This is a genomic window from Paenibacillus flagellatus (assembly GCF_003217775.1).
Classification (GTDB): Bacteria; Bacillota; Bacilli; order Paenibacillales; family NBRC-103111; genus Paenibacillus_AB; species Paenibacillus_AB flagellatus.
This window is the reverse complement of the sequence record NZ_QJVJ01000008.1, coordinates 173,015-285,696: the sequence shown is the minus strand read 5'-3', so window position 1 is coordinate 285,696 and position 112,682 is coordinate 173,015. Positions and strand designations below refer to the sequence as shown.

The following is a 112,682-nucleotide window of genomic DNA, read 5'->3' as shown; positions in this document are numbered from 1 at the left end:
TCGGCAGGGAGATAACGTTGCGCGGGTTGATCGATGTCCAGCCATTTCTTGTCATGGAGAAGCATAATCGCAAAGGCGGTAAATTGCTTCGATACGGAAGCGATGGAAAAGCGGGAATGGAGATCGTTTTTTATTCCAAACGCAATATTGGCATAGCCGTAGGCGTCTTCAAAAAGCACTTCCCCTTTTCGGACGACTCGAATAACGCCGTAAAAGTCCCACAAGTCCAAATAGTTACGGATGTACTCCTCCAGCTTCAAGCGAATGGCTTGCATCGGATTCACTCCCGCCTACCGGTTTTTCGTCTTTAGCGAAACGTCCACACGTTCAACACATTTCCGTCAAGGTCAAAAAAATGAAACGCCGCCCAGCCGTCCGGATGCCCGGCCATTGGCGAAATGTTCACCCCTTGCTCGGACAACCCGCGATACGCTTCCAAAAAAGCGTCTTTGCCCCGAATCACATAATACGGCCTCGCCGCCGGGAGATGGTAAGCACGGCGCTCGTCATAATCGCCCTCTATCAAGAGAATCGGGCAGCCGTCTTCCTTGCCGGGTTGAAGGACGGCGTGATCGTTCCGCACGGCCATCGTCTTCACGCCTAGAAACCGTTCGTACCAATCCAGTGCATGCGACAACTTTCTCACGCTGATCCGGGGCGGGCTGAACCCCAATAGCCGGGAGGCCGGGGCCATATCCAACAAGGGCTTCGCATTCGGATGAGGCTCCGTCAAAGTAAGGCGAGTAGCGTAAGGATCGTAAAAATCGAAGACGTATAGTCCGGAAACTCCCTTCACCAAGTCTTCCGTTCGGATGCCCTTCTCCTGGAACTCCCGATAAACGGCATGAATGTCGGGTGCATCGAAACAGAACCGGACATTGCTCGCTTGACCCCACGCCGTATTGAAATGCTCGTGCCCGTCGTTCACCGATTTGATGTGGACCAAACCGATGGACGGGAATTGAAGTGACGTCATTTTTTCTTTGAGATACTCTTCCTGCGATTCCACCTCGAGATCAAACGTCTCGATGTACCAGCCGACCGCTTCCTCATATCGCTCCCAAGGAACCATAATAAACCCGCCATCAAATGAGTCTAACCATGTTTTCGGCAAAACGGCACCTCCTCCAAATCTCTCTTACGTGTCCAATCTTAAACGTTCAAGCCGCTTGAAGGTCAACACGTTTTTAAGACTGGATGACGGGGATCATCATCGTAAACGTATCTTCACCCGGGGTGTACCGCTCCAACCGCTGTCCGATTCGCCTAAAGCCGTGTTCGTTCAGAAATCGGTTAAGCTTCATGCAAAAAAACAACTCCCCCACTCGGCATTCCATCGTCAAGAACAGCGTCCGCGGAAACGTTTGAACGACGGCCTGCGGGATATCGGCTCCCGAAACGAGCCGGAAACCGACGTCAAGCTCCGCGTACTCCTTGTCCGTGCGAATAAGCCGAACATACGCGCCGTCTTGAGCCTTCGCCCCTCGAGCGGCCAGTATCGCTTGATGCCGTTTGATCGATTGGTCATACGCTTCGGGATATTGCCGCACCGGTATCGTTTCCTTGAACCAAATGAGCCGGGTCTCCTCCTCCCAGCGGATCAAGTGCACTTTGTTTCCTGCGGTTGGAACGCTGCCGAGGTACTGTCTGGCGATGGCGAGGCCCAGCATCTGGGATTCCAGCTCGCCCCTCCATCTCGAGACGGCGCTCTCCCTTTGTCCCTCGTCGGCTTGAAGGAATCGCGCTATTTCCTCCATCGATATATGAGCTTGCCTCAAGCTATGAATCAATTTGGCCGTATCCACCTGTTCGTTCGCGTACATCCGATAGCCGTTTTCCTTGCGGAGCGACGGCACAAGCAGCCCTTTGCTTTCGTAATAACGCAGAGCGCTTGGAGAAAGGCCGGTTTTTAGGGAAAACTGCGAAATGGAAAGCACGGTATCCTCCTCCTCACGCAACGCTTTTCGAATTTACGGCTCCTTAAAGGTCATCGTGATATCTTGGACCCCTCATGGAACAACGATCGAACACTCCTCTTCTTGTATGCGTTTAATCGATCATACAATATTCCTTCTTCCTTGGAAATACTCGCCATTGCGGGCGACCGCTTGGCGGGATGGCGTGTTACAGGAATATCGGGGCAAGCAGGACGGCCGCAATGAGCAAATCCAGAACCGCACAAAACTCCGCATACCCCCGCCGAACGATCTTCCCGGTCCGGAAGTGGGCAATGTCCCAGATCGTATGGCCGATGTAGCCGGCCGCAAGCAGCATCAGTCCCGCGTCTCGATCGACATACACCGACACCAACGCGATAACGCCGAACAAGGCCAATGCGATCGCCTGTACCACGAGCGTGCGTACCCCGCGAAGATGTCCGCGAATCGCGCCCGAAATCGGATAGACCAATGCCGCGAGAAACAGGATCAGCGACATGGGATCCGTTGAAGCGGGAAGCCCTGTTGCAGCGACGGCCAACGCCACGAAAGAGGGCCACCGCTTCTTCATCCATTCCAGCACGGAAAGCTTCGGATTCCCTTTGATTTGTTCTTTTTCGATCATGTTCATTGTTTTCGCTCCTCCTTTTTCTTCGTAACCCCACCCTAACACGGGGCGAACCCCGTTTACGTCCATCTGCGGTTGATTTTTATTCGGCGCCTCTATCGATCGATTGATGAGCGCGACGATTTCTTCTGCTATGATGAAGGAAACGAACCGAATGAAGGAAAGTGCCCATGTACAAAAACCTATACCGGCATGTGGACGCGCGCGTCGCCCATATCGCCTTTATCGTCGCTTTTTTCCTCTTGATCGTACCCGAGGATCCGTTTCCGCCTATCTACGTATATATCGTTTACGCCTCCTTCGCGGCTTGCTGCGTATGGATGGCCGCTGCGCCCAAAGGATGGTGGACCGCCAAAAGGTACGTCGTTGCGGTTTGTGCGCTTGCGGGATTGGCCGTCGTCGTTCGCGTCGTTTATACCGCTTCCCCCGATCACCGCATCTTCTGGCCGCTGCTGTATATGTTGGCCGTAGCGGATCCGAAATGGAACCGTTCGACCGTCGCTCTCGCTGTCGTCACGATTTCCCTCATTATGGGCATGATGCTGCCCGACGGTTTTTCCTATGGCGCTCTTCTTGCGGCTGTCCTCATGTATGTGGCGGTCCGAAGCCAATCGCTGCTCCGCGCGGCGCACCAAACGAACCGAAAGCAGCTTGAACGATTGAAAGCGGCCTATTCCGAATTGCAGCAAACGTCCGTTCAGGCGATGGGCTACGCCGCGCTATCGGAGCGTGCGAGGTTGGCCCGCGACATTCATGACGGGCTCGGTCATCAGATGACCTCGCTTATCGTTCAACTTCAAGCGCTGAAGTGGATGATTCCCAAGGATCCGGTCGAGGCGGTGAACAGCGTAGACGAGATGCTGAAGGTCGCCAGGAAAGGGATGGATGAGGTAAGGTACGCAGTGAAGGAATGGTCGGACGATGAGAAGGGCTTGGGACCGGTCGCGCTGAAAGGCCTCATTTCTCAAACCGAAGCCCATTCCCGGTTGCGGATCCGCTACAACGAAATCGGGCCGATCGGCGATTGGCCGGTTGCATGCAGTACGATTCTGTACAGAATTTTGCAAGAAGCGTTAACGAACATCCTCAAGCACGCCGATGCGAACCGGGTCGACATCGTGGTGGAAGAAGCAAAGGAAAAGGTCAAGCTCCTCATTATGGACGACGGGCGCTTCAGCGGCGAAAAGCCTTTGGATGCCGGATTTGGCCTGAACGGCATGATCGACAGATGCCAATCGGCCGGGGGCAGCATCGCTTTCTCCCCGAATTCGCCAAGCGGGTTAAGGATCGAAGCGGTCATTCCGCTGGATGCATCGGTCGCGTCTTATAAAGAAACGCTCGTATAAGGAGACTGTTCATGCCGAACGAAAAAAAGATTCGAATCGTGCTTGCGGACGACCAGCCATTCATCCGAAAAGGGCTGCGTTACGTATTGGACATTCAACCGGATATGCAGGTCGTCGGCGAGGCTTCAACCGGCGAAGAAGCGATTGACGTTGCGTTACGAAACGTTCCGGATCTCGTCTTGATGGATATTCGCATGCCGGGCGGAACGGGCATTATGGCGACCAGATCCATCGTGGAAGCTTTGCCCGATACGAAAGTGGTCCTTTTAACGACATTCGATGTGGAACAGTACGTATTCGACGGGATTCGATCCGGAGCTTCCGGCTATTTGCTGAAGGATACGGATACCGAAGAGCTGCTGAGCGGCATCCGCGCCATGCACCGGGGGGCTACGCTGTTCAACAGCAGCACGGCCAAACGCGCTTTGGACCAAATATTGACATCGGGCATGGAGGTGCCCGATTCGACCGAGAAAGGTCGGCTGCTCGGCGCCTTGACGGAACGCGAAACGGAAGTGCTGCAGCTGCTTGCTTACGGTAAAAGAAATCATGAAATAAGCGCGATTCTATGCATTTCCGAAGGCACCACCAAAACGCACATCCACCATATCATGCAGAAGCTGGGGGCGCAGGACCGCACGCAGGCCGTAGTCACGGCCATTCGCATGAAGCTGGTAAAATAAGAATGAGATAAAACGCCGGGCCCGACGGATCGAGGGCTTGGCGTTTTTTTTGCGATTCCAGACAACCATGCGAAAAAATAACGAATCGTTTTTTGTGTTGACCATATACTGTTTATGTAATATACTGTGTTTACAAATTACAGTTTATATAATAAACAGTTAGGAGAGGGTTTCAATGACCGCTGCACCCCCTGCGTCGGCCAAACCGGCCGGCCGCAAAGAATGGATCGCCCTTTGCATCTTATGTTTGCCGCTGATGGTCGTATCGATGGACGTCTCCGTCCTGTTCTTCGCCGCTCCCGCCATCGCCGCGGATTTGCAGCCGACCGCCACCCAACAATTGTGGATATTCGACGTTTACGGATTCATCCTCGCCGGTCTGCTGCTGACGATGGGCGCCGTCGGCGATCGAATCGGACGCCGGCGCCTGTTGATGATCGGCTCGGTCGGCTTCGCTCTAAGCTCGTTGTTCGCGGCGTACGCCCACACGGCCGAAACCCTGATTGTAGCCCGCGGGATTTTGGGGATTGCGGGCTCGACCCTCATGCCGTCGACATTGGCTCTCGTACGTACGATGTTCCAAGACCCGGCGCAGCGGACCAAAGCGATGTCGGTCTGGAGCGCGGTCATGGCTAGCGGCGTCACCGTCGGTCCGATTATCGGCGGCCTGCTTCTGGACTCGTTCTCCTGGGGAGCCGTGTTCCTCATCAATATCCCGGCGATGGCGCTGCTGCTTCTCGTCGCACCGTTCCTGCTGCCGGAGTCCCGCAGCAGCGACGTACGGAGCCGGATCGACGTCATCGGCTCGATTCTCGTGCTTGCCGCCGTCCTTCCGGTTACTTACGGTGTCAAGACGCTCGCCGAGGACGGCTGGGCGACCGTTCCCGCCGTTCTGCTCGCAGCCGGGCTGCTGGCCGGAATCGTGTTCGTCAGACGCCAGCTGACCGTCCCCAATCCGTTGATTGACATCCGTGCGTTGATGGAGCGGCGGACCGGCGGTTCGATCCTCGTGAACCTGATCGCTACGTTCACGCTCATGGCGAGCGCATTGGTCAACACCCAGTTCCTTCAGTCGGTTCTAGGGTACTCCCCCTTCGTCGCGTCCCTTTGGAGCGTAGCGCCTTCGATCGTCGTCGGGGCGGCGGTGCCGCTCGCCGCCAAGCTGTCGCTCGCGCACGGGAGGCCGCGCGTCATGGCCGGCGGCTTCGCGTTGTCGGCGATCGGCTTCCTCGTACTGACCCAGGTTCGGCTGGAAAGCTTCTCGCCGCTTGTCGTCATGCTCGTCGGAGCCGGACTCGTCGCGGCGGGAATCGTCTCCGTCATGACTCTCGTCACCGATTACGTCGTGGGCGTCGCACCGGCCGATCGCGCAGGAGCCGTCGGAGGGCTCATCGAAACGTCCAGCGAGCTCGGAGGCGCCTTCGGCATCGCGCTTCTCGGCTGCGTCCTTGCGGCCGTCTACCGCCATGTCGTCTCTCCCCTTCTGCCTTCGGACCTCGCACCGGATGCGGCCCGCGCGGCCGGGGAAACCATTGCCGGGGCTTCGGCCGCCGCACGGCAGCTGCCCGCGGAAGCGGCCTCCCGGGTGATGGACGCGTCGCGGGAAGCCTTCATGACCGCCATGCACGTCACCTGCCTCGTCTCCGGCGTCATCCTGCTGCTGGCCGCCGCCGTCACGGTCGTTCTGCTGCGCGACAAGAAGACGGCCGTTAATGCCGCCGCATAAGAGCGGGACGGAACCAAAAAAGCTACTTCAAGGAAATCCGCCTTGATAGTAGCTTTTTTGGTTCGCGATGAACGCTTTACTTGTCCGTCCTGCCGGTTCTGCTCCGATTCAAATAATGCTCGATTCCGTCCAAAATCCGCTCCAATCCGAATTCCACATCGCTGCCGACCGTGTTCTCGCCGTCGTTCTCGCCGGTATAGGCGCCGGACATGACGATCGGATACAGGTCCGGATACTGCTCCGCCTTGATCAGAAACCGAAGCGCCGCGGAATAATTGAGCCCGCTGAACGCTTCCTCGCTGCTGCCGGCCTGGATGGCGCGGTCGATGTCTCTCTGGAGCATCCCGCAGGATCGGGCGTAGCTGCTGAGCAGAAGCACGACGGACATTTTCTCGTAATCGTTCAAAGGCATGTCCCGCAAAGGCCGAAGCGCCCAATCCACGATGCGCAGATTGTTGGGCGCGACCGGAATGCCGAAAATCGGGATGTCCGCATACCAAGGATGTTTGCGAAAAATATCGATCGTGCCCATCACATACTCGCGCATGCTCGCCCGCCATTCGTGCGGAGGCCGTTCCGGCGGCAATGGAATATCGCACGCCGCATCCTGCATGAGGATCAACAAGTCGTCCTTGCTCGGAATATAGCGGTAGAGCGACATCGCCGTAAAGCCGAGCTCCGACGCAATCCGGTTCATCGAGACGGCGGCGAGACCGTCTTTGTCCGCGATTTCGACCGCCTTCTTCACGATTTGATCGATGCTCATCTCCCGCTTGGGTCCGCGCTGCGGCGGCTTCACCAATCCCCAGCCGAGCGCCGCGCCGGCCGGAAGCATCTTCGCCGCTTCTTCCGGCGTTATATCGTGGTTACTCATCGAATCTCCCCCCCGGTTGTCCGAAAACGCCTCGCACTAAAGTGTTTATCACATAAACAGTATATCACAGTCGTGCGCCGTTCGGAAGGAAAACGGACGCGAAGCCTTCCTTTCCGGCCACCGTTTTTGGAAATGACAGAGCAGGGGGTTCTCCGCCTCTCGGCGAAGCATGCAAAAGGAGCGGGCCGAGGCCGCTCCTTCGTTCGTTTCCTTGCACTCGCCAGCTTGACTAAGCAAGGTTCGCCACATATTGTTCGAGCTGATCGAACGTTCCTCCGAAGCCCTCCCGCATCGATTCGAACATCCCTTCGAAGAAGCGTCTCTCTTCCTCCGTAGCGTTGATCGGTCCGCTGCATAAGGTCATAGTGGTAACCCCGTTATGCTCGCTAAAGGTTACCGCATTGCGTATTTGCAGCGGGATCAAGTCGCTGAACGGAGCCCGGACGATGTTGCCCGCCTCGTCCGAAAAGCTGTTGATCCAGACGATCTTTTCGAAAGCTTCGATTTCCTGATACACAAATTTACCCCACATTTGTTGGCCGTCGGGAGCTTTCATGTTGTAGTGGAAAAAACCGCCCGGACGGAAATCCAATTGTGCGACGCTAATTTCCATTCCTTTCGGCCCCCACCACCGCTTCAGATGCTCGACCTCGGACCATGCTTGGAACACAAGCTCGCGCGGCGCATGGAGTACGCGTGTTAGGATTAACTCCTTGCCTTCCGATTTCACCGTCATTTCCATCCCTCCATTGTCACCATGTAAAATCTGATTAAAATATACCCCATTCGGAATATTCCCGTCAAGGTATATTGTAGGCGCAATAAAGGGGTACCATTCCGTACCCCTTCGTCTCAACAAGAGAAGCTGCTCTTTATTGGCCTTTCAAATGATAAATCAGCTGCACGACGCCGGAGGAGAACGTTTTTGTACGAACCAATTTCAGATTCGTCCTTTGCCTGATATCTGTAAACAACGGTTTTCCCTCCCCCAATATAACGGGGTGAACCGATAACCTGAATTCGTCCACAAGCCCTAAATGGACAAACGTCGTAATCAGATTCGCTCCGCCGTACAGCCAGATGTCTTTACCCGGCTTCCTCTTTAATCGATCGACCTCTTCGCGAATGTTGTCATTGATGAAAACGGCTTTGCCGCCCGTCCCTTTCTGAGTTCTGGAAAACACATACTTTTCTTTGCTGTGCACCGACTCCCATATTTCTTTTTCGGTATCATCCTGTCCGACTTCCGGAGTAAATTGTCCCCATAAATCATAGCTTTTTCTTCCATATAAAATCGTATCGATTTGATTCAGGAAATCCGTAAACCCCATCTCGGCATCCATCACGCACCAATCCACTTCCCCGTTTTTCCCTTCGATAAAACCGTCCAAGGAAACGGCCAAATCCAAAATGATTTTTCGATTCATGCGTTGTTCCTCCTTTTATGGATCTGCCATTCATTATAGACTTTCAATATGCCACCTTATGTCATATTAAGAGAAGCGGCCCAAATAAACAAAAAGATCGCCCAACCCCAACAAAAATCGGGGACTGACGATCTTCTTTACCGAACAATCGATTTTCCGAAAATGGCGGTCGCTACTTGCCGAGCTCGTCGGCGGTCGGGCCGTACACGCCCGGGACCGGCTGGTCGAGCAGACGCAAGTACATGCCGAGCTGCGCGCGGTGATGAACCATGTGGCTCATGCCGATCGTTCGGAACGCAATCGCCTTCGGCTGAACGGACATGATCGTATCGCCCCGACGAAGCGTCCATTCCGAGGCCAACGCCGCTTCATCGATGGCGTCCAGCGTCCGCTCGAGCTCCCGGATGTTCGCGTCGAACTCATCCAGCAGCGCCTGTCGGCTCGTTAACGCCGTCCTTCGAGAAGGCGTGGTCGCCAGGTCGATACCCGGATCACGAAGAATGGCCAGCTGCCAATTCAATAGGTTGACGAGATGCGTCGCCAGTTCTCCGAGCGCGAACGACTTCGCGTGCGGCCTCCACCCGAGATGCTCGTCCGGCAAGCTTGCGAGCAGCCGGCGCGTCCCCGCCCACTCGTGCAGGACGTCCCCGATCAGCAAGGCTTTGTTCAACATGGGCTCGCGCCTCCTTTTAATATTCTCCTTTAATGACAAAAAACGAGCCGCGAATCGTCCCAGCCAATTTGGACTTCTGTCTGGCGAACTTAAACTTCTTCTCCTCCAGCTCCTTCGGTACCTCCATCCCCTCGGAAAGCTTAAAACCGACGGCCCGCTTCTTCGGATCATCCAAGGTATACAGGACGTTGACCGCAAGACCGTCTTCGTAAAAGACGAAGGCCCAATTAATATTTTCGACTTGGAAGCGCGACGTTTCCAAAGGCTTGCTCGAAAACTCGATATTCCGTTCTTCTTTCAAAATGCGGTTCACGTAATCGAGAGTCTCCTGGCTTTCGCTTGCCGGTACAACCGTAAATTCATGCTTGTATTTGGTCATGAAGTAGCGGGCTTCGTTGGCACGCAAGCCGGCAAGCGCCTCCGCGACGGGGGAAGACTCCAAGCCAGTCGTGGACACGTTTTTGAAATCGACTACATGGGCCATTTCCATCTCTCCTCTTGTTTGTTTATTTCCGAAACGACAGGAATTCCAGCTTTTAGCCACCGAATGCGGTTACGGTGCCGACACCTTCCCGAAACCCCTGCGCCATTTCCTGAAGGGAATATTGTTTAATCAGACACCATTTAGTGTCGTTTTGATTGTATGCCACCATTCGGTGTCGTGTCAACAACGTTTTCAACCGAATTGGATGAAGTCCCGGATTGGACCGGCTTCAGCAATCGAAGCGCCTCCGAAAACTTGCCGTTACAGGTGCGCGCCAACCTCGTACCGGTCAATGGCGACCTTCCGAAAGACGCACACTTGCTTCTTAAAAAAGGCAACGGCCGATATGATTGTCTATTCAGCCGAAACCCTATGAGGTGGCTTGTCGGCAGATGCCGCCGGAGAACCGGAACTATCCATCCATAGACGCTGTCGAAATCGTCTCGCATCCGTTGAATATGGCGAATTTTTGAAAACAGTTATTCAAGGCTGTCCGCAACTGCTTTGTTAGCCGTATGCCGTTCTCGTACCAGATGTTTTTCACGACGAGCGTCCCGGCTTTTCGTTCCGCGATGACCTCGGCTCGTCCGATGAGGCTTTCTCCGTATAATAGAGGCAGCACATAATAGCCGAATTTCCGTTTGATGGCGGGCGTGTAAATCTCCCAGGTGTAATCGAAGCCGAACAATTCGTTGATCAGCCTTCTGTCCCATATCAAATTGTCCAGCGGGGCAATCAGCTCGCAGCGATATTTCGGCTCCGGATTGTGCAGGACGGCTTCGATAAGCGGCAAGTCCTCCGTGCGGCAGTACAGCGTATCCTTCAATTGCTCTACGGCAATGGCAACAATACGAGCTTCGTCCAACAGCCGGCGGAAAACCTCGTTGCGCTGCTCCGCTTTCAATCCCCATATGTTCAGCCAGGCGTCGGATGCGCGATTCCATAAAAGACCGACGGCGCCGATCCGGCGCAGTACCCGCCACTTGTGATGCTCAAGCTCGCCCTTCAGCGGCTCCGACGCATTCAGCAGATTTGGCTGTATGTACTTCTCGGCGATATCGTAATATTTACGCGTTCCTTTTTTGTGATGGATAATCAATTCGCCTGTCGAGTACATCTGTTCCAGCACCGACCGGGACGTATTGTTTCCGCCGCTCCAGTGGATGGCCGATCGCCACGAGAAATGTCCATCCAATTTGAGATCATCCGAACATAGCGCACCGTGATTTTGGATGTGGACCCGTACTTGCTCTGCCAACACTTCCATTTCGGGATAACGCTTCGCATGTTGCCGGGCAGCCTGCCTGTACCGTTCAAAATACGGCCAGTCCTCGACAGGCATAATAGCCAAATTCTTGTCGGGATAATCGATCAGGAATCGATCTTTATACAGCAACTCGTCGAGCATGTTCTTGGTGAATCCTTTGATTCGCGACTGTAGTACCAATTCGGCGTTTTTTCCGCAAACATCGATGGGATCGAATTGAATACAGCCGACCTGCCGCACAAAATCCAACACTCCCTGCTTTCCGGTAAATTGGTATTCACCTAACAGCCCGTGCTTCAATAACAGAAATTGCCGTGCCTGGCGATTGGTCAATTCGATCATGTACGCATCGACTCCTTAACGAAACAAACGGGAGCCGCTTGCTCTTTTTCAACGGTTTCAACCACGCCTACTCCCCCTGTCCGTGGAAAACGCAAAAAACAAACACATGTTCCCACAAATTTTACCATTGTCTAGGGAATAAAAACAAGAGGTACTCTAATAGAGTTCTCCTCGCTCTACCGTGCTTGGATCAGCCAAGCCATTGATTCAGTCACCGTTCATCCTGCAAAAAACTTAAACCAGAGTAGAACCGCCATCTACGACAACGATCTGACCGGTGGAATATTTCTCGCGCATTAAGTAGAGAAACGCCTCCGCACCGTCCTCCGGATCGCCGACTCGCCCAACCGGCAATGATTTCCCGGTATTTTCATACATGGCGTTCCGGTGCTCCTCAGGCATACCGTCCCACATCTCGGTACGCATAAGGCCGAAGCAAACGGCGTTGACGCGAAGCGGGCTCAGCTCGACGGCCAACGCCCTGGTGAGCGACTCGACAGCGCCGCATATGCTGGCTGAGACAGTAAACCCCTTCTGCGGACGAACGCCGGCAACGCCGGATGTCAACGTGATCGACCCGCCCCGTCTGATGTTTCGGCTGCCGTATTTGGCGGCCATAAACGCTCCCCAGTATCGCACGTTAAACAATCGGCGCGCCGTATCGACGTCGGTGGCGTCCAGACTTTCAACCCTCAAGGGGTCGCCGGCCGTAAAGACCAAGTGATCGAATTCCCCGATTTCGCTGAAAAATTGACGAACTTGTTCCTCCTTTGTCAGATCAACCGCATACCCCTGAGTACCTTCGGGCAAACGCGAGGCGGCACGGTCGGCTCTTTCTTGTTGACTGGACACGACGACCAAGGACGCCCCTTCCCCTGCAGCGGCTTCGGCTGCCGCAAACCCGATTCCGGACGTTCCTCCGAGAACAACAACGCGTTTGCCCTTGAAACTATACCCACGCTCGATCCGTTCCGATTTCACCATAAATTCTCCTTCTTATTCGATAATTGGACTGACCTTGCAATATGCTTCTCTTCAGCCGCGAACAGCTGATCAAGGCGAATTTCGGTACAGCTTGTCTTATCCCCGCCTCTCCTTCACGACGGAAGATAAGTCGATTATAATGAGTCATACCACCGACAAACAGGTCTGAATTTATAGTATTGCCGCCAATACGGCTATAAATTGTATCACCATATGGAGAGGGAAATTCGTGATGAACGATGAAAGAAGACGTAAACAATTGGCTGACTTTCTCCGGTCACGCCGCTTGCGTTTATCTCCGAGAGAGGCGGGTTTGCAGGTTGAAACATCGCGCCGTCGCCTAACGGGCTTAAGACGGGAGGAAGTGGCAAGCTTATCGGGCATTTCCTTGCCGTGGTATACCGCGCTGGAGCAAGGCCGGGACATTCATGTGTCTGAGCAAGTCTTGGAAAGCTTGGTACGAACATTGCGGCTTAGCAGCGACGAACGCAACCATCTTCTCGTATTGGCCAATCCTTCCTCGCTTCCTCAGCCGAAAGCGGATGATTCCGTCCCCGCCTCCCTGCTGCGGATTCTGGACAGAATGGGAACCTACCCGGCGTACATGATCGACAGGCACTGGAACGTTCTCGCATGGAACCGAATATCGGGTACGTTGTGCGGAGACGTAAGCCGGGCCCCGGGGCTCGAAAGAAATATGCTTTGGCGCCTCTTCGAGGTAGAGGCCAACAAGTCTCGCATCGTGAACTGGGACAATGTCGCCTCTACGATGGTGGCTCATTTCAGAAATCGGTTTGCCTTGAACATGAACGATTCGCGGTACCAAGAGCTATTCGACAAGTTATATGACAGAAGCGAGGAGTTCAGGACGTTATGGGATCGACAAGAGGTTTCCGGTGTTTTGGAAGGCGAACAAATCATCCGTCTTCCCGAAGCCGGTCTGCTGACATTCCGTTACCATACGTTTACAATCTCTGAAAGCAGCGCTTTTGCCATGAGGGTGTTCACTCCACTTGAAAACTCGGGGACCGAGGAGCAGTTGGAAGCGTTGCTAAGGTAAGTTCATGATTTCCAAACAACATTTCTGACGCTCAAGCGCAGCAAGAAGTTTTTGAGTACATGGCGTTCTTTTACAATCGCAAAAAAATTCATGGTTCATTGGGGTACGTTTCGCCGGATCGATTTGAAGCGGTGTCTTACAAAAATTTCGGTTAAACTCCGTTATCCTGCGTCCACTTTCTTGACGGAGGCTCACAAAAGGAGACTTTGCCGGTATTCAGATGAAAAATGGAGCCACAGCCCGGAATCGCGGCAGTGGCTCGTGTTTAGGGGAAATAAAAATTTCAAAATTCTAGACTGCCGCCATCGGCCTGCATCCCGCTGCAGGCGGTAGACATGGAAGCTCGGGTAGCGCGGCGTCTCCCTTTCGGCGAATCGCTAGGCTTTGCGGACGTTCAGCAGCCGGTAAGCGGCCGCCGCCAGCAGCGCCCCGAGGAATGGAGCCGTGACGAAAACCCATAATTCGGACCATGCTTCTCCCCCGAGCAGGAACGCCGGCCCGAAGCTTCTCGCCGGATTGACCGAAGTCCCCGTCAAGCCGATGCCGAGAATATGTACAAACGCGAGCGTCAGGCCGATAACCAGCCCGGCAACTCTGCCGTTGCCGGACTCCGAGGTCACGCCGAGAATGGTGTAGACGAAAACGAACGTCAAAACAATCTCCACCACAACGGCCATCGGAGCCGTAATGCCGATGCCGTAGCCTTCGCCGAAGCCGTTCTGCCCGAGGCTTGTAATCGCCTTGCCCGTCGAGTCGATGATCGCGTACAGCAGCGCCGAGCCGGCGACGGCGCCGGCGACCTGAGCGACGACGTAGGCGATGAAATCTTTTACGGAAAGCTTCCGACTGACAAGCATGGCGAGCGATACGGCAGGATTGACGTGACAGCCGGAAATCGGGCCGATCGCGTAGGCGAGCGCCACGATCGACAGGCCGAAAGCCATGGCGATGCCCAAATACCCTAGCTCGCCCCCCGCCGTGGCTGCGCTTCCGCAGCCGAACAGAACGAGTACGAACGTGCCGATGAATTCGGCCACATACTTCTTAAATTGCAATACCATCCCTCCCAAGATCGGTTTGCTATCATTATATGCGGGAAATCTAGACCAAATCTGAACTTGAGTGCGAAAACGGCTGCAGGCTCTGTTGTGAGCCTACAGCCGTACTCCATGAATCTGGATTTATCCCGTAGGAAACTAATCGATCAGCTTCGTATCTTCGGGCAATCCTCTCATTCCGGCAAGCTCATTCGCCCATCAAGGAGCATTCGCCTGCGGCTGGTGCTGCGATGCGTTCTTCGTAGACGACCCGGACGCGAGACGTTGGCCGCGCCTGCGGTCGGAGATCAACGCGAAGGGAATCCCCGGCAGCAGGAGCCAGCCGGCTACATGGAACGTATGGCGGAAGGAGGCGACGAACGCATCCTGCTCCTCCGCATTCTTCGCATCCGTCGCATCGACGGGGGATGGCCGCTGCTCCAATCGTCCCGCCCGCTCCAACAGAACTTGCTTCGCTTCGTCCGACAGCACGGCGTTGCTCGCACTCCGCTGATTCTCCTTTCCTGCAATATCCGCACCGTAATGATTCAGCGCTCCATTCAACACGGACACCAGAATCGCCACCCCCAGAACGGAATCGATCGCTCTAGACATATTCGTGATGCCCGAAGCGATGCCGACTTTCTCCTCCGGAACGTTGCGGATGGAAGCACCCATCACGGGGGCTATGGAGAGGCCGATGCCGACGCCGGACAAGGCCAACCGCCAGATGACGCTCCACTCCGTGGAATTCACGGTGAGTGACCCGTCCAGATAGACCGAGAGGGCGAGGACCGCTACCCCCGCCGCGACGAACCAGCGGCTGCCGTACTTGTTGGACAATCCTCCGGCTATTGCGGAGATCACCATGGATGTAAGGGACATGGCGGAGATGGTGACACCCGCGTGCAGGACGCTATGGCCCAAAATTCCGGTCAGAAAGTACGACATCAGGTAGGAAGTCGCCGTCATGCCGGCGCCTAATACCATTAGGGCGAGAACGGCCCCGTTGAAGGGAACGATGCGCAACAGCCACAAAGGAAGCATAGGCTCCGCCGTCCGCCGCTCCACCGCTAAAAACAGGATGAGGCACACGAGGAATGCGGCAAAAGAGCCGATGAGCTTAACCGAATTCCAGCCCCAGTCGCTTACGTTAATCAGCCCAAAAGTCAGAAAGAACAACGAAGCGGATAAAGTCAGCATGCCGAGCCAATCGAGCCTCCGTCCCGCGGAAGCGTCCATGGATTCCCGAACGAGCGGGATGGTGAGGCCAATCGCCGCGATGCCGATGGGCACGTTCACGAAGAAGATGGCTTCCCAGCCGATGGAATCGGTCAATATGCCGCCCAAGGTCGGACCGCTTGCAGCCGCCAGGCTGGAGATGGCGCCCCAGATGCCGAGAACCATGCCGTGTTTTTCCTTAGGGAACAGGTTAGCCGCCAAGGGAATGGTTACCGGAACGACAATGGCGGCCGATAAGCCCTGCAAAACTCGGAAGAACACCATGGCTTCCACGGAGGAAGAAAGTCCGCACAAAATGGAAGTGGCGATGAACAGCGCGGTACCGATGAGGAACAGGCGCTTGCGTCCGAACTGATCCGCGATCCGGGAAGCGGTGACCAAGAAAACGGCGAAGACCAGATTATAGCCATTAACGATCCAGGACATATTGTCCATGGTCGTGTGGAAGTGCCGGGTCATCTCCGGAAGGGTAACATGAACGATGGTAGTATCCAAGAGTGCCATGAAGTAACCCAAGATGACGGCGACGAAGGCGATCCAGCGGCGAAAGCCGGTAAGCTGCGACATCGATTATCCTCTCCTTTTACAATGTGAACTAAAGTTCACCTTTTGAATGCATTATATGAACCAAAGTTCACTTTTGTCAACGCTAAATATGAACTCTGTTTCACCTTGTTCGTTGACTTGGATGAGGGGGAAGCATACAATGAGGCGTAGGTGATGAATATGGCAGAGCGGGATCAGGACAAGACCCGTGTCCCCCGGCAACGGCGAAGCGTGGAGACCAAGCAAAAAATCGTGGCAGCGGCCTTGAAGCTGTTCTCGGAGAAAGGCTTCCACGCCACGAATACGAAGGCGATTGCGAAGGAAGCGCAGGTGGCCGTCGGCAGCGTCTATTCTTACTACACGGATAAAATGGAGATTTTCAAGGACGCGCTGGCTCTCTTCCATGAACATTTCTCCGAGATTCTTCGAAGTCACGGCGCTCTTCGGTTGAACGCCAGCCAGAACAAGCGGGAGCTTATCCGAGACGTGATCGAGACCGTGATCAAAGCCCACGAGGTGGATCCCGGGTTTCATCGGGAAATGAACATCATGGCATTGTCCTATCCCGAGGTGAAGGACATGGCTGAGAAGGAACTGCGGTTCTTCTTCAAAATGACGGCACGACTGCTTCGCTCCTGGCAGCCCGAGATCCGGATCCGGGACCCGGAAGCGGCGGCAACGGTCATTATCCTGGCGGCGAATAGCATTGTCGAAGCCGTCGCCTTCGGCGGCACCGGCATCGGCCGCGAGCGCTTGGTGGAAGCAACGGTCGATATGCTGCACCATTATTTGTGGCCGCAGGAAGCTTCGCAAGCTATCGATGTCTCACCCGAGACGGAATAATGCACCCTCAACTCCACTCCCATTCCTCCAACAAAAATCAGCCCCGCACGGCACGGCAAAAAGCCGGGCCCTTCCCCTAAGGAAAGAGCCCGGCCCGGAAATCGACGCCGCTATACGATACGTTTGCGCAGCGCGCCGGATATATAGTCGATGATCGAAACGGTCACGATAATGCCGATCAGGATGATGCCGACCCGCGGCCAGCTGAAGCCGTTGATCGCGAAAATGAGCGGCGTCCCGATGCCGCCCGCGCCGATAATGCCGAGCAGCGTCGCGGAGCGGACGTTGATCTCGAACCGGAACAAGGCGTAGGACAGAAAGTCCGGCAGCACCTGCGGGATGACCGCGAACGAGAGCGTCTGCCACCGGTTGGCGCCGCAGGCCGTCAGCGCCTCGGTCGGCCCCATGTCCATATTCTCGATCGCCTCGGCGTACAGCTTGCCGAGCATGCCGACGGAGTGGACGCCGAGCGCCAGCACCCCGGCGTAGGCGCCGGGTCCGACCGCCTTGATGAAGATGATCGCCATGATCACCTCCGGGACGGTCCGGATGATGCTGAGCACGATTTTGCCGCTGCCGGACACCCAGCGCGACCGGCTCATGTTGGCCGCCGCCCAGAACGCGATCGGGATGCAGATGATCATCGAGACGATGTTGCCCAAGTAGGAGATGGACAGCGTCAGCAGCAGGTTGCGGATCAGGTCCTCGCCTTCCGGCAGCCAGACGTAGTTCCAGTCGGGATGAAGAATCCCGTTCAGCATCGCCTTGGACATCACCTTCGCCGTCTCCTGAATGCCGGTAAATTCGAGCCCGACGAGCGACCAGGCGATGAGAATGACGCCTGCCGCCACGCCCACGATCCAGCCCCAACGGCCGGCCGCCGGCGACATCGGCTTCATCGTCCCTTTCAGGAGCAGCGTCCGCAGCCGGGTGCTGACCGTATCGATGACGATGACGACGACAAGCGTCATCAGGATGAGGACGAACGCCTGGTCGTAGCGGAACAGGTCGAGCACGTTTTTGAGCAGCAGCCCGATGCCACCCGCTCCGACGAGACCGAGAATGGCGGAAGCGCGGATGCTCACCTCGAACGTATAGAGCAGATGCGCGAGAAACGTCGGCCCGACCTGGGGAAGAACCCCGAAGCGGATCCACTGCAGCTTGTTGGCGCCGGCCGCCGTCATCGCCTCCAACGGCCCGGGATCGATCGCCTCGACCGACTCATAGGCAAGCTTCGAGATGATGCCGTAGGTGAAGAAAAACAACGCGAGCGTTCCCGACGTCGGACCGAAGCCGACGATGACCGCGAACAGCGCCGCGTACAGCAGGTCGGGAATCGTCCGCAGCAAGTTCATGATCAGCCGCGCCGGATAGTACAGCCACGGCGACCGCGTCACGTTGCGGGCGGCGAACAGGGCGGTCGGGAAGGCGAGCAGGGCGCCCAGCGACGTGCCGAGAATGGCCATCTGGAGCGTCTCCCGCATCGGCTTCCACACCTTCGGCGTGAACGACCAGTCGGGCGGAAACATTTCCTTGATGAACGCCCAAATTTGCGGCGTTCCGGTAACCAGCTTCGTCAGCGTCGCTTCCGTCTGGTACACGCTGCCGATGAACAGCGCGATCAGGATGACGATCCAGCTGTACAGCTTCATGCGCGAAGGACGCGCAACCGTAGTAGCGGGCGATTTCAATGGCCTCCGCCTCCCAACAGCTCGTCCCTCTTGATCGCGCGGCCGTAAATTTCGGAAAACTTCTCGTCCGTCGCTTCCGCTACCGGTCCGTCGAACACGACTTGCCCGGCCCGCAGACCGATGATGCGCGTGGCGTATTCCCGGGCCAGATCGATAAAGTGCAGGTTGACGATCGTCGTAATGCCGAGCTCCTGGTTGATCCGCTTCAGGTCGTCCATCACTTGCCGCGTCGTGAGCGGGTCAAGCGAGGCGACCGGCTCGTCCGCCAATATGATCTTCGCTTCCTGGGCGAGCGCCCGCGCGATCGAGACGCGCTGCTGCTGTCCGCCGGACAGCTGGTCGGCGCGGACGTACGCTTTCTCCGCGATATTCACCCGCTCGAGCGCCTTCATCGCGAGCTCGACGTCACGTTTCGGGAACAGAGCGAACATCGTCCGCAGCGTCCCGTGGTAGCCGACCCGGCCCGACAGCACGTTGCGCAGGACGGTCGACCGCTTGACGAGATTGAAGCTTTGGAAAATCATGCCGATGCCGCGGCGCATTTTCCGCAGGCTCTCGCCCTTCGCCGACGTGATCGACTGGCCGTCGATGACGATTTCGCCGCTTGTAATGTCGTGCAGCCGGTTGATCGAGCGAAGCATCGTCGATTTGCCGGCGCCGGACAAGCCGACGATGACGACGAACTCTCCCTTGCCGATCGTCAAGTTGATATCGTTTAACCCGATCGTTCCGTTGGGGTATACCTTTTTTACGTGCCTGAATTCGATCATATCGTTCAATCCCTTTATCGGTAATTTGGCGAGCGATAGACATCATTCGACATTACGCGAACAAATCCTTTTTCCCGAAACAAATTTACAATTTCTACACCGTCCTTATAGTATTGTTTGGAAACTTGCCGTTCATTCCCCCTGCCCGATCCGTTCCGTTTATGATACGATGAAGGTTGACCGAAGGCGCCATACCACGTACGGGGGAACTGCATTGAAAACATTGATTATCGCCGAAAAGCCGGACATGGGCCGCAACATCGCCGCCGCCATCGAACCGAAGGCCGTCAACAAGCGGACGCACCTCGAAGGGGAGCGCTACGTCATCACGTGGGCGATCGGCCATTTGATCGGACTCGCGGAGCCCGACCTTTACGACGACAAATACAAAAAGTGGAACTTCAACGATTTGCCGATCATCCCCGATTCGTTCAAGCTGCTGCCGAATCCGCGGACGAAGGACCAGCTGAAGGTGATCCAGACGCTCGCCAAGCAATGCGGCGACATCGTCAACGCCTGCGACGCCGGGCGCGAGGGCCAGCTCATCTTCGCGTACATCCAGCAGCATTTGCGGTTGACCCACCCGGTGAAGCGGCTGTGGATCTCCGACTTGACGCCGGAGACGATCCGCCGCGGCTTCGCCGAGCTGAAGGACGCGAGCGAGTACGAGCCGCTGACGCGGGCCGCCCGCGCCCGGAGCGAAGCCGACTGGCTGATCGGGATGAACGGATCGCGCGCGTTCACGACGAAGCATAACGAGCTGTTGTCCGTCGGGCGCGTGCAGACACCCGTGCTGGCGCTGCTGTACGACCGGCAAAAGCAGATCGAGGCGTTCACGTCCGCGAAGTTTTACGAGGTCGAAGCTTATTTCGACCAGCGGGAGACGTCTTACCGCGGCTTATGGCAAGGCGAGCGGCTGACGGATGCCGCCAAGGCCGAGGCGCTCGCGGCGAAGGTGAAGGACAAGCCGGGGACGATCGCCAGCTACGAGGCGAAGGATACGAAGGAGTATCCGTTCCGGCTGTACGACTTGACGCTGCTCCAGCGGGAGGCCAACGCCAAATTCGGCTTCTCCGCGAAGAAAACGCTCGACATCGCGCAAGCGCTGTACGAGAAGCATAAAGTGATCTCGTATCCGCGGACGAACTCGAACTACGTCAACGAACAGAACATCCCGGAAATGTACCGGGCGCTCGATTCGCTTCGCGGCACGCCTTACGAGGCGCTGGCCGGCGGCGCCGACAAGCGGCTCGTGCACAAAAACAACAAAGCCGTCTGCAAACCGGCCAAGGTCGAAGACCACCACGCGATTTTGCCGACGGGCAAGCGCGCGAATGGCCTGTCGCCCGAGGAGCAGAAGCTGTACGACCTGGTCATCCGGCGCTTCCTGTCGCATTTCTACCCGCCCGCCGAGTACAAGGTGCATACGATTTTGACCGAGGTGGAGAAGGAGACGTTCAAGACGACCGTCAAGCAGCTGCTGAGCCTGGGTTGGAAAGTCATTTACGAGGACGACAAGTCCGTGAAGGACGGAGGCGGCAAAAAGTCCGGCAAATCCGGTGGCAAGCCGGAAGGCAAGGACGGGAAGGACGGCGACGGCGAGGGGACGGAGCCCGAGGAGGAGCTGATCGATACGCCGTTCGCGCTGCGGCCGGACGAGCCGGTGCACTGCCGCGACTCGGCGGCGAAGGAGAAGGAGACGCAGCCGCCGAAGCCGTATACCGAGGGCACGCTGCTGAAGGCGATGGAGAGCGCGGGCAAGCAGCTCGAGGACGAGGAGCTGCGCGACGCGATGAAGGATTCCGGCCTTGGCACGCCGGCGACTCGCGCTTCCGTCATCGAGCGGCTGAAAAACGTCGGCTACGTCACGATGCAGGGCAAGCGGATCGCCATCACGCAAAAAGGCCGCGCCGCGGTCGAGCTGATCCGCAGCGCGGGCGTCGAGCTGCTGACGTCGCCGGAAATGACCGGCCATTGGGAGCGCCGGCTGAACGAAATATCGCGCGGGCAGGCGTCCGACGCCGTCTTCATCGAGAACGTCAAGAAGTTCACCCGCACGATCATCGATAAAGTACGCGTTCAGCCGCGCGCGGCGAAGAACGCCTTCGAGGGCGCCGCCGAAGCGGCGGGAGCGGGCAAAGCCCGTGGCGGCGGCGGCGGCAAGGGCAAGGCCGCTCGGAGCGCCCCGCGCGACGCGGCGGAGAAGCCCGCGCGCGCAACCCGCTCCGCGGGCGGTGCGGCCGCGTCCGCGACCGCTACGGCGTCCGCCGCCGCGAAAGCCGGCGGCGAGCGCGAATATATCGCGGCTTGCCCGCGCGAAGGGTGCGGCGGCCATATTTTCATGGGCAATAAAGGCTATGGCTGCAGCAATTACAAAACCGGCTGCAAATTCGTCATCTGGAAGCAAAGCCTCGGCAAGACGCTCACCCCGGCCATGATCCGCAGCCTCGTCGAGAAAGGGCGCACCGGCAAGCTGAAGCTGATCGACCGGTCGGGCGCGCCGATCGAAGGCCGGATCGTGCTGAAGGACCCGAACGTCGGCCAAGTGGAGCTGGAGCCGGCGACATGACGGGACGGGCGGACGGCGGGATGCGGCATGCGAATCGTTGGCGTCCGGCTTGACGGCCGAAGACGTCCTTCGCAACGGACAAAGGTCGGCAGCGTCCGCATCCGAGCGCTTCCTTGTCGAATCTCATACCCTTGCACGTCAAAAAGCGGAACCCGTGAAGGTTCCGCTTTTTGACGTGCAGGTGCCGGAGCGGCCGCACCCGATACGGGCGCGGCCGACCGGTCGCCGTTACACGCGGAAGCGAGAGACGGCGCCGTTCAGCTCCTCCGCCAGCCGGGACAGAGACTGCGACGTGGCCGCCGTTTCTTGTGCCGCCGCCGCCGCTTCCTCGCTGGCCGCCGAGATCGACTCCACCGAGCGCATGACGTCCGACGACTGCGCGGCCTGCTGCTCGCTCGCCGCGGCGATTTCGGACGCCTTCTGCGCCGTTTCGTCGACCATGCCGACGATGCTTTCGAACGCGTCTCCCGTCCGCTTCGACTTTTGGACGCCTTCCTGGACGGCGCCGACGCATTCCTTCGTATTGTGCTGCATGCCTTTGATAATGTCGGAAATTTGCTTCGTCGCTTCCCCGCTTCGCTCCGCCAGCTTCCGTACCTCGTCGGCGACGACGGCGAAGCCCCGGCCTTGGTCGCCGGCTCGGGCCGCCTCGATGGCGGCATTCAGCGCGAGCAAGTTCGTCTGCTCGGCGATTTCGTCGATCACTTCGATAATGTCCCCGATTTTCGCCGAATCCTGCTCCAGCAGACTGACCTTCTCCTGCACTTCGTTCATTCCCTGAATCGCGTCCGTTACCGCGTGACCGCCGTTTTTGGCCGTGGCGACGGTGCGCAGCGCGAGCTCCGACGCTTGCTCGGAGCTTTTGGCCACGGAGTCGATGGCCGAGGACAGCTCCTTGAACAGCTCGGTAATCATTTGCGACGACTCGGCTTGGTTCGTGCTGCTCCCCGCGATTTCCTCGGTGCTCGCCGATATTTGTTCGGAGGCCGAGGACACGCTCTGCGCCGACGCGACGATGCCCCCGACCAGCGTCCGCAGGCGGACGATCATATCGTTGATCGAGCGTGCCAGCACGCCGATCTCGTCCTTCCGGTCGATGTCGACCGTCTCGCGCAAATCGCCGTCCGCCACCTTCGCGACAAGCTCCGTCACTTGACCGAGCGGTCTTGCGATCGCCCGCGAGATGAACAGCCCCAATACGACGCTCACCACGACCGCCACGACGACGATCGCGGTCGTAATCGCGAACGAACGATCGTACAAGCTCCCTCCGTCTTTCCAAGCCTGCTCCGCCAGCTTGACGTTCAGCGCTACGATTTCTTGTATCGTCGCTTTCAGATTGTCCCCAGCGCCTGCAAGCTGCTCCTGCAAATAAACGACGTACTTGTCCCGACCGTCGGCTTGCGCGATCTCGAGACCTTGTTCGGTCAGCTTGTCGTAAATGTCCCATTCCTTGTCGAAATCGTTCAACAACCGAAGGTCTTCGCTCGTCAAGGGCGTGCTTCGGTATTCGGCTATCGTCGCCTTAATGTTCCCTTTTAATTTTCGGATGCCGTCGATTTCCTTCCGAACCGAACGTCTTCCGTTCGTTCGGTCAAGGCGATTTTCCGAAGACTGACGCGAATTTCGGTGTAATCGATTTGCGTTTGGGAAAGCAGACGGACCGAGGTCAAGTTGTTGCCGTACAGCTGGTCCATGCTCGAATCGAGCCTACTCATGTTGGCGATGCCGAAAACGCCGACGACCGCAAGCAAAACCGCCAGCGATACGAATGCGGCCAGCAGCTTGACCGACGTTTTCCAGTCGTGAAACCATTTCATCTCTTGTGCCTCCCGATCCGTGTATGTATCCGCCATATCATGCCATTAACCGATTGGACAAATCGGCATTTGGAACTACTTTCAGTCTAAACGGAACGGGAGAATTGTGTCAATAAAAATAGAATTATGTCGAACGAGATATGAAATCGCGATTTGTCTCACGCCCGGCCCTCCCTCCTTTTCTCGGCATATGTTGGGAGAGAAAGGACTCACAGAAGGAGGAAAGGCGAGCATGGGCAAAAACGTATCAACCAAACGTCAGCCCGTCTATCCCGGTCCGGAGGCGCTGCGCCGGACGGCCGGGGCGGTCATCCCGCTATACCGCAAAATCGCAAGCGACGGCGCTTACGCCCGCCGATGGACGCGTGCGGTCCGCACGCTCGATCTGGGACGCATGATCCGGCTGTTCGAGGAGACGAGGCCGATCGGCAGGCTCGGCCTCGCCACGAACGGCATCGGCTTCTTCGTCACCGTACCGTTCCCGGCCCCGCTTCAGGAATATACGAACGGGACGTCCATCCCCCCGGGTACGACGCAATTCCGGTTCGGCACGAAGGCGAACCGGACGATCGCGGCGGCAGTGCTGCCCCTGTACCGGACGATCCGCGACTGCCCGCCGTTCGCCTCCGCCTTGTCGGCGGCGATCCGGCGGCGGAACCTGCGCCGCGTTCGGGAGCTCGTGCACAGCCGCGTGCGGTCGCGCTTCCTGCGCGACGTCACGCTGATCGAATCGGGGTTCGCGATGGAGTTCCGTATTCCGGGCGACAAGTTCCCCTATCTCAACGAATTTTTCCGGGAGTTCAACGGATAGCCGCGAAGCTTCCGTTTTGCTTCCGGTTCGCTTCCGGTTCGCTTCCGGACGCTCCGATGCGCAGTCATGCGCTCCGGTCGGTCAATACGAAAACCTTCACGTTTTTTTTGACCCCGAATTCGACCGCCTCTTCCAAATCGTTCATGTACACGTCGATGCGCGAGCCTTTGATGGCGGAGCCGGTATCTTCGGCTTTGCGGACGCCGATCCCTTCGATCAGCACGGTCGAACCGAGCGGGATAATCGAAGGGTCGACGGCGACCGTCCGGCCCTCCTCCGCCTTGCTGCCGCTCCGCGTTATGCCGTAGGCGGGATGAGAGGGCGTCTTGCCCGTCGATTCGGCTCCCGCCGTATACGCCGTGAGCGTCGAGTTCAGCACGCGCTTCACGACGGGCCTTTCGCCTCCGGCGTTCCAGCCTTCGCCGCCTTGGGGGATGTCGAGCGTTTGCCCGATTTGGAGCCGGTTCGGATTGTCCAGCGCATTGGCGGCCAACAGCTCGTCCATCGTGATGCCGAACGCCTTCGATATTTTATAGAGCGTATCGCCCGGATTGACTTGGTATTGCAGCATGCTCAGGGCGGGCGCCGCGGGAGCGGTTGAAGCGGCCGAAGCGATTTCCACCGGTCCGTCGCCCGAATCGTTCGCGGAATCTAGCGCCGGCTCTATCACCAGCTCGGAGCCGGTCCGGTACGCCCACGCTTCCGCCGCATAAACATAGTCCGATAAATAAAGTGCGTCCTCCTCGCTCAAATCCGCGAGCGCCTTCGGGGCCGAGCTTGCCGCAACGGTCAAGCCGATCGCGACCGTCATCGCCGTTCTCATCCATTTCCGTCTCATAGCAACATCCTCCTCGATTTGGGAAATTGATAGAATAGGATATTACTAGAGTTGCCCGGACGACGGATTTCTAAACGCGGCCCTCCCGAAACGACAGCAAGCGGCGCCGCCGAAAGGCGAACGCCGCTTGCCCCTTTACAGCTTATACTTCGACCGGCTCGGGACGCTTGACCTGCAGCGGAGGCGGGACGAGCCATCCCTTATCCTTGTTCAACCGCAGCAGCTTGAGCGCCATCGCCGTTTTCGTCGCGTGATACTTCGCGAACAGCGCCCCGACGTCTTCGCGGATCGATTGGGCCATCGCTTGGCTGAACATCGTCAGCCCTCCGGCGAAATCGATACCGAGCGAAGCGGCGATTTCAGGGTCGGTGAGACGGGCGCCCGGAGGAATGTCCTCGAGCTTCGCCTCCGGCTTCTCCGGCATCGCCGGGGCGGGTGCGATCCCGTTCGCCTTCAAGAGCGCATCGCATTCCTCGATTTCTTTGCCGCACTGGTCGATCGCTTCGTTCAACATTTTTTTCAGGTCGTCGTCTCCGGCGTGCACCAGATGCGTCCGGTAGCACGACGTCGCTAGCTTGGCCCCGGAGGAGCATTGCCACAACGCGTATATTTCGCCGTAATGCAACGGCTCGTCTTTCGGATTGCCGCTAAGAATGCCCACGTTTTCGTTCTCCCTTCGATATATTGGTGCGATTCGTCCGAACTTTCGTATTGTCTTCCAATCGTCCGCTTCGTATTCCATGAAGCGGAGAAGAAAAAAAGCGGCTCCGCCCGCAAGGCGAAAGCCGCTTGAATGGTTGCTGCATAACGGTCCTACAAGTTGTCCTCGATCGTCTCCTTCAGGAAGGCGATCAAGCCGTCCATGTTCTCGGTATCGTCATACGTGAGCGTAAACCGGACGAACCGTTCGTCCAAGTCGAACTGCTCCTCGAGCAGCCCCAGCAGCCCTCTGGCCCGACGATCGATCTCCATGAAAAACTCGACCTCGTCCTCGCCGACGACGTAAAACAGCTCGAGCTCCTCCAAATTGGAGCGATATTGCGGCTTCAGCTCGAACTCCTGCACGAACGGAAATTCGAGGCCGAGGCGCGGAACGTGCATCAGCGATACCTCGTGGGCGCGGAGACCGAGCTGGGCCAGCGCTTCGAACACCGCCCCGACGATCGGATGCGGCTGAATATGAATGTAGTCCTTGTCCCTTTGGTCGATCGCCTTCTCCACGTCCAGCTCCGTTACGAGCCATACCTTCGAGGAGCCGATCGTAATCGGCGTCGAGAGCGGAATCGGAAACGCGAACGAAAACTCGCGCTCTTCGCCGGGCTCGATCGTGAAATGCTCGTCCAGGTGGTAATGGGCGATCCGGTCGCTCTCCTCGACGATTTGACCGTCTCGTTCCCGGAAATAGTTGGAGTACAAGTATAAATGAATGCGGGTGATTTCCTGCGGGAGATTGCCTCCCTTGACGTAAATCGTGCCGTGAAGCTCGTCGCCGACCCGCACGCCGTCGGCGTTGTCCGGCACCGCGTTCACCTTGACGCCGCCGATGCCGACGCTGGCCATCATTTTTTTGAAAAAGGACATGGACGATGCGCTCCTTCGCGAATGAAATGGGCTTTTGGTCCCACTACCATGGTACGGTTTCCGGAAATATTTGACAACCCCAAATTTTAAGGGTGAGAGGTGGAAGCGTCCGACTCACTCGGCAGGTCCGACCGTCTCCGAGCGGAAGGCGATACGGATGTCGAGCAGCTCCGAGCGGCTCCCGATCCGGACCGGGGGCCCCCAGGTGCCGAAGCCGGACGAGACGATCGCGTGCATCGCTCCTTTGCGGAGATACCCCCAATCGAGCTCGAACAGCCGTCCGGTAATCCAATGATTCGGCGCCATTTGCCCGCGGTGCGTATGGCCCGACAGCATCAGGTCGACGCCGGACTCCGCCGCCGCTCCGAGCTTGTACGGCTGGTGGTCGAGCAGCACGATCGGCAGCGACCGGTCGGCGTCCGCCAGCAGCTCGTCGACGGACAGCCTGCCGCCGCCGGCAAACCGCTCGACGGACGCGTCTTTTCGGCCCGCGACATAGAAGCTGTCGGCCACCCGAACGACCCGATCGATCAGCACCTCGATTCCGATTTCGCGCATCCGCTCCGTGTATTCGGCGATATGGCCGCCGATATATTCGTGGTTGCCGAGCGAAGCGTATACGCCAAGCGGCGCCTTCAGCCTGCGCATGACGTCGGCCATCCGCTCGCGCACGAACGGCTCGATGCTGTCGTCCAGCACGTCGCCGGGCAGCAAAACGATGTCCGGCTTCAGCGCCTCTACCCGCTCGACGAGCCGGGTCAAATGCCGTCTCCCGACGGTCGTGCCGAGGTGCAAATCCGATGCGACCGCCAAACGAAGCTCGCGCCTCGTCCCCGCCGGCTTGGCGATCTCGATGTCGTACCGGCGCACGACCGGACTTCGAGCGTTCCAGGAGCCGCGAAGCAGGATGAGCAGCAGAACGAGCAGCTCGACCCAGCCGGTGCGCGCGATCGCGTAGTCCCGCTCCACCCCCGCCCAGCGCAGCAGGGCGACGAGCACATCCGCGGCGGGCAGCGTGAGCAGCGCGTAGAACAGCACCGCCATGCCGTACGAGCCGATCGTCTTCAGGGCGGCGTACAGCCGGTACGGAATCAAGCGGCGAAGCAGCATCGCGGCCAAGTAGCCGTATGCGATCAAGGCGAAGAAAACCCAGTAGACGGCATCCAGCTGCGGCGATATCGCCGCGTTCCAGAAGACGTATCCGTTCCAGCCGATATAGGCGGACAGCGCGATGAATACAAACAAAAAACAGACGATGACAAGCAGCGTTCGCATCTTCAAGTCGTTCCGTCTCCTTGCTGTCGTTTCCATAGAGTAGCTTGCTGCCGAGGCGGGTGCTATCGCAACCGTTCGTCCTTCGTAAACCAAAGCGGGGAGCTGAGCCGTCCGAGCAGCATCGCCGTCGTCGCGGCGGCCGACGCCAGCACGAACATGATCAGAATTTGGTAGCGGACCGCTTCGATCGGGTCGGCGCCGGCGACGATCATCCCGGTCATCATACCCGGCAGCTGGACGAGGCCGATCGTCTTCATCCCGTCGATCGTCGGGATCATGCTGGCGCGGACCGACCGCTTCGCCGCGGCCCGGATCGCCTGCCCGACGGTCGCCCCCAACGCGAGCAGCGCCTCGATTTCGCCGCGGGACGACTCGACCTCACGGTTCATTTGGTTCAGGAACAGGCCGCATACGATCATCGAGCTGCCGACGGTGATGCCGCTGATCGGGATGACGTATTGCGGCGTCGGCTCGATGATGCGAAGCCCGAGCAGCAGTCCGACCGTCAACGCTTCCGTGCAGCACAGCGCGGCCGCGATTCGCAGCCGGATGCCCGGAATATGCTTGGCGCGCGCGCCGGCGTTCCAGGAGGCGACCGTTATCATCGTCGCGACGATGATAACGACGAACAGCGGGTGGTCCGTCTCGAAGACGAAATGCAGGACGTAGCCGACGAACAGCAGCTGGATGGCGGATCGCACCGTCCCGATCGCGATATCTTTCTCGAGGCCGAGCTTCTGGCGCATCGACAGCAGCACCGTCACGGCGACGAAGACGAGCGTGCACGCCAGTGCGAAGTTGGACATCAGCCTGCTCCTCCTTCGCCGTGCGCCGACCGGATGAAGCTCCTGGCCCTTTCGTTCGGCGGCTCGCGAAAAAACGTGTCCGTCTCCGCCGCTCCGCAAAGCGTCCCCTCGTCCATGAACCAGACGGAATCGCTGACGTTCCGCGCCTGCTCCCAGTCGTGCGTAACCCATAAATAAGCCGTCCCGCGCTCCCTCGTCCACTCGAGAAGCAGCTCCTCCACCGCACGCTTGCTCGCCGGATCGAGCGACGCCGTCGTCTCGTCGAGCAGCAGCGCGTCGGGGAGCGCCAGCAAGCAGCGGACGAGCGCCGTCCGCTGCTTCTCGCCCCCGGATAGCTCCGACGCCGCCTTGCGCCAATCGATCGCCTCCAGACCGACCGCGGTCATGCATCGCTCCGCCAGCGTCCGGTCGAACGGCGTGCCGTGCAGCTCGCTCGCCGTCCGCAAATTCGCCTCGACCGTCCCGGGCAGCATGACCGGCTGCTGCGCGACATAGACGACGCGCCTCCGCCATTCCGGCGGCTTCCAATCGCCGACGGGCTTTCCCCGAAGCTTGATCGCGCCTTCGTCGGGGACGTCGAGGCGGGCCAGCAGCCGCAGCAGCGTGCTTTTCCCTTGCCCCGACGCGCCTACGACCGCGATACGTTCTCCCGAATTAACGGTCGCCGTCACGTGGCGGAACAAATAATCGGACGTATGGTCCGGCCGGCGCTTCGACACGCCCTCGAGCGTCAGCAGCTCGTTCAATGAAGCCCTTCTCCCTTCTTATGCAAACACGCGCTCGAGCGGGATCGAAAGCCCATCCAGCACGCGCACCGCGATCGTATCTTCCTTGCCGTACGATTCGCCTTCGTCGAATCGTCCGCTTTCTTCGAGAAAGTAGGTCAATACCGCTTTCTCGTTCGGATAGACGACCCAATATTCCCGGACGCCGGCCTGCTCGTACCGTTTTCGTTTGACGGTCGTATCGAGCTTGAGCGACCCGGGCGACACGACCTCCACGATCAAGTCGGGCGCCCCCTTGCAGCCCCGGTCGTCCAGCTTGCCGGGATCGCACACGACGGACAAGTCGGGCTGAACGACCGTCAAGGTCTCCTCGTCCGTTTCGGTTCCCCGCGGAAGCCGGACGTCGAACGGCGCGATGTAGGCGCGGCAGCGTTTGCCGCGAAGAAAATTGGAAAATTCCGATGCGAGTGCCAGCAGCACTTCCTGATGGGCTCTGGACGGAGCGGGCGTCATCGCGTAGGCGTACCCTTCGATCAGCTCGACGCGCTCGCCCTCCCCCCACTTCAAATAGTCCGCATACGTATAGCGGCTCCGATCCGAAGGCATGCTCATGGCCTTCCCCTCCCGATCGCTTGATGGCATATAGATTTATCATAACATAAGTGGGGATGACGGACGAATTTGCGAGCTTCTATGGCGCGGAGCAGCCGGGCGCCCGCCCGCCCGTATATGGTACAATTAGGGGGCTCGTATACTTCAAGCAAAAGGAACGATCGCCATGATCCCTATACATCGGACACGGACGGAAGCGGAGCTGCGGAAGTTTGTCGGGAAGGAAGCTTACGTTCACAGCGAAGCGACCTTGTTCGTATTCGTCCGCAACTTCAAGGTTCGGGTTACGGAAGCATTTGTTGCGGGGGAAGGCCCGTATCGCGTCGCCCTACGCTTTGACGGTCGCGGCTGGCTGCGGATGGAAGCACTCACGCATTACGAGATCGATGAGACCGGGCGGCTCCTGCTGGCCGGCTTTGACGACCGAGGGCGGATGAACGTCGCCCTTCACTTGGGAAAGGAGCCGTTTCCGGAATGAACGCAACCGAGACAACGAAGACGCGCAACCTGCTGGCCGTATTCGCTCATCCGGACGACGAAACGTTCATTTGCGGCGGAACGCTGGCAAAATACGCCTCCGAAGGCGTCGATATCACGCTGGTCAGCGCTACGCGGGGAGAAATGGGAAGACGCATGGGCAACCCTCCCTATCTCAACCGCGAAACGATAGCGGCCGCCCGCGAGCAGGAGCTTCGGCAAGCGTGCGCCCGTTTAGGCATCCGGCGGCTCCATTTTCTCGGGATCCGCGACAAGACGGTGGAATTCGTGGACGAGGCGGTATTGACGGGGCGAATCGAAGCGCTCATTCGCGACATCCGCCCCGACGCCGTGCTGACGTTCCACGAGAAGCTGGGCGGGCATCCGGATCACTGCGCGATCGGTAAAGCGGCAACGGCCGCTTGTGAACGCGCCGGGCTGCGCGAGTCGCTGTTCTTCATATCGTTCGGCGACGTGATGGAGCATCCGGAGCCTTACGGCTACACGCGGGGCGATATCGTCAAAATCGACGTTTCCGCCCATTTGGAAGCGAAGCTGGCGGCGTTCCGCGCGCACCGATGCCAGTCCGAGATCGACGAATGGGTATGGCTTCCGGACCGGGAGGCGGTGTCCCGGTTCGGCAAGCACGAATATTTCATTCGGGCCGCCGCGAATCCGTCGGGACGAGAGGGGCACAGCTTGTTTTAACACCTTTGGCCGAATTTACCGCCAGCTCTCCGGGGTCCAAGCATCCGCCTCGGCCCGGGAGCCCGGTACACCCGAAACGGGAGAGAACCTTGATCTATTCCTCGGTCCTTTGACAAGCTGCACGAGACGGTCAAAAGAAAGAAGGGGGTTTCCCCCCTTCCTCCCAATCTCCCTTCGGCTCGCTCCAGATCGCAAATAACGAGAAGGCTTCCGCTTCTTACTTCTTGCGGGCAACGACGCGGGGACGAACCACTCTTGTCGTCAGCACATTCAAGGCGTCCCGGACATCTCTCGCGAACTCCAACGGTTGGTCCTTCTTTTCGAAATGAATATACCAAAGATTCGGATTCGTAAACAACCAGTGGTTATGCAGCGCCGTCACTTTAATGCCGTGCTTGCGCAGCCGCGAAATAAACGGATTGATTTCGGCCGTCAAAATAACGGTTTCTCCCAAACAGAGCGCTCTACCGTCGCGGCCGATACTCTCGAATGAGAAAGCTTGGGGAATGGCCAAGAACGATCTCGAGCGTTTGCCCAAAATAATCGGCCGAATGTTGTTTCGCACCCGGGAAGCGGTGCACACCCCGTTAATCACCATAGGCTGGGCGCCAAGAATGGATGCGAACTGCTGGCAAAGCGGACTGACTGCCATAGCGAATCCCTCCCTATTCCGATTTATAGCAGCATATGATAGAGAGATTGGCTTGGATAGGGACAAACCTTACGGAAGATCGATCTATTTTTGAAAGAATCATAGGTTCCCCGTGAACGATGCAAAACAAAAAGCCCTCCATGTACATGGAGGACTTCGTATGTCGGTTGGCCGCTATCGTGGATTGCAGCCGGCAACTTTAGTCGAAATCGTACCTTTCTTCGCGCCACGGGTCCCCGTACATATGGTACCCGTTCCGCTCCCAAAAGCCCGGCTTGTTCTTCGCCATGAACTCGATGCCGCGCAGCCACTTCGCGCTCTTCCAGAAGTACAGGTGCGGCACGACCATCCGTACCGGGTATCCGTGCTCCGGCGTAAGCAGCTCGCCGTTATGCTTGATGCCGAAAAAGCTCGTCTCGCGCAGGAAATCCTCGATCGGCAAGTTCGTCGTCCAGCCGTGCTCGGCGTGCAGCATGACGAACTTCGCCTCCGGCTTCAGCTTGACCCGCTCCATGATCGTGGAGACGGCGACGCCTTCCCAGACGTTGTCGAGCTTCGACCACGTCGTCACGCAGTGAATGTCGTTCTTGTACTCCACGCGCGGCAGCGTCATAAATTCTTTGTACGAGAACGTCAGCTCTTCCTCCACGAGGCCGAATACGCGCAAATCCCACGTCCCCATATCGCGGTAATACGGCACGTCGCCGTAATGCAGAACGGGAAACCCGGCGGTCAGCGTTTGTCCCGGCGGGACGCGGTCTCGATGCTCTGTCGTGTTGCTCATGGTTACCCTCCTTGTTCGTCGGTCCCGGTTCGATTCCGACTTTCTCTCCCATTATACCGTTTTTCTCCGAAGCTATGCACGTTCTGCCCGGCATGGCCGTTATGCCGACCGGCGCGGCGCACCGCTACGTTTCGCTTCAGACGTACCCCATGCCGCTCAGCCGCTCGACGAGCCGGTGCGTCGCGATCACCCGCTCCGCGGCGACCTCGCACCGATCGGGTTCGTCGAGCGAGTCGAGGAAATGGTCGACGATGCCCGCGAAGCCGCGTCGGTGCGGAACCGTCTCCCAGCTGCCGAACCGGCTCGACCGTTCGCCGCCCTGCGGGTCGCGCAGAACCGCCGATTCGAGATTGACGATTTCCGCCGACCGGCCTCCGCCGTGCAGCTCCAACCGCTCCAGATCACCGCCCGCCCGGCGGTTCATGCTGACGAACGAGACGGCCGATCCGAACCGCAAGCTTCCCGAGGCGTGCAGCAGCCGCCCTTCGCCGTCCCGCTCGGCCGCCCAGCTCGTCACCTCGCCGGGAGACGCGCCGAGCCACAGCAGCAGGTCGGCCATATGGATAAAGTCGTCGTACAGCGTCTCCTTCGCCGACAGCGACTGCCGCTTCGTCCGGTGCTTCTGGGCGATGCACAGATCGAAGCCGCCGGCCTCGTCGAGCCACCGCTTCGCTTCGACGTACAGCGGGGCGAACCGCCGGTTGAAGCCGACGGCGAGCAGCTTCCCGCGCCGCGCCGCCGTCTCCGTCATCCGCTCCGACTCGTCGAGCCGGTACGACAGCGGCTTGTCCACGTATACGTGCACGCCGCGGTCGAGACAAGCCGTCACGATCGCCGCATGCGTCTCCGTCGGACTGTGGACGAATACCGCGTCCAGCTCCTCCCCGAGCAGTCCGGACAGCTCCGTGTGGCGCCGGGCGACCCGGAACGCGTCGCCGATTCGCTCCACGGTCGCCTCCGACCGGCTCATGATCGCCGTCAATTCCGCCCGAGGGTGGTGCGCCAGCACCGGCAAATACGCCTTCGCCGCAATATCTCCAAGTCCGATCATGCCGATTCGTTTTTTCATCCGCTTTTCCCCCACCCGGTTCCGCGCGATCGGCGGAACGTCATTTTGCGGTCCAGCAGCGCGTTCGTGCCGATGCCGAGCGCAACGGCAAGCAGAACGACGCCGACCGTCACCGAAACGCCGAACAGCTGCACCCCATGCGGCATGTCCGCGATCCATTTGTATACCGACCCGCCGAGCGTCGGCCCGAGGAAGCCGGCCAGCCCCGTCATCGCGTAGAATACAGCGACGAACATCGGCCGCTCCCCCTTCGGCGTATCGCCGACGACGTAATTGAACATGAGCTGATTGAACCCGCCCACGCCGATGCCGATCAACAGATGAACGGCGAGCAGGACGGGGATGTCCGGCAGCATCGGCAGCAGTCCCCACGTCATGCAGGACGCGGCGATGACCGGAAGCGTCCAGAACAGCAGTGTCTTCGTCGCGTATTTCGCATTCAGGTTGCCCCACATGTAGTAGCCGGCCATCATCGCGACGTTTTGCGTCATCGTGGCGACCGAGATCCACCGGTAGCCGATATGCATGACGTCCAGCATGACGTAGTTGAAGAACGGCACCGAGATCCCCTGCACGAACAGCCAGAGCGAGATGAACAGCATCGCCTTCCGAAAGGGCTTATGCCGGAACGGCACGGCCAGCATCGCGCCCATGCCCGTCTGTCCGGACTTCTCGAACGGCGGGTTCGGATATCGGAGGAAGAAGACGATGTCGAGCACCGCGCAGACGGCGGCGACGGCGTACAGCACATGAAAGCCCCGCGGCTCCGGCAGCCGGTCGAGCAGCTGGCCGAACACGAGGATGGCGAGGCAGCCTCCCGCCCACAGGATCGTGTTGCGGATGCCGAAATACCGCCCCCGAACCCGCGCCGGCACCATGTCCGCGATGAGCGATGTCCAGAAGACGGAGCCGATCGCCTGGCCGACGAACCCGAGGACGCAGACGGCGATGTACGCGGCGACCCCGAATTCGCGCGGGAAGACGAACGGAACCGCCCCCGTCAATACCCATAAAATCCGATGAAGCCCGCACAGCAGCGCGAAGGCGAGCTTCCGGTTCGTAAACCGCTGAATGAGCAGCGCGCCGACGATTTGCAGCATGTTCGCCATGCTCGGAATCGCGAGCACGATGCCGATCTGAAACGACGACGCCCCCAAATACAACAAATAACCCGTGAGGAACGGTCCCCCGAGCAGCTGGAACAGGATGATGGCCGGAATGCCCTCGAACGTCGCGGCAAGCATTCCGTTGCGATACGTCGACGGCTTTCGGCCGCGCAAGCGTCTGCGGAACGGTCCCATGATGGCAGCCTCGCTTTATGTCAGGTTTTCCTTCGGCTTGCAACAACTGCATCTTCAAAGCGGTTCGCCCATATGCTATAATAGATAGCGTAATTTTTCGAAAGCTTTCGACCGAATGCGAGGGACCTGCAAATGAAAAACAAATGGATCGTTTTGCTCGGACTAGCCGTGTTTGCCGCGTTTTTCATTTCCAGCATCGTATGGGAATCTCCGTTATTGCTATATATCGCCAGCGCCATTCCAATATTCATCGTCCCGTTCCTGCCGGATTTGAAAACGAGCCAGAAGCTCGATCCCGGACGGCGCGGGGTGGAGATCGTGAAGCTGGCGGGCGGCTCCGGCGAGCCCGAATGGCTCGTCGTTTCGTTCCAGCCCGGCACGGTGTACTGGAACCGGAAGACGCTCATCATTCCGTACGAGAACGCTCCTACGGTTCGGATGGTACACGCCGACGATTATACCGCCGCGCTGACCGTCCTGCAGTACGACTTGCGCCGCAAACGTAAAAACGGCCGCATCGGCGTCTCCCTGACGAACCTGTCGGAGCGGACCGCCCCGATGCCGTTTACGATTCACGAGGTGAACCGGCTCATCATCCCGTTGACCGATTTGGACGTAACGTATAAGCCGGCTTCGTCCTCGGCCGTCGCTTCGCCCAATGTGGAGCTGCAAGCGTAGCGCGGCACCCCATATCGATCCGCCTCGGACGGCCCGCCTGAATGCAGGCGGGCTTTTTGACGTCCGCCGCGTCGCAGGCGCCGACAACGGCGGCGGCCGGAGCGATCAATAGCTCGCCGCCGCTTTTTGGATGACCGACTGCATGGGCAAATGATACGGACATTGCTGCTGGCATTGCGGCTTCTCCTTGCACGGCTCGTAGTCGGCGCAGGAGACGATCTTCTCCTTATGCTTCTCGTAGAAGCCGACGCCTTTCGGCAGCAGCCCCAGTTCCTCGCGGATGACGCTCGAAATCATGACGTCCGGAATCGGGATGCCGAGCGGACACGAGCAGTAGTTGCACCGCCGGCAGTTATGCGTGCCGAGCCGCAGCGCCAGCCGCTCCAGCTCCTCGCGCTCCGCGTCCTCCACCTCCCGCTCCATCGCCGCGATGTTCTCCTTCACCTCGTCGACGCTGACCATGCCCGAAATAATAACATGCACGTCCTGACTGTACGGATACCGGATCGCCTTGTCGACCGGCTGAATGAACCCTCCGGAGAGCGGCTTCATCGCCACCTTGCCCATGTTCCGCCGCGTCAGCTCGGGGATCAGCTCGTTCAGCGCGAACGGCTGCGCCAAGTTCAGATGGAACAGCACCTGGTCGAACTCGTCCTTTTGGATCCATTTCGCCAGCAGCTCCGGACGGTGGCCGGTAATGCCGATATGCCGAATTTTGCCCGCCTTCTTCGCCTCCAGCGCGGCCCGGTACGCCCCGTCCTCCTCCATCGCGGCTTTGAACTCGTGCACGTAGTTCACGTAATGAATTTGCAGCAAATCGATGACGTCCGTTTTCATGCGCGTCAAGCTTCGCTCGATCTCTTCCTTCGCGGAAGCGTAATCGCGCTTGCCCGTCTTCGTCGCCAAAAAGTATTCGTCCCGCCGGTGCGAGATGCATTCGCCGATAATTTCCTCGCTGTTCCGGTAGGCGGCCGCCGTATCGATATAGTTGATGCCGTTGTCGAGCGCGTAGTTGAGCGCCGCTCGCGCCTGCTCCAACGGGACGCCGGGCAAGTTCATCGCTCCGAAGCCGAGCGACGACACTTGAAACCCGATTTTCCCGAATGTGCGGTATCTCATGAATGTTCCCCTCTCGCCGTTCGTTGTCTAAGAGTCCGTCCGTTTTATTGTAGCACATCCCTTCAGCACAGCGGCATCGTAATTTTGAACCGGGTCCCGTCGCCGACCTCGCTGTCGACTTGGATGTTGCCCCCGTGATTTTTAATAATTCGGTAGCAGACGGCCAAACCTAGCCCGGTACCTTCCATCTTCGTCGTAAAAAACGGGTCGAACAGCTTCGACTGCGTATGAAAATCCATCCCGGTCCCGTTATCCTGCACGCTGATCATCGCCTTCGCGCCCTGCTGGTGCGCCGAGATGCGGATCATCCCCCGCTCCGTGCGGTCGCTTCCGCCGACGGCGTCGAGCGAATTTTTGACGATATTGAGCAGCGCCTGCTTCATCTGCTTGACGTCCACGCATATCGTCATGGCCGGATCGACCGGATCGAGCTCGATATCGCAGCCTTTCAGGATCGCCTCGCTCTCGAACAGCAGCGTCACTTCCTTCAGCAGATCTCCTACCACTATTTTTTTCTTGTTCGGCGTCGAAGGCTTGGACGAATTGAGAAATTCGTAAATGATATCGTTGGCGCGGTCGATTTCGTCGATGACGATGCGCGCGTATTCGTCCTTGCCGAGCTGGGCCAGGTGCGGCCTCAGCAGCTGGATGAAGCCTCGGATCGACGTGAGCGGGTTGCGGATTTCGTGCGCGATCGCCGCCGCGATTTTGCCGAGCATGGCCAGCTTGTCGTTTTGATAGGCGGACTGCTCGATTTTTTTGAACTCCGTCACGTCTTTCACGCTGATCAGGATGTCGCCGTCCAGCTCTTCCCCGTATGTAGCCGTTATCAAAAAATGCCGGCCGTTCTCGTCGATCACCTCGTGGTAGCGAAGCCGGTACAAAAACATTTCCCTATGCAGCTTCACGACGAGACGGCGAAACGACCGCGACAGTCCGGAATGCGACGCAAGCCCGGGCAAATCGAGCCCGAGCAGCGCCTTGCGCGGCATACCGAGAAACCTCGCCATCGTCACGTTGACGAACGACACGAACCCTTCGCTGTCGAACAGGACGATGCCGCTGTCCAGATGCTGCAGGACGTTCTCGTATTTGTGGGCCACCGTCTGGAATGAGTGGTGCGTCTTGAACAGCTGGTTGCGCAGCTCCTCGAGCACCTGCTCGTTATTGTGGACGTGGCGGAATTCGTATCGGTAATGAGCGAGCAGCTCCATTAAAAAAACGAAGGATAGCCGGTAATACCGAAGCGCTTCTTCCGGCTCCGCCGTGGCGGCCAGCATATTCACGCTTTGTTCGTGCAGGAGGACGATTTCTTCGGGTTCGATTTCGTGCAGCACCGTTCCGAGGGTAGCCGCCGGATGGCGGGAGCCGCCGCTCCCGTTCTCGAAATATTGGTTCAGGGCTCGCAAGTATTGCTTTCTCAACTCGGACATAAGCACACCTTCTTACCTGAATATAGGACGCGCAAGCTTCGCTTGCCGGCGTCTCCCCGCGAACTACCAGTATCATAGATGGAATTTCCATATCCCGTCAATCGCAAATAACCGCTAAATAATTGGAATCGTGTCGAATGAATAGAAAACGTCCCGCAGTCCCCCGAACCGGGAAACCGCAGGACGTTCATGCAACAAAAGGCGACATAAAGCGACGGACCGTTTGTCCGATCAGCGGCCTTGCTGCGAACGGTTTCCGTCTTCCGAGTCTTCCTTCTTCCCGGTCCCGCCGCCGGAACCGTTTTGCCGCTTCCGTTCGTCTTCCTTCCGTTTTTCCTCTTCCTTTTTCTTCAATTCCTCGGCTTTTTTCTGCTCTTCCTTCTTGCGTTCCTCTTCCTTGCGATTTTCCTCTTCCTTCTTGCGCTCGTCTTCCTTGCGCTTCTCTTCTTCCTTCTTCCGTTCCTCTTCCTTGCGCTTCTCTTCTTCCTTCTTGCGGTCGTCCTCCGCGCGCTTGTCGTCGTCGTCCTTCGGCTTCGTTACGCCGGAATTCCCGCCGTTGTTTGCGGCGGGGGGATTTTTGGCGGGCGTCGTCCCGGGCTTTTGCCCGGAGTCCGTATTTTTCTTGTCGTCCTTGTCGTTCTTGTCGTCGTTGCCGTTTTTCTTCGGATCGGACGATTTGCCGTCCGTTTTGGACGGCGTCGTGGAGGCCGGTTTGTTCGGCGGCGGCGTCGTTTTCTTATCGTCGTTTTTCTTGTCGCCGTTCTTCTTGTCGTCGGACTTCGACTTGTCTTTCTCCGACTTCTCCTTCACCTTCGCGTCGAGCTCGCCCTTCTTCTCCGCCTCGAGCAGCTTGGACAACGTCTCCTTCTTGGGCAGCTCCTTCGGGTCGATCAGCTTGTTCAAGCCGCCCGCTTCCTTCGCGATCTTGTGCACCGAATCGTCGCGCAGCGCGTTCAGATCGATGTCGTTGCCGTTGTCTTTGGCGCTCAAGTAAATCGCGTATTTACCGGCGGATAAGCCTTTGGCGAGCGCTTCCTCGCGGATGGTCGGCGGGGTGACGAACGCGGCGACCTGAAAGGCCGAAGTCGCTTGGGGATGCTTCGTTTCGATATGCTTCGACACGGTTTCCTTCACGATTTGGCCGAGGCTGCTCTCGTCTACTTTCGCTTCCTCGTACACCTTCGTGCTGGAAATGATGATGTCCCCTTCTTCTTGGCTGAATATTCCCTTTTGCTCGACATGATTCAACAGCACTTCCGTGGCGGCCGCGAGCGGCCGGCCGGTCAGCTCGAGCGATTGCAGCAGCTCGACGCCGTCCTCGTTCAATCCGCGCGCCTCCTGCACCTCGTTATCCTTGTCGACGCCCAGCTCCACACTCGGGTTGATGTCAAGCGTCACGTACGCAACGATCGGCTTGACGCCTTCCAGGTTGCCTCCCAGACCGTTGAACAGCACGATGCAGAAGAGGACGGCGGCGGTCAAAGCGAACATAGCGGATAAAACGGGCCGTTTCAGGCGAAACGGAGGAGTGGAGAACAGCACTTCTTCCCCGACCTGGCAAACGCGCCCCATGCGGGGAATTTTTTTGAATTGACCGTCCGGTGTAAGCACGACCAGATCCGCCTCGGTCATCTCCATCACGATGCCTTTGAACATGTTCTCACTCCTTTCCCGGGTACTCTTCGGGGATGTTCAGGTAATGCTTCAAATACGGATAAGGCCCGCTGTAAATCAACGCCACCGCGATAATAAATTTGCGGTTGCGCTCCAACGTTTTTCGGGATACGTCGACTTGGTCGAGCAGCTCCTTGATCGGCAGCATTTTCTTCGTCAGCACGATCCCCATCATCGCTTGATCCCGCGCCAACAGCGCCCCGATCTTGAATAAAGCTTCCCGGGAGTCGCTATGCTTGGGAGAAGCCTCGACCAGGTCGTGGAAGGAGATCCCGAACTCCTGCAAGCAGCGATTGAAGTCGACGATTTCGCTTCGTCGTTCTTCGGTCGTTTTCTCTTTCTCGTAATGTTCGATCGCCTGGTGAATTTCCACCGGATTGACGATACTGTCCTCATCATCCTCCACTTCGAACGAGCTGTAAGGAATTTGCCCCGCAAAGCGGGATTCCTTGCGCACGTAGTCGATCAGCCTGCGGCGTATGACCGTTTCCGCGAAGCTCAAAAAAGACCTTCCCGATTCCGGAGAAAACTGATTGATGGCTTCGTTGAAGGCCCCGAGCGCGATGCTGAATTCGTCGTCCCGCGACGGGTCGATATATCGCTTGCAAAAACGGCTTGTCACTTTGGCCACATAGGGCTGGTAATCGGTTATAAATTGGTTCCGCAGCCGGATGTTCCCCGACTGGATGCCCATGACTTTGGCCTCGGGGGTTTCCGGCGTGCCGGATGCTTCGTGAGACTGGCGTTTTCCGAGAAATTTCTTGAACAAGACCAGCAGCAAACGTTCCACCTCACACTACATGTTTCGAGCAGGAAAACCCGGATATGGGGGTCACCCGAACCCGATTCTAGCTATTATACCATACCGGACTGGATGGACGAAGCGAAGCGTCGAAGACGCCGCATCCGCGAGGCTTCGGCCGGAACGATCACCGGCTTCGGTTCCCGCAAAAAACGCCCCTCGCACGGAGAGGCGTCAGTTCGTTCAGCCTTTCCGGTTGCCGGCGGAGAACGCTTTTTTCTGCAGTTTGTTCCGTCGCTCGTTGAGGGCGGTCAACCGTTTCTTCAGCTGCTCCTCCCACTCGCCGTCTCCCAGCTCCTTCGCGACGGACAGCAGGTCAAGCGCCATGTCGATCTGGTCGGATACGATATCCGCCGGATCGTCCGACTCGCGGTTGACGCAATTGTCGTACAGGCCGGCCTCCGCCTTGTCCTCCACATAATCTTGAAAGTCGACTTCGGCGGCGCCGTCGCCGTGTGCGTATTCGGCCAATATTTCGTATTCGCTTTCCACCATATAATGAACCTCGATGCGGTGACACACCGGGCAAAACAGCAACGGCACATTATGAATATGGGTATCGACATGCCGCAAAGTTCCTTTCGTGCCGATCATGCCGGCTCCGCAGCAAAAACTCATGGCCATGCCTCCTCTCTTCCCGTACGTCGCGTACTTCCGATTTTCTACCTAAACCTATTCGCCCTCCGGGTCGAAAATTCCTTTTTGCCGGACCGCCCATTATTAGGCAAAAAGAAAGACGCGGCAGCCCCCGCTCTACAGCGGGACCGCGCGTCTTCTTTCGTGTCGATGCTCGGGAGAAGCGAGACTAGCCTTGACCGTATGTTTCCTTGTACTTGTCCGCGCTCCACAGTTTGTCCAGCTGGGACACGTCGTCGAGCTCGACGACGATCATCCAGCCGTCCCCGTACGGGGACTTGTTGACGTTCTCCGGCGCGTCTTCCAGCGCACCGTTCACTTCCACCACTTTGCCCGTTACCGGAGCGTACAGCTCGGATACGGTTTTGACCGATTCGACGCTGCCGAACGGCTCGCCGAATTCGACGGTGTCGCCGACCTTCGGCAGCTCCACGAATACGATGTCGCCCAATTCGCTCTGTGCGAAGTCGGTAATGCCGATCGTCACCTTGTTGCCGTCCGCCTTGGCCCACTCGTGCTCTTCGCTGTACTTCAGCTCTGCTGGTACGTTCACTGGACAATCCCTCCCGAGAGTTTAAGCTTCTTCCTTCGGCCCCAATATTTTGTGAAGCCGCTGCTCGACCATGCCGATCGCTTTCTCCCCTGCGCCGAAGAAGCGCATTTGGCCTTCCGCGTCGAACAAATAATAAGCCGGCACGTATTCGTTCTGATACGAATCCGTGACCGCATGGTCGTTGTCGATGGCGATCGGATGCTTCATGCCGTACTGCTCGATCGTGGAGCGGACCGTCTCGAGGTCGGTGTCCTTCTCCGAGCGGGGCATATGAACGCCGACGATTTGCAGATTGTACTGCTCGCCGTATTTGTCCCGCCATTCGTTCAAGAGCGGCAAGCTTTCCTTGCACATGTAGCAGCTGACCGCCCAGAAATGGACGAGCACCGGGCGGCCCGAAAGCTCGCTCTTGCTCGTTTCGCCGTTCGCCCACTCCGTGACGCCTTGGAATTCGGGCATTTGCTCGCGCAAGCGCATTGGCATGCGAATCCCCTCCTGTTACGAAAAAGCCCCCCACCTGCAGCTTGGGCAGGCAGGGGGGTTTTCGGGTATGTGTGCGTAATGCGGACGATTACTTCGCCGTCAACGTTTTTTGACCAGGCTTCCAGTTCGCCGGGCACAAGCCGCCGGATTGGAGCGCCTGCAGCACGCGGATCGTCTCGTCGACGCTGCGGCCTACGTCCAGGTGGTTGACCACTTGGTATTTCAACTCGCCGTCCGGATCGATGATGAACAATCCGCGGAGAGCGATTCCTTCTTCTTCGATCAGGACGCCGTAGTCGCGGGCGACCGACTTCGTGTAGTCGGCGGCGAGCGGGTAGTTCAGCTGGCCGAGACCGTTCGAGTCGCGCGGCGTGTTGATCCAAGCGCGGTGCGAATGCTTGCTGTCCGTGCTGACGCCGAGAACTTCAGCGTCGAGGTCTTGGAATTGCTCGTATGCTTCGCTCATCGCGATGATTTCGGTCGGGCATACGAAGGTGAAGTCGAGCGGATAGAAAAACATGACGAGCCATTTGCCTTTGTAATCGTTAAGCGAAACTTTGCCGAACTCCTGGCCGTTGCCGAGCGCCGTCTCCATTTCGAAATAAGGCGCCTTCTTGCCTACCAAACGTTCTGCCATGCGTGTTCTACCTCCCTATGATTCGGTTCGCTACGTACGACGTGGCCGTTATGTAGGAACATCGTGCGAATGGTTGAATGGGGCGTGCTTACCACGCTCACGAGTAAAATCGTATCATCCCGATTCGGGAAAGTCAATATCGAGAAGAAGTCGCAACTAATATTTATTATTATTAAAAAAGCGATTCGCGGCATTAACGATTCGGCTCATCAATCGTTCGTTTCGCGAACGTTTAACGGCACAGTAAAAATCCCCCTCGATCGAGGGGGATTGCGTTATTATCGCTTCATCGCGGCAACGATCAGGTCGCCCATGGCGGTCGTGCCGATCGCCTTGCTCTTGTCGACAGCGATATCGCCCGTGCGGTGGCCGGCGTCGAGCACGTTCTTGACCGCATTCTCGATGACGTCGCCCGCTTCCTGGTAGTTGAACGACAGCTTGAACATGAGCGCGACGGACAAAATCGTCGCGATCGGGTTCGCGATTCCTTGTCCCGCGATGTCCGGAGCGGAGCCGTGCACCGGCTCGTACAGCCCGAAGCTGCCTTCGCCGAGCGAAGCCGAGGACAGCATGCCGATCGAGCCCGTCAGCATCGCCGCTTCGTCGCTCAAGATGTCGCCGAACATGTTCTCCGTGACGATCACGTCGAAGCTGGACGGACGGCGCAGCAGCTGCATCGCGCAGTTGTCGACGAGCACGTGCTCGAGCTCGACGTCCGGATATTCCGGTGCGATCCGATTCACCGTCTCGCGCCACAGGCGGGACGTCTCCAGCACGTTCGCCTTGTCGACCGAGCACAGCTTCTTGCGGCGCGTCCGGGCGATTTGGAACGCCTGATGGACGATCCGCTCGACTTCCTTGACGTTATAGACGCACGTGTCGACCGCTTCCTGGCCGTTGTCGGTGTCGCGGCGGAACTTCTCGCCGAAGTAGATGCCGCCCGTCAGCTCGCGCACGACGATCAGGTCGGTGCCCTCGAGCACTTCCGGCTTCAGCGTGGACGCTTCCTTCAAGCAGTCGAAGATGACGGCCGGACGAATGTTCGAGAACAGGCCGAGCGCCTTGCGGATGCCGAGCAGCCCCGTCTCCGGACGCAGCTCCTTCGGGTTGTTGTCCCATTTCGGACCGCCCACGGCGCCGAGCAGCACCGCGTCGGCCCGCTTGCACATCTCGAGCGTCTCCTGCGGGAGCGGAGTGCCCTTCTCGTCGATGGCGATGCCGCCGAACAGGTTGCTCTCCGTTTCGAATTTGTAGCCGAACAGCTCTTCCGTCTTCTTCAATACTTTAACCGCTTCGGCGATCACTTCCGGGCCGATGCCGTCGCCCGGAAGAATCGCGATTTTTTTCGTGTCCGCCATGGGGGGTTCACTCCTACGCTAGAATGGTTGGTTCGGATTGCTGCTCTCCTGCCATGTTCTCATTGTCACACAAATCGGCTCTCCTGACAAAGATATAAAAGCTATCGGCGTTATAGGCAAACGTTATAATCGAACCGTTCCCCTGCAAAAAGTCGAATCGTGACAAAAAAATTAGAAACCGCCTCCAAAATCGGGTACAATATGCTTATGCGAAGGAAGGGAGAACCCGTATGAATTACACTTTTTCAAGTTTTACCGACGGCCTGAAATCGTCCGCGGTACGTGAAATTTTGAAGCTGACCCAAGGAAACGCGGTCATTTCGCTCGCCGGGGGACTCCCTGCGGAGGATTACTTTCCGATCGAAGCGGTCAAGGAAGCGTTCGAGCGCGTATTCCAAACCGGCGGCAAAGGCTCGCTCCAGTACGGCTTGACCGAAGGGTACACGCCGCTGCGCGAAGCGATCGGCACCCGGATGGCCGCCAAAGGGGTCACGGTGAAGCCGGAGAACATGCTGATCACGACCGGCTCCCAGCAGGCGATCTACCTGCTGACGCGCATTTACTTGAGCGCGGGCGACGTCATCTTGGTCGAAAACCCGACCTACCTGGCGGCTCTGCAAATTTTCAAAGCGAGCGGCGTCCAAGTCGTCGGCGTCGATGCCGACGAGCACGGCATGCTGATGGACGATCTCGACGCGAAGCTGGCGCAGTACAAGCCGAAGATGGTGTACGTCACGCCGACGTTCGCCAACCCGACCGGCAAAGTATGGAGCCTTGAGCGCCGTCAAGGACTTCTCGCCCGGTGCAAGCCGAACAACGTGCTCATCCTCGAGGACGATCCGTACGGGGAGATCCAATTCGACGAGAACGCGAGCTATCCGTCCATCTTCTCGCTCGACGAGCATCCCGAAGGAAGCGCGGTGCTGTATACGAGCACGTTCTCCAAGACGGTCGTGCCTGCGCTTCGGACCGGCTGGATCGTAGGCGATTCGCGCGTCATCGCGCAAATGGCCAAGGCGAAGCAGGCGGTCGACCTTCATTCGAGCACGCTCGACCAGCAGGCGCTGTACCAGCTCCTTACCCACTTCGATCTGGACGGACATATCCGGACGATCCGCAAGGAGTACCGGTCCCGTATGGAGCTGATGAAGTCGCTCCTCCAGGACGCACGCTTCGCCGACCTGAAGTGGAGCGAGCCGCAAGGCGGCATGTTTTTCTGGGTCGAGCTGCCGGAGAGCATCGACGCCTCCGAGCTGCTCAAAAAAGCGGTGGAAAAAGGCGTCGCCTTCGTGCCGGGCGTCGACTTCTACGCCGAGAACCCGCGCCGCAACACGATGCGCCTCAACTTCACGCATACGGACAACGCCAGCATGAAGCTCGGCCTCGACCGGCTCGCGGAAGCGCTGGCCGCGTACAAGCAGAACGCTTGATCGCCGTTTGCGCGTTCGGGCCAAGCCCAACATCGAACATCCTCCTCCCGATTCGGGAAGGAGGATGTTTTGTTTGGTATGCGGCTTATTCCCGATGCTTCTCGACCAGCTCGACCCGGTTGCCGAACGGGTCGCGGATATGGAAGCGGCTGACGCCCTCCAGCGGCTCGTCCTCGATGACGGCGATATCGTGTGCCGCAAGCCGGCTGCGCAGCGCCGCAAGCCCCTGCACCTCGAACGCCGGGTGCGCCTTCGCCGCCGGCACGAAGTCGGCCTGCACGCCGACGTGCAGCTGGTGGGCGCCGCACCGGAACCAGACGCCGCCTCGTCCGAGCAGCTGAGCGGGCTTTGCGATCTCCTCCATGCCGAGCAGGCCGCCGAAGAAACGTCTCGCTTCGTCCTCGCAACCGGCGGGAGCGGCCAGCTGTACGTGATCGATGCCGAGAAACCGATACTCCATATAAACCCCTCCAATTGTTTCATTATGCGAAACATAATATCATTCAATGAAACCTTCATTCAATTATATCACACCTTCCCGAAAACCGAATAGGGGTTTCCCCGCCTCGTGCCCCCTCCTACCAAGAAACACAAAAGCCCCGCAGCACCGAACAGGTGCCGCAGGGCTACTAAAATCGATTTACTTGACGATCACTTTCAGCGTAGCCGTTTTGCCGCCGAACTTCGCCGTAATCGTCGCCGTTCCTTTCCCGTAGGCGGTAATCGTGCCGTCCTTGACGTCGGCTACCGTATCCTTCGAGCTTTTCCATTCGGCGAGCGGCGCGACTTCGCCTTCCGTGCCGTCCTTGTACGTAGCCGTCAGGGCGACCTGCTTCGATTGGCCGGCCTTCAGCTCGATCGTTTTCACGCTCGTCTTCAAATATTTCAAGCTGTCGACTTCGACCGGAATCGATGCGGTTTTGCCGCCGTATTTGACCGAAATCGTCGTCTTTCCGTAGCCGACGGCCGTTACGACGCCTTTCTCGTTGACGTCCGCGATTTTGAACGAACGGGTCGTCCATTCCGCCTCGGTGGTTACGTCGCGCGTCGTCCCGTCGGAGAACGTCGCCGTCACCGTCAGCTGCTCCGATTGCCCGGTTTTCAGCAAGGTCGATTTTTTGTTGATCGCGATTTTCGTCGCCGTGTCGATATCGACCGGAATCGAGATCGTCTTGGCGCCGTATTTCGCGGTTACGGTCACTCGGCCGCTTTCGTACGCCGTAACCAGCCCGTTGTTCACGTCCGCGATCTTGGTCGACGACACGGTCCATACCGCTTTATTCGTCACGTCCTCGGTCGTGCCGTTGCCGTAGGTGGCCGTCAAGCCGATTTGCTGCTCGCCGCCCTTGCGCAGGACGACGCTCCGGTGGGTGGCCGTCAGCTTGTCGGCCAGCTCGACCTGGACGACGACGGTTACCGACTTCTCGCCGACCTTGGCCGTAATCGTCGATTTCCCGCTCGCCACACCCGTGACGTAGCCGTGGGACACTTCGGCGATGCCCGGCTGCGAGGACGTCCATTCCGCTTCGTCCGTCGACTCTTTGACCATGCCGTCCTTATATTTCGACGTGAGGACGATTTGCTTGCCTTCGCCCTCTTTCAGATACAACGTTTTGTCGCTCGCCGTCAGCGATTCGATCGCGCCGACGCTGACGTACACTTTCACCGTCTTCTTGCCGTACTTGGCGGTAATGACCGCCTCGCCGCGCGCAACGGCCGTTACCGTCCCGTCGCTCACCGTGGCGAACGACTCGTTGCTCGAAATCCATTCCGCCTTGCCCGTCACGTCTTCCGTCTTGCCGTCGGCATACGTAGCCGTCAGCGCAATATCGGCCGTGCTGCCCGGCTGCAGCTCGATGCGCTGCTTGTCCGCCTCCAGCTTCGACGCCGGATCGACGGATACCGCGACGGTTACGAGTTTGTCGCCGTATTTGGCCGTAATTTTCGCTTCGCCGGAATCGATCGCCCGGATCACCCCGTTGCTGACGATCGCGACGCCTTCCTGATCGGAGCTCCACTCCGCCTTGTCCGTCACCGGCTCGTTGGAGCCGTCGGCATAGTATGCGGTCAGCTTCAGCGCGGCCGCGGTATCCCCTTTACGCAGCGAGAGCGACTTTTTGTCGATGTCGAGCTTCCTCGCCACGCTGACGTCTACGTTAACGGAGACGGTCTTGCCGCCGTAAGCGGCGGTGATCGTCGCTTGCCCGGACTTGTACGTCTTGATTTTGCCGTCGGTCACATCGGCCACGTCGGCGTCGTCCGAAGACCATTCGGCTTTCGTCGTCACGTCGGCGACGGTCCCGTCGGCGAACGTCGCCTCCAGCGTCACATTGTCGGTTCCCCCGACTTTCAGGAACAAGTCCGTCTTGCTCGCCTTCAGCTTCTTCGCCAGCTCCACGTTGACGGTTACAACCGCCGTCTTGTCGCCGTATTTGCCCGTAATGACCGCTTGACCGGTGCCGAGCGCCGTAATCGTCCCGTCGATGACGTCCGCGATTTCCGGCTTGTCGGAGCTCCACTCCGCCTTCGCCGTCACGTCCTCCGTCGTCCCGTCCGCATAGGTCACTTCCAGCTTGACCGTTTTCGAGTCGCCGGTTTTGACGTCGAGCGCCGAAGGCGTCGCCTTCAAGCCGCGCGCCGTATCGACCCGTACCGGAATCGATACCGACTTGTCGCCGTATTCCGCCTTGATCGTCGCCTCTCCGCTTCCGTTCGCCCGCACTTTCCCATTCGATACGTAGGCGACGCTTTCGTCGCTCGAAGACCAAGTCGCTTGGGCGGTCACGTCTTCTTTCGCGCCGCTGGCGAAAACCGCCTCCAGCTTGACGTCCTCGGTGCCGTTCTTGCGCATCGAGAGCGACGTCTTGTTCGCTTCCAGCTTGCGGGCAATGCCGGCGTCGACCGTAATCGAGACCGTCTTCGTGCCGTAGCTGGCCGTAATCGTCGCCTGCCCGACCGAATGGGCCGTGATGACGCCGTCTTCCACGTCCGCGATCGACTCGTCGCTGCTCGACCACGTCGCTTTGGTCGTTACGACCTGGCTCGAATTGTCCGCGTCCGCATAATAAGCTGTCAAGACGACCGGAGCGGACTGCTCGGGCTTGAGGAACAGATCGGTTTTATCGGCTTCCAGCCGCTTGACCGTCTCGACATTGACGATGATGGTGGCCGACTTGCCGCCGTATTTTCCGGTGATCGTCGTCTGGCCGGCGCCGTAAGCGGTCACCTTGCCTTTGAACACGTCGGCGATGCTTCCGTTGGCCGTCGTCCATTCGGCCTTGTCGGCGACGTCGTCCGTCGCCCCGTCCTCGAACATCGCGATGAGCTGCACGTCCGAGCTGCCGCCCACGCGCAGGTCGACGCTTTCCGGATCGGGATCGATCCGGCGCACGATATCGACGCCGACCGGTATCGTAACGCTTTTCCCGCCGTACGTCGCCGTCACGTTCGTCTCCCCGGCGGCCACCGGCGTTACCTTGCCGTTGACGACCGTCGCGACGGCGTCCCTCTCCGACTTCCATTCCGCCTTGGCGGTGACGTCTTCCGTCGTCCCGTCCGTATACGCCGCTTCCAGCGTAATTTGCTCGGGTGCCTGTCCGACGCGCTTGGACAGCTTCGTCTTGTCTTTGGACAAGCTTTTCACTTTTTTATGTACCGTAATGTTGACGACTTCCGTTTTGCCCATATAAGTGGCGGTAACGGTCGCCGTTCCTTCCTTCTTCGCGGTGACGTTGCCCGCATAGACCGTCGCCACGTTCGTGTCGCCGGAATTCCAATCGGCTTTGATCGTGACGTCCGACGTCGAGCCGTTGACGAGAACCGACGTCGCCGTCAGCGAATACGTATCGCCTTCGGACAAGGTCAGCGTGTTCTTGTTCAGCACGAGGCGCGAAATTTCGTCCGCGGCCCAAGCCAGGCCGGAACCCGGTCCCGTGATCATGGCGGCGATCAGAATGAACTGCAGCATGACGATACCGAACGATTTCAGGCTGAATCCGGACCCGGTGCCCGTCCGTTTGTTCCATTGCGTCAAATCGGCCATTCCTTTCCCCCGGTCCTTCCATCCGGACCGTTTTTTGGTCTTAGCAACATTTAACAATCTTTTCTTTATATCGACAAGTTGAGACAAGAAATTTAGACCAATATTTTCAGAAAAGCTGCAACCTTTGGCAGGCTCGATTCGTCTTTAATAGATTTGGCGCTTCCGGTCAAACCAAAAAAGCCCTCCTTCGTCTCCATGAACGGTAGAGGGCTTTCTTCCTTGCTTGATCAGGTTCGCGTCAGATGAGCGACATGCTGCCGTGGCGGCCGCCGCCCGGCGTCTTGCGCTTGTCGATCAGCCGGTTGATCGCATCGATGTACGCCTTGGCGCTCGCCTCGAGAATGTCCGTGCTGACGCCGCGGCCGTGCACCGAGATGTCGCCCTGCTTCAGCACGACGTGCACGTCGCCGAGCGCGTCCTTGCCGTGCGTGACCGACTTGATCGAGTAGTCTTCCAGCTCGACCTCTTCCTTCGTCGCCTTGTCGATCGCCTTGTAGATCGCGTCGACCGAGCCGTTGCCGATCGAGCCTTCCTCGAGCATCGTCCCTTCGGCTTGCACGATGCGCACGGTGGCCATCGGCACCGACTGGTTGCCGTAGGACAGCTGGATCGTGTCGAGCACGAACACTTCCGGCGTCTGGACGAGCTTTTCCTCGATCAGCGCACGGATATCTTCGTCGATGACGTTTTTCTTCCGGTCGGCGAGAACCTTGAACTTGGCGAACGCTTCGTTCACCTGCTCGTCGTTCAGGTCGTAGCCCATGTCGATCAGCTTCTCGCGGAACGCGTGGCGTCCGGAATGCTTGCCGAGGACGAGCTTGCTTTCCTTCAGACCGATCGTCTCCGGCGAGATGATCTCGTACGTCGTCTTCTCCTTCAGCATGCCGTCCTGATGAATGCCGGACTCGTGGGCGAACGCGTTCGCGCCGACGATCGCCTTGTTGCCGGGGACGACCATGCCGGTCAGCTTGCTGACGAGACGGCTCGTACGGGCGATTTCGTTCAGGACGAGCGACGTCTTCGCCTGGAAAAACTCTTGGCGCGTCTCGAGCGCAAGCGCGACTTCCTCGAGCGCCGTATTGCCGGCCCGCTCGCCGATGCCGTTGATCGTGCCTTCGATCTGGTCGGCGCCGTTCAAGATGGCGGCCAGCGCGTTCGCCGTCGCCATGCCGAGATCGTCGTGGCAGTGCGCGCTCAGCTGGATGGTTTCGATGCCGCGCACGTTTTCCTTCAACGTTTTGAAAATGTTGCCGAACTCGCTCGGCGTCATATATCCGACCGTATCCGGAATGTTGACGACCGTTGCGCCGGCGCGGATCGCCATCTCCGTCACTTCGCACAGGAAATCGAGCTCGGTGCGGCCGGCATCCTCCGGCGAAAACTCGATTTTGCTAAAATATTTTTTCGCGTACTTGATCGCCGCTTCGGCCGTTTCGAGCACCTGGTGCTTCTCCATCCGCAGCTTGTGCTTCCGATGGATCGGCGACGTCGCGAGGAACAGGTGCAGGCAAGGATCCTGCGCGTCCTTGAGCGCCTCCCGGGCCGCGTCGATATCCTGCTCGCGGGAGCGGGACAGGCCGATGACGCTCGCGTTGCGGACGGCGCGGGCCACCGCGTTCACCGCGGCCAAGTCGCCCGGAGACGCCGCCGGGAATCCGGCTTCGATCCGGTCGACCGCCAGCTTCTCGAGCTGGAGGGCGATTTCCACCTTCTCCTGCGTATTCAGGTTGACGCCCGGCGACTGTTCGCCGTCGCGCAGCGTCGTGTCGAATACGTAAATTTTGCGCATGCCATCCACCCCCTATTTTCCCTCGGGCGCATAGCCCCAGATAATACAGAAGTTCAATCCCCGCTTGAGGGGGATTGAACCTGTTTTGGACGAGAACGTCCGGAAGAGATTATTGAACCGCCAAAAGAGGTGGGGAGTGTGCGGCGGAAAGCGGAGCGTCCGACTTTCAAACTCGTGTTGTCCCACTTACTACCTATTCAAGACAACACGAGTTTGACGGAGGTGGAGCGCATGCTCCCCGCCGCTTGCCCCGAACCGCTTCATCTCTTCTCGGACTTCTCCCCACTTTCATTCAATCCCCATCAAAGCGATTGAACTTCTAGCAATCGGGCTGGCGCGCCCGATTACTTCTTGATCCAATGCATCATTTCGCGCAGCTGGCGGCCGACCGTCTCGAGCTGATGCTCGGACTCGCGGCGGCGCGTAGCGGTGAAGAACGCGCGGTTCGATTGGTTTTCGAGAATGAAGTTGCGCGCGAACGTCCCGTTTTGGATGTCCTCGAGCACTTTCTTCATTTCTTTCTTCGTTTCGTCCGTTACGACGCGAGGACCGGTGACGTAGTCGCCGTACTCGGCCGTGTTGGAGATCGAGTGGCGCATCGCCGCCAGACCGCCTTCATACATCAGGTCGACGATCAGCTTCAGCTCGTGCAAGCACTCGAAGTAAGCGATCTCCGGCTGATAGCCCGCTTCCACGAGCGTTTCGAAGCCGGCTTTGACGAGGGCGGACGTACCGCCGCACAGAACGGCTTGCTCGCCGAACAGGTCGGTTTCGGTTTCTTCGCGGAACGTCGTCTCGATGACGCCCGCGCGGGTGCAGCCGATCCCTTTCGCATAAGCGAGGCCGAGATCTTTCGCTTTGCCGGATGCGTCTTGGTAGATCGCGATCAGGCCCGGTACGCCGAAGCCTTCGACGTAGACGCGGCGAACGAGGTGACCAGGCGATTTCGGAGCGACCATGAAGACGTCGGTGTCCGCGCTAGGCACGATTTGGCCGAAATGGATGTTGAAGCCGTGGGAGAAGACGAGAGCGGCTCCTTTTTTCAGGTTCGGCGCGATTTCTTCGTTATATACTTTCGCTTGCGTTTCGTCCGGCATCAAAATTTGCACGAGGTCGGCGCGGCTTGCCGCTTCCGCAACGGATACGACTTCGAAGCCGTCGTTTTTCGCCTGTTCCCAGGAACGGCCTTGACGAAGACCGATGATGACTTTCACGCCGCTGTCGCGCAAGTTTTGCGCTTGGGCATGGCCTTGGCTGCCGTAGCCGATAATCGCGACCGTTTTACCGGAGAGTACGCTCAAGTCGGCGTCTTTTTCATAATACATTGTTACTGCCATGGGATAATTTCCTCCTTGATCTTTTTAACAACCCTGTGAGTGGGCGTCCGGACGGGCGAACCGCCGCGGGTGCGAGCAGCCGGACTTGCCGGGCTCGTCCGGCCGGACTCCCACTCACGACAAGTTGCAATGAATGGAAACGGGTCGATGGCAGGGCCGCCTGCCGTCAAGCGGCCCTTAAGGCTTGCATCTTTACTTCGCCAGTCCGCGAATCATCGCGGTGACGCCGGTGCGGGAAAACTCGCGAATGCCGTACGGCTTGAGCAGCTCCGCCATCGCGTCGATTTTGGACGTGTCCCCGACGACCTGCACGATGAGGGACGTCGGCCCGATATCGACGACGGCCGCGCGGAACGTCTCGACGATGCCGAGAATTTCCGGCCGCATGCTCGGCTCGGCGCTCACCTTGATCAGCGCGAGCTCGCGGGCGACCATCGGGTGCGAGCTCAGATCGACGACCTTGATGACGTCGATCAATTTGTACAGCTGCTTCTGCACCTGCTCGAGCGTCCGGTCGTCGCCGGTCGTCACGATGACCATCCGGGACAAGCCGGCCTCTTCGGACTCGCCCACGGTGATGCTCTCGATGTTGAAGCCGCGGCGTCCGAACAATCCGGATACGCGCTGCAGGACGCCAGGCTGGTTATTGACCAAAACGGAAATGGTATGCCTCGTCGAACTCATTCCGAATCCCCCAATATCATCTGACTTAACGTACTGCCCGCCGTAACCATCGGGAACACGTTCTCGCCCTTCGGAACGACGAAGTCGATGACGACCGGTCCCGGCGTGTCGAGCGCTTCCTGCCACGCCTTGCGGGCTTCTTCCTTCGTCGTCGCCCGCAAGCCTTTCACCCCGTAAGCCTCCGCGAGCTTGACGAAATCGGGGCTGCCGGCCAGATCGATATGGCTGTACCGGTTGTCGTAAATGATTTCCTGCCATTGCCGCACCATGCCGAGCACCTGGTTGTTGATGATGACGACTTTGACCGGGATGTTGTTGATCGCGCAAATCGCCAGCTCCTGGGCGCACATCTGCATGCCGCCGTCGCCGTTGATCGAGACGACCAGCTTATCCGGGTTGCCCATCTGGGCGCCGATCGCCGACGGGAAACCGAAGCCCATCGTGCCGAGACCGCCGGAGGAGATGAACGAGCGCGGGTTTTGGAACTTGTAATATTGCGCGGCCCACATCTGATGCTGGCCGACGTCCGTCGTGACGATCGCCTCGCCCTTCGTCGTCTCGTTGATCATCTCGATGACGAATTGCGGCTTCAGCTCGTCGTCGGAATCTTTGTACTTCAGCGGGAACTGCCGCTTCATCGCGGCGATTTCCGCGATCCATTCCTTGGCCGGAGCCGGCTTCGCCTTCTCGTTGGCGATGCGGAGCACCGCCTTGACGTCGCCTACGACGGGAATGTCGGTTTTGACGTTTTTGCCGATTTCGGCCGGATCGACGTCGATGTGCGCGATCTTCTTCACGTTCGGCGCGAAGCCGTCCAAATTCATCGTGACGCGGTCGTCGAATCGGGAGCCGATCGAAATGATCAGGTCGGCGTTCTGGATCGCCTGGTTCGCCGTGTACGTGCCGTGCATGCCCGGCATCCCCATCCACAGCTCGTGGCCGCTCGGGAAGCCGCCCAAGCCGAGCAGCGTCGTCGTGATCGGGATTTGCGTCTTGTCGACGAACTCGATCAGCTCGGGAGCCGCGTTCGCGTAGACGACGCCGCCGCCGGCGATGATGACCGGCCGCTCGGCTTCCTGAATCGCCTGCAGCAGCTTGTCGACCTGCAGCTTGTTCGGCTGCACCGTCGGGTTGTAGCCGCGAATGTCGATCGTCTCCGGATAGACGAACTTCGTCTTGAGCGCCGATACGTCCTTCGGAATGTCGATCAGGACGGGGCCCTTCCGGCCGGTATTGGCGATATGGAACGCCTCGTGGATGATGCGCGGCAAATCTTCGACCTTCCGCACGAGATAGCTATGTTTCGTAATCGGCATCGTAATGCCGGTAATATCCGCTTCCTGGAACGCGTCGGTGCCGATAAATTGGGTCGCTACGTTGCCGGTAATGACGACGAGCGGCACCGAATCCATATAGGCGGTGGCGATCCCGGTGACGAGATTGGTCGCTCCCGGTCCGGAAGTCGCGATGCAGACGCCGACTTTGCCGGTCGACCTCGCATAGCCGTCCGCGGCGTGAATCGCACCCTGCTCGTGACGGGTAAGCAAATGCTTGAAGTCCGGGTTCCCGTGCATCGCGTCATAAATGTACAGCACGGCGCCGCCCGGATAACCGAAGACGCAGTCCACACCCTCCAAAAGCAGCGAGCGAAGCAAAATCTCCGACCCGGAGATGACATCCGGCTGAAGCAGCTTTTGACGCAGTTGTTCCTTAGACAGTGTCGCTTCCATTTGAGCACACATAAGTGACCCTCCTCTCAAAGTTTGAACGAAACGGCATGCGCGCCTAACGAACAAAAAACCCCTTTCGTCCGTTGCGCATGAATACGCGAACGGGACGAAAGGGGTTAGCTCTTCCGTGGTACCACCCAATTTTGCGATGCGCCTCGCGACGCAAAGCCTTAGCAAGTATCGGACGCCTCGAGGTCGCCTTTACCTGCGGCACGGTAACGTGTGCCAATCCGATTCCCCCTACTAGCGCAGCGTCCTTCTGACACCGTTTTTCAGGGAAACAGCTCCGAGGTGAGCTCGTCGACAAGGGATTATGGCTAAGGTTTCAGCACATCCTTAAGCTCTCTGGAACATAAGAGCCCTTATCACTTCGTCCTCTTCATAGCCGATAACGCAATAATGGAATCAATGTTAGAACTTATTATAACACTCCCGGTCGAATAGTCAAGACCATAATCGGCATTTTGTCCGGCGAGGGTCGCCCTGCTCGGTCTGGTCGTCCGCAAGCCTGCGGCCAATCCGCAGTCCGAACCCCCGCGAGAAGCGCAAAAAGCCGCCCTGACGGGGCGGCCTCGTTCGTGCATTAGGCGTTGATTTTTTGCTTCGCCGTGTCGGCCAAGCTGGAGAAAGCTTTCAGATCGTTGACCGCGAGGTCGGCGAGCATTTTGCGGTTTACTTCGACGCCGGCCAGCTTCAGGCCGTGCATCAGCTTGCTGTACGACAGGCCGTTGATGCGGGCAGCCGCGTTGATCCGTACGATCCACAACTTGCGGAAGTTGCGCTTCGTTTGACGGCGGTCGCGGTATGCGTACATCAGCGACTTCATCACTTGCTCTTTCGCCGTTTTAAACAGCGTATGTTTGGAACCGAAATAGCCTCTCGCCAATTTCAGTATTTTTTTGCGTCGACGTGCGCGGACGATACCGCCTTTTACCCTTGCCATGATGAACTACCTCCTGAGCGTTATTGGGCCGCTATGCAACGGCCTTTATCGATAAGTAATCGGGATAATCGGTTATTTCAGGTTGGAAATTTGCTGCTTCAGACGAGCTACGTCGCCGGTCGCCATGATCGGCGATTTGCCCAGGCGTTGCTTTTGGCTCGGCGATTTGCCGTACATCAAGTGGTTTTTGTAAGCTTTATATCTTCTCACTTTACCGGTTCCGGTAATTTTGATGCGGTCTTTCAGGCTGCTGTGCGTTTTCATCTTAGGCATTATGGTGGTCCTCCTCGTAAGATTAGGTTTGCGGTTTCGGCGACAAAATCATGATCATGCTGCGGCCTTCCAGCTTCGGCCTGCGTTCGACGATCGAGTCGTTCTCGACCTCGGCCGCCATCCGCTCCAGCACCTTCTGACCGATATCGGCGTGCGTGATTTCGCGTCCGCGGAAACGGACGGACAGCTTCACTTTATCGCCGTCCTGCAAAAACTTGACGACGTTGCGAAGTTTCGTCTGGAAGTCGTGCTCGTCGATCGTCGCCGAGAGACGAATTTCTTTCAGCTCGACGATTTTTTGATTTTTGCGGGCTTCCTTTTCTTTCTTCTGCATCTCGTACCGATATTTGCCGTAATCCATGATGCGGCAAACGGGCGGCTTGGCCGTCGGTGCGACGTTGACCAGGTCGAGGTTCGCTTCGGCTGCAAGCTGCATCGCATCGCGGAACGATTTGATGCCGAGCTGCTCGCCGTCCGCGCCGATGAGGCGCACTTCCTTCGCACGAATTTCGTCGTTGATCAAATGGTCTTTACTAATAGCGTTCCACCTCCCAAAGTTACCCCCAAAAGTGAAGTAAAGCTTGTCGGTATTCCGGGTACTTTCGGGGGAACCCCCCGGAAACCTACCCCCAAAGTGAGTAAAGCTTTGTCGGCTATTCCCGGTACTTCTTGGGGGTTCCCCGGGAACGGCCGTTAACCTAACCAAGAGAAGGCAAACAAAAACGGATGCGGGCAGTATACGCCCTCATCCGATCATGACCATAGAACAAGAAGGTTCCGTTCCGTCGTATGAACCCGCCGACTCCGGTCGGCCAAGGTGAGAAGCGGGCGCTTCTGCTTGGTTACGCTATTGAACACTTTTACCACTATACCATCGATGCGACGGCGTGTCAACCGACGGAGGCTTCCGCCGCACGCGTACGTCTCATCTTCATACTTGCTTGCTCTGCACGTCCTCCAGTCGGATGACGCGCGTATGCTGCGTATGGCTCCACTGCTTGTTGTTCTGGGTGAAGAACGCGTACAGCGTAATCGGCCACCACGAAGCCAAATAAATCGGGTACGTGATCAGCGCGGCGTACATTCTCCAAGACTTCACCTTCTCGAGCGCCATCGCGATCGGGAAGCCCAGATAGACGAGCGCCGTTACGATAACCATGAGCCAGGTCGGCACGTACTCGTACAGCGACGTAAAGTGCGGCGTGCCCGGCAGGGCGACGTCTATCCACAAAATCGCGCTGAAAATGAAGCCGAGCAGCACGTTGTAAACATTGAACGTATAAATCGCGGTGTCGATCTTCGCCCAGCTGCGCTCCTTGATCCCCTGCCAGAGCAGCGGGAAGAAGTAGCGGCGCGCGACGTCGAAATGTCCTTGCATCCAGCGCAGCCGTTGACGGGCGGACGCCTTGAACGTAAGCGGCTTTTCGTCGTACACCTTCGCGTCGTAGCACATCGTCGGATTAATGCCGCGCTTGACGCAGCGGACGGTAAACTCCAAATCCTCGACGAGGCTTGTCGCGCCCCAGCCCATTTCCTTCAGCAGTCCGGAGTCGAAGCACATGCCGGTGCCGCCGAGGAAGTTGGCCAGCTTCAAGTTCGTCCGAGGCAGCTGCCACAGCCGGTTGCAGAACCAATACGTGATCGCGTAAGCGGCGGTAATCCACGAGTCGTTCGGATTTTTCGTGTCCAGGTAAGCTTGAATGACTTTCGAGCCCGAGCACAGCTCGTTGTTCATGTGCTGCAGGAAATCGGCGTTGACCAAATTGTCGGCGTCCAAAATGACGACGCCGTCGTAAGCGGTCGGCATTTTCCACAGTTCCTTCAGCATCCATTCGATGGCGAAGCCTTTGCCCCGCAGGTTCGGATTGTGACGGACGCAAGCGTGTACGCCCATCTGCTTCGCAATGTCCGCGGTGCGGTCCGAGCAGTTGTCGCAAATGACGAAAACGTCGTACAATTCTTTCGGATAATCGAGCTGCTTCAGGTTTTCGATCAGCGCCCCAACGACTTTTTCCTCGTTGTGGGCGGCTACGAGAACCGCAAACCTTTTCTGGGCGGGAACGGCAGGAGTGCGCTTTTTCCGATAAAACCCGAAGAAGGAAAAAAACAAGGAGTATGCTCCGAGTACGGCCAGCAGCACCTGCACTACGAGAATGATGATGTCCAGCAAGATGTGACCCCCTTACACCCGAATGTTCTCTCTACATATGGTTCGGTGTATGTTTTTGGTTTTCTGACGTAGCCGAATATGATTTTCCTCTCTTTGCATCCATTTGTCAAAATCTCATTTTCGCTCGATTCCGCCAATTGAATGGTAAAAAAGGATTTCCGGCCGCAGGAAACTGCAGGCTCGCGCATTCCAGCAGATTCCTTCTTATTTTCATCAAATTACGCTTGTTTTACTTGCCGCCGACACATCCGTACGTAAACCTTTTTTTGCCTTACATGCCGCCCGCCCCTCCTATTATACTTGGGAGCCCGTCCAGAAAACAACGTCATGGAAGTCCTAATTTTGTTCATACGGTTCGAACGGATTCGACTTTTTTCCCTTCGGTCCCGGCGGCGACCGCCTCGAAGCTGCGCAGCAGACGGGCGAAAATCGCGTCCCACGACTGCATCCGCGCATGCCGCCGCCCGCCTTCGGACAGCCGCGCGAGCAGCTCCCGATCCCGGTACAGCCGGGTCGCCGCGGCCGCAAACGCCTTCGCGTCGCCGGGAGGGCACAGCAGGCCGTTCATTTCGTGAGCGACGATATCGCCCACGCCCCCGGCCGCCGCTCCGACGACCGCCGTGCCGGCCGCCATCGCCTCGAGGACGACGTTGCCGAACGTTTCCGTATCAGACGGAAACAGGAACGCGTTCGCGGCCGCGTACAGCTCGGCGAGCGGCTGCCCCTGCACGAAGCCGGTAAAGACGATCCGGCCGGAGCCGGCGTGCGATTCGCGCAGCTTGGCCAGCATCGGACCGTCGCCGACGACGACCAGCCGCGACCGTTCCGCGACATCTTCCGGCAAAGCGCGAAAGGCGTCGAGCAGCACGTCCACGCTTTTCTCGGCGGCGATGCGTCCGACATACAAGTAGACGAAGCGGTCTTCGGCTACCCCGTACCGGCGGAGCACTTCGCCGCGGTCGGCTTCCGGGTGGAAGCGCCCGGTATCCACGCCCCTCGGCCATAGCTCGACGGGTCCGATTCCTTTCGCGCGCAAATGGTCCGCCGTCGACGGAGAAGGCGCATAAACCGTACGGCAATCGCGGTGGAACCAGATCATATAGCGCCACAGCGCGGGCTCCAGCCACTGCAGCTTATAATGGGACAAATAGCGATCGAAATGGGTATGGTAGGAAGCGACGAGCGGAACGCCCCGCTTCCGGGCGTAACGGTGCCCGTACAAGCCCAGGTTGAAAGGCGTGGCGACATGAACGAGGGTGGGTCGGAACTGCCGGAGCGATTTGCGGATGTGGAACGGATTCGGGATAGCCAGCTTGCATTCCGGGTACAATACGAACGGTATGCCGGCGAACCGGTGCACCATCGTCGTCCCGTATCGATCGAAAGCGCCTTCGGGATGGCCCGGCGCATACACCTGCACTTGCACCTTCTTCGATTCCAAATAGCCGACCCATCGGCCCAGCGTACCGGCAACCCCGTTCACGTCCGGCAAAAACGTATCCGTGAAAATCGCGACGCGCATCGCCATTCCCTCCCGTTACGTATATTCGCGAATCACCCCCCATTGTAAAAATCGTTTGTAAGCGTCGTATAATCCGATTATTAAAAATCGTCGTTCCGTCGATTTGACGCGGGCTTAACACTCCAGTAACAATTGTAGCTTACAATACGGGTGAATATACTCTGGCTGCACATTTTGTTCGGGAGGGATCGGCATCATGAGCCGCATGGTCAGTTGGCTATCGCATCGCGAGCGGCAGCTGTTTTATATGGTCAATCGCAGAGCGCGGAACGCCGTGCTCGACAAGGCGTTTTCCGCTATCACCCATATGGGGGGCGCAACGTTTACGATCGCCCTGTCGCTTCTTATCGGCTTGGCCGGCATCGGCAAGTGGAGCCTGGCCGGCTGGGAATGCCTGATCGCGCTCGCGGTCAGCCACATTCCGGTCGCCGTCGTGAAGCGCACGTATCCGCGTCGCCGCCCTTATCTCGTCCTTCCCGAAACGAATATAGGCAAAAACCCGTTATCCGACCATTCGTTCCCGTCCGGACATTCGACCGCGATATTCGCCGTCGCCGTACCGCTTGTCGCCGCCGCTCCCGCGATCGGCTTTTTCCTGCTGCCGCTGGCCGGGCTCGTCAGCGTCTCCCGCATTTACCTCGGCCTGCATTATCCGTCGGACTGCGCGGCGGGCATCGTTATCGGCTCGACGGTAGGCCTCGCGACGGTTGCAATTCTCGGTTGAAATCATTATTGTTAGAACTAGGTTATTCCTTTTGATGGTAAAGGTCAGGTGACGGTCTGTGCGAAAGAAACGAATCTTGCTGCTTTCCGAAGGATTCGGGGCCGGCCACACGCAAGCCGCCCACGCCTTGTCCGTCGGATTGCGCCGATTGTCCCCCGAGCTGCAAACGCGGGTATTGGAATTGGGCGCTTTTTTGCATCCGACGCTGGCGCCGCTCATTTTCTCGGCCTACCGGAAAACGATTACGTCCCAGCCGAAGCTGTACGGCTTCGTCTACCGTTCGCAATACAAGAAATCGTTGAACCGGCTTACCCGGCTGGCGCTCCACCGGCTGTTCTACGGGCAGACGGCGGAAATCATCAAGCAGTTGAAGCCCGACACGATCGTCTGCACCCACCCGTTCCCGAGCGCCGTCGTCTCGCGGCTGAAGCGCGCGGGGCTGTCGGTGCCGCTGTGTACCGTCATTACGGACTACGACGCGCACGGCACCTGGATCAATCCGGAAGTGAACAAATATTTCGTCTCCACCGAAGAGGTGAAGCGGAAGCTGCTCGATCGGGGCGTGCCGGAGTCGCACATCGACGTGACCGGCATTCCGGTCCATCCGAACTTCTGGAGGCATCACAATCGCGAGGAGCTGCGCCTGCGCTTCGGGCTGAAGCCGCTGCCGACCGTGCTCGTCATGGGGGGCGGCTGGGGAATCGTCCAGCACGAGGAGCTGCTCGAGCATATGACCCGCTGGCGGGACCGGCTTCAGCTGATTTTCTGCATGGGCAGCAACGAGAAAGCGTTGACCCGTTTGGCGGACGACGAGCGGTTTCGGCATCCGAACATCCGCCTGATGGGGTTTACCCGCGAAATCGACAAGCTGATGGACGTCTCCGACCTGCTCATTACGAAGCCGGGCGGCATGACGTGCACGGAAGGCATGGCCAAAGGGCTGCCGATGCTGTTCTACAGCCCGATCCCGGGGCAGGAAGAGGAGAATTGCCAATACTTCACCGAGCAAGGCTTCGGCGAGCAGATCAAGTCGCTGGAGACGGTCGACTACTGGTTCGAGCGGCTCGTCCGCCAAGCGCCGGGCACGCATCGCGTGCAGCGCGGCTTTGCGCTGGCCTCGACCGCCTACAATCCGCAAACGTGCCACCAGGCGATCATGCGCATGCTGTCGTAACGGCCGAAACGGCCTACCCATATCCCGTCTTTCGCGTACGCGGAAGCGGGATTTTCTTTTTCGCAGCGGACATCCCTCAACCGGGCTTCCATATGTTATGCTAATCGTCGAGCGATGACGACACGTTTGCGGGAGATGAGGCCGATGGAATGGAATTGGGTTCAAATCGCGTTGGCGGCAGCGGCGGCGGTACTGATCGGCTTTTCCAAGACGGGCATATCCGGCGTGGGCATTTTGGCCGTCGCCCTGATGGCGATCGTGTTCCCGGCCAAGCAATCGGTCGGCGCCATCCTGCCGATGCTCATTACCGGCGATATCGTCGCCGTCGCCCATTATCGCAAGACGGTCGTCTGGAAGCATCTCGTCTCCCTGATCCCTTGGGTGCTCGCCGGCCTTTTGCTCGGCTTCTTCGTCATGTTCCGAATCGGGGACGGCCAGCTATCCGTGCTGCTCGGCTCGCTCATCTTGGCGCTCCTCGGGCTCCATCTGGCGAAGGACCGGCTGGAGGCGAAAATGCGATTTTCGTTTGCCCGGTCGGCTTCCTTTCAGGCGACCATGGGCGTGCTGGCCGGCTTCGCGACGATGGTGGGCAACGTGGCGGGGGCGATCATGACGATGTATTTGCTGTCGAAAGGGCTGCAAAAAAACGAATTTATCGGCACCGGAGCTTGGTTTTTCCTCGCGGTCAACGTCATCAAACTTCCGTTCAACGCCTCCCTGGGGCTTATGACGCCGGAAATGCTCGTCTTCGATCTATGGATGGTCGCCCCCATCCTGCTCGGCGCCTGGGTCGGCATCCGGATCGTGCCGCTGATCTCGCAGAGCCATTTCCAGAGGCTCATCCTCGTCTTCACCGCGCTCGGAGCGATCCGGCTGCTGCTGGCGGCATGAAAAAAACGCCACGGGATCATGACGTAACCCCTTGGCGTTTCAAACGATCGACATGCTCCGCGAGCGCGTCTTCGCCGATGACGGCTTCCAGCCGGTGAATCGGCATGTCTTGGCCGGCGAACTTCGTCTCGTATTCGGTCATGACGTTGTCCGGCGCCGGCCCGTCCTTATGCAGGTCGAGCGAAATGTTGCGCAGCCGGATATTCATATCCGCGAACGCGTTGAGCGAAAACTCGAACAGCGATCGCGAGTCGGTTTTGAAATGAATTTCCCCGTACCGGTCGAGCATGCGCGCATATTTGGCGAGAAACGCGGGATGCGTCAGCCTGCGGCGGGCGTGCTTCTTCTTCGGCCACGGGTCGCTGAAGTTCAAATATATGCGCCGAAGCTCCCCTTCCGCAAACATGTCCTCGATCCGTTCGATATTGAACAGCGCCAAGGCGAGATTGTCCGGTGCTCCTCCGTCCTCCCGGCCCGCGGCCGCACGCGCCTTGTCGCCGGCCCGGCGAATCAGCTCGTCGTACATGTCGACGCCGATGAAGTTCCACTCCGGATGAAGCACGCTCATTTCGCTGATGAATTTCCCCTTGCCCATGCCGAGCTCGACGTGAATCGGCTTGTCGTTGCCGAAACGTTCGGCCCAGCGGCCCTTCCAGTTTTGCGGATCCAGAACGATCAGATCGGTTTGCCGCTCGATCGTCTCGCGGATGCCTTTCCTGCCTCTCAGTCGCATCGTTATCCCCCACCTGTGTATTGCCCGTACGAATACTCATCATAGTGTATTTCGCGTCAAAAGAAAAGCTTGTCCGCCCGATGGACGCCCGCTTTCGTTCGATGCAAAAAGAGCGCGGCTTCCGCTTGGCGCATCTGCCGATGCGAAGCGGGGGCTGCGCTCCCGTGAGTGATGACTGTACGGTTAGACGTCCAGCGAGTGGTACGAAATGCGGTCGCCGTCCGGAATCATTTTGCGTTCCAACACTTTGCGGACTTTCTTCTTCGCGCTCAAGGCGATTTTGCTTTCCGGGCGAAAACGGATTCCGCCGCTCAAGGCCATCGCTTCTTTCAACGTCAGTTCTACCGTGATCGTTTCGTCGCCGTTCGGAATTGCAAACGATGCGTTCATGGACCTCACCTCATTCGAGTATTTTGTACCCAGTATGCCCTGAATCGACGAATCCTAAGATCGAAACTGCGAAAAGTGCGGTGGTTAAAGGATTTTGCTTGGTTTTAATATAACATATCATGTAAGGTATTGCAAGAAAAAAACGGCCCGCACAAGCCTCGATTTCGGCCTGAGCCAAGCCCGTTAATAGTGGCAATTCAGCTTGTTCCACGCTTCGGTTCGTTCCGTTTGCGGCGAAAAAATACAAACCTGGCCGACGCTGCCGCCACCGAACGTAAGGATCGCATAGTACGTTTTTTTCGAACCGTTCTCCATGAAATCGATATGGACGCGCCCGTCCCCGAGCTCGCGGTCGTGCGGCACCTTCAGCCGCTCGAAGCCGATCGGATAAAAGCCCTCTTCCTTCAACCGCTGCATCCCCCGGATCCATTCTTCCTTGCGGGGATGGCCGATCGCATGCGATGCCTCCTCGAACCGCCCGTTCGACGCCTCGGTCAGCCATTCCTGCGCGACCTTGCGGTGCCCGGGGTTGACGAGCCAGCCGATCGGGATGCCCGGATTGACGATGAACAGCAGCAGCAGGCCCATGCCCGCGACGATAAGCAGCTGCATCAGCAGGACGACAGCTTTCCCTTTCAAACCCGTCTTCCCCTTTCGGATTGGAGTCTCCTCCTCACATTATATCACCACCGTCCCCCCCAAATTATACCATCCGCAATCGCTTCGGCTTCGAAGCCCGACGGATGAAACGTTTCCCTCCCATCCTCGTAATAGTAGATGAAGAACCGATACGATTCGTTTCATTAATAGAGTCGTATCCATACCATTCGATTGGAGAGTTCCCAATGAAAAAACGTTTCGTCACTGTTCCGGCCGCGATTCTCGCGCTGTCGTTGTCCGCCGTGCCGACCTTCGCGGCCGGCGCTTCTCCGGAAGCTCCGCTGACGCGGGGACAATTTTTCAGCCAAGTCGCCGAGCACTTGAAGCTGGCTCCGGCCGACGAGAGCATCGCTCATCCAGCCGACGTGTCGGCGGACTCCCCGTACGCCGCACCGATCCGCGCGCTGATCGAACGCCATATCCTCGACGGCTATCCGGACGGCACGTTCCGCCCCGACCAGCCGATTACGAAGCAGGAAGCCGGCTACGTGCTCGCCCGTTTCCTCGGCTTCGCCGACGGCGACGCCCTCGACCGATTGCAAGCGAAATTCGGCGTATCGCTCGGCGACTCCGCTCTCGTACCGTCTGCCGCCGCCCGGCAAGCGATTCAAGCGTCGCTCGCCAACGACGCCAAGGTGGTCGAATGGCTGGAGCAGTCGTATGCCAAGCAGGCGGAGCTCAAGTCGTTCCGGTTCTCCATGGACCAATCGATGGCGATCCGGTTGAAGGGGGGGCTTCCGGTTCCGGGCTCGGTCGCCGTATCGGTGTATAGCGAAGCGGCCTTCGACCTGGAGAAAGGCATGCACATGACGACGAGCATGAAGATGCCGTCGATTCCGGACGCTCCCCAGACGATGGAGATGGAGCAATTCTTCGTCCCTGAAGGCGTGTTCATGAAAATGCCGGACCCGACCGGCAGCGGCGCAGCAAAATGGTACAACGCCTCGAAGCTGATGCCGTATACGTTCGAGCAGCTGATCGACCTGCAGAAGAACGGCGCTTCGATGAACGCCGCCCTGCTCAACAAGCTATTCTTCTACCGCGATCTCGGCGTGAAGGAGGTCGACGGCGCGAGCAAGCGGACGATTGAAGTGAACGGCAAAATCCATGACTTCGAATCGATCATGAAAGCGCTCGGCTCGGTCGTCCAGGACAAAAACCTGCTGGGCACGCTGCCGGACGCAGCCGATCTCGCCCGGATGTCGCTGTCCATGAACGGCACGATGGTGTTCGACGAAAGCACGAAGCTGATCGACCGGATGGATCTCTCCTTGTCGATCGGGTACCCGGCCACCGACACGATGCCGCTCGAAGGAATGGACATGGAGATCGCCGCCGAGTATAAAGCTTACAACGAGCAGGTCGACATCAAGCTGCCGGACGAAGCGAAGAACGCGCCGGAGCTGCCGGGTATCGGCGGCGGCGCTTTGCCGGAATTGCCGGCGACGCCGGAAGGCGAAACGCCGAACGGTGACAAGCCGGCCAACTGACGCCGCAGCGGATAAGCCCCCGCGAGGAATACCCTCGCGGGGCTTGTTTCGTTCCGGGCCCGGCTACCGTGCACGGGCACGTTCCCGTCGGCTCCCGCCGATCGGGAGGCTCGCTTCTCATGTCCGTTCGCATTCTGTTACAATAGGAAGAACGGAATTTTTCCGAAAGCGATAAAGGAGCAGTCGACCGATGACGGTACAACATTCCGCTGTCCGCCCCGCCTTATGGGGAGAGAAGCGATTTCATACGTGGAATTACGAAATGCGGGAGCAATTCGGCACGAAGGTGTTCAAGGTGATGCTGGACGCCGGCTTCACATGCCCGAACCGCGACGGCAAGATCGCGATCGGCGGCTGTACGTTTTGCAGCGCCAGAGGGTCGGGCGACTTCGCCGGCAGCCGCCGCGACGATCTCGTCACCCAATTCAACACCATCCGCGACCGGCAGCACCGGAAATGGCCGGATGCGAAATATATCGGCTACTTTCAGGCGTACACGAACACGTACGCGCCCGTGGAAGAGCTGCGCGAGTATTACGAGGTCATTCTGCAGCAGCCCGGCGTCGTCGGGCTGTCGATCGCGACGCGGCCCGATTGCTTGCCGGACGACGTCGTCGATTATTTGGCGGAGCTGAACGAACGGACGTACCTGTGGCTGGAGATGGGGCTGCAAACCGTACACGAGAGCACTTCCGAGCTGATCAACCGGGCGCACGACACGCAGTGCTACCTCGACGCCGTCGAGAAGCTGCGCAAGCGCAATATTCGCGTCTGCGCGCATATCATCTACGGCTTGCCGGGCGAGACGCACGAGATGATGCTGGATACGGCGCGCGCGGTGGCGGCGATGGACGTGCAGGGCATCAAGGTGCACCTGCTCCACTTGATGCGCAAGACGCCGATGGTGAAGCAGTACGAGGCCGGTCTCGTCCGTTTCCTGGAGAAGGACGAGTACGTCAAGCTGGTCGTCGATACGCTCGAGCTGCTGCCGCCGGACATGATCGTGCACCGGGTGACCGGAGACGCGCCGCGCGACCTGCTGATCGGACCGATGTGGAGCTTGAAGAAGTGGGAAGTGCTGAACGCGATCGACGCGGAGCTGAAGGCGCGCGATACGTGGCAGGGCAAGCTGTGGGCGGGGCGATGAGCGCGGTCCTCGCGGCAGCGGTTCGGGCCTAGGACAGAAGCGGCCGGAACAACCATTAAAGAGCGGTTTCTTGGAAGATCTAAGGAACCGCTCTTTTTGCATATCCGGCGTATAGCGTACCGGACAAGAAGCTTTCGCGAACCGTCCGACCTCCTGCGTCTGCCTACGCCGATTCTGTCCCGTAAATTATATATATCCACACGTGTATTATAGTGTATATAAGTTTCTACACGAATTATACACATCTTATCCACAATTTCATATATACTACCTGCAATACGCATGGCCGCCCCGCACCGAGCATCCTTCGCGCTGCAGTTCCCGCCCAGCCCCCCTTGTCCGCCCGACCCGCTACGGCCGATGCCCGTACTTCCCCGTCTCGTAATACGGGTAGTCCATTACCCGCATCACATCCGGGACCGGCTCCGGGCCGAGAAGCCGCTCCAGCAAATACAACCCCAGATCGATCGACGTGCTGACTCCGCCCCCCGTGATGACGTTGCCGTCGACGACGATGCGCTCCCGGACGACTTCCGCACAATACGGCTCGAGCAAATCGTACGCAAGCGGATGGGTCGTCGCTCGCCGTCCCTGCAAAAATCCCGCCGCCCCCAGCAAAAGCGACCCGGTACAAACCGACACCCGCAGCGGCACCCGCTCCGCCGTACGCAGCCACCCGACGAACGCATCGTCGTGGCGCAGCGCCCGCGTCCCCATTCCTCCCGGCACGAACACCAAATCGTACCCGGATAAATCGGGACGAACGAGACCGACCCGGATCGTAACGCCGAGCTCGTCGCACACCTCCTCCTTCACCCCGCACAAATCCCAGGAAACGTCCTCCATCAGCCGCATCACCCGCAGCCTCGTGATCACGTCGTAAAAACCGACGAAATCGAGCGTCGTCATTCCGTCGAACAACACGAACGCCATCTTCATCCCAACGCCTCCCTGTTCCCTAAAAGAATCGAATAAAACAAAAAAGCATCCGGTCGGTCGACCAAACGCTTTGCCCAGGCGTACGGCGGTATGACGCGGCGCTCCCTCATGGTGACCCATGTTACGCCAGTTGCGCGGCGATACGAATCGTATTCGTCCCCCTTATATTATCGGAACATTCCGACAACCGTCAATCGCAATGCGCACGAAGGAGGAGGACGTCGCCGTCGAACCGATCGGCCTACCAAGCCGTTCCTTCTAATTGAGAGCTCGCGAAACGAACCGTCGAACGGAGGAGGAACTTCCATGAAAACAAAAGCGCTGCTGCCCTTGGCGCTGGCCGTTTTGCTGACAACGGCCGCCTGCGGCGGACAACGGGAGGCGTCGACGTCCGACGCCGGGCAAACGGCCCAAAACGAAGCGGAGAGCCGGCCCCCGGCGGATACGCCGAAAACCGCCGAAGCACCCAAGACGGAAGCGCCCAAGCCGGCGGATGCCCCCAAAGGGGAAGCGCCCAAAACCGACGGCGCATCCGGTGCCGGTACGGCGAAACCCGCCTCGCCCCAAGCGGAACCGTCCAAGATGGAAGCTCCCAAAATCGAGACGCCCAAAACGGAACCGAATGCGGAAGCGCCTCAAGCCGGGACGCCGAAAACCGAGACGCCGAAGCCGGCAGCCACGCCGAGCGCGAATGCGCCGTCCGCGCCGAGCGGCGCAACCGCCCAGACCGAATCGCCCAAAGCCGGCGCGCCCCAGACGGAGCCTCCGAAAACCGAGGCGCCCAAGCCGACCGAGCCGGCCAAAACGGAGCCGGCCAAGGAGCAGCCTTCCGCCGACACGACCGCAACCGCCAAAGCCGAGGAGCTGTTCAAAGGAAACTGCATGGCGTGCCACGGCGGCAGCTTGGAAGGCAAATCGGGCCCCAACCTGCAGAAGGTCGGCGGCACGCTGACGAAGGAGCAAATCATGACGCAAATCGCGAAAGGCGGCTCGAAAATGCCGGGCTTCGAAAAAAAGCTCGACGCCGAGGCGATCGAGACGCTGGCCGGCTGGCTCGCCGCCAAAAAATGACGTTCCGCCGACCGGCCGATCAAGCCCACCTCCATTAGCGAGTCGACGACGCCGGTTCGTGCGGCTGCGGTATTCCGAATGCTTCCATGCCCTCTCGTCCCATGACGTGAGGGCTATTGTATTCGGCGCGGGGATATGGTATGTTTTCGCTGGAAAATTCGATCAGCCACCCGGAGGATGCGTATGGGCTTCTTATCCGTATTGAGCTTCGCTCACCGCTGCGTCGCCGACCGGATTCGTCCGGGCGACGCTGCGATAGACGCCACGGTCGGCACCGGGGCGGATACGGCGTTTTTGTGCAAGGCGGTCGGCCCGCAGGGCGCCGTCTTTGCCTTCGATATTCAAGCCGAGGCGCTCGCGCGGGCCCGCGAACGGATTGCCGCGCTTCCGGACGCGCCGAAGCGGCTGCAGCTGCTGCTGCGCAGCCATGCGGAGATGCGCGAGGCGATTCCGGAAGAGCTGCACGGCCGCATCGCCGCCGTCATGTTCAACCTCGGCTACTTGCCGGGGGGCGACGAGCGGATCATCACCCGCCCGGAATCGACGATCCCGGCGCTCCAGACGGCGATCTCCCTGTTGAAGCCGGACGGCGTGCTGACCGTCGTCCTGTACCCCGGCCACGAAGGCGGAGGCGAGGAAGCCGAACGGGTCGAGCGGTGGGCGGAATCGCTGCCCGAGACCGAGTATCGGACGGTCGTATACCGGTTCGCCAACCGAAGCGGTCATCCGCCCTACGTCATCGCCGTCGAACGCAAGAAGAAGCCGACCGTCCGCGCGGCGCATCCTTTTCCGGATGGACACGAAAGCGAGGGAACCGACGAATGAAACCATATCCGCTCCGATTCAAGCCGGAAATGAAAGAACGCGTCTGGGGAGGCCGAGCGCTCGAGCAGTTCGGACTGTCGCTACCCGACGGACCGATCGGCGAAGGCTGGATGATCGGCGATCATCCGAACGGCACGACCAAGGTGATCAACGGCGAGCTGGCCGGACTCGGGCTCGACGAAGTGCGCGAACGGTACGGCAAGTCGGTTTTCGGCGCGAAGGGCTACGCCGTAAACGGCCGTTTCCCGCTGCTTGTCAAGCTGCTCGACTGCAACGACGACTTGTCCGTGCAGGTTCACCCCGGCAACGAGTACGCCGGTCTTCCGGAAGGGGAGCTCGGCAAGACGGAAATGTGGTACGTGCTCGACGCGAAGCCCGGCGCGAAAATCATTTACGGGCTGAACCCCGGCGTGACGCGCGAGTCGATGGCCCGGGCGATCGCCGACAACCGGATCATGGACTGCCTGCAGGTCGTCGAGGTGTCCGCCGGCGATTCGTTCTACATTCCGGCCGGTACGGTTCACGCGTTGTGCGCGGGCGTCCTGGTCGCGGAAATCCAGCAAAATTCGGACACCACCTACCGGCTGTACGATTACGGCCGGCTCGGGCTCGACGGCAAGCCGCGAGAGCTGCATATCGAGGATTCGCTCAACGTCACCGCCTACGAGGGCAGCGGCGCGACCCGGATGAAGACGGACGTCCGTGCCGCCAACGACTGGCTTCGGATCGCCGCCTCCCCTTATTTCATCGTGGAGAAGGGCGTAACGAGCGGCCGGTGGACGTTATCCGCCGCGCCGGACAGCTTCACCATCCTCGTCGTGTGCGAGGGGACCGGAACGCTGGAATGGGCGGACGGCTCGCTCGAGCTCGAGCGCGGCGCCTGCTTCCTGCTGCCCGCCGATTTGCCCGAATACGCGCTGAACGGCGAAGCGACCGTCCTGCGCAGCTACTTGCCGTAGATCATCCCGTACAGCGGGGCGCCACGCAAGCCGCCCGCCGACAAGAGAGCCTCCCGAAGGGGCTCTCTTTCGTTTTAACGCGAGGAAGGAATTGTAAACGGATTGCGTCTTTACGGCCCGCAGGCCGTCCGCTATAATCGTACTGTTCTGCGCATCCTGCCTTATACTTCATCGTACGGGAGACAAACGCCCATGGAACATCCTACGTTAGACATCATCCTGTTTCTCATCGCCGCGGGCTTCGTCGCCTCGTTCGTCGACTCCGTCGTCGGCGGGGGCGGGCTCATCTCCGTCCCGGCCCTGCTGTGGACCGGCCTGCCGCCGGGAATCGTGCTGGGCACGAACAAGCTGGGCGGTACGATGTCCTCGCTCACGAGCTCGATTTCGTTTCTGATGTCGGGCAAAATGGACGTCAGGCTCGTCCGGAAATGGTTCCCGCTATCGCTCGTCGGCTCGGCCGCCGGTGCCTATACGGTCCGCCTCCTCCCGCCCGATTTCCTGAAGCCGCTCGTCATCGTGATGCTGGTCGCCGTAACCGTATACACGCTGTTCAAGAAAAAAGGACCCGACCGTCCCGCCTTTACGCGGCTGACGACGCGGATTGCGGTGCTGGGCGCCGTCGCGGCGTTCGCGATCGGCTACTACGACGGCTTCTTCGGTCCGGGGACCGGTTCGTTTTTGCTGTTCGCCTTCGTGCTGCTCGGCTTCGACTTCGTCACGGCCGCCGGCAACGCCAAAGCGCTCAATTTGGCAAGCAACGTCGGCAGTCTCGCCACGTTCGCGTTCATGGGCTACGTCAATCCGTATTACGGGGTACCGATGGCTCTAGCCATGGTAGCGGGCGCGCTCGTCGGCTCCCGGTTCGCCATCCGCAAAGGCGCGAGCTACGTGAAGCCGCTGTTCGTCGGAGTCACGGCGCTTTTGATCGGCAAGCAAATTTGGGATCTGCTGTCGTAAGGAAACGAAAACGGCCGCGACGCCGAAGCGCGCAGCCGTTTTTTTGTGTTTCATTCCGCCGGTACGCGGGGAAGCGAGATGCGCACCTCCGTGCCGGCTTCGTCCCCCTTCAGCTCGTAGCGTCCGCCCATCTTGTGCAGCACCACCTCGCAGAAGCTCAAGCCCAATCCGATCGAATCCTCCTTCGTCGTGAAGAAAGGATCCTTCACCTGCTTCATCACGTCCTCGGCGATGCCCGGTCCCGAATCGCGGATCGTGAACGCCGCCCCCTCGCCGGTCAGCTCGACGGCGAGCCGGATACGGCCGCTGCCGTTCGTCGCCTCGAACGAATTTTTCATAAACTCGTTCAGCACTTCCTGCAAGTAATAGGGGTCGACCAGCAGATGGCCGTCGACGGCCGGGTATTCGCAGACGAGCGAAACGCCTTGCCGGATCGCCTCCTTCTGCACGGACGGCACGTACGACTCCAGAAAGGCGGAGAGGAGCACCGGCCGCAGCTGAAGCTGAAACGGCTTGCCGAGATGCAGCCACCGCTTGACGTACTTGCTGATCTCCGTCACTTGGTGGGTAGCCAGCGTAATATAATGGTCGACGCTTTGGGAAACGAGATGGTCGGACAAATGATTGGAGGCGAGGTTCGCCTTCAGCGTCGCCTCGATCAGCTGGAGGCTCCCTCTCACGACGGCGAGCGGATTGAGGATGCTGTTCGCGGTACCCGCGGCCATGTCGCCGATCAGCTTCCGTTTCTCGTTCATCAGCTTCATTTCGTAGTATTGGCTCAAGCCCGAAATGTCGAACAGCGCCGTATGGTAGCGATCGCCTTCCTCCGCCTCCAGCCGGTAGCAAAACAAGATCAGATGCAGCACCCGCTCGCCGGAAGGCTCCTCGATGACGACGCCGGACACGTTCTGCTTCTGGTTGATCGCGAGCGAGACGACTTTGCGCAGCTGAGACTTGTCCGGCAGCGCGTCGCCGACGTCAACCCGGTACGTTTCCTTGAATTTGGCGTTCGCGGATACTACTTCCATCCGTTCATCGACCGACGCGATATAGAAATCAATATCCGGTGATTCCATGACGAAATCGAAAACGTTCATTCATCCTACGCCCTTTAGCCTCTTGCTGGTCCGTTCCGCGCAATTGCTCCGAAGAGAGCGTTCGTGTTCGTATCGCAAAAACCTCTCCGTATGAATCGCATCCGACCGCCGCAATGGAGCCGCTTTCCTCCCCTCCCCGCGTTCCCGCCGCACGAACCGCGAACGAGACCGGGAAAGGCCGATTCAGCCCTCCGAATTCGAGTGTACCATGCGGGACGGCAAAGAAAAAGGGATTTCCGTTCGCGCGGCCGGTTCGGTATAATGGAAGACGATTGGAATTGACTGACAGGAGGAGCAACGCGATGACAACGAGACAAAACGCCGTATGGCTCTACTTGGGCTCCGAAGCCAGAAACGCGGAGGAAATCGCCGCCTTCGCCGAGTGGTGCGAACGCAACGAGGTCGGCAAGGTGCTCGTCCACCTGAGCTTGTCGGGACGTCATCCCGAATCGGCCGAGCAGCGCGTGGCGGCGCTCGCGGAAGCGTGCGGAAGCCGCGGGATCGAAATACACGGCATGGTGTCGACGCTCCATCAGCGGGTCGCCGACCGGGACGAGCTGACGCTTCGCGACAAGTCGTACTACTGCGTGGACGCACACGGCTTGTCCAACTACGAGGAGCCGATTACCGGACACGGCTACGTCCTCGACCCGCGCCACCCGGACGTCGTGCGGACCGTATCCGCGCAGTGCGCCGAGCTATTGAGACAATTCCCGGGCTTGAGCGGCATTCATTTGGACTTCATCCGATATTACCATTACGACAGCAAGCTCGTGATCGATACGAAGAGCGCCGGCCATTGGATCGGCCTGCCCAAGGCGGGACAGCCGATCCGGCTGGAAACGGCCGACGGCGTGAAGACGACCTTTTTCGTCGAACAGGCGAGCAACGTCTACAACGACCCGCCGATCGGCGACAAGCTCGTCCTGTCCCGCACGTACCGGTACTGCTTCTGCGACGATTGTCTGGACGGCTTCGAGCGGCGCTACGGCGTCACGCTCCCGGACGCGGCGGCGGATACCGCGGCCAAAGCGTCATGGATTCTTGCGAACCGTCCCGCCGAGTGGGCCGAGTACCGCGCGTCCATCGTGACGAACCTTGTGGGCGCGATCCGCGAAGCGATTCGAGGCGTCCGCCCCGACGCCTCGCTGTCGGCCGCCGTCTGGTACAATGCGCCGTACGGCAACGAGCTGCGCGGAGAGCCGATGCTCCCGGACAGCGAATACGAATGCTTCGGCCAGAAATGGTGGGAGTGGGTCGAGCGGGGCTACGTCGATTTCGTCTGCCCGATGGATTATTGGATGGAGCCGGGCAGCTTCGCGGGAGTCGTCGAAGGGCAGATCCGCAAGGCGGGCGGCCGCGTACCCGTCTATGCCGGGCTGCTGCGGACGCCGGAATACGACGTTTCGCGGGAACGGTACGGCGAATATGCGCGCCGCGCGGAGGAAGCCGGAGCGAACGGCCTCTGCTTTTTCCATTACGGATCGTGGAAGCAGCTGCTGTAGCGGCCCGCCCGCGCGCTCCGTTCGCTCCGGTTTGACGGAGACCTCCCCGCAATGCTTTAATGATCATAGCTAATCGGCCGGCGCGACCAACGGCCGGACAGGAAGGGAGCGCTTCACACGCATGCAACGCGCCAAAGCCGTATTGAAAGAATGGCTGCCTCCGCTCGTCATCGCCGTCGTCCTCAGTCTGCTCATCCAGACGTTCGTGGCACAGGCGGTCAAGGTGCCGAGCGGCTCGATGCTGCCGAATATCCGCATCAACGACCGGCTGATCGTGCTCAAGCTGAAGGCGTTCACCGAGTACAAGCACGGCGATATCGTCGTCTTCAACCATGCCGCCGAAGGACGGGACGAGGTGCGCTACGTCAAGCGGCTGATCGGACTTCCCGGCGACACGATCGAGGTAAAGGACGGCGCGCTGTACCGCAACGGCCAAAAAGCGGACGAGCCGTATTTGACCGTCAAAATGAACTACAAGTTCGGGCCGGTCACCGTTCCCGACAATCAATACTTTTTTTTGGGCGACAACCGCAACGAAAGCTATGACGCCCATCTATGGCCGAAGCCGTACGTCGACGCAAGCGAGCTGGTCGGCAAAGTCGTCTTCCGGTTTTACCCGTTCAACCGGATCGGACCGTTGTGAATGCAACGGTTCTTTTTTTTGCCCCGGAACGCATTTCGAGACAATTAATAGGCAGGAAAGCGGAGGCGGAATCGGCTACAATATAGTTACAAGTTAAATACAACTGAGGCGCCATCCCTATCGAAAGGCGCCAATACGAAGAAACGAAGGTGAGACTATGAGCAAGCTGGCCATTAACGGCGGGACGCCGGTCCGCAGCCGTCCGCTTCCGCCGAACTATCCCGGCGCCGTCGTCTACGGCAAGGAAGAGGCCGATTTCGCGTCCGAGGTCATCTATGCCCAATCCCCGTTCCGGTATTACGGACCGCATATGAAGGGCGCGGTCGAGGCGCTCGAAAACGCGATGACGCGCGATTTCGGCGTCCCGTATGCGCTGGCCGTCACCTCGGGAACGGCCGCCCTCATCGTGGCGATGAAGGCGCTCGGCATCGGCTACGGCGATAAGGTTATCGTCCCGGCGAATACGTTTCTCGCCACCGCGGGCGCGGTCGTCTGCTCCAACGCCGTTCCGGTATTTTGCGACGTCGACGACAGCCTGAACCTTGATCCGGCCGATCTGGACCGCGTCTACGACGAAGACGTCAAGGCGGTCATCGTCGTGCCGATACTCGGCAATCCGGTCGACATGGACCCGGTCGTCGCCTTTGCGAAGAAGCATGGCATCGCCGTCATCGAGGACGTGGCCCAATCTTGCGGCGTCCGCTACAAGGGCCGGTACGCCGGGACGATCGGCGACATCGGCACGTTCAGCTTCCAGATGAACAAGATCATCACGTCCGGCGAAGGCGGCGCCGTCGCGACGCACGACGTCAAGCTGATGGAGCGGGCGATCCGCTACCACGACCAGGGCATGATCCGCCACCGCGACCGGTACGGCATCGATTCGCCCGACGACGCCTTCGCCTTCTCCGGCCAAAACTACCGGATGAACGAGCTTTCCGGCGCCGTCATGCTCGAGCAGTGGAAAAAGCTGCCTTCGATCGTCGCCAATATGAAGAAGCGTCACGACCGGATCGCGGACGCCCTCGCCGCCGAAATTCCCGGCATCCGCTTTCGCGCCTGCCCGGACCCGGACGGGTGCATCGGCTCGAACCTCGGCATTATTTTTCCGACAGCCGAAGCGACCGCTTCCTTCAACCGGGCGCTGAACGCCGAAAACGTCCAAGCGCACATCCTGTACGGCGGCAAGCCGGTGTATATGAACCCGTCGCTGCTGCATCGGCGATCGGCGGAGAAGGACGGATTCCCGTACAATTACCCGTTCAACAAGCCGGTCGTCTATACGGAGGACATGTGCCCGAAGGCGGTCGATCTCATTCCGCGGACGACGTACATCCCGATCTCGCCGATCTTGACCGACGGGGACGCCGACGACATTATCGAAGCGGTCGCGAAGGTGCATCGCGAGCTGCAGGTCGTCGTATAACCCGCAAACCGCATCCGCGGCCCGAAGCCGCGATAATACGACCGAAAGGCCCCTGCGCGGACAGGGGCCTTCTTCTCATGGGAGGGACGCGCCATGCCGCATCCGCAAATCCGGGCGAACGGAACGAACGTTCCGCCCGACGACGCGCCGCGGGCCAACCGCTGGTCCGTCATGCATATCGTCAACCTCGGCACGTTCATGAATACGCTCGACGTCGGGATCGTCCAGCTGGCGCTGCCGACGATGGCGGCTCAATTCGGAACGACGCTCGCGGGCGTCCAATGGATCGTCACGTCTTACTTGCTCACGATGGTCGCGCTGCTGCCGATCGTCGGGAAGCTGTCCGACCGGCTCAGCCGGAAAACGATATACAGCGCCGGCTTCCTCCTGTTCGCGATCGGCTCACTGTTCGCCGCGCTGTCCGGTTCGCTCGCCGCCATGATCGCGTCGCGATGCGTGCAGGGCGCCGGCGCCGCGATGATTATGGCGAACAGCCAGGCGATGGTGCGCGCCCTGTTTCCCGACCGGGAGCGCGGGCGGGCGCTCGGCGTCAACACGATCGTCATGTCGGCCGGGACGCTCGCCGGTCCCGCCGCCGGCGGCTTCCTGATGGAATTCGGCGGCTGGCCGCTGCTGTTCTGGATCAACGTGCCGATCGGCATCGTCGCCACCGTCCTCGGCTTGCGCCTGTTTCCCGACAACGAGCGCAACGTGCGTCCGCTCGACCTGTTCGGATCGGCGCTGCTTGCGATCGGCACCTCCGTGCTGCTGTACGCGTCCGTCGCCAGCGAAGAGAACGGCTTCTCCTCCTCCGTCCTGCTCTGGGGAGGCTTCGGGCTCGTCCTTCTCGTCGTCCTCGTCCTGTACGAACGCAAGCTCGAGCACGGCATCCTCGATCCGGTGCTGTACCGCAACCGCGCCGTGGGCGTCGGCAATTTGTCCGCTTTTTTGTTTTATGCGGCGCAGATGGGGTCGATCGTCCCGCTTACGTTTTACATGCAGGACACGCTCGGGCTGTCGACCCGGACGACGGGGCTTCTCCTCGCGATCCAGCCGGTCGCCATGGCGCTGGCGGGGCCGCTGGCCGGCTATTGGCGGGACCGCCGCGGCGCGTTCGGCCCGACGACGGCCGGAGCGTGCTGCTGCGCGCTCGCGATGGCGCCCGCCGTCGTCGCGGACGGCGTCGGCTGGGGCGGCGCCGCGTTCTACTGCGGCTTGTTCGGCTTCGGCAGCGGCCTGTTCCTCGCCGCGAACAACGCCGACATCATGGGCAACGCGCCGGCGGACAAGGCGAGCCTCGTCGGCAGCATGCTGGCGCTCATCCGCTACTTGGGCATGATCGTCGGCACGGGACTCGCGGTGCTGTTCGCCGGTTCGTTGGGCGGCGCCGGCGCGGACGCGTTCGCCCCCGGCACGATGCGCATCCTGTTCGCCCTGTGCGCCTTGCTCGCCTTAGGCGCGATGGGCGTCGGCTGGCTGCGTCCCCGCCTCCGTGCCGGACGCGCCGGCGAAGCGTCCTCCGGCTAGCCGTTCGCTGCGACGCAGACAGGCCGGCACTGCGAACATGCACGCGATCGTCAAGGCGACGACGACGGCGAAGCCGCCGCCGCGAATGTCGTGCAGGAACAGCAGCAGAAGCAGCATGGCGCAGCGGGCGCCGCACAGCGTGGCATTCGCGCCAGACGAGCGACCTAAGCTTCTGCATCGGCGGCATCGCGTTGACCGACCGGTACACTTTCGTCTGCCAATGAACGCCGAAATAAAACATGCCGACGACGGACAAAATGTTCGACGCCACCAGGAGCGGGGCGTATCCGAGCAGGGCGATCAGGAAGCCGGCGGCCACGACCGCGCAGCCGACGAACATCCAGGCGTCCTCCCCGATCCGCTTCGCTTTCCGGTGGACATACAGCGCCGCAAACGCCGAGCACGTATAGACGGCGTTCAGCAGCGCGATGACGAGCTTATCCTCCGATATGCTGAACGTAAAGACGAGTATGAACAAGTTTTGGAACTGAAAGAAAAATCCCGCCGCGACGAAAGCGGCCTGGAGCCATTTCGCCGACGGGGTATGGAACAGTCGGAAGTAACCGATGCCGTCGTACCATTCGCCCTCCCGCTCCCGGACGTCGGCCAGCGACACGTTCGGGACGAGCAGGGCGGCGGCCAGCATGCAGCCGACGATCGCCAGCATCAGCAGAAACGAGCCGGAATAGCCGAACCTCAGGATGACGAGCGCGGACAAGATCGGCACCGTAACGGAAACGACCTGTTGAAGGACGATGACCATCGAGAAGTATTGGCCGAACTGCTTCGCCTTCCCCGACAGCGAGAGGCCCAAATTTTGCCCGCTGTAAAAAAGCCCGAACGTAAGTCCCACGATCGAGCCGATCAAGGCGATCCAAACGAAACGGTTGTCCAAGTGCAAGACGGACAGCAGCGTAAAGACGGTCAGTCCGGATACGGCCGACAACGCGTAGACGAGCCGGATCGAACGCCGCGTGAGCAGGTGCGCCCCCAGCGTAAATCCGACGCCCCAGACGAGAAACATGAAGAAGTTGTACAGCGAGACGTCGAACAGGCTCCTCGACCCTTCCCAGATGTACAAATTGATGAAGATCCCGATGTAGCTGAAAATGATTTGCCCGATCGCGTTCATGACCAGCATCTTGCGCATGTCTCCGTTTAAGCCCACGATGTTCGTCCTCTCCCTGTCCATCCCCGCTATGGTAATTCTCATCCCCATTCTATCATATCGGCGACAAACCGGGGTTCGATGATCGCGGAACGATGCCTCGCGCGCCGTTCATCTCCGGGAAAGCGTAATCGGGCGGAGCTTCAGCGCTTCCGTCTCTATTTGCAAAATTGGATGTACCTCATCATGTCCGATATGCCGTTCATTTGCTTTTCCAATTGTTCATTCAGCTTCTGAAGCGCTGTTTTGAAGGAGCGTTCGATCGTAGACAGATCGTGCGTCTCCAAAGCTTCGAGCAGCTGTTTCATGCTTTCGATGAAAAAGACGGTTTTCCTTAAACTGCTTAGCACAATAATCTTTTTCAACTCCCGCGACGTAAAGACTCTGTAGCCGTTTTCCGGATTCCGCTTAGCGCGAATAAGCCCTTCCTTTTCCCAATGTCGAATCGCGGACGGGTTTACGCCGGCGATTACGGCGACCTCCCCGATTTTCATTTCATCCGTGACCCGAACATTCCTATACATGGAGAAATCGGTTTGATGAATGAGGCTCATCACCTCCTCGACTCGTCGCTTCTCCGCCTGGATGTTGTACTGCTGCAAATTGATCGTCCAAAGCGCTTGTTCGACCCGGCCCCTTTTCAATAAGCTCATGACTTCGTAGGCGACCGGCAGATCGAATCCTTGGGTCAAGGACCGTAAAGCGAGGAAAGCCTGAACATGCAGCCGAGTATAATATCTTCTATTACCGGCCGTCCGAGGGACGTCCGGCACCAAATCGAGACTTTCGTATCTTCGCAGCGTTGTGGTGCTGACCTGAAGTCTCCCGGCCAACTGTTTCGGCGTAATGGTTTCGTCCACCCGCGACACCTTCCTTAAAGTGAAACTCTAAAGTACGGCAACAATATCATAAGAGACAATGACCGTCTGTACAAGGGTTCCCGGTCTATCAAACGAAATCTTGCATGAATGTTATATGATCGAAGCTGGAGCGAACAATCGAGGAGGGGAATTCATGGAAAAGGGCCCTTTCGCTTTCACGTACCGGAGCCTGAAGACCGGCGATTTCATTACGTTCGGCACGTATCCGCAGTCTGCGGACGGCAAGAAGCGGGCGATTACATGGCGTGTTCTTCAACGGTCGGGAAGCGAGCTGTTTGTTTTGAGCGAGTACATTTTGGACTGCAAGAGGTACCACGGCAAGAGCGCGGATCTGAAGTGGCGGGATGGCATGGAAACGACGTGGCGGGACTGCGATTTGCGCCAATGGCTGAACGATGAATTTTATAATGCCGCATTTACTGCCGCCGAAATGCCATTCGTCAAGACGACACGTTGTACGGATAACGGGGAGGGCTGCCCGGATACGGAGGACAAGGTCTTTCCGCTTAGCGCCGCCGAGATACAAACGTTTTCCGGGATCCACGGCAAGGAGTGGAGAGGCGCTGTCGGAACCGATTTCGCCAAGACGAAAAAGCCCGACGGATGCAGCTTGTATGTTTATGATAAAACGAAGAAAGAGGACTATATCGTCCGAGACGGCGAAGAAGTCGGCTGTTCCTGGTGGTGGCTGCGAACGCGGGGAAACAAGCCTTCGCGTGCCTATTTTGTCGGTACGGGCCGCAGCATTCGCAGCTATGGGAGTACCAGCATCGACCATTACGGCGTGCGTCCCGCCTTAATCTTGAATCTTCCATGATCAAGAGGGAAAGCGAGAAATACGCGGCCGATAAGGAATGGAAGGCGGAGGAAAGACATGGATGACCTATCACCGAAAGAAACGGCGCTACGGGGGAGCCGGCGGCCTCTTCATACTCTAGCGGCGGGTCGCCGTCATACCGTCGGTCTTCAATCCGACGGAACGGTGACGGCTGTGGGCGATAATAAATATGGACAATGCGAGGTAAGCGGCTGGCGCGATATGGTGGCGGTCGCGGCCGGCAACGTGCATATGGCGACGAACACGGGGAACGCCCATACCGTCGGGCTTCAATCGGACGGCAAGGTGGCGGCCGTGGGCTGGAATGAGCATGGCCAATGCGAAGTAAGCGGCTGGCGCGACATCGTGGCGGTTGCGGCGGGCTGGCGCCGTACCGTAGGGCTTCGGGCGAACGGCACGGTAGCCGCTGTCGGTCGAAATCGTGAAGGCCAATGCGATGTAGGCGGCTGGCGCGACATCGTGGCCGTTGCGGCGGGTGACTGGCATACCGTAGGGCTTCGGGCGGACGGTACGGTGACGACTGCGGGGAACTATCGGTATGGCCAACGCGATGTAAGCGGCTGGCGCGATATCGTCGCGGTTGCGGCGGGCTACCTTCATACCGTCGGGCTACGAGCGGACGGCACGGTGGCGGCGGCAGGCTTGAACGGCAACGGCCAATGCGAGGTAAGCGGCTGGCACGGTATAGTGGCGATCTCGGCGGGCAGTCGACATACCGTCGGCCTGAAAGCGGACGGTACGGTAACGGTCGTCGGTTGCAACGAGCACGGCCAATGCGACGTAAGCGGCTGGCGCGATATCGTGGCGGTTGCGGCGGGCTGCGCTCATACAATCGGCCTTACATCGGACGGCACGGTGGTTGCTGTCGGCGATAACGAATACGGCCAATGCGACGTAAGCGGCTGGCGCGGCATCCGACTGCCCGGCAGCTAGTGTGCAATATATACGCTCCGGATACCCATAAATAAAGAAAAAGCCGATCGTCTCTTGACGTCGGCTTTGTCCTGTTACATCGTCATGCTTCATAGTCGGTGCCCCGGCTGCGGCTCAGGACAGCCACCACTGATCGAGCGAATATGCACCCGCGCCGGTCATCGCTACGGCTACCGCGATCGCGATCAAAGCGACGTTGTACTCGATTCCGTTGGACGTCACCCAATAGCCGTTGCGGCCGTGCACTTTGAAGATGGCCACCAGCATCGTCAGGACGATGAACGCGGCCGCGACCGGCGTGAACAGCCCGGCGGCGAACAGGATGCCTCCCGCCAGCTCGAGCAGTCCGGCGACCAACGCCATGAAGACGCCGGGGCGAATGCCGATCGAATCGAAAAAGCCTCCCGTCCCTTTCAAGCCGTGGCCTCCGAACCAGCCGAACAGCTTCTGGGCTCCGTGTCCCGCAAAGGTCAGCCCGATGACGAGCCGAATCAACAGCAGTGCTCCGTTTACCATAATCGAATCAAATCCCTTCTTAAAAATTTGTTACTTACTTTTCGTGAGTTAATAATACAAGGTAAGACTTACTTTTGTCAAGTAACTATGTTAAAATCAAATTAGCGCTAAAGAACCAGGAGATGATTCGTATGGACAACGCGGACCACAAGATTCACGCCCTGTGTCCGAAATTCGAAAATGCGTTCGAGCTGCTCGGCAAACGTTGGACCGGTCTCATCATCAACGTGCTGATGAACGGCCCGATGCGGTTTAAAGATATATCGGCAATGATTCCGGACATGAGCGACCGGATGCTGACGGAGCGGTTCAAGGAGCTGGAGCACGCGGGCATTATCGCGAGGAACGTGTATCCGGAAATGCCGATCCGCATCGAATACGAGCTGACGGAGAAGGGCAAGGCGCTTCGGCCGGTTATGACGGCGGTTCAGGAGTGGGGGGACCAATGGATTTGAGCACGCGTTCGGCTTTCCGTTACGGCTCGGATACGAAACGACAAAAGGACATTTCCGCCGCCTTCGTTACAGGCGATTGACGGAAATGTCCTTTTCTGTTCATGGGCGATCAAAGGCAAGGCCGTTGCAAGGTCAAGTCCGGAACTTCGCGACTGCGTCCTGCAGCCGTTCGGCCAGCCGGCTCAACTGGTCGGCTTGGACCGCCAGCTGTTCCATCGTCGCCAGCTGCTCCTCGCTGGAGGCTAAGATCGTCTGCGTACCCGAAGCGCCCGTCTCCGTAATGCGCGCCATCTCCTGCAGCGAAGCGGCCACCTGCTCGGAGCTCGCCGACATTTGCTCGGCCGACGACGACGCCTCTTGGATATGCTCCACGACGCTGCGCGTCGCGTCCAAAATCCGCTTGAACGACTCGCCCGTCTCCCGCGACAGGGCGACGCCTTCCCGCACCTCATTCTCCCCTTTGGTCATCGACCGGACCGCGTAGCCGATATCGGCCTGAATCGCATCGACGAGAGCGATCACTTCCTGTGCCGACGATTCGGATTGCACCGCCAGCTTCTTCACTTCGCCGGCGACGATCATGAAGCCGCGCCCCTGCTCCCCGGCGCGAGCCGCCTCGATGGAAGCGTTCAGCGCAAGAAGGCTCGTCTGCGAGGCGATGCCGGTCATCACCTGCACGATCTCCCCGATTTCTTTGGAACGCCGGTCCAGCTTCTGGATGACGTCCGCCAGCTCCGCGACGGTCGAGCTGACCCGGTTCATCTGCTCCACCGACTTTTGCATGAACCGGTATCCTTCCTCGGCCGCCTCGGACGTATGCACCGATGCGTCGAACGCGCTGGACGACGTAGCCGCGATCCGGCTTATGCCGACCGCCATCTCCTCCATCGCCCGCGAGCTTTCGCGCGTCGATACCGATTGCGTCTCCATCCCCGTCGCGATGTGCTGCACCGATGCCGCGATATCCCGCGACGCCTTGGTCGTCTCGTCGATCGATGAGGACAACTCCTGCGAGGAAGCCAGAACATGCTCCGCGCCGGCTTGCACATGTACGACGAGCGATTGGAGATGATCGTTCATGATGGTGAAATCGGCGGCAAGCTGACCGATCTCGTCACGGTTGCGAACGTCGAGCGCGTCGGCGGACAAGTCCCCTTCCGCAATCCGTCTCGTCCGCGCCGCGACGCGCGCGATCGGCTTGGAAATATGCTGCGCGAACAGCCAGGAGACGACGGCCCCGACCGCGAGGCAGCCGGCGAGCGTTAGGGTCAGTACGGACAAAATATGCTTTTGTCCGGCGTTGTAATCCATCATGTACGAGCCGGCCGCGATGACCCAGTTCCATTTCGGATCGAGCTCCGCGTACGTGATTTTCATCGCTTCCTTGTCCGAATTCGGAAGCGGCCATAGGTAATACGTATTCCCGCCTCCCGCTTGCGCCTTCGCGATCATGTCCTGAATGTATAAATAGCCGTCGCTCGTCCGCTTGTCCCAAATATTTTGGCCTTCGAGGAGCGGATGGCCGAGCAGCGTTCCTTTGGCGTCCATAATGAAAAAGTAGCCGTTCGGGCCGATGTCGATATTCGGATTGATCGGCCGTTTGCCGTCCTGGCCCTTCTCGCCGATCAGCATCGACTTCACCTTCTCCTGAGCCGCCTCGGCGGTCATCGCTCCGCTTTGGACGGACGCATCCATCAGGCCGACCATTTCGACGGCGAGCCGGACGTTGCTTTGAAGCTTGCTTTCGATCAGCTTGTCCGTTTCGGACTTCGATACGTTGTAGCTGACCAGCCCGACGACGAGCGTCGGCAGAGCCAGCAGAAGAAGCAGGACGGCGATCAGTTTGTGCCGGATTTTAAAGCGCGGACGTTGTACGTTCGGATTCATGCGGATTCCCTCCGTCTCTGTATCTTTGGAATCATTTCCCCTATCTTTCGACCTATCGTACTCCAACTCCCTTTCATTTACAACGGGGCGCAACCTCAATTGGGACGCGCATATTTCGCCTTCCCGGAATGAAAACGCAATCACCGATTTCGGTTACGGCAGATATATGGCGAATCCAATCAAATCATGACGAATCATGTCAATTCATATCGATTATTAGTTGCTTTTACAAAATCGTGAACGGTTCGGCCCAATGACCGGCCATGCATAAAATGACCGCCCCAACCGGATATTAAGAAAAACGTCTTCCGCCCTCATTCCCGAGAGGAGGCACGCGACCCGCCCCGCGGAACCGTAGCTCAATCGGCGAAAACGGGTCATCCGGCCGGAACGAAGCCCGCGTCGCCGACACCCGTCGCCATCGTCGTTATCGAAGGAGGTAAGCCCGTTGAAATACAAAGCCACATTCGTCATGACCTTATTCGGCATCGCGCTGTGCTTGTTCAATTACTCGGGGCTCGACCCGGACAACATCTTCCTGTTCATGTTCAGCATCCCGGTATGGCTGATCGAAATCGTAGGCGACATCCACTACTTCAACGTATTCGTCGTCTATTTGCTGACCGTCGCCTCGTATGCGCTGCTCGGCCGGATCGGCGATTATTACCGTCTGCGAAGAAGAGCCCGCTCCTGATTCGGAAACGCGCGTTTCCGCCGGAGGGGCTCTTCTGGCTATAGGCGCCGGTTCAAACCGGAAATACCGATCGAACGGCGGATGCGATTTCGCGGGCCATCGTCATGACCCGATGAAGCGACGTATTTTGCAAAATCCAATATTGCTTCGGCCCGGCCGCGTTGACGATCGCCGCAACCGAGTACCGGCCGACCGGGGGAAGCGACTTGCCGACCGATTTGCCGGGCTCGAGCGGATGGTCGGCCACCTGGTACAAGCCTACCGAGGAGGACAGCCCCAGACACGCGTCGATGGCGACGGCGATTTTGTCCGGAGGGATGTCGTTCAGCCGCTGTACGATATTGCTCGCATCGCACGGAGCTTCCAGCGTGCCGATCACATGCGGGTAGCCGGCCTCGCTCAGCATCGTGCCGACGAGCGGCCCGAGGGCGTCCCCGGTCGAACGATCCGTTCCGATACAGACGAATACGATATCGTCGACGAGGACGCCTTGGTCCCGAATCCGGCGAAAAAAATCCGCCAGCTTGTCCCCTCTCACTTTTTGCCTGAACGGTTCCATCTCCCCACTCCCCTTTCCCGCCCGTCGTGCGGCGATCCCGCGCGGTATGGTACAATAATAGGCATCAACCGCCGTCGTTGTACCCCCGACAAAGGAGAACGTCTATGCGACTGCTCGAACTGCTCGCCTACGCGACGCTCGTCTATTGGCTCGCGACGCTTGCCGCGGCACTGGGCGGCCTTCGGCGCATTCCTGCGCTTCCCCCGGCCCGCGAGCTCAGGCGCGACCCGCCGCTCGTCTCCGTCATCATCGCGGCGAAGGAGGAGGAAGCGGCGATCGCCGACACGGTGCGAAGCTTGCTGCAGCAAGACTACCCGCGCTTCGAAATTATCGCCGTCAACGACCGTTCCGCCGATGCGACCGGCCGGCGGCTGGACGAGCTGAAGCGATGGACCGAGCGGCTTCCGTCGGCGCGCGTGCCGCTTCGCGTCGTCCACGTCACGTCGCTGCCGGAAGGCTGGCTCGGCAAAAATCACGCGCTGTACCAAGGGTACAAGCAGGCGAAGGGCTCTTACCTGCTGTTCACCGATGCCGACATCTCCTTTCGTCCTAATACGATCCGCGACGCGGTTGCCTATATGGAATCGGCTGACGCGGATCATCTGACGCTGGCGCCCCTGATGACGGCGAAAAGCTTCTGGCTGCGGGCGTTCGTCCACTACTTTATGTTCTCGCTCCTGCTGTACCTTCGGCTGTGGCGGGCGAACGACGACCGGCAGCACCGGTTCGGCACCGGGATCGGCGCCTTCAACCTCGTCACGCGGAAGGCGTACGAGGCGATCGGCACTCACCGGGCCATCGCGATGCGGCCGGACGACGATCTGCAGCTCGGCCAGCTCATCAAGAGAGCCCGGTTCAAGCAGCGGATCGCCGTCGGCAAGCGGCATCTCGAGGTCGAATGGTATCCGTCGCTGCGGGCGGCCGTCCACGGCCTCGAGAAAAATTTGTTTTCCGGCTTCGGCTACCGGCTCTCTTCCGCCATTGCCGGCATGATCGGCCAGCTGATCGCTTTTTTCGGCCCGTTCGCCGGCCTGCTGTTGCTCCCCCGCCCGAGCGGGATCGCGAGCGCGGCCAGCGCGGGGATTCTGATCGGCCTGTATGTATCGGCGACGCGCCGGTTATCTCGGGATACGGGAATAGACGCCTGCGCGCTTCCCGCAGCCGTCTGGATGCTTGTCGCCGTCCTCGCCCGCTCCGTCGCGTTGACGATCCGGCGCGGCGGCGTCTATTGGCGCGGCACGTTTTACCCGCTCGAGCGGCTGCGGCGCAAGTAAGCTCGCGGGGGAGCCTGCCGCTTGCCCGAGGGCGATAATCGGCTCCGGTACCGCACCGTGCCGTCCGCTCGCTCGCTCGGGCGCCGTCCGGGCTTGCGGGCTTACTTTCGGAGCTGTTTCAATTCGTCGCAAAGGGCTTCGATCTCGCGGATGCTGAAATGCCGTTTGTTCATAACGACATCGTACATGTCGTGCAAATCGTCGTACTTGTCGAGGTCGAAATGGTCCGGCTTGATCGACTGCGCGGCGACGACGTTCAGCTTGCCCTTGATCTGCTCGACCATGAACGCTACGTTGGCCTCGGATCTGACCGTTAAATCCATCGATGCTCACCCTTTCTTCGGTTGACGATGCTATTGTATCACGCCCGCCCGGGAAAGCCCAGCGTTCGCGGGCTCCGCCGACGCCGCCCGCATATTCGCGGCCGCGAATGCGCACAGTATTACGTGTACGCCGCGATGCGGCAATCTATACCGGGGAAGGAGCCGAATTTCGATGGAAAACAAAACGCACGAAGGCAATTATAAAGGAACCGCTCACATGAAGGCGGAAAATCAAGATATGGCGTTCGTCAACGACGTCGTCGAGAAGAAAGCGTCGGAGCAAACCGTCCGCGGCGAAAAATACGGCAAATCGGAATAACGGCTTCGATCGAACGAGACGCCAAAAGCCCCTGCATCGCACACCGGTATCCGGAAGCGCGTCTGCAGGGGCTTTTTCGGCTTACGATGCCGTTCAGCGCCGCGACCGGCCGAACCCGGCGGCCGCCCGGTACAGCCGGACGACGTTCTCCGCCGCTTCGGCGAGCAGCGGCTCGGCGTCCCGCATCGCCTCGTCGAGCGCAAGCGGCCGGTTCGCGATGCTGAACAAGGCGGCGATGCCGTGCCCGTACAGCGTCTCCGCGCCGGCGCCCAAGCCGCCGGACAAGCAGACGACGGGCACGCCGTGCGGGCGGGCCGCCGCCGCGACGCCGGCCGGCACTTTGCCGTACGCCGTCTGCGCGTCGGTACGGCCTTCGCCGGTAATGACGAGCGCGGCGCCGGCGACCGCCCGGTCGAAGCCGGCGAGCTCCGTCACGACGGCGATGCCCGGCTTGACAACGGCGCGGCCGAACGCGAGCAGCCCGGCGCCCAGGCCGCCGGCGGCGCCCGCTCCGGGCGCGTCGCGCACGTCGCGGCCGGTCGCCGCGGCGATCCGCTCCGCGTAGTGCGCGAGCCCGCGGTCGAGCCGCTCGACCGCCTCTGGCGTCGCGCCCTTCTGCGGGCCGTAGACGGCCGAGGCGCCGTCCGGCCCGCACAGCGGGTTGGTGACGTCGCTCAGCACCGTCACCTCCGCCGCGGCGAAGCGCGGGTCGAGCCCGCTCGCGTCGATCGACGCGATCCGCTCGAGCAGCGCGCCGCAGCCGCGGCCGGCGAGCTCGCGGCCGTCCGCGTCCGCGAACCGGACGCCGAGCGCCTGCGCCATCCCCATGCCGCCGTCGTTCGTCGCGCTGCCGCCGAGGCCGATCAAGAGGCGCGTGGCGCCCCGGTCGAGCGCGGCGCGAATGAGTTGCCCCGTGCCGTACGTCGTCGCGGCCAGCGGGTCGCGCGCCTCCGGCGCCACGAGCGGCAAGCCGGAGGCGGCCGCCATCTCGATGACGGCCGTCCGCCCGTCCGCGAGCAGTCCCCAGGCCGCCATGACCTCGCCGCCGAGCGGCCCTTCGACCGGGACGACGAGCCGCTCCCCGCCGACGGCGGCCAGCACGGCGTCGACCGTCCCTTCTCCGCCGTCCGCCATCGGCACGATCGTCGTCCCGGCGTCCGGCGCCGCCCGCAGAACGCCGGCCCGAATCGCCTCGGCCGCCGCGACGGACGATATGCTCCCTTTGAACGAATCCGGCGCGATGACGACGCGAAAAGCGTCTTCTCCCCCGATTTCCCCGATTTCCCCGATCCTGCGCTCCATCCGCTATTCCTTCCTTTCCCCCACACCGCCGCCTGTCTTGCGGCGGGCTTGTCCGCGGGAGAAGTCCCGCCCAAGCCGTATAGCTGCATTGTATCGCATGGACGGAGCGGTGCCAACCTTTTCCGCCGCTGCGTAATAGCGGCGGCATACGGCGGACATCCTATCGGGTAAAAGCCGCCGACTTCTATAGGCAACCGCACCGGGATCACGTATACTAGGGAGATGAAAACGTCATTTGCCTATATTCGGCAAAAGACGCATCATTTCGACGGAAAGGCAGAGAATCGATTTGAGCAAACCGAAGCTTTGGGAGCTGGACATCGTCCGGGCCGTGGCGATCGTCGCCGTGCTCCTCATTCACGGGACGGCCGCATCGACGGTTGCGCTGCCGATCGGCTCGCGGTCGCACACGCTCTATTACGCGATCAACCATATGAGCTATTTCGCGGTGCAAGCGTTTATCCTGCTGAGCGGCGTCGTGCTGTTCTACAGCTATTTCGACAAATGGAGCGCAAGCCGCGTTCCCGGCTTTTACCGGAAACGGCTGCAGTACATCTTCCTCCCGTACTTGCTGTGGCTGTTCTTCTACTACTTGTACGATCAGTGGCTCAACCCGGCGGTGAAGGTTCACGTCTCCTTCGTCGAATTCGTCAAGCTGATCCCGTGGGCCGAGATCGGCATGGGCTATCATTTGTATTTCATGGTCATCATCATGCAGCTGTATTTGCTGTTCCCGATCGTCGTTACGCTGGCCAAGCTGTGGCGCCCGCTCGGCCGCTACTTATGGCTGTTCGGCATCGTCGTGCAGGGCGCGTTCGTCGTCTACCGCCATTACAGCGGCGCGGCCGTCCCGCACGGGGATCGGCTGTTCATCACCTACTTCGCCCTGTTCTGCATCGGCGGATCGATCGGAATGAACTACGAGCGATTTTTCGCCTGGCTGAACCGGAACGTTTGGTGGGTGACGGCGGCGGCGGTCGGAGCCGGGTATACGTTCCTGCTGCTGAGCTTGCAGGAGAAGCGCGGCATGCGGTTCGAATTTTGGGAGTACGAGCTGCTGTTCAACGGCTACCCGGTGCTCGTCGCGATCAGCTTCATGTGGATCGGCCGGCATTGGCTCGCGCATGCTCCCCGGTGGGCGGCGGCGCTGTCCTCGCTCGGGGCCGCTTCGTTCGGCGTCTACTTCACCCACCCGGCGCTGCTGTCGTTTTATGCGATGCGCGCGCAGGTACCGGCCGGCCAAAGCGGCTACCACCTCGCGGTTTGGGGCGGCATCGTCCTCATTCTCGTCGTGCCGTGGGCCGTCGTCCGGGCGCTGAAGCGGTTCAACTGGTCGTGGATCCTGTTCGGCAAATAAAAGAGCTGCCGCAATAAGCCGGCAGCGGCAAAGGAGATTCGATTCGTCATGCATACGTTCGTCCTCTCGACGGAGCGGCGGGACCAGATCGTCGACATTACGCCGCAAGTCGCGAAGCTGGTTCGGCAAAGCGGCATGCAAAGCGGCCTGGCGGTCGTCTACTGTCCGCATACGACGGCCGGCATCGCCATCAACGAAAACGCCGATCCCGACGTCAAGCGCGACGTGCTGAAGCGGCTTGACGAGCTGTATCCGTGGGAGCATCCCCGCGACCGGCACGCGGAAGGCAACACCGCCGCGCACCTGAAAGCGATAACGACGGGCTCGTCGCAAACCGTAATCGTCGAGGACGGCCGTCTGGCGCTCGGGCGGTGGCAAGGAATTTACTTCTGCGAATTCGACGGCCCGCGGCAGCGAACCGTCTGCGTGAAGCTGATGCAAGGCTGACGGCGGCCTCGACTCGCATCGGCCGCCGCAGACCGACAACGTGCGCCTCCCCTTGGCGGGAAGCGCACGTTGTTCGTTTTCCCCCTCGATTTAGCGGCCTTCGAGACGCCGAACCCGGTCTTCCAGCCGGTTGACGCGCTGCTCGAGGCGGTCCAGCTCGTTGTCCGTCCGCTGCAGCCGGCGCTGCAGCCGCTCCGTCTCCGCCTCGAGTCGGGTGACGCGCTGCTCCAGCTGGCGGCCGGGTCCGGGTCCGGGACCCGGCGGGAACGGCCCCGGCGGAAACGGTCCGGGGGGACGCGGAATGAAAATCGTTTGGCCGGCGAATAAATTGCCCGGGGCGCTCATGTTGTTCGCCTGCAGCAGCGCCTGCACGGTAACGCCGTATCGGTTGGCGATCGAATAGAGCGTATCGCCGGGCTGTACGATATAGTTCATCGGGTTTCCTCCATAATTCTTTTGTTCGGATATCCGCTACCAATGTATGCGCCCGGTGGGTGTTTTGCCCGGGGCATTCGCCCGGTTTTGCGCCGTATCGCCGCGCCGGCGGACAGCGTCAAATAATGCTCCCGCGCGCCCGCCCGGTACTGGCATGATCGGTTCGGCGGCGGCATACGTTCACTGCAAAGGAGATGATTGCGATGCATAAATTGTCCGGCATCTATCCGCTGCAGCAAATTTTGTACCGTAATCCGCCCGTTCGCGAAGCCCCCCTTCCCGTCGAGCCGACCGTAAGCCTGAACGCCGTCGTGGCGGCGAACTCGATTGTCATCGGCGACGTGACGGTGGAGGACGACGTCTTCATCGGGTTTCATACCGTGATTCGCGCCGACGCCTCTCCCCCGTACTACATCGGCCCCCGCACCAACATACAAGATTTCGCCATGATCCACGCGCATCCCGGCGAGTTCGTCGAATGGGAAGGACGACGCTACGGCGTTTATATCGAAAGCGATGTCAGCATTCTTCATCATGGCTCGCTGCACGGCCCTCTGTTCGTCGGCCGCGGCACGTTCGTCGGCTTGCGCGTCTCGATCTCCGCCGCGACGATCGGACGCCATTGCGTCGTCATGCACGGGGCCGTCGTCGCCGACGGCGTGCGCATCGCCGACAATCGGTTCGTCGAGCCGGGACGAACGGTGTGGACCCAAGAGCAGGCCGACGCGCTGCCGGAGGTGCCGGAACGGTACAAGACGCTGAATGCCGATATCGTCGACTATTACTGCCGACTGGGCAAGGCGTACAAAGCTTCCACGCCGCTCGCCTTTTGACCGGCTCCTCGCCTCGCTCCGACCGATCGGCGCCGCCTATCGTTCCGATAACGAATCGGCCATTGATCGGGCGCGCCGAACGCGGTACGGTAAGAGGGACGAACGATCGCATCGCGATCGGCGGAGCGCGCGCCGGCCCCGAATCCGGGCGGAAGCCGCTTCGTCCGACCCCGGAGGAGCGCTTCCCGAGCCCGGGTTCCCGTCGTCTCGGACGAGCGGTTCCGATACGCCGGCGCTCCGCCGACCAAGCTTTTCGCTTGCCAGAGCCGCCAACGATCGCCTACTATATCTAAATAACCCGATCGGATGCGAGCAATCGATTCGTCGGAACCGTAAACCAGGAGGATCGCACCCATGGACATCCGAATCGTCTCGTTGAACGTCGGCAGGCCGGCGACTTTCGTGTACAAAGGAAAGGACGTCCCGACCGGCATCTTCAAAAGCCCGGCCGCCGAAGGCCCGATCGCGCTGACGACGCTCAATTTCGAAGGGGACGGACAAGCCGACTTGGTCCATCACGGCGGCCCGGACAAGGCGGTCTGCGTCTACTCGTACGAGCATTATCCGTACTGGGAGCGCGACCTTGGCCGAGAGCTGGCGTACGGCGCGTTCGGGGAAAATTTGACCGTGCTCGGCATGACCGAGGACGCCGTCTGCATCGGCGACATATATGCCATCGGCGACGTCCGCCTGCAAGTATCGCAGCCCCGGCAGCCGTGCCATAAGCTGGCCAAAATGTACGACGTGCCGGATCTCCCCATCCGCGTGCAAAACACCGGCTTTACCGGCTTTTACTTCCGGGTGCTCGTACCGGGCCTGTTCGACCGCTCCCTTCCGCTTACGCTGGAGCGCCGGCATCCGGCGGGGCTTACCGTCGCGTTCGCGAACGAGATCAAGCATCATCGCAAGGACGATCTGGACGGCGTCCGCGCCCTGCTCGCCGTGGACGCGTTGTCGACGAACTGGCGGGTGTCCTTCGAGAAGCGGCTGGAGGGCGCGGAGCCGTCTACGGAAGAGAGGCTGAACGGCACCGCTCCTTGAGCGGTTCGCGCCCTTCCGCCATGCGTCGCGCCCTTCGACGGAATCGCGTCCCCGCGTCCCGCCGCATCGCCGAAAAAGCCCGCTCCCGGACACGATGTCCGGAAACGGGCTTCCGATGCGGTTGCGCTTCTTTAGCAGGCGAACGGCTTGAACGTATGGTCCTTCATCGTCCGGATCACCCGGAGCGAGAGGACCGGCGCTTCGGATGGCCGCCTCGGCTTGAACGTCAAATTGGCGAAATCGCTCAATTCCATGTCGAGCCCCGATTTCTTGAACGCCTCGATAAAATCCCCGATGGTCGGTTTTTTGCCGACTTCGCAATAAATCGCCATCTCGCGATTCGCTTTGCCGAACCGGTCCATAAATTCCACTGTGGAGTAGTAGCGCTCCTTCAACATCCTTGTTCCTCCTCGTCGTCATCGGAATGCCGAAAACATTCGTCGACCGGCCGGCACGGATTCGAGCCGATATCCGGCACTTCGGCGGCCCAGCCACCTTGGAAACGGGTACGTTCGTTAGGTCTGCGGCTTTGCGTCCTTGCCTTTCGGCAAGTTTGCCCTTTTCGTGTTGCGGGAACTCGATGAGGGAACTCGATGAGCTCCGAATGGTTCTATACTACTACATCAATCGACAAATTTCTAGTCCTTTATGCCTGCTTTCTTTACTGCGGGAGCTTTCTCCATTGTCGTTACGCCGCAAGGCTGGAAGACACCCGTTCGCCGTTTCCCGCTCCTTCCGCCTGTTCTCGAATCTTGCGGAATGATTACGGGCATGTCGATCAGTGTCGAAATATTACAATTCGAAGCGCAACGCTCTCGCCGGAGGCCATACCGGCGGCTTCGCGAACGTGCGGCTCGGCCGTTCTAGTCCGGCGCGCTCAAGTTCCGCTTCGCCGTTTCATAGTCCATGCTGAGCTGGAACACGAGACTGAGTCCCGGATTGCCGCGCAGCCGCGCCTTAAGCTGCGCATGAAGCCTCGGGTGCTCGTGCTTGATCACCGTTACGGCCTCGGTCACCGGACCGGCGCTGCGCTGAAGCCCGAGCAGCACGTCGACGCACGGCTCGATTTCCGCCGATACGCCTTGCAAATGGCGCAGAAAGGTTACGAGATTCGCCTTGTTCACGATCTTGATCCGCTCTTTTCGTTTAAGGTGGGCGGTTCGGGCGATTCGGCACGGAATCGTCCTTGCCCGTATTCCCAGCCTATGCGGATCGGCCGCGATCGGTTTATGCGAAACCTCCGATTCCGGCTCCCTCTATCGAAAACTTGCTCTCCTATTCGCGAACCGTTGTTCCCCTCCCCGCCTTCGGGCTATACTGACAAGGAGGAGGTGACCGCCATGGATCCAGACCTCTGGAACACGATATTGACGCGGGACCGCAAGTACGACGGCATTTACTGGCTGGGCATTCGCACAACCGGCATCTACTGCCGCCCGTCGTGCCGGTCCCGGCTGCCACGCATAGAGAACGTGCGCGTCTTCGCGAGCGCCGAGGAAGCCCGGCAGGCGGGATTCCGCGCCTGCAAGCGGTGCAAGCCGGACACCCCCGGCCACAACGGCCCGGATGCCGAGCTGACGGCCCGGGTGAACGGCCTTCTTGCCAGCCGTCCGCTCGACCCGCCGACACTCGGGGAACTGGCCGCGGAGCTGAACGTCAGCCCGTTCCATCTTCAACGGACGTTCAAGCGGATAACGGGTACGTCCCCCTCGGCCCTCGCGGCGAAGACGAGACTGGACGCAGCCGCGAAACGGCTCGCCGAGACGGACGATTCCGTCACGCAGGTGGCCGGCGAAGCCGGCTTCCGCAGCGCGTCCCATTTCGCCGCCGCGTTCCGCAAGGCGTTCGGGACGACGCCGACGGCGTTCCGGCAAGCGGCCTCCGACACGATCGAGATCGCCGCGCCGGAGCCGTTCGATTATCGCCAAATGCTCGTCTACTTGGCCCGTTCCCCGCAGGAATGCATGTACCGGGTGGCGGACGACCGCATCCGGCTGGCGCTCGCCCACGAAGGCGCGGAAGAGCCGCTGCTGCTGGAAGTATCCGCTTCGGACGCCGGTCGTCTCCTGGTTCGCTTTTTAAGCGACGGGGACAAGCTCGGACCGGCTCCGCGCGAAGCCGCGGTCCGCCACGTCCGCGAATGGTTCGATCTCGATACGGACCTCCGGCCGTTTTACTTGATGGCGGAAACCGATCCCGTACTGAGCCGACTCGTCCGCGACTACCGGGGCTTGCGCATCGCCGGCGTGCCCGACCTGTTCGAAGCGTTGTGCTGGGCCGTCATCGGCCAGCAAATTACGCTGTCGTTCGCGTATACGCTGAAGCGCCGGTTCGTGGAGACGTTCGGCCGCGCCGTCGAGCACGAAGGAGAGACGTATTGGCTGTTCCCGTCGCCGGATACGGTTGCCGGCCTTTCCGTCGAGCGGCTGACCGCCCTGCAGTTTTCGCGGCAAAAAGCGGCTTACGTCATCGAGGTCGCCCGGCAAATCGCGGACGGCTCGCTGTCGAAGCGCGCGCTGCTGGCTCTGCCCGACTTCGCCGCAGCCGCCGAAAGGCTTACCTCGATCCGCGGCATCGGCCCTTGGACGGCGCAGTATGTGCTGATGCGCTGCCTGCGCGACCGTTCCGCCTTCCCGGCGGAGGACGCCGGCGTGCACCAGGCGGTACGGCGCCTGTGGAAGCTCGACTGCAAGCCCTCGCCCCGGGAGCTTCGGGAGCGGTTCGCCTCGTGGACGCCGTGGAGGGCGTACGTGACGTTTTACTTATGGCGCAGCCTGCAGGACGACGAAACGCCGCGCCGGGAAAATCCATGATCGTGAAGAGAAGAAAGGAGGCGGTTCGCATGAACGCGCCCGAAGCGCCGAACCGTTTGTATTGGTGTGAGCTGAGCTTGGAAGACCGGAGAATGATTATTGCGGCGACCGAACGGGGGCTGTGCTTCGTTTCCTTGATGGCGGAGCCTTACGAGGAGCTGCTCGCTTGGGCGGGCAGACGGCTGCCCGGCGTCGTACCGGCGGAGGACCCGGCGGTTATGGCCGAGTACGCCCGGCAAATCGCGGAATATTTCGCGGAAGAACGGACGGCGTTTACGGTGCCGATCGACTACATCGGCACGCCGTTCCAGCAGTCGGTATGGAAAGCCGTCGCCGCCATTCCTTACGGCGAAGTGCGCTCGTACGCGGACATCGCCGCCGCCGCCGGCTCCCCCCGCGCGGTGCGGGCCGTCGGCGCGGCCAACGGCGCGAACCCGATTCCGATCGTCGTGCCGTGCCACCGCGTCATCGGAACGAACGGCACGTTGACCGGCTACCGGGGCGGCATGAAGCTGAAGGAAAAGCTGCTCACCCTCGAAGGGTTTGCCGGCTATAAGGCGGTCGGTCACGAGCGTTTCCGGTTTTAAGCGGCTATCGCTCGGCCGGCGCTCGCCGGGAGACAGGGACACGGGCCGTCAGCGGGGCCCCGGCGCGGATCGGGCGGTTATCGTCCGACGGCGTCCGCCGACTTGGCCATATGCGCCCGGACCGTTTCGCGGATACCCTGCTCGAACGGCGTCGCCGGCAGCGGCCCGATGCGCCGCTCGTACTTGGCTCCGCTCAGCACGAACGGCTCCTCGGTCAAGTAGAGCATCTCTCTCACCTCGCGCATGAACGGATTGAACAGCCCGAGCAGGGCGAACGTTTTGCGCCCGATCGTGCGGACCGGCTTGCTCGCGCCGGCCTCGTCCCTTGCGATGCGGACGATGTCCGCCCCGGTGATGACGCCCGCTCCGGGGACGTGCCAGCTTTCCCCGTAGGCGTCCTCCCGAAAGGCGAGCTCGACGACCGCCTTCGCCGCATCGGGGACATAGACATACTCGCGCGGAACGTCCAGCCGGCCGACGAACATCGCCGGCTTCCGCTTCGCGATGGCGGCCAGCGTCATGTCGAGCATGCTGTTCGGCGCGTCCGGACCGTAAAAGTCGGGGAGCCGGACGATCAGCGCGGGAGCGCCCTCCCGGTGAGCGTCCATGACGACGCGCTCCATATCCAGCTTCAACCGGCCCTTGCGGGTGTGCGGACGCTTCGGATGGCTTTCGGTCGCGGGCTCCGGACCGGTCCGTCGGCCGTACGGATAAATATTGTCGATGACGACCGTCTTCGCCCCCGCCATCCTCGCCCCCCGCATGACCGACGCGGCCAGCGGAAGCAGCTTCTCCCCCCATTCCGGGTACGGCATGCCCATGCTGTGGAACAGGACGTCGGCCCCTGCGGCCGCCTCCGCCACCTCGTCCGGCCGAAGCGCGTCCCCCGCCTTAATCGTCAACGACGAACGATGCCCGATCTCTTCGGCCAACGATTCCAGCTTCCCGCGCGACCGGCCGAACGCGACCGTTTCGACGCCTCTCGCCAGCAATTCCTTTGCGAGCGCGCGGCCCATTCCGCCCGCGGCTCCCAGTACGACCGCTCTTTTCATGTCCGTCTCCTCCACCACATTATTTACCATCGGTCAATTAATCGGCAAAAAAAGGGGCACGCCTTACAGCGTACCGCGAACCAGAAGACGCGCATGCTTCTCCGCCAACCCGCGCATGCCGTCATACGTCTGATCCGTATGCAAATAATACGCGACGAATCCGTGCAGCGACAGGAACAAGCTCCACGGCGCCATGAGCGTCCCGCTCTCCGCGCTTCCGAGCTCCTTCAGCAGCTCCGTGACGAACGCGGCGAACTTCTCGTACGACCGCATCTTGGCCGTCCGCGCGGCGTCGTTCAATTCCGATTCCGCCAGCAAAAACATCACTTCGTAATGTCGCTTATGCTCGAAGCCGAACCGGATATAGGCGAGGAACAGCCTTTCGAGCGTCTCCTTCGGGTCGTCGCTCCTTCCGGCCGCCACGTCCTCCAGCCGCTCGTCCAGACGCTCGAAGTCGGCGATGACCATGGCGCTGAACAAGTCCGCCTTGTCTTTGAAATGGTAGTACAGCGCGCCGTGACTGTAGCCGAGCTTGCCGGCGATGCCGCGCATCGAGACGGACCGGTAGCCTTGCTCCGCAAACAGCTCGCGGGCCGCTTGCATGATCTTGTCGCGGCCGAGCTCTTCGTCGACCGCTTTGCGTGGCGACACCGGGCATGCGCCTCCTTTTTTTGACCGTTGTTCAATTAAAACATACCCGATATCGCTCCCCGTTGTCAACCGGTCCGTCCGCGCATCGAGTGTTTGCCCCCAGGCATGCAATCTCGCGGAAGTATACGATCGAACGCTTGTTCCCTAGTCTTCTATTCTCTATACTAAAGCTATCAACCGATCCCGGGAGGTTATCGTTTCCTATGAACCCGTTACCGATGTTCCGTTACAATTGGCAAATTCGGGACGAGTGGCTTGAAGGCTTGGCCGCACTCCCTGAAGAGGAATGGACGAAGCCGCGCGTCGGCGGCCATCGGACGATGCTCCGGACGCTCGCCCATATCGTCGCCGTCGAGCACGAGTGGATCACGACGGTTCAAGGCGTCCCGGACGTCAACCACGATCTTGACGATTACCCGACACCGGAAGCGGTAAAGCGGTTTTCGGACGAATGCCGGCCGACGGTCGAATCGTTTCTGCTGGATTGGGGCCCCGATAAAGAAACGGGCACGTTCGAAGCGTCCATAGGCGGGAAAACCGTGCCGATAAAATACGCGGAGGCGGTCGGGCATCTGATCGCCCACGAAATTCACCATGCCGGCCAGCTTTCCGTATGGGCGAGGGAAGCGGGAATGACGCCGCCGTCGCCCGACGTCGTCTTCCGCGGGCTGTTCTGACGTATCGAATCGGCCGCGAGCGGGAATAGTAAGGCGAATATTTCCACACCGACAGCCGGAGGTGATCCGAGTGGAACCGCGCAGCAAGGAGCAGCTGGAGCAGGACTTGGCCGACGCCTTGACCGAAGGAGAGATGGCGGGCAGCGATCCGGACGAAGCGGCGCTTCACCGTCTCAGTCCGCGGTACGAGGTGCGGTCGCAAGCCGAGCGCGATCCGATCGTCGAGGAGACGAAAGCGATCCGACGCATGGCGAAGGAAGTCGACGACCGGTACGACGACTATATGTCCCGGGCGACCGGGGACGCGGACAAGGGCGCCGGCCCTTCCCGAACCGAATAATCGGCCGCCGAGCCGGCAGCGGGACGCCATCGCCGATCCCGCTGCCGGCTTTTTCGTCCGGCCGCGAAAAGTCAGTCGGCCGACGACAGCGCCCGCTTCAATCGGTCCACCCCTTCGCGGATCGCCTCGACCGTCACCCCGCCGTAGCCCATGACGAACCGGCTGCGGTGGGCCCCTTTCACGATCGCGTACCGTTCGACCGGGTAGATCGCGACTCCGTGCGCGAGTATGCGGTCGGCCAGCGACGGCGTCATGTCTGTGCCGGGCAGCTCGACGACCAGATGCATGCCGGCCGATTCGCCCAATATGACCGCATCCGGAAACGATTCGCGCAGTCTCGATACGAGCGCCTCGCGCCGCTTCCGATAAAGGCTCCTCATGCGGCGGATGTGCCGGTTCAGGTGGCCCTCCTCCATGAAGCGGGCGAGCACGAGCTGCTCGAGCGACGACGTATGACGGTCCATGAACCATTTCCGGCTGCGGAACGTCTCGACGAGCGGCTCCGGCAGGACGGCGTAGCCGATCCGCAGAGCGGGGGACAAAATTTTGCTGAACGTGCCGACATAGACGACCCGCTCCGGGTCGAGCCCTTGCATCGAATGGACGGGGACGCCCTCGTACGTAAATTCGCTGTCATAGTCGTCCTCGACGATGTAGCAGCCGGTGCGGCGGGCGTACTCGATCAGCCGGATGCGCCGTTGGATCGGCAGCGTTCCCCCGAGCGGAAATTGGTGCGACGGAATGACGAAGACGAACGCCGGCTTCTCGTCCTCCGGCAGCAGGTCCGTGACGATTCCTTTCTCGTCGACCGGAACCGGCCGGATACGCGCGCCCGCATAGGCGAAAATCGTCCGCATCTCGTCGGTAACCGGATCCTCGACGGCGATCGGCGCATCATCCCGCGCCAGCAGCTCCGTAATCAAGTACAGCGCCTGGGTCGCGCCAGTCGTTATGACGATCTGCTCCGGCCGGCAGCGTACCCCGCGGGCTTGGTGCAAATACCGGGCGAGCACGCCCCGAAGCTCGGCTCCCCCCTCCGCGCTCATGTAACCGAAGACGCGGTCGGGCGAATCGAGACATACCTCCTTCGCCAACCGCCCCCAGACGCCGCGCGGAAACCGGTCCATCGCCGGGTGGGCGGAGCGGAAGTCGATCACGGGCCTCGGCGCCTCGCTGCGTTGCGGACGGCCGTCGCGCGCCTCCCCGTTCTCCCGATCCCGCTCCCCCGCCTCTCCCCCGCCCGGCAAGGCGGAGCCGGAAGCGACGAACGTTCCGGAGCGCGGCCGCACCTCCGCGTACCCCTCCGCGATGAGCCGCTCGTACGCCTCCAGCACGACGTTGCGCGAGACGCCGACGGCGTTCGCCAGCTCCCTCGTAGACGGGAGCCGTTCCCCTTCCTTCAGCTCCCGCTTCAATATTCGGTCCCGGAGCTGCTCGTACACTTGCCGGGTCAACGGCTTGTCGCGCTCCCGGTCGACGGCGAACCACAGCATGATCCGCACCTCCTCCTTTTTGGATCTGGTACTAAAATAATCGCGGATTCCTGGATCTTTTGGATACCAGAATACCATGTTACGCTTGGTTCAGGAAAGGGGAGGTCCGAATGAAAACGATCGGCTTGATCGGAGGCATGAGCTGGGAATCGACGGCGGAGTATTACCGCCATCTCAATACGTTGGTGAGAAATCGGCTGGGGGGGCTTCACTCGGCCAAATGCGTGCTCGTCTCGTTCGACTTCGCGGAGATGGTGGACTTGCAGCACCGGGGCGAATGGGAGGCCGCCGCGGAGGCGATGGGAGACGCCGCCCGAAAGCTCGAGGCGGCCGGTGCGGAAGCGGTCGTCATCTGCACGAACACGATGCACAAGCTGGCGGACGCGGTGGAGCGGGCTGCGGGCATTCCGCTGCTGCATATCGTCGACGTGACGGCGGAGAAGATCAAGGAGCGCTCCCTGAAGACGGTCGGCCTGCTCGGGACGCGCTTTACGATGGAGCAGCCGTTTTACCGCGAACGGCTGCAGCGCCACGGCATTCGCGCCGTCGTGCCGAACGAGGCGGACCGTACGACGGTGCACGACGTCATCTACAACGAGCTGTGTCAAGGCGTGCTTCGTCCGGAGTCGAAGGCGGCCTACTTGGACGTCATCGAGCGTCTGCGGGCCGAGGGAGCCGAAGGCATCATCCTCGGCTGTACGGAAATCCCTCTTCTGCTGAACGAAGCGGACACCGATCTGCCGTTGTTCGATACGACGTTTTTGCATGCGGAGGCGGCCATCCGCTTCGCGCTGGAGACGGTTTAGACGCAGCGTCTCGCCGCACGACGAAAACGCCTTTCGACGTCAGGAGCCGTCGAAAGGCGTTTCGTCCTTGCTTTGGATGACGAGCAGCAGCCCGTCGCGTATCCGAATATGGCCCGTCTCGCCGGCTAGCTCGTTGCTGATGCCGAGCGACTGGCCGATCGAGAGCGTCGCGTCCACCAGCGGGTAGCGGAAGCCCGTCAGCGTAATGCCGGTCACGTCAATTGTGAGCGGCAGCAGCGAGACGTACGTATACCCCGCCCGGACGATCGTCGCTTCGCGGTCGATCAGCCGTACTTCGTTACAGCCGTCGACGATCGAACACTCGATGCCGCGCTCCAGCCCTTTGCGGAGCAGGTGCACGTTGGCGAGCGAATGGTCGAACCGGCTGCCGAGCGCCCCGAGCATCACGATTCGGCGGGGCTTCCTCTCGAGCGCCCAGTTGAAGGCCATCTCCGTATCGGTCCAATCCTTCATGACCGGATCGCAATCGACGAACATCGCGCTCCCGCGGCGCACGTCCTCCTTCTCCTCGGCCGTCACCGAATCGAAGTCGCCCAGCGCGAGCTCCGGCCTCCGGCCGTTTCGGAGCAGGAACAGCGCGCCCCGGTCGGCGCCGACGAGCACGTCGTCCGGCCCGATATGCGCGAGCGCCCAGCGGCCGAGCGCCCCGCCCGTTACGATGACTATACTCTCCGACATGAGGAGCCTGCCTCCTCCACGTTACGCTTCCTTATAGTGCGCATCCCCGCTGGCAATGACCGCTTGCCCTTGCGTCAAATCGGTCATCCATTCGATGAACGCTGCGGCCTCGTTGTCGCGCGGCCAACACGTCAGCGTCACCTTGTCGGTGAAGACGGTGTCTCCCATCCGCGTCCCACGGCCTCTCAGCTCGTTTTCCACTTTGCCGTGCCACGTGTAATCGATCTCGACGCGCACTTCGCGGAACAGCGCGAGCGTCACCGGCTCCGCCGCCGCCAAGCCCGCCACGGTCGCATCCGTGTAAGCGCGGACCAAGCCGCCCGCACCCAGCATGATGCCGCCGAAGTATCGGGTGACGACGACGGCCGTATTTTTCAGCCCCTGCTGCTTGATCACCTCGAGGATCGGCTTGCCCGCCGTGCCGCTCGGCTCTCCGTCGTCCGACTGCTTCTGGAACTGGTCGCGTTCGCCGACCACGTACGCCGAGCAGTTGTGCGTCGCCGACCAATGCTCCTTCTTGATCCGCTCGATGAAGGCGACGGCTTCCTCCTCGCTCTCCACCGGCAGGACATGGCCGATGAAGCGCGATTTCTTGATGACGATTTCGGCGGACGCCTCCCGCCTCACCGTCCGGTATTGGTCCAGCATGCCGACCGGCCCCGCTTACAGGCGCGATTCGAGCGCCGCTTTTTCCTTCTCGTAGCCGGGCTTGCCGAGCAGGGCGAACATGTTCTTCTTGTACGCCTCGACGCCGGGCTGGTCGAACGGATTGACGCCGAGCAGGTAGCCGCTGATGCCGCAAGCTTTTTCGAAGAAATAGACCATGTAGCCGAACGAATAGGCGGAAATGTCCGGAATCGTCACGATCAGGTTCGGCACGCCGCCGTCCGTATGCGCGAGCATCGTCCCTTGGAACGCCTTCTTGTTCACGAAGTCCATCGTCTGTCCGGCAAGGAAGTTCAGTCCGTCCAAGTTTTCCGGGTCGGTGCCGATCACGATTTGCTCCGGTACCTCGGCTACTTGGATGACCGTCTCGAACAAGTTGCGCGTGCCTTCCTGGACGAATTGCCCCATCGAGTGAAGGTCGGCCGAGAAGTCGACGGAAGCCGGGTACAAGCCTTTATGGTCTTTGCCTTCGCTTTCGCCGTACAGCTGCTTCCACCATTCGGATACGTAGTGAAGCGACGGCTCGTAGTTGACGAGAATTTCGATCGCCTTGCCTTTGCGGTGCAGCGCGTTGCGCACGGCCGCGTATTGGTAGCTGGCGTTCTCATTCAAGTCCGGATTCGCGTATTCGCGGGAAGCGTCGGCCGCCCCCTGCATCATCGCTTCGATGTCGATGCCCGCCACCGCGATCGGCAGCAAGCCGACCGCCGTCAGCACCGAGTACCGTCCGCCGACGTCGTCCGGAATGACGAACGTCTCGTAGCCTTCCGCGTCGGACAGCTTCTTCAGCGCGCCCTTCTCGCGGTCCGTCGTCGCGTAAATGCGCTTGCGCGCGCCGTCCTTGCCGTATTTGCGCTCGAGCAGCTCGCGGAATATGCGGAAGGCGATCGCCGGCTCGGTCGTCGTCCCCGACTTGGAGATGACGTTGACGGAGATGTCCTTCCCTTCGAGCAGCTGCAGCAGGTGCGTGACATAGGTGGAGCTGATGTTGTTGCCGACGAAATACACTTCCGGCGTCTTCCGCTTGTCCTTCGGCAGCACGTTATAGAACGAGTGCGACAGCATCTCGATCGCCGCGCGGGCCCCGAGGTACGAGCCGCCGATGCCGATGACGACGAGCGCGTCGGAATCGGACTGAATCCGCTTGGCCGCGTCTTGGATGCGCGCGAACTCTTCCTTGTCGTAATTGACGGGCAGGTCGATCCAGCCCAGGTAGTCGGACCCCGCTCCCGTCCCCTGATGCAGCTGCTCGTGCGCAAGCCGGACCGGCTCGCGGAAGTAATCGATCTCGTGCTGCTGGACGAAAGACAGCGCGCGGCTGTAGTCGAATTGAAGCTTCCGGTTCATCCCAAACTCCTCCTTGTGATCCTTTTCCATAATTAGAACTAGAATACTTGAATTGATCTCGCAAAAGCAAGTGAAGTCATTCACACCGCTTGCGGATAATGCTACAATGGTTCTATGTACCCATAGCAGCAACTCCCGGCACCATTCCCGCTGCAAACTTTTCGAGGTGAATACGATGAAAAAAATCGGCTTTATCGGCCTGGGAACGATGGGGCTGCCGATGGCGGCCAACTTGCTGCGCAAAGGCTATCCGTTGACCGTCTATAACCGCACCGCGGACAAAAACGCGGAGCTGCTCCGGCTCGGGGCGGAAGCGGCGGCCACGCCGGCCGAAGCGGCCCGGGACGCCGACGTCTTGATCACGATGCTTAGCAACGATACGGCCATTAGACAAACGTTTTACGATCCGAACGGCATTATGGAAGGCATTCGGCCCGGCTTGACCGTGATCGACTGCAGCACCATATCCCCTCATACGAGCAAGACGCTTCATGCCGAGCTGGCCGAGCACGCCGTCGACTTCCTCGACGCGCCGGTGACGGGCAGCAAGCCCGCCGCGGAAAGCGGTACCCTGCTGTTTATGGTCGGCGGAAGCGAAGAAGCGCTTCAGGAACACCGCGACGTCTTCGAAGCGATGGGCAGCCGCATCGTCTATATGGGCGCGTCCGGCTCCGGCTCCTACGCCAAGCTGGCGCACAATACGATGGTCGGCATCAACGCGATCGGCTTCGTCGAAGGGATGGCGCTCGCCGCCAAGGCGAACGTCGACCTGGAGAAGTTCTACGAGATCGTCCAGGCGGGCGGGGCGGCCAGCAAGCAGGCCGAGCTGAAGGGCCCGAAAATATTGAACCGCGATTTCGCCACCCAATTCTCGATGCAGCTGATGCACAAAGATTTGCGGCTCGCCTCGCAGCTGACCGATCAGCTGCAATTGACCGCCCCGCTGCTCAATTTGGCCAAAAACATTTACGAGATGGGCCTGAGCAAAGGGCTCGGCGAGCTGGACTTGAGCGCCATCGTGCAATGCTACGAAGAATGGATGGACAAAACCGTCGAGACGTGCAAGCGCGAGGAAGCGCAGCCCGACGCGCTGCTCACGAAGCAGGACTTGAACATCGAGCGGCGCCGCAGCGTTCGCGTGCCGATGAACATCCGTCTGCTGCTGTCCGTCTATCAATGGGAGCAGGAAGGTGCCTTCTCCGGGCAAAACATCGAAGGCACGCTGTACGACTTGTCCGACAGCGGCCTTCAGCTGACCAGCCATTTCCCGTTGGCCCAAGATATGTTCGTGGTCATCCACTTCCCGCAGGAAGCCGGACTGCCGCCGATTACGGCCCGCATCATCCGCGTATTCTCGGACGGCGGTCTATTCCGGTACGGCTGCATGCTGTCCGGGCTTCCCCCGTATACGCGCATCAAGCTGGAGGAATATATCCAGCTGAAGCTGCAGCTTCAGGAAGAAGCGGAGACGAACGAGCAGACGTAATCGGTAATCGTCTTGACGTCCATTTCGAACGACGCGTTGGCCGGCACTTCGAATTGCATGCCGCCCCGATACGGCTTCCACTCCGTCTCGCCGGGCAGCAGCACGAGAAGCTCGCCGGCCGTAATTTCCATAATTTCGATCGTATCGGTCGTGAACCGGTATTGGCCGGGCAGCATGACGCCGAGCGTCTTCTTGCTTCCGTCGGCGAAAACGACCGTGCGGCTCGTGACGCCTCCGTCAAAGTAAACGTTCGCTTTTTTCAGGACGGTCACGTTTTCGAATTGGGACATGATCGGGCCACTCTCCTTGGGATAAATGATTTTGAGGCGATAAAGCCGCGCTATACTCGTTCGATCCGAAGAGTCCTCCGGGACTCTTTTTTGGCGTTTTTCTTTTTCGTGCGAAGCAGCGAAAATAAGAGCCCGGTACGGACTCTTATTCGTGTTCGCCCTATACGCCCGCGACGGCCGCCGGTTCCGGGCTTATCGCCCGGCCTCCTCCGACGGCCCTCGCGCGGCCTCTTACAGCAGCGCCTTCACCTTCGCGGCGACGTTGTCGACCGTGAAGCCGTATTCGGCGATAATTTTGTTCGCCGGAGCGGATGCGCCGAACTTGTCGATGCCGAGAATGGCGCCGCCGTCTCCCACGTATTTTTCCCAGCCGAGCGGGTAAGCCATTTCGACCGCAAGGCGCGCCTTCACGTTCGGGAGCAGCACCGAGTCTTTGTACGACTGCGGCTGCTTCTCGAACAGCTCCCAGCTCGGGACGCTGACGACGCGGACGCGGACGCCCTCTTCGGCCAGCTTCTTCTGCGCCTCGACGGCGAGCGACACTTCGGAGCCCGTCGCGAGAATGATCGCCTGCGCTTCTCCGCCGGCCGCTTCGGACACGACGTATGCGCCGCGCGCGACGCCCTCGCGGGCGAGCTGGGCCGTTCCTTCGAGATTCGGCACCGCTTGGCGCGTCAAGACGAGGGCGACCGGGCCGTTCTTGTTCTCGAGCGCGAAGCGCCATGCCTGGGTCGTCTCGTTGGCGTCGGCCGGACGGATAACCGTCATGTTCGGAATAATGCGCAGCGCCGCCAGCTGTTCGATCGGCTCGTGGGTCGGGCCGTCCTCGCCGACGCCGATGCTGTCGTGCGTAAGCACGTACGTGACCGGCAAATCCATGATCGCGGCAAGACGAACGGCCGGACGCAAGTAGTCCGAGAAGACGAAGAACGTGCCGCCGTACGGCTTGACGCCTTTATGCAGCGCCATGCCGTTCAGCGCGGCTCCCATCGCGAACTCGCGGACGCCGAAGTAGACGTTGCGGCCGCTGTAGTCGTTGCGCGTAAATTGGCCGAGCCCTTTCATGTGCGTCATCGTCGACGATTCGAGGTCGGCCGAGCCGCCGATGAACGAAGGCACCTTCGAAGCGAACGCGTTGATCGCATTGCCGGACGCGTTCCGCGTACCGATTCCTTTGTCCGCCGGGCTGTACGTCGGCAGGTCGGCGTCCCATCCCTCCGGCAGCTCGCCGGCGACGGCCGTCTTGAACTGCTTCGCGAGGTCCGGATACGCCTTCTCGTATTGCGCGAACATGTCGTTCCAAGCCGCTTCGGCTTGCTCGCCTTGTTTCTTCACTTCCGCGAAATGGGCGGCCACTTCGGACGGCACGTGGAAATGCTGATCCTCCGGCCATTCGTACGCTTTTTTCGTCAACGCCACTTCTTCGACGCCGAGCGGGGAGCCGTGCGGGCCGGCGTGGCCGCCTTTGCCCGCTTTATTCGGGCTGCCGTAGCCGATGACCGTCTTCACCTCGATGAGCGACGGACGCGGATCCTGCTGCGCCGCGCGCACCGCCCGCTCGATCTCAGCAAGGTCGTTGCCGTCCTCGACCCGGACGTAATGCCAATTGTAGCCCTCGAAACGGGCCTTCACGTTTTCGGAGAACGACAAATTCAGCTCGCCGTCGAGCGAAATATCGTTCGAATCGTACAGCACGATCAGCTTGCCGAGCTGCAAATGGCCGGCCAGCGAAGCCGCCTCGCCGGAAATGCCCTCCATCAAGTCGCCGTCGCCGCAAATGACATAAGTATGGTGGTCGATAATATGGTAATCGCCGCGGTTGTAGACGGCCGCCATATGCGCTTCGGCCATCGCCATGCCGACCGCGCTCGCGAACCCTTGTCCGAGCGGACCGGTCGTCGCGTCGACGCCCGGCGTGTGGCCGTATTCGGGATGGCCCGGCGTCTTGCTTCCCCATTGGCGGAAGTTTTGCAGCTCTTCGAGCGGCAAGTCGTAGCCGGTCAAGTGGAGAAGGCTATACAGCAGCATGGAGCCGTGGCCGGCGGACAGGACGAACCGGTCGCGGTCGATCCATTCCGGATTCGACGGGTTATGCTTCATGAGACGGGCGTACAGGGCATAGCCCATCGGGGCGGCGCCCATCGGCATGCCGGGATGCCCGGAATTCGCTTTTTGCACCGCATCGATGGACAGCGTGCGGATCGTATCGATGGCCAAGCGGTCGATCGATTTCGTTTGAGACGTCATCTGTTCCATTCCTCCCAAATTCGGTTAGTCGCCGCGTCGCGGGTGTCTCCCCGGCGCGTACCCCCTTCTATCTCCAGCGGACAGTTTCGGTCGCTTGCATTATTGTACCATTTGCTCTGCCTGTTTACCACAACCGCATTTGAAAAATGTCGGCCCTTGTTTCACGCTTGATTGACCGGTATCGGCAAATGCCCGGACGCGTTAGAACGACAAAAAGACCGGGACGATCGTCCCGGCCGAACCGATATGGCATGATCAGTTGGCGATAAATTCTTGCACCCATTCGCCGTTATAGTAGGCGACGCCGATTTTCGTGAAGTTCGGGCTCAAAATGTTTTGTCTGTGGCCCGCGCTGTTCATCCACGCGTTCATCACTTCCTGCGGCGTACGTTGCCCTTTCGCGATGTTCTCGCCCGCATACGTGTAACGGATGCCGTACGAGCGCATCATGTCGAACGGGGAGCCGTACGTCGGCGACGTATGGTCGAAGTAGCCGTTATGGTACATGTCCTTCGCCTTGTCGAGCGCCATGGCGGTCAACGCCGCGTCGCTGGCAAGCGGCCTCAAGCCGGCTTTGGCCCGCTCTTGGTTGACGAGCGTGACGACCTGCTGCGCATAGGCGGACGGAGCGACCGCCGGCGTCCCGGTCGAGCCGGAGCCTGTGCCTGTTTCCGGAATAACGAGCTTCATGCCGGGCCACACTATATTCGGATTGGCGACTTGCGGATTCGCTTGGATCAACGCGTTCAAGCCGACTCCGAATCGCTGGGAAATTTTCCACATCGTATCGTTGCCCGATACCGTGTAAGTCGTCGCCGCCGATGCCGATACCCCTGCACCGACCAGCGTTCCGATCGCGAGCACGCCCGCCATGATCGATTGTTTGAACTTCATGCTGTCCATCCTCTCCTTGTCCGGCCTGCGAGGTTAGCTGACGGGTTCGGGTCAAAGAGCAACCACCCGGCGCCGTTGCCGACGGCTTCACCCCAATGATTGGTTCCCCCGCGCTTTCTGAGAAAGCTTCGGCCTTCCGTTCCATGTATTCCCCGAAAGCAAATAACGGCAAAGCGTCGCGCCTGCCGTCTTGCCGAGGTCTTTCCATGGTAGCATGGAGACGCCCACGGGTCGATGCATAAAACTTTCCATGACCCGTTGTCATTTCCGCATCCGTAGCCCGAACGAAGGATAATGGAGGAGCCGGAGCGCCGGTACGGGCCGGTTGTCGGTTCCACCGTTCCTCCACGCGGATGTACGTTTACACTTTGAATACGGCTACAGCCCGGTTCAGCTCCTCCGCGAGCCGGGCCATCGATTGCGACGTCGCGGCCGTCTCCTCGGTCGCGGCCGCCGATTGGGCGCTCGTCGAGGCGATCGAATCGACCGTCGCCATCACCTCGGCCGTCTGGGCGGCTTGCTCCTCGCAGGCCGCCGCGATCATCGTCACTTTGCCGGAGGCGTCGTCCACCTTTTGCAAAATTTGCTCGAACGACGATTGCGTCTGCACCGAACGGGCCGCTCCTTCGGAGACGGCGGTGGCGCATATCCGCGTGTTCTCCTGCATTTGCCGGATAATGTGCGCGATCTGCTTCGTCGCTTCTCCGCTCCGCTCCGCCAGCTTGCGAACTTCGTCCGCCACGACCGCGAAGCCTCTTCCCTGCTCCCCGGCCCGCGCCGCCTCGATCGCCGCGTTGAGCGCGAGCAGGTTCGTCTGCTCGGCGATTTCGTCGATCACTTCGACGATCGCTCCGATTTTCTCCGAATCTTTCTCGAGCAAGCCCATCTGCCGATTGACGTCGCTCATCCCTTCGATGGACGATCGGATGACCGCGCTGCCTTCCCTCGCGATCGATACCGTCTCTCCCGACAGCTCGGCCGCTTCCTCGGCTCGGACGGCCACCTCGTTAACCGCCGCCGACAACTCCTTGAACAAATCGGAAATCGTCTGCGAGTCTTGCGCCTGCTTGGAGCTCCCTGCGGCGATTTCGTCCGTGGCGCCGGAAATTTGCTCGCACGCGGCGGCGACGTTGGACGACGCGTCCGAGATGCGGTGGATCAAGCCGCGCAAATTGCGCACCGTCTCGTTAACCGACTCGCACAGCTGGCCGATTTCGTCGCGGGACCGGTAGTCCGATTCCACCGTCAAATCGTTGTTCCTCACGCTGGTCATAAGCGCCTGCAGGCCGCGGACGGGCCGCGTAATCGTAACCGCGATGACGTACCCGATCGACGCGCTGATCAGGACGGCCAGTACCGTCAAACCGATCGTGAACGCGTTGGCCGCCCGGGAATGGGCGACGCTTTCGTCGTAAAACGCTTTGGCGTCCTCCTGTTCATAGGCGACGATCGCCTTGATCGCGGCGATCATGTCCTCCCGGATCGGCTTCAGCCGCTTGACGTAGACGTCGTAAGCTTCCTCGATTTGACGCGATTGCATGTAAGGATCGAAGCTTTTTTTGGCTTCGTTGTTTTGCTCGACCGTCCGCAAAAAGCGCTCGTACTGCTCCTTGATGCGAGGCGTCATCGGGATCGCCTCGAACTGCCGCTGCGCGGCGATATTTTCGGCGACGCGGTCGTCGATTTGCTTGACCAGCGCCGCATTGTCCGACTCGACGTCGGAGAGCAGCCGCTGCAGGTTGTACCCGTCGATTTGCGCGTTGTTGAACAAAATCCGGTCGATCAGCCCGGAAGCGATCAGCTTCTCCTCGTACATGCGCTTCGAATTGTCCGTAACCGTTTTCAACGAAACGTAACCCGTCACGCCGGTCACGATCAGAAACAGGATGGACACGGCCAGCATGAGGGCGATTTTCGTCGATACTTTCCGATTGCGTATAAAGGCCATGATGCGCGCTTCACCTCGATAGTTGGATGATGTAGGTCGGTCTGTCGTATATATACGACAACCTTCGACACATTCCTCCTTTCCCTCCGTTCTTTCACGAACGTTTTCTAAGCCAAAAGCCCCGGTCTGCTCGACCGGGGCTCTCGAAATGGGAGAGCGACCGCTTTCGTCCCCCTCGTATGGCGGTATTCAGTTAAAAACGACCGTCTTGTTCTGATGCGTCAAGATGCGGTCCTCCGCATGCCACGCGACGGCGCGCGCGAGAACGATCCGTTCGATATGGCGACCGATCCGCTTGAGCGCCTCGACGTTGTCGCGATGGCTGACCCGCTGCACGTCCTGCTCGATGATCGGGCCGCCGTCCAGCTCTTCGGTGACGTAATGC

113 protein-coding genes, 2 pseudogenes and 3 riboswitches (2 of these 118 running past the window's edge) are annotated in these 112,682 nt (G+C 59.9%); of the genes and pseudogenes, 40 read left to right on the top strand and 75 right to left on the bottom strand.

Annotated elements, in window-relative coordinates:
* The 4 genes from DLM86_RS18940 to DLM86_RS18925 form a co-directional block, all read right to left on the bottom strand.
* Positions 1-275: the 5' end (the start) of a serine hydrolase domain-containing protein gene (locus DLM86_RS18940; protein WP_110841621.1), read on the bottom strand. The gene continues 1,006 nt to the left of window position 1, outside the view; only the first 275 of its 1,281 coding nucleotides appear in the window; its start codon is at positions 273-275; the stop codon falls past the left edge of the window.
* A 32-nt stretch (positions 276-307) separates the two neighbouring features.
* Positions 308-1,072 carry a VOC family protein gene (locus DLM86_RS18935; protein ID WP_110841620.1) on the bottom strand — a complete coding sequence of 255 codons (765 nt, stop codon included), beginning with the start codon at positions 1,070-1,072 and terminating at the stop codon, positions 308-310.
* Between the two features lie 115 nt (positions 1,073-1,187).
* Positions 1,188-1,937, bottom strand: coding sequence for a MerR family transcriptional regulator (locus tag DLM86_RS18930; RefSeq protein WP_158289556.1), 750 nt, complete (start codon positions 1,935-1,937; stop codon positions 1,188-1,190).
* A gap of 187 nt (positions 1,938-2,124) precedes the next feature.
* On the bottom strand, positions 2,125-2,568 hold the full coding sequence (locus DLM86_RS18925; protein WP_110841618.1) for a hypothetical protein: 444 nt from the start codon (positions 2,566-2,568) through the stop codon (positions 2,125-2,127).
* Between the two features lie 527 nt (positions 2,569-3,095).
* On the opposite strand from DLM86_RS18925, the gene DLM86_RS18920 reads away from it, so the two are divergent.
* From DLM86_RS18920 to DLM86_RS18910, 3 genes are all read left to right on the top strand, one after another.
* Entirely contained in the window at positions 3,096-3,911 is an 816-nt protein-coding gene (locus DLM86_RS18920) for a sensor histidine kinase (RefSeq protein WP_158289555.1), read from the top strand.
* An 11-nt stretch (positions 3,912-3,922) separates the two neighbouring features.
* On the top strand, positions 3,923-4,594 hold the full coding sequence (locus DLM86_RS18915) for a response regulator (RefSeq protein WP_110841616.1): 672 nt from the start codon (positions 3,923-3,925) through the stop codon (positions 4,592-4,594).
* Between the two features lie 175 nt (positions 4,595-4,769).
* The gene (locus DLM86_RS18910; protein WP_110841615.1) at positions 4,770-6,320 is read left to right on the top strand and encodes an MFS transporter; all 1,551 of its coding nucleotides are present in this window, start codon (positions 4,770-4,772) and stop codon (positions 6,318-6,320) included.
* A gap of 76 nt (positions 6,321-6,396) precedes the next feature.
* Here DLM86_RS18910 and DLM86_RS18905 read toward each other — a convergent pair whose 3' ends face one another.
* The 7 genes from DLM86_RS18905 to DLM86_RS18875 form a co-directional block, all read right to left on the bottom strand.
* Positions 6,397-7,194, bottom strand: coding sequence for a TetR/AcrR family transcriptional regulator (locus DLM86_RS18905; protein ID WP_110841614.1), 798 nt, complete (start codon positions 7,192-7,194; stop codon positions 6,397-6,399).
* Positions 7,195-7,423: 229 nt separating this feature from the next.
* Positions 7,424-8,053: an SRPBCC family protein gene (locus DLM86_RS18900; RefSeq protein WP_342773096.1), complete on the bottom strand. Its 630-nt coding sequence runs from the start codon at positions 8,051-8,053 to the stop codon at positions 7,424-7,426.
* Between the two features lie 13 nt (positions 8,054-8,066).
* Positions 8,067-8,621, bottom strand: a complete 555-nt coding sequence (locus DLM86_RS18895; RefSeq protein WP_110841612.1) for a dihydrofolate reductase family protein — start codon at positions 8,619-8,621, stop codon at positions 8,067-8,069.
* Positions 8,622-8,793: 172 nt separating this feature from the next.
* The gene (locus DLM86_RS18890; protein WP_110841733.1) at positions 8,794-9,291 is read right to left on the bottom strand and encodes a DinB family protein; all 498 of its coding nucleotides are present in this window, start codon (positions 9,289-9,291) and stop codon (positions 8,794-8,796) included.
* A 19-nt stretch (positions 9,292-9,310) separates the two neighbouring features.
* The gene (locus tag DLM86_RS18885; RefSeq protein WP_110841611.1) at positions 9,311-9,778 is read right to left on the bottom strand and encodes a phage tail protein; all 468 of its coding nucleotides are present in this window, start codon (positions 9,776-9,778) and stop codon (positions 9,311-9,313) included.
* 412 nt (positions 9,779-10,190) lie between these two features.
* Complete coding sequence (locus tag DLM86_RS18880) at positions 10,191-11,387, bottom strand: winged helix-turn-helix domain-containing protein (RefSeq protein ID WP_110841610.1); 1,197 nt, start codon at positions 11,385-11,387, stop codon at positions 10,191-10,193.
* A 234-nt stretch (positions 11,388-11,621) separates the two neighbouring features.
* Complete coding sequence (locus DLM86_RS18875) at positions 11,622-12,371, bottom strand: SDR family oxidoreductase (protein WP_110841609.1); 750 nt, start codon at positions 12,369-12,371, stop codon at positions 11,622-11,624.
* Positions 12,372-12,603: 232 nt separating this feature from the next.
* Here DLM86_RS18875 and DLM86_RS18870 point away from each other — a divergent pair, with 232 nt between their 5' ends.
* On the top strand, positions 12,604-13,431 hold the full coding sequence (locus DLM86_RS18870) for a helix-turn-helix transcriptional regulator (protein WP_110841608.1): 828 nt from the start codon (positions 12,604-12,606) through the stop codon (positions 13,429-13,431).
* A gap of 377 nt (positions 13,432-13,808) precedes the next feature.
* Here DLM86_RS18870 and DLM86_RS18865 read toward each other — a convergent pair whose 3' ends face one another.
* Positions 13,809-14,492: an MIP/aquaporin family protein gene (locus DLM86_RS18865; RefSeq protein WP_110841607.1), complete on the bottom strand. Its 684-nt coding sequence runs from the start codon at positions 14,490-14,492 to the stop codon at positions 13,809-13,811.
* Positions 14,493-14,687: 195 nt separating this feature from the next.
* Complete coding sequence (locus DLM86_RS18860; protein ID WP_110841606.1) at positions 14,688-16,277, bottom strand: MFS transporter; 1,590 nt, start codon at positions 16,275-16,277, stop codon at positions 14,688-14,690.
* A 153-nt stretch (positions 16,278-16,430) separates the two neighbouring features.
* Here DLM86_RS18860 and DLM86_RS18855 point away from each other — a divergent pair, with 153 nt between their 5' ends.
* The gene (locus DLM86_RS18855; protein ID WP_110841605.1) at positions 16,431-17,099 is read left to right on the top strand and encodes a TetR/AcrR family transcriptional regulator; all 669 of its coding nucleotides are present in this window, start codon (positions 16,431-16,433) and stop codon (positions 17,097-17,099) included.
* Between the two features lie 110 nt (positions 17,100-17,209).
* Here DLM86_RS18855 and phnE (DLM86_RS18850) read toward each other — a convergent pair whose 3' ends face one another.
* The 3 genes and pseudogenes from phnE (DLM86_RS18850) to phnC all read right to left on the bottom strand — a co-directional run bounded on the left by phnE (DLM86_RS18850) (position 17,210) and on the right by phnC (position 19,560).
* Entirely contained in the window at positions 17,210-17,989 is a 780-nt protein-coding gene (gene phnE / locus DLM86_RS18850) for a phosphonate ABC transporter, permease protein PhnE (protein ID WP_245954729.1), read from the bottom strand.
* A gap of 30 nt (positions 17,990-18,019) precedes the next feature.
* A pseudogene (gene phnE / locus DLM86_RS18845) lies at positions 18,020-18,751 on the bottom strand (phosphonate ABC transporter, permease protein PhnE); the annotation flags it as partial.
* 35 nt (positions 18,752-18,786) lie between these two features.
* Positions 18,787-19,560 (bottom strand): phosphonate ABC transporter ATP-binding protein, encoded by a 774-nt coding sequence (gene phnC, locus DLM86_RS18840; RefSeq protein ID WP_110841604.1) that lies wholly within the window; start codon positions 19,558-19,560, stop codon positions 18,787-18,789.
* A gap of 214 nt (positions 19,561-19,774) precedes the next feature.
* On the opposite strand from phnC, the gene DLM86_RS18835 reads away from it, so the two are divergent.
* Positions 19,775-22,129: a type IA DNA topoisomerase gene (locus tag DLM86_RS18835; RefSeq protein ID WP_110841603.1), complete on the top strand. Its 2,355-nt coding sequence runs from the start codon at positions 19,775-19,777 to the stop codon at positions 22,127-22,129.
* 228 nt (positions 22,130-22,357) lie between these two features.
* Here the strand turns inward: DLM86_RS18835 and DLM86_RS33020 are convergent, their stop codons facing one another.
* Together DLM86_RS33020 and DLM86_RS33015 are read right to left on the bottom strand one after the other, a co-directional pair.
* The gene (locus DLM86_RS33020; protein ID WP_281272171.1) at positions 22,358-23,647 is read right to left on the bottom strand and encodes a methyl-accepting chemotaxis protein; all 1,290 of its coding nucleotides are present in this window, start codon (positions 23,645-23,647) and stop codon (positions 22,358-22,360) included.
* A gap of 20 nt (positions 23,648-23,667) precedes the next feature.
* Entirely contained in the window at positions 23,668-23,949 is a 282-nt protein-coding gene (locus DLM86_RS33015; protein ID WP_281272165.1) for an MCP four helix bundle domain-containing protein, read from the bottom strand.
* Positions 23,950-24,181: 232 nt separating this feature from the next.
* Here DLM86_RS33015 and DLM86_RS18825 point away from each other — a divergent pair, with 232 nt between their 5' ends.
* Positions 24,182-24,760, top strand: coding sequence for a hypothetical protein (locus tag DLM86_RS18825; protein ID WP_110841602.1), 579 nt, complete (start codon positions 24,182-24,184; stop codon positions 24,758-24,760).
* A gap of 64 nt (positions 24,761-24,824) precedes the next feature.
* Here the strand turns inward: DLM86_RS18825 and DLM86_RS18820 are convergent, their stop codons facing one another.
* The 7 genes from DLM86_RS18820 to DLM86_RS18790 form a co-directional block, all read right to left on the bottom strand.
* Positions 24,825-25,598 (bottom strand): 3D domain-containing protein, encoded by a 774-nt coding sequence (locus tag DLM86_RS18820; RefSeq protein ID WP_110841601.1) that lies wholly within the window; start codon positions 25,596-25,598, stop codon positions 24,825-24,827.
* 142 nt (positions 25,599-25,740) lie between these two features.
* Positions 25,741-26,259 carry a DUF3231 family protein gene (locus tag DLM86_RS18815; protein ID WP_110841600.1) on the bottom strand — a complete coding sequence of 173 codons (519 nt, stop codon included), beginning with the start codon at positions 26,257-26,259 and terminating at the stop codon, positions 25,741-25,743.
* A 152-nt stretch (positions 26,260-26,411) separates the two neighbouring features.
* A complete protein-coding gene (locus DLM86_RS18810; protein ID WP_110841599.1) occupies positions 26,412-27,179 on the bottom strand; it encodes a sporulation protein in 768 nt (255 codons plus the stop codon).
* Positions 27,180-27,293: 114 nt separating this feature from the next.
* Positions 27,294-28,454 (bottom strand): metallophosphoesterase, encoded by a 1,161-nt coding sequence (locus DLM86_RS18805; protein ID WP_245954727.1) that lies wholly within the window; start codon positions 28,452-28,454, stop codon positions 27,294-27,296.
* Between the two features lie 62 nt (positions 28,455-28,516).
* The gene (locus tag DLM86_RS18800; protein ID WP_110841597.1) at positions 28,517-29,260 is read right to left on the bottom strand and encodes an ABC transporter permease; all 744 of its coding nucleotides are present in this window, start codon (positions 29,258-29,260) and stop codon (positions 28,517-28,519) included.
* Complete coding sequence (locus DLM86_RS18795) at positions 29,260-30,006, bottom strand: ABC transporter ATP-binding protein (RefSeq protein ID WP_110841596.1); 747 nt, start codon at positions 30,004-30,006, stop codon at positions 29,260-29,262. Before DLM86_RS18795 ends, DLM86_RS18800 begins: the two co-directional genes overlap by 1 nt.
* Positions 30,007-30,024: 18 nt before the next feature.
* A complete protein-coding gene (locus DLM86_RS18790) occupies positions 30,025-30,597 on the bottom strand; it encodes a Uma2 family endonuclease (RefSeq protein ID WP_110841595.1) in 573 nt (190 codons plus the stop codon).
* A gap of 166 nt (positions 30,598-30,763) precedes the next feature.
* Here DLM86_RS18790 and DLM86_RS18785 point away from each other — a divergent pair, with 166 nt between their 5' ends.
* Both DLM86_RS18785 and DLM86_RS18780 read left to right on the top strand, forming a co-directional pair.
* Positions 30,764-31,075: a DUF1806 family protein gene (locus DLM86_RS18785; protein ID WP_110841594.1), complete on the top strand. Its 312-nt coding sequence runs from the start codon at positions 30,764-30,766 to the stop codon at positions 31,073-31,075.
* A complete protein-coding gene (locus DLM86_RS18780; RefSeq protein WP_110841593.1) occupies positions 31,072-31,782 on the top strand; it encodes a PIG-L family deacetylase in 711 nt (236 codons plus the stop codon). The genes DLM86_RS18785 and DLM86_RS18780 overlap by 4 nt, the downstream gene beginning before the upstream one ends.
* Before the next feature lie 217 nt (positions 31,783-31,999).
* Here DLM86_RS18780 and DLM86_RS18775 read toward each other — a convergent pair whose 3' ends face one another.
* The 4 genes from DLM86_RS18775 to DLM86_RS18760 all read right to left on the bottom strand — a co-directional run bounded on the left by DLM86_RS18775 (position 32,000) and on the right by DLM86_RS18760 (position 35,588).
* A complete protein-coding gene (locus DLM86_RS18775) occupies positions 32,000-32,434 on the bottom strand; it encodes a DUF1259 domain-containing protein (protein ID WP_110841592.1) in 435 nt (144 codons plus the stop codon).
* A 199-nt stretch (positions 32,435-32,633) separates the two neighbouring features.
* A complete protein-coding gene (locus DLM86_RS18770) occupies positions 32,634-33,218 on the bottom strand; it encodes a sulfite oxidase-like oxidoreductase (RefSeq protein ID WP_110841591.1) in 585 nt (194 codons plus the stop codon).
* A 136-nt stretch (positions 33,219-33,354) separates the two neighbouring features.
* Positions 33,355-34,287 carry a Gfo/Idh/MocA family protein gene (locus DLM86_RS18765; protein ID WP_110841590.1) on the bottom strand — a complete coding sequence of 311 codons (933 nt, stop codon included), beginning with the start codon at positions 34,285-34,287 and terminating at the stop codon, positions 33,355-33,357.
* A complete protein-coding gene (locus DLM86_RS18760) occupies positions 34,284-35,588 on the bottom strand; it encodes an MFS transporter (protein ID WP_211326553.1) in 1,305 nt (434 codons plus the stop codon). The genes DLM86_RS18765 and DLM86_RS18760 overlap by 4 nt, the downstream gene beginning before the upstream one ends.
* A 132-nt stretch (positions 35,589-35,720) precedes the next feature.
* Between DLM86_RS18760 and DLM86_RS18755 the strand changes: the two genes are divergently transcribed.
* Entirely contained in the window at positions 35,721-36,266 is a 546-nt protein-coding gene (locus DLM86_RS18755; protein ID WP_110841589.1) for a hypothetical protein, read from the top strand.
* Positions 36,267-36,371: 105 nt separating this feature from the next.
* Here the strand turns inward: DLM86_RS18755 and DLM86_RS18750 are convergent, their stop codons facing one another.
* The 9 genes from DLM86_RS18750 to leuB all read right to left on the bottom strand — a co-directional run bounded on the left by DLM86_RS18750 (position 36,372) and on the right by leuB (position 44,961).
* Positions 36,372-37,385, bottom strand: a complete 1,014-nt coding sequence (locus DLM86_RS18750) for an aldo/keto reductase (RefSeq protein ID WP_110841588.1) — start codon at positions 37,383-37,385, stop codon at positions 36,372-36,374.
* A gap of 62 nt (positions 37,386-37,447) precedes the next feature.
* A complete protein-coding gene (locus DLM86_RS18745) occupies positions 37,448-38,818 on the bottom strand; it encodes an ATP-binding protein (protein ID WP_110841587.1) in 1,371 nt (456 codons plus the stop codon).
* A 231-nt stretch (positions 38,819-39,049) separates the two neighbouring features.
* Positions 39,050-40,474: an anti-sigma factor domain-containing protein gene (locus DLM86_RS18740; RefSeq protein WP_110841586.1), complete on the bottom strand. Its 1,425-nt coding sequence runs from the start codon at positions 40,472-40,474 to the stop codon at positions 39,050-39,052.
* Positions 40,475-40,478: 4 nt separating this feature from the next.
* Positions 40,479-41,273 carry an RNA polymerase sigma factor SigI gene (gene sigI, locus DLM86_RS18735; protein ID WP_110841585.1) on the bottom strand — a complete coding sequence of 265 codons (795 nt, stop codon included), beginning with the start codon at positions 41,271-41,273 and terminating at the stop codon, positions 40,479-40,481.
* Positions 41,274-41,477: 204 nt separating this feature from the next.
* Positions 41,478-41,912, bottom strand: a complete 435-nt coding sequence (locus DLM86_RS18730) for a hypothetical protein (protein ID WP_110841584.1) — start codon at positions 41,910-41,912, stop codon at positions 41,478-41,480.
* A gap of 187 nt (positions 41,913-42,099) precedes the next feature.
* Positions 42,100-42,483 (bottom strand): glycine cleavage system protein GcvH, encoded by a 384-nt coding sequence (gene gcvH, locus DLM86_RS18725; RefSeq protein WP_110841583.1) that lies wholly within the window; start codon positions 42,481-42,483, stop codon positions 42,100-42,102.
* 21 nt (positions 42,484-42,504) lie between these two features.
* A complete protein-coding gene (locus DLM86_RS18720) occupies positions 42,505-42,960 on the bottom strand; it encodes a redoxin domain-containing protein (protein ID WP_110841582.1) in 456 nt (151 codons plus the stop codon).
* Positions 42,961-43,054: 94 nt separating this feature from the next.
* On the bottom strand, positions 43,055-43,603 hold the full coding sequence (locus DLM86_RS18715) for a peroxiredoxin (protein ID WP_110841581.1): 549 nt from the start codon (positions 43,601-43,603) through the stop codon (positions 43,055-43,057).
* A gap of 278 nt (positions 43,604-43,881) precedes the next feature.
* Positions 43,882-44,961, bottom strand: a complete 1,080-nt coding sequence (gene leuB, locus DLM86_RS18710) for a 3-isopropylmalate dehydrogenase (protein ID WP_110841580.1) — start codon at positions 44,959-44,961, stop codon at positions 43,882-43,884.
* Positions 44,962-45,191: 230 nt separating this feature from the next.
* On the opposite strand from leuB, the gene DLM86_RS18705 reads away from it, so the two are divergent.
* The gene (locus tag DLM86_RS18705; protein ID WP_110841579.1) at positions 45,192-46,391 is read left to right on the top strand and encodes an aminotransferase-like domain-containing protein; all 1,200 of its coding nucleotides are present in this window, start codon (positions 45,192-45,194) and stop codon (positions 46,389-46,391) included.
* Between the two features lie 85 nt (positions 46,392-46,476).
* On the opposite strand, the gene DLM86_RS18700 is transcribed toward DLM86_RS18705, so the two are convergent.
* From DLM86_RS18700 to DLM86_RS18650, 11 genes are all read right to left on the bottom strand, one after another.
* The gene (locus tag DLM86_RS18700; protein ID WP_110841578.1) at positions 46,477-46,851 is read right to left on the bottom strand and encodes a VOC family protein; all 375 of its coding nucleotides are present in this window, start codon (positions 46,849-46,851) and stop codon (positions 46,477-46,479) included.
* Between the two features lie 180 nt (positions 46,852-47,031).
* Entirely contained in the window at positions 47,032-50,433 is a 3,402-nt protein-coding gene (locus DLM86_RS18695) for an Ig-like domain-containing protein (protein ID WP_110841577.1), read from the bottom strand.
* Positions 50,434-50,671: 238 nt separating this feature from the next.
* Entirely contained in the window at positions 50,672-52,222 is a 1,551-nt protein-coding gene (locus tag DLM86_RS18690) for a 2-isopropylmalate synthase (protein WP_110841576.1), read from the bottom strand.
* A 344-nt stretch (positions 52,223-52,566) separates the two neighbouring features.
* Positions 52,567-53,559: a ketol-acid reductoisomerase gene (gene ilvC / locus DLM86_RS18685; protein WP_110841575.1), complete on the bottom strand. Its 993-nt coding sequence runs from the start codon at positions 53,557-53,559 to the stop codon at positions 52,567-52,569.
* Positions 53,560-53,751: 192 nt separating this feature from the next.
* Entirely contained in the window at positions 53,752-54,243 is a 492-nt protein-coding gene (gene ilvN / locus DLM86_RS18680) for an acetolactate synthase small subunit (protein WP_110841574.1), read from the bottom strand.
* Complete coding sequence (ilvB, locus tag DLM86_RS18675; RefSeq protein ID WP_211326552.1) at positions 54,240-55,985, bottom strand: biosynthetic-type acetolactate synthase large subunit; 1,746 nt, start codon at positions 55,983-55,985, stop codon at positions 54,240-54,242. Before ilvB ends, ilvN begins: the two co-directional genes overlap by 4 nt.
* 571 nt (positions 55,986-56,556) lie before the next feature.
* Positions 56,557-56,916 carry a 50S ribosomal protein L20 gene (gene rplT / locus DLM86_RS18670; protein ID WP_110841572.1) on the bottom strand — a complete coding sequence of 120 codons (360 nt, stop codon included), beginning with the start codon at positions 56,914-56,916 and terminating at the stop codon, positions 56,557-56,559.
* A gap of 72 nt (positions 56,917-56,988) precedes the next feature.
* Entirely contained in the window at positions 56,989-57,189 is a 201-nt protein-coding gene (rpmI, locus tag DLM86_RS18665) for a 50S ribosomal protein L35 (protein ID WP_110841571.1), read from the bottom strand.
* 22 nt (positions 57,190-57,211) lie between these two features.
* The gene (gene infC, locus DLM86_RS18660; protein WP_110841570.1) at positions 57,212-57,712 is read right to left on the bottom strand and encodes a translation initiation factor IF-3; all 501 of its coding nucleotides are present in this window, start codon (positions 57,710-57,712) and stop codon (positions 57,212-57,214) included.
* A 408-nt stretch (positions 57,713-58,120) separates the two neighbouring features.
* On the bottom strand, positions 58,121-59,359 hold the full coding sequence (locus tag DLM86_RS18655; protein ID WP_110841569.1) for a glycosyltransferase family 2 protein: 1,239 nt from the start codon (positions 59,357-59,359) through the stop codon (positions 58,121-58,123).
* A gap of 346 nt (positions 59,360-59,705) precedes the next feature.
* A complete protein-coding gene (locus DLM86_RS18650) occupies positions 59,706-60,881 on the bottom strand; it encodes a glycosyltransferase family 4 protein (protein ID WP_110841568.1) in 1,176 nt (391 codons plus the stop codon).
* A gap of 196 nt (positions 60,882-61,077) precedes the next feature.
* On the opposite strand from DLM86_RS18650, the gene DLM86_RS18645 reads away from it, so the two are divergent.
* From DLM86_RS18645 to DLM86_RS18635, 3 genes are all read left to right on the top strand, one after another.
* Positions 61,078-61,605, top strand: a complete 528-nt coding sequence (locus DLM86_RS18645; protein ID WP_110841567.1) for a phosphatase PAP2 family protein — start codon at positions 61,078-61,080, stop codon at positions 61,603-61,605.
* A gap of 58 nt (positions 61,606-61,663) precedes the next feature.
* Positions 61,664-62,779 (top strand): MGDG synthase family glycosyltransferase, encoded by a 1,116-nt coding sequence (locus DLM86_RS18640; RefSeq protein WP_110841566.1) that lies wholly within the window; start codon positions 61,664-61,666, stop codon positions 62,777-62,779.
* Between the two features lie 144 nt (positions 62,780-62,923).
* Entirely contained in the window at positions 62,924-63,670 is a 747-nt protein-coding gene (locus DLM86_RS18635; RefSeq protein WP_110841565.1) for a sulfite exporter TauE/SafE family protein, read from the top strand.
* 16 nt (positions 63,671-63,686) lie between these two features.
* Here the strand turns inward: DLM86_RS18635 and trmB are convergent, their stop codons facing one another.
* The 3 genes from trmB to DLM86_RS18620 form a co-directional block, all read right to left on the bottom strand.
* A complete protein-coding gene (gene trmB, locus DLM86_RS18630; protein ID WP_110841564.1) occupies positions 63,687-64,403 on the bottom strand; it encodes a tRNA (guanosine(46)-N7)-methyltransferase TrmB in 717 nt (238 codons plus the stop codon).
* A gap of 183 nt (positions 64,404-64,586) precedes the next feature.
* Positions 64,587-64,793: a hypothetical protein gene (locus tag DLM86_RS18625; RefSeq protein WP_110841563.1), complete on the bottom strand. Its 207-nt coding sequence runs from the start codon at positions 64,791-64,793 to the stop codon at positions 64,587-64,589.
* A gap of 183 nt (positions 64,794-64,976) precedes the next feature.
* Entirely contained in the window at positions 64,977-65,432 is a 456-nt protein-coding gene (locus DLM86_RS18620) for a hypothetical protein (protein WP_110841562.1), read from the bottom strand.
* Between the two features lie 206 nt (positions 65,433-65,638).
* Here DLM86_RS18620 and DLM86_RS18615 point away from each other — a divergent pair, with 206 nt between their 5' ends.
* Positions 65,639-66,943 carry an S-layer homology domain-containing protein gene (locus DLM86_RS18615; protein WP_158289554.1) on the top strand — a complete coding sequence of 435 codons (1,305 nt, stop codon included), beginning with the start codon at positions 65,639-65,641 and terminating at the stop codon, positions 66,941-66,943.
* Between the two features lie 190 nt (positions 66,944-67,133).
* Positions 67,134-68,090, top strand: a complete 957-nt coding sequence (mnmL, locus tag DLM86_RS18610; RefSeq protein ID WP_110841560.1) for a tRNA modification radical SAM protein MnmL/YtqA — start codon at positions 67,134-67,136, stop codon at positions 68,088-68,090.
* A 351-nt stretch (positions 68,091-68,441) separates the two neighbouring features.
* Here the strand turns inward: mnmL and DLM86_RS18605 are convergent, their stop codons facing one another.
* Positions 68,442-69,029, bottom strand: coding sequence for a DJ-1/PfpI family protein (locus DLM86_RS18605; RefSeq protein WP_110841559.1), 588 nt, complete (start codon positions 69,027-69,029; stop codon positions 68,442-68,444).
* 65 nt (positions 69,030-69,094) lie between these two features.
* A riboswitch (ZMP/ZTP riboswitch) is annotated at positions 69,095-69,173 on the bottom strand.
* Positions 69,174-69,335: 162 nt separating this feature from the next.
* Between DLM86_RS18605 and DLM86_RS32760 the strand changes: the two genes are divergently transcribed.
* The 4 genes from DLM86_RS32760 (at position 69,336) to DLM86_RS18585 (ending at position 72,841) form a co-directional block, all read left to right on the top strand.
* Positions 69,336-70,100, top strand: a complete 765-nt coding sequence (locus DLM86_RS32760) for a c-type cytochrome (RefSeq protein ID WP_245954708.1) — start codon at positions 69,336-69,338, stop codon at positions 70,098-70,100.
* Positions 70,101-70,283: 183 nt separating this feature from the next.
* Entirely contained in the window at positions 70,284-70,925 is a 642-nt protein-coding gene (mnmM, locus tag DLM86_RS18595; protein WP_110841558.1) for a tRNA 5-(aminomethyl)-2-thiouridylate-methyltransferase MnmM, read from the top strand.
* A complete protein-coding gene (locus DLM86_RS18590; protein WP_110841557.1) occupies positions 70,922-71,884 on the top strand; it encodes a type I phosphomannose isomerase catalytic subunit in 963 nt (320 codons plus the stop codon). The genes mnmM and DLM86_RS18590 overlap by 4 nt, the downstream gene beginning before the upstream one ends.
* 192 nt (positions 71,885-72,076) lie before the next feature.
* Positions 72,077-72,841 (top strand): sulfite exporter TauE/SafE family protein, encoded by a 765-nt coding sequence (locus DLM86_RS18585; protein WP_110841556.1) that lies wholly within the window; start codon positions 72,077-72,079, stop codon positions 72,839-72,841.
* Positions 72,842-72,891: 50 nt separating this feature from the next.
* Here DLM86_RS18585 and DLM86_RS18580 read toward each other — a convergent pair whose 3' ends face one another.
* On the bottom strand, positions 72,892-73,938 hold the full coding sequence (locus DLM86_RS18580) for an ATP-binding protein (RefSeq protein ID WP_110841555.1): 1,047 nt from the start codon (positions 73,936-73,938) through the stop codon (positions 72,892-72,894).
* Positions 73,939-74,240: 302 nt separating this feature from the next.
* On the opposite strand from DLM86_RS18580, the gene DLM86_RS18575 reads away from it, so the two are divergent.
* The 4 genes from DLM86_RS18575 (at position 74,241) to DLM86_RS18560 (ending at position 79,039) form a co-directional block, all read left to right on the top strand.
* The gene (locus tag DLM86_RS18575; protein WP_158289553.1) at positions 74,241-75,443 is read left to right on the top strand and encodes a family 10 glycosylhydrolase; all 1,203 of its coding nucleotides are present in this window, start codon (positions 74,241-74,243) and stop codon (positions 75,441-75,443) included.
* Between the two features lie 121 nt (positions 75,444-75,564).
* Positions 75,565-76,086, top strand: a complete 522-nt coding sequence (gene lepB / locus DLM86_RS18570) for a signal peptidase I (protein WP_110841553.1) — start codon at positions 75,565-75,567, stop codon at positions 76,084-76,086.
* A 157-nt stretch (positions 76,087-76,243) separates the two neighbouring features.
* Complete coding sequence (locus DLM86_RS18565; RefSeq protein ID WP_110841552.1) at positions 76,244-77,512, top strand: DegT/DnrJ/EryC1/StrS family aminotransferase; 1,269 nt, start codon at positions 76,244-76,246, stop codon at positions 77,510-77,512.
* A gap of 93 nt (positions 77,513-77,605) precedes the next feature.
* Positions 77,606-79,039, top strand: a complete 1,434-nt coding sequence (locus tag DLM86_RS18560) for an MFS transporter (RefSeq protein ID WP_110841551.1) — start codon at positions 77,606-77,608, stop codon at positions 79,037-79,039.
* A 235-nt stretch (positions 79,040-79,274) separates the two neighbouring features.
* On the opposite strand, the pseudogene DLM86_RS33105 reads toward DLM86_RS18560, so the two are convergent.
* Positions 79,275-80,063 (bottom strand): annotated as a pseudogene (locus DLM86_RS33105) (MFS transporter); the annotation flags it as partial.
* Positions 80,064-80,365: 302 nt separating this feature from the next.
* Positions 80,366-81,067 carry a MerR family DNA-binding transcriptional regulator gene (locus DLM86_RS18555; RefSeq protein WP_110841550.1) on the bottom strand — a complete coding sequence of 234 codons (702 nt, stop codon included), beginning with the start codon at positions 81,065-81,067 and terminating at the stop codon, positions 80,366-80,368.
* 115 nt (positions 81,068-81,182) lie between these two features.
* On the opposite strand from DLM86_RS18555, the gene DLM86_RS18550 reads away from it, so the two are divergent.
* The gene (locus DLM86_RS18550; RefSeq protein ID WP_245954706.1) at positions 81,183-81,905 is read left to right on the top strand and encodes a DUF6273 domain-containing protein; all 723 of its coding nucleotides are present in this window, start codon (positions 81,183-81,185) and stop codon (positions 81,903-81,905) included.
* A 57-nt stretch (positions 81,906-81,962) separates the two neighbouring features.
* The gene (locus DLM86_RS18545) at positions 81,963-82,859 is read left to right on the top strand and encodes an RCC1 domain-containing protein (protein ID WP_110841548.1); all 897 of its coding nucleotides are present in this window, start codon (positions 81,963-81,965) and stop codon (positions 82,857-82,859) included.
* Between the two features lie 114 nt (positions 82,860-82,973).
* Here the strand turns inward: DLM86_RS18545 and DLM86_RS18540 are convergent, their stop codons facing one another.
* Positions 82,974-83,375, bottom strand: a complete 402-nt coding sequence (locus DLM86_RS18540) for a DoxX family protein (RefSeq protein WP_110841547.1) — start codon at positions 83,373-83,375, stop codon at positions 82,974-82,976.
* 131 nt (positions 83,376-83,506) lie between these two features.
* Between DLM86_RS18540 and DLM86_RS18535 the strand changes: the two genes are divergently transcribed.
* Entirely contained in the window at positions 83,507-83,830 is a 324-nt protein-coding gene (locus tag DLM86_RS18535; protein WP_110841546.1) for a winged helix-turn-helix transcriptional regulator, read from the top strand.
* 132 nt (positions 83,831-83,962) lie between these two features.
* Here DLM86_RS18535 and DLM86_RS18530 read toward each other — a convergent pair whose 3' ends face one another.
* Positions 83,963-85,717 (bottom strand): methyl-accepting chemotaxis protein, encoded by a 1,755-nt coding sequence (locus DLM86_RS18530; RefSeq protein ID WP_110841545.1) that lies wholly within the window; start codon positions 85,715-85,717, stop codon positions 83,963-83,965.
* 448 nt (positions 85,718-86,165) lie between these two features.
* Between DLM86_RS18530 and DLM86_RS18525 the strand changes: the two genes are divergently transcribed.
* Entirely contained in the window at positions 86,166-86,411 is a 246-nt protein-coding gene (locus DLM86_RS18525) for a hypothetical protein (protein ID WP_110841544.1), read from the top strand.
* A gap of 52 nt (positions 86,412-86,463) precedes the next feature.
* On the opposite strand, the gene yyaC is transcribed toward DLM86_RS18525, so the two are convergent.
* Complete coding sequence (gene yyaC / locus DLM86_RS18520) at positions 86,464-86,970, bottom strand: spore protease YyaC (protein ID WP_110841543.1); 507 nt, start codon at positions 86,968-86,970, stop codon at positions 86,464-86,466.
* A 104-nt stretch (positions 86,971-87,074) separates the two neighbouring features.
* Between yyaC and DLM86_RS18515 the strand changes: the two genes are divergently transcribed.
* Entirely contained in the window at positions 87,075-88,244 is a 1,170-nt protein-coding gene (locus DLM86_RS18515) for a glycosyltransferase family 2 protein (RefSeq protein WP_110841542.1), read from the top strand.
* A 101-nt stretch (positions 88,245-88,345) separates the two neighbouring features.
* Here the strand turns inward: DLM86_RS18515 and DLM86_RS18510 are convergent, their stop codons facing one another.
* Complete coding sequence (locus DLM86_RS18510; RefSeq protein WP_110841541.1) at positions 88,346-88,567, bottom strand: DUF1128 domain-containing protein; 222 nt, start codon at positions 88,565-88,567, stop codon at positions 88,346-88,348.
* 172 nt (positions 88,568-88,739) lie between these two features.
* Here DLM86_RS18510 and DLM86_RS32365 point away from each other — a divergent pair, with 172 nt between their 5' ends.
* A complete protein-coding gene (locus DLM86_RS32365) occupies positions 88,740-88,886 on the top strand; it encodes a hypothetical protein (RefSeq protein WP_170143721.1) in 147 nt (48 codons plus the stop codon).
* Positions 88,887-88,979: 93 nt separating this feature from the next.
* Here DLM86_RS32365 and DLM86_RS18505 read toward each other — a convergent pair whose 3' ends face one another.
* A complete protein-coding gene (locus DLM86_RS18505) occupies positions 88,980-90,188 on the bottom strand; it encodes a glycerate kinase (RefSeq protein WP_110841540.1) in 1,209 nt (402 codons plus the stop codon).
* Between the two features lie 289 nt (positions 90,189-90,477).
* On the opposite strand from DLM86_RS18505, the gene DLM86_RS18500 reads away from it, so the two are divergent.
* Together DLM86_RS18500 and DLM86_RS18495 are read left to right on the top strand one after the other, a co-directional pair.
* Positions 90,478-91,545, top strand: coding sequence for an acyltransferase (locus DLM86_RS18500; protein WP_158289552.1), 1,068 nt, complete (start codon positions 90,478-90,480; stop codon positions 91,543-91,545).
* 48 nt (positions 91,546-91,593) lie between these two features.
* Positions 91,594-91,992, top strand: coding sequence for a secondary thiamine-phosphate synthase enzyme YjbQ (locus tag DLM86_RS18495; protein WP_110841538.1), 399 nt, complete (start codon positions 91,594-91,596; stop codon positions 91,990-91,992).
* Positions 91,993-92,082: 90 nt separating this feature from the next.
* Here DLM86_RS18495 and DLM86_RS18490 read toward each other — a convergent pair whose 3' ends face one another.
* Positions 92,083-92,427, bottom strand: coding sequence for a LysM peptidoglycan-binding domain-containing protein (locus DLM86_RS18490; RefSeq protein WP_110841537.1), 345 nt, complete (start codon positions 92,425-92,427; stop codon positions 92,083-92,085).
* Between the two features lie 203 nt (positions 92,428-92,630).
* On the opposite strand from DLM86_RS18490, the gene DLM86_RS18485 reads away from it, so the two are divergent.
* Together DLM86_RS18485 and DLM86_RS18475 are read left to right on the top strand one after the other, a co-directional pair.
* The gene (locus DLM86_RS18485) at positions 92,631-93,260 is read left to right on the top strand and encodes an LbetaH domain-containing protein (protein ID WP_158289551.1); all 630 of its coding nucleotides are present in this window, start codon (positions 92,631-92,633) and stop codon (positions 93,258-93,260) included.
* Between the two features lie 354 nt (positions 93,261-93,614).
* Positions 93,615-94,301, top strand: coding sequence for an MOSC domain-containing protein (locus tag DLM86_RS18475; RefSeq protein ID WP_110841534.1), 687 nt, complete (start codon positions 93,615-93,617; stop codon positions 94,299-94,301).
* A 131-nt stretch (positions 94,302-94,432) separates the two neighbouring features.
* Here the strand turns inward: DLM86_RS18475 and DLM86_RS18470 are convergent, their stop codons facing one another.
* Complete coding sequence (locus tag DLM86_RS18470) at positions 94,433-94,699, bottom strand: hypothetical protein (protein ID WP_110841533.1); 267 nt, start codon at positions 94,697-94,699, stop codon at positions 94,433-94,435.
* Positions 94,700-94,779: 80 nt separating this feature from the next.
* Positions 94,780-94,869: riboswitch (cyclic di-GMP riboswitch) on the bottom strand.
* 295 nt (positions 94,870-95,164) lie between these two features.
* Positions 95,165-95,425: a hypothetical protein gene (locus tag DLM86_RS32125; protein WP_158289550.1), complete on the bottom strand. Its 261-nt coding sequence runs from the start codon at positions 95,423-95,425 to the stop codon at positions 95,165-95,167.
* 216 nt (positions 95,426-95,641) lie between these two features.
* On the opposite strand from DLM86_RS32125, the gene DLM86_RS18465 reads away from it, so the two are divergent.
* Together DLM86_RS18465 and DLM86_RS18460 are read left to right on the top strand one after the other, a co-directional pair.
* Positions 95,642-97,114, top strand: a complete 1,473-nt coding sequence (locus DLM86_RS18465; protein ID WP_158289549.1) for a DNA-3-methyladenine glycosylase 2 family protein — start codon at positions 95,642-95,644, stop codon at positions 97,112-97,114.
* A gap of 29 nt (positions 97,115-97,143) precedes the next feature.
* The gene (locus DLM86_RS18460; protein WP_110841531.1) at positions 97,144-97,701 is read left to right on the top strand and encodes a methylated-DNA--[protein]-cysteine S-methyltransferase; all 558 of its coding nucleotides are present in this window, start codon (positions 97,144-97,146) and stop codon (positions 97,699-97,701) included.
* Between the two features lie 77 nt (positions 97,702-97,778).
* Here the strand turns inward: DLM86_RS18460 and DLM86_RS18455 are convergent, their stop codons facing one another.
* Positions 97,779-98,783 carry an SDR family NAD(P)-dependent oxidoreductase gene (locus DLM86_RS18455; RefSeq protein ID WP_110841530.1) on the bottom strand — a complete coding sequence of 335 codons (1,005 nt, stop codon included), beginning with the start codon at positions 98,781-98,783 and terminating at the stop codon, positions 97,779-97,781.
* A 33-nt stretch (positions 98,784-98,816) separates the two neighbouring features.
* Positions 98,817-99,404 carry a TetR/AcrR family transcriptional regulator gene (locus DLM86_RS18450; protein WP_110841529.1) on the bottom strand — a complete coding sequence of 196 codons (588 nt, stop codon included), beginning with the start codon at positions 99,402-99,404 and terminating at the stop codon, positions 98,817-98,819.
* Positions 99,405-99,607: 203 nt separating this feature from the next.
* Between DLM86_RS18450 and DLM86_RS18445 the strand changes: the two genes are divergently transcribed.
* Entirely contained in the window at positions 99,608-100,081 is a 474-nt protein-coding gene (locus DLM86_RS18445) for a DinB family protein (protein WP_158289548.1), read from the top strand.
* Between the two features lie 70 nt (positions 100,082-100,151).
* On the top strand, positions 100,152-100,421 hold the full coding sequence (locus tag DLM86_RS18440; protein WP_110841527.1) for a hypothetical protein: 270 nt from the start codon (positions 100,152-100,154) through the stop codon (positions 100,419-100,421).
* A 71-nt stretch (positions 100,422-100,492) separates the two neighbouring features.
* On the opposite strand, the gene pdxR is transcribed toward DLM86_RS18440, so the two are convergent.
* The gene (gene pdxR / locus DLM86_RS18435; RefSeq protein WP_110841526.1) at positions 100,493-101,914 is read right to left on the bottom strand and encodes a MocR-like pyridoxine biosynthesis transcription factor PdxR; all 1,422 of its coding nucleotides are present in this window, start codon (positions 101,912-101,914) and stop codon (positions 100,493-100,495) included.
* A 110-nt stretch (positions 101,915-102,024) separates the two neighbouring features.
* On the opposite strand from pdxR, the gene DLM86_RS18430 reads away from it, so the two are divergent.
* Positions 102,025-102,720, top strand: coding sequence for an aspartate/glutamate racemase family protein (locus DLM86_RS18430; protein WP_110841525.1), 696 nt, complete (start codon positions 102,025-102,027; stop codon positions 102,718-102,720).
* 39 nt (positions 102,721-102,759) lie between these two features.
* Here the strand turns inward: DLM86_RS18430 and DLM86_RS18425 are convergent, their stop codons facing one another.
* Genes DLM86_RS18425 through DLM86_RS18415 form a run of 3 tightly spaced genes read right to left on the bottom strand, consistent with a single transcriptional unit; the run spans position 102,760 to position 105,432 of the window.
* On the bottom strand, positions 102,760-103,419 hold the full coding sequence (locus tag DLM86_RS18425) for a thiamine diphosphokinase (RefSeq protein WP_110841524.1): 660 nt from the start codon (positions 103,417-103,419) through the stop codon (positions 102,760-102,762).
* Between the two features lie 21 nt (positions 103,420-103,440).
* A complete protein-coding gene (locus DLM86_RS18420) occupies positions 103,441-104,067 on the bottom strand; it encodes a YigZ family protein (RefSeq protein ID WP_110841523.1) in 627 nt (208 codons plus the stop codon).
* A 15-nt stretch (positions 104,068-104,082) separates the two neighbouring features.
* A complete protein-coding gene (locus tag DLM86_RS18415; RefSeq protein WP_110841522.1) occupies positions 104,083-105,432 on the bottom strand; it encodes a glucose-6-phosphate isomerase in 1,350 nt (449 codons plus the stop codon).
* A 175-nt stretch (positions 105,433-105,607) separates the two neighbouring features.
* Between DLM86_RS18415 and DLM86_RS18410 the strand changes: the two genes are divergently transcribed.
* Complete coding sequence (locus tag DLM86_RS18410) at positions 105,608-106,918, top strand: NAD(P)-binding domain-containing protein (RefSeq protein WP_110841521.1); 1,311 nt, start codon at positions 105,608-105,610, stop codon at positions 106,916-106,918.
* Here the strand turns inward: DLM86_RS18410 and ppnP are convergent.
* From ppnP to purU, 5 genes are all read right to left on the bottom strand, one after another.
* Positions 106,885-107,208 carry a pyrimidine/purine nucleoside phosphorylase gene (gene ppnP / locus DLM86_RS18405; protein WP_110841520.1) on the bottom strand — a complete coding sequence of 108 codons (324 nt, stop codon included), beginning with the start codon at positions 107,206-107,208 and terminating at the stop codon, positions 106,885-106,887. The genes DLM86_RS18410 and ppnP overlap by 34 nt on opposite strands.
* A 231-nt stretch (positions 107,209-107,439) precedes the next feature.
* Positions 107,440-109,455: a transketolase gene (gene tkt / locus DLM86_RS18400; RefSeq protein WP_110841519.1), complete on the bottom strand. Its 2,016-nt coding sequence runs from the start codon at positions 109,453-109,455 to the stop codon at positions 107,440-107,442.
* A gap of 255 nt (positions 109,456-109,710) precedes the next feature.
* Positions 109,711-110,349 (bottom strand): SafA/ExsA family spore coat assembly protein, encoded by a 639-nt coding sequence (gene safA / locus DLM86_RS18395; RefSeq protein ID WP_110841729.1) that lies wholly within the window; start codon positions 110,347-110,349, stop codon positions 109,711-109,713.
* Between the two features lie 7 nt (positions 110,350-110,356).
* Positions 110,357-110,493: riboswitch (cyclic di-AMP (ydaO/yuaA leader) on the bottom strand.
* A 217-nt stretch (positions 110,494-110,710) separates the two neighbouring features.
* Complete coding sequence (locus DLM86_RS18390; protein WP_110841518.1) at positions 110,711-112,297, bottom strand: methyl-accepting chemotaxis protein; 1,587 nt, start codon at positions 112,295-112,297, stop codon at positions 110,711-110,713.
* A 189-nt stretch (positions 112,298-112,486) separates the two neighbouring features.
* A protein-coding gene (gene purU, locus DLM86_RS18385) for a formyltetrahydrofolate deformylase (RefSeq protein WP_110841517.1) crosses the window boundary here: on the bottom strand, positions 112,487-112,682 show its final stretch. Its footprint extends 704 nt past the window's final position; only the last 196 of its 900 coding nucleotides appear in the window; its start codon lies off the right edge, out of view; its stop codon occupies positions 112,487-112,489.

Bases quoted from the DNA above. Each gene is read 5' to 3' on its own strand.
- DLM86_RS18690 (WP_110841576.1), bottom strand. From the start codon at position 52,222: ATGCGCAAAATTTACGTATTCGACACGACGCTGCGCGACGGCGAACAG.
- DLM86_RS18565 (WP_110841552.1), top strand. From the start codon at position 76,244: ATGAGCAAGCTGGCCATTAACGGCGGGACGCCGGTCCGCAGCCGTCCG.
- DLM86_RS18745 (WP_110841587.1), bottom strand. From the start codon at position 38,818: ATGTCCGAGTTGAGAAAGCAATACTTGCGAGCCCTGAACCAATATTTC.
- DLM86_RS18605 (WP_110841559.1), bottom strand. From the start codon at position 69,029: ATGAAGATGGCGTTCGTGTTGTTCGACGGAATGACGACGCTCGATTTC.
- DLM86_RS18720 (WP_110841582.1), bottom strand. From the start codon at position 42,960: ATGCGCTTGCGCGAGCAAATGCCCGAATTCCAAGGCGTCACGGAGTGG.
- DLM86_RS32365 (WP_170143721.1), top strand. From the start codon at position 88,740: ATGGAAAACAAAACGCACGAAGGCAATTATAAAGGAACCGCTCACATG.
- DLM86_RS18755 (WP_110841589.1), top strand. From the start codon at position 35,721: ATGAAAAACAAATGGATCGTTTTGCTCGGACTAGCCGTGTTTGCCGCG.
- DLM86_RS18910 (WP_110841615.1), top strand. From the start codon at position 4,770: ATGACCGCTGCACCCCCTGCGTCGGCCAAACCGGCCGGCCGCAAAGAA.
- DLM86_RS18770 (WP_110841591.1), bottom strand. From the start codon at position 33,218: ATGAGCAACACGACAGAGCATCGAGACCGCGTCCCGCCGGGACAAACG.
- DLM86_RS18895 (WP_110841612.1), bottom strand. From the start codon at position 8,621: ATGAATCGAAAAATCATTTTGGATTTGGCCGTTTCCTTGGACGGTTTT.
- DLM86_RS18460 (WP_110841531.1), top strand. From the start codon at position 97,144: ATGAACGCGCCCGAAGCGCCGAACCGTTTGTATTGGTGTGAGCTGAGC.
- DLM86_RS18515 (WP_110841542.1), top strand. From the start codon at position 87,075: ATGCGACTGCTCGAACTGCTCGCCTACGCGACGCTCGTCTATTGGCTC.
- DLM86_RS18445 (WP_158289548.1), top strand. From the start codon at position 99,608: ATGAACCCGTTACCGATGTTCCGTTACAATTGGCAAATTCGGGACGAG.
- DLM86_RS18585 (WP_110841556.1), top strand. From the start codon at position 72,077: ATGGAACATCCTACGTTAGACATCATCCTGTTTCTCATCGCCGCGGGC.
- DLM86_RS18855 (WP_110841605.1), top strand. From the start codon at position 16,431: ATGAATATGGCAGAGCGGGATCAGGACAAGACCCGTGTCCCCCGGCAA.
- DLM86_RS18615 (WP_158289554.1), top strand. From the start codon at position 65,639: ATGAAAAAACGTTTCGTCACTGTTCCGGCCGCGATTCTCGCGCTGTCG.
- DLM86_RS18420 (WP_110841523.1), bottom strand. From the start codon at position 104,067: ATGCTGGACCAATACCGGACGGTGAGGCGGGAGGCGTCCGCCGAAATC.
- DLM86_RS18790 (WP_110841595.1), bottom strand. From the start codon at position 30,597: ATGAGCATGCCTTCGGATCGGAGCCGCTATACGTATGCGGACTATTTG.
- ilvB (WP_211326552.1), bottom strand. From the start codon at position 55,985: ATGTGTGCTCAAATGGAAGCGACACTGTCTAAGGAACAACTGCGTCAA.
- DLM86_RS18810 (WP_110841599.1), bottom strand. From the start codon at position 27,179: ATGTCCTTTTTCAAAAAAATGATGGCCAGCGTCGGCATCGGCGGCGTC.
- DLM86_RS32760 (WP_245954708.1), top strand. From the start codon at position 69,336: ATGAAAACAAAAGCGCTGCTGCCCTTGGCGCTGGCCGTTTTGCTGACA.
- DLM86_RS18490 (WP_110841537.1), bottom strand. From the start codon at position 92,427: ATGAACTATATCGTACAGCCCGGCGATACGCTCTATTCGATCGCCAAC.
- safA (WP_110841729.1), bottom strand. From the start codon at position 110,349: ATGAAGTTCAAACAATCGATCATGGCGGGCGTGCTCGCGATCGGAACG.
- DLM86_RS18495 (WP_110841538.1), top strand. From the start codon at position 91,594: ATGCATACGTTCGTCCTCTCGACGGAGCGGCGGGACCAGATCGTCGAC.
- DLM86_RS18715 (WP_110841581.1), bottom strand. From the start codon at position 43,603: ATGGCAGAACGTTTGGTAGGCAAGAAGGCGCCTTATTTCGAAATGGAG.
- DLM86_RS18740 (WP_110841586.1), bottom strand. From the start codon at position 40,474: ATGTTCAAAGGCATCGTGATGGAGATGACCGAGGCGGATCTGGTCGTG.
- ilvC (WP_110841575.1), bottom strand. From the start codon at position 53,559: ATGGCAGTAACAATGTATTATGAAAAAGACGCCGACTTGAGCGTACTC.
- DLM86_RS18730 (WP_110841584.1), bottom strand. From the start codon at position 41,912: ATGAGTTTTTGCTGCGGAGCCGGCATGATCGGCACGAAAGGAACTTTG.
- DLM86_RS18430 (WP_110841525.1), top strand. From the start codon at position 102,025: ATGAAAACGATCGGCTTGATCGGAGGCATGAGCTGGGAATCGACGGCG.
- phnC (WP_110841604.1), bottom strand. From the start codon at position 19,560: ATGATCGAATTCAGGCACGTAAAAAAGGTATACCCCAACGGAACGATC.
- DLM86_RS18540 (WP_110841547.1), bottom strand. From the start codon at position 83,375: ATGGTAAACGGAGCACTGCTGTTGATTCGGCTCGTCATCGGGCTGACC.
- DLM86_RS18470 (WP_110841533.1), bottom strand. From the start codon at position 94,699: ATGTTGAAGGAGCGCTACTACTCCACAGTGGAATTTATGGACCGGTTC.
- DLM86_RS18825 (WP_110841602.1), top strand. From the start codon at position 24,182: ATGGGCAAAAACGTATCAACCAAACGTCAGCCCGTCTATCCCGGTCCG.
- DLM86_RS18485 (WP_158289551.1), top strand. From the start codon at position 92,631: ATGCATAAATTGTCCGGCATCTATCCGCTGCAGCAAATTTTGTACCGT.
- DLM86_RS18425 (WP_110841524.1), bottom strand. From the start codon at position 103,419: ATGTCGGAGAGTATAGTCATCGTAACGGGCGGGGCGCTCGGCCGCTGG.
- DLM86_RS18775 (WP_110841592.1), bottom strand. From the start codon at position 32,434: ATGGCAGTCAGTCCGCTTTGCCAGCAGTTCGCATCCATTCTTGGCGCC.
- rplT (WP_110841572.1), bottom strand. From the start codon at position 56,916: ATGGCAAGGGTAAAAGGCGGTATCGTCCGCGCACGTCGACGCAAAAAA.
- DLM86_RS18465 (WP_158289549.1), top strand. From the start codon at position 95,642: ATGGATCCAGACCTCTGGAACACGATATTGACGCGGGACCGCAAGTAC.
- DLM86_RS18865 (WP_110841607.1), bottom strand. From the start codon at position 14,492: ATGGTATTGCAATTTAAGAAGTATGTGGCCGAATTCATCGGCACGTTC.
- DLM86_RS18475 (WP_110841534.1), top strand. From the start codon at position 93,615: ATGGACATCCGAATCGTCTCGTTGAACGTCGGCAGGCCGGCGACTTTC.
- DLM86_RS18505 (WP_110841540.1), bottom strand. From the start codon at position 90,188: ATGGAGCGCAGGATCGGGGAAATCGGGGAAATCGGGGGAGAAGACGCT.
- phnE (WP_245954729.1), bottom strand. From the start codon at position 17,989: ATGTCGCCGGCGGCCGGCCGTTGGGGCTGGATCGTGGGCGTGGCGGCA.
- DLM86_RS18780 (WP_110841593.1), top strand. From the start codon at position 31,072: ATGAACGCAACCGAGACAACGAAGACGCGCAACCTGCTGGCCGTATTC.
- yyaC (WP_110841543.1), bottom strand. From the start codon at position 86,970: ATGGAACCGTTCAGGCAAAAAGTGAGAGGGGACAAGCTGGCGGATTTT.
- tkt (WP_110841519.1), bottom strand. From the start codon at position 109,455: ATGACGTCTCAAACGAAATCGATCGACCGCTTGGCCATCGATACGATC.
- DLM86_RS18700 (WP_110841578.1), bottom strand. From the start codon at position 46,851: ATGGAGTATCGGTTTCTCGGCATCGATCACGTACAGCTGGCCGCTCCC.
- DLM86_RS18915 (WP_110841616.1), top strand. From the start codon at position 3,923: ATGCCGAACGAAAAAAAGATTCGAATCGTGCTTGCGGACGACCAGCCA.
- trmB (WP_110841564.1), bottom strand. From the start codon at position 64,403: ATGCGACTGAGAGGCAGGAAAGGCATCCGCGAGACGATCGAGCGGCAA.
- DLM86_RS18905 (WP_110841614.1), bottom strand. From the start codon at position 7,194: ATGAGTAACCACGATATAACGCCGGAAGAAGCGGCGAAGATGCTTCCG.
- DLM86_RS18800 (WP_110841597.1), bottom strand. From the start codon at position 29,260: ATGTCCAACTTCGCACTGGCGTGCACGCTCGTCTTCGTCGCCGTGACG.
- DLM86_RS18705 (WP_110841579.1), top strand. From the start codon at position 45,192: ATGAATTACACTTTTTCAAGTTTTACCGACGGCCTGAAATCGTCCGCG.
- leuB (WP_110841580.1), bottom strand. From the start codon at position 44,961: ATGGCGGACACGAAAAAAATCGCGATTCTTCCGGGCGACGGCATCGGC.
- DLM86_RS18625 (WP_110841563.1), bottom strand. From the start codon at position 64,793: ATGAACGCATCGTTTGCAATTCCGAACGGCGACGAAACGATCACGGTA.
- pdxR (WP_110841526.1), bottom strand. From the start codon at position 101,914: ATGCTGTGGTTCGCCGTCGACCGGGAGCGCGACAAGCCGTTGACCCGG.
- DLM86_RS18575 (WP_158289553.1), top strand. From the start codon at position 74,241: ATGACAACGAGACAAAACGCCGTATGGCTCTACTTGGGCTCCGAAGCC.
- ilvN (WP_110841574.1), bottom strand. From the start codon at position 54,243: ATGAGTTCGACGAGGCATACCATTTCCGTTTTGGTCAATAACCAGCCT.
- DLM86_RS18530 (WP_110841545.1), bottom strand. From the start codon at position 85,717: ATGAATCCGAACGTACAACGTCCGCGCTTTAAAATCCGGCACAAACTG.
- DLM86_RS18935 (WP_110841620.1), bottom strand. From the start codon at position 1,072: ATGGTTCCTTGGGAGCGATATGAGGAAGCGGTCGGCTGGTACATCGAG.
- DLM86_RS18925 (WP_110841618.1), bottom strand. From the start codon at position 2,568: ATGAACATGATCGAAAAAGAACAAATCAAAGGGAATCCGAAGCTTTCC.
- DLM86_RS18860 (WP_110841606.1), bottom strand. From the start codon at position 16,277: ATGTCGCAGCTTACCGGCTTTCGCCGCTGGATCGCCTTCGTCGCCGTC.
- lepB (WP_110841553.1), top strand. From the start codon at position 75,565: ATGCAACGCGCCAAAGCCGTATTGAAAGAATGGCTGCCTCCGCTCGTC.
- DLM86_RS18580 (WP_110841555.1), bottom strand. From the start codon at position 73,938: ATGAACGTTTTCGATTTCGTCATGGAATCACCGGATATTGATTTCTAT.
- DLM86_RS18805 (WP_245954727.1), bottom strand. From the start codon at position 28,454: ATGCGAACGCTGCTTGTCATCGTCTGTTTTTTGTTTGTATTCATCGCG.
- DLM86_RS18880 (WP_110841610.1), bottom strand. From the start codon at position 11,387: ATGATCGAATTGACCAATCGCCAGGCACGGCAATTTCTGTTATTGAAG.
- DLM86_RS18550 (WP_245954706.1), top strand. From the start codon at position 81,183: ATGATCGAAGCTGGAGCGAACAATCGAGGAGGGGAATTCATGGAAAAG.
- mnmM (WP_110841558.1), top strand. From the start codon at position 70,284: ATGGGCTTCTTATCCGTATTGAGCTTCGCTCACCGCTGCGTCGCCGAC.
- mnmL (WP_110841560.1), top strand. From the start codon at position 67,134: ATGACGGTACAACATTCCGCTGTCCGCCCCGCCTTATGGGGAGAGAAG.
- DLM86_RS18920 (WP_158289555.1), top strand. From the start codon at position 3,096: ATGGGCATGATGCTGCCCGACGGTTTTTCCTATGGCGCTCTTCTTGCG.
- DLM86_RS18760 (WP_211326553.1), bottom strand. From the start codon at position 35,588: ATGGGACCGTTCCGCAGACGCTTGCGCGGCCGAAAGCCGTCGACGTAT.
- DLM86_RS18415 (WP_110841522.1), bottom strand. From the start codon at position 105,432: ATGAACCGGAAGCTTCAATTCGACTACAGCCGCGCGCTGTCTTTCGTC.
- DLM86_RS18635 (WP_110841565.1), top strand. From the start codon at position 62,924: ATGGAATGGAATTGGGTTCAAATCGCGTTGGCGGCAGCGGCGGCGGTA.
- DLM86_RS33015 (WP_281272165.1), bottom strand. From the start codon at position 23,949: ATGAAATGGTTTCACGACTGGAAAACGTCGGTCAAGCTGCTGGCCGCA.
- DLM86_RS18820 (WP_110841601.1), bottom strand. From the start codon at position 25,598: ATGAGACGGAAATGGATGAGAACGGCGATGACGGTCGCGATCGGCTTG.
- DLM86_RS18695 (WP_110841577.1), bottom strand. From the start codon at position 50,433: ATGGCCGATTTGACGCAATGGAACAAACGGACGGGCACCGGGTCCGGA.
- DLM86_RS18885 (WP_110841611.1), bottom strand. From the start codon at position 9,778: ATGGCCCATGTAGTCGATTTCAAAAACGTGTCCACGACTGGCTTGGAG.
- DLM86_RS18645 (WP_110841567.1), top strand. From the start codon at position 61,078: ATGAGCCGCATGGTCAGTTGGCTATCGCATCGCGAGCGGCAGCTGTTT.
- DLM86_RS18545 (WP_110841548.1), top strand. From the start codon at position 81,963: ATGGATGACCTATCACCGAAAGAAACGGCGCTACGGGGGAGCCGGCGG.
- DLM86_RS18455 (WP_110841530.1), bottom strand. From the start codon at position 98,783: ATGGTAAATAATGTGGTGGAGGAGACGGACATGAAAAGAGCGGTCGTA.
- DLM86_RS18390 (WP_110841518.1), bottom strand. From the start codon at position 112,297: ATGGCCTTTATACGCAATCGGAAAGTATCGACGAAAATCGCCCTCATG.
- DLM86_RS18750 (WP_110841588.1), bottom strand. From the start codon at position 37,385: ATGAGATACCGCACATTCGGGAAAATCGGGTTTCAAGTGTCGTCGCTC.
- rpmI (WP_110841571.1), bottom strand. From the start codon at position 57,189: ATGCCTAAGATGAAAACGCACAGCAGCCTGAAAGACCGCATCAAAATT.
- ppnP (WP_110841520.1), bottom strand. From the start codon at position 107,208: ATGTCCCAATTCGAAAACGTGACCGTCCTGAAAAAAGCGAACGTTTAC.
- DLM86_RS18590 (WP_110841557.1), top strand. From the start codon at position 70,922: ATGAAACCATATCCGCTCCGATTCAAGCCGGAAATGAAAGAACGCGTC.
- DLM86_RS18650 (WP_110841568.1), bottom strand. From the start codon at position 60,881: ATGCGCGTCGCGATTTTCACGGATACGTTTTTGCCGGACGTGAACGGG.
- DLM86_RS18875 (WP_110841609.1), bottom strand. From the start codon at position 12,371: ATGGTGAAATCGGAACGGATCGAGCGTGGGTATAGTTTCAAGGGCAAA.
- DLM86_RS18510 (WP_110841541.1), bottom strand. From the start codon at position 88,567: ATGGATTTAACGGTCAGATCCGAGGCCAACGTAGCGTTCATGGTCGAG.
- DLM86_RS18410 (WP_110841521.1), top strand. From the start codon at position 105,608: ATGAAAAAAATCGGCTTTATCGGCCTGGGAACGATGGGGCTGCCGATG.
- DLM86_RS18870 (WP_110841608.1), top strand. From the start codon at position 12,604: ATGAACGATGAAAGAAGACGTAAACAATTGGCTGACTTTCTCCGGTCA.
- DLM86_RS18535 (WP_110841546.1), top strand. From the start codon at position 83,507: ATGGACAACGCGGACCACAAGATTCACGCCCTGTGTCCGAAATTCGAA.
- DLM86_RS18560 (WP_110841551.1), top strand. From the start codon at position 77,606: ATGCCGCATCCGCAAATCCGGGCGAACGGAACGAACGTTCCGCCCGAC.
- DLM86_RS18785 (WP_110841594.1), top strand. From the start codon at position 30,764: ATGATCCCTATACATCGGACACGGACGGAAGCGGAGCTGCGGAAGTTT.
- DLM86_RS18765 (WP_110841590.1), bottom strand. From the start codon at position 34,287: ATGAAAAAACGAATCGGCATGATCGGACTTGGAGATATTGCGGCGAAG.